Annotated in this window: 97 protein-coding genes, 1 tRNA gene and 1 pseudogene (1 of these 99 cut by a window edge); 53 read left to right on the forward strand and 46 right to left on the reverse strand. The window is 59.2% G+C overall.

Annotation, left to right across the window (positions count from 1 at the left end; genetic code table 11):
- Window positions 1-75 precede the first annotated feature (75 nt).
- Entirely contained in the window at window positions 76-705 is a 630-nt protein-coding gene (locus AC1DU9_RS01515; protein WP_008051638.1) for a response regulator, read from the reverse strand.
- 75 nt (window positions 706-780) lie between these two features.
- Entirely contained in the window at window positions 781-3,177 is a 2,397-nt protein-coding gene (locus AC1DU9_RS01520; RefSeq protein WP_223456967.1) for a PAS domain-containing sensor histidine kinase, read from the reverse strand.
- A 73-nt stretch (window positions 3,178-3,250) separates the two neighbouring features.
- On the opposite strand from AC1DU9_RS01520, the gene AC1DU9_RS01525 reads away from it, so the two are divergent.
- Window positions 3,251-4,240: an alpha/beta hydrolase family protein gene (locus AC1DU9_RS01525; RefSeq protein ID WP_477809662.1), complete on the forward strand. Its 990-nt coding sequence runs from the start codon at window positions 3,251-3,253 to the stop codon at window positions 4,238-4,240.
- 138 nt (window positions 4,241-4,378) lie between these two features.
- Here the strand turns inward: AC1DU9_RS01525 and AC1DU9_RS01530 are convergent, their stop codons facing one another.
- The 3 genes from AC1DU9_RS01530 to AC1DU9_RS01540 are packed head-to-tail and all read right to left on the reverse strand — an operon-like array spanning window position 4,379 to window position 6,835.
- A complete protein-coding gene (locus tag AC1DU9_RS01530) occupies window positions 4,379-5,146 on the reverse strand; it encodes a TerB family tellurite resistance protein (protein ID WP_223456963.1) in 768 nt (255 codons plus the stop codon).
- 1 nt (window position 5,147) lies between these two features.
- Window positions 5,148-5,819 (reverse strand): N-acetylmuramate alpha-1-phosphate uridylyltransferase MurU, encoded by a 672-nt coding sequence (murU, locus tag AC1DU9_RS01535; RefSeq protein ID WP_477809663.1) that lies wholly within the window; start codon window positions 5,817-5,819, stop codon window positions 5,148-5,150.
- A complete protein-coding gene (locus AC1DU9_RS01540; RefSeq protein WP_223456959.1) occupies window positions 5,816-6,835 on the reverse strand; it encodes an aminoglycoside phosphotransferase family protein in 1,020 nt (339 codons plus the stop codon). The genes murU and AC1DU9_RS01540 overlap by 4 nt, the downstream gene beginning before the upstream one ends.
- A gap of 130 nt (window positions 6,836-6,965) precedes the next feature.
- Between AC1DU9_RS01540 and AC1DU9_RS01545 the strand changes: the two genes are divergently transcribed.
- The 11 genes from AC1DU9_RS01545 to AC1DU9_RS01595 all read left to right on the forward strand — a co-directional run bounded on the left by AC1DU9_RS01545 (window position 6,966) and on the right by AC1DU9_RS01595 (window position 21,161).
- Window positions 6,966-9,776, forward strand: coding sequence for an LPS-assembly protein LptD (locus tag AC1DU9_RS01545; protein WP_477809664.1), 2,811 nt, complete (start codon window positions 6,966-6,968; stop codon window positions 9,774-9,776).
- Window positions 9,757-11,073, forward strand: a complete 1,317-nt coding sequence (gene surA / locus AC1DU9_RS01550; RefSeq protein WP_411740676.1) for a peptidylprolyl isomerase SurA — start codon at window positions 9,757-9,759, stop codon at window positions 11,071-11,073. Before AC1DU9_RS01545 ends, surA begins: the two co-directional genes overlap by 20 nt.
- On the forward strand, window positions 11,070-12,059 hold the full coding sequence (gene pdxA, locus AC1DU9_RS01555; RefSeq protein ID WP_223456952.1) for a 4-hydroxythreonine-4-phosphate dehydrogenase PdxA: 990 nt from the start codon (window positions 11,070-11,072) through the stop codon (window positions 12,057-12,059). The genes surA and pdxA overlap by 4 nt, the downstream gene beginning before the upstream one ends.
- Window positions 12,056-12,874: a 16S rRNA (adenine(1518)-N(6)/adenine(1519)-N(6))-dimethyltransferase RsmA gene (gene rsmA, locus AC1DU9_RS01560; protein WP_477809665.1), complete on the forward strand. Its 819-nt coding sequence runs from the start codon at window positions 12,056-12,058 to the stop codon at window positions 12,872-12,874. Before pdxA ends, rsmA begins: the two co-directional genes overlap by 4 nt.
- A 115-nt stretch (window positions 12,875-12,989) precedes the next feature.
- A complete protein-coding gene (gene apaG, locus AC1DU9_RS01565) occupies window positions 12,990-13,370 on the forward strand; it encodes a Co2+/Mg2+ efflux protein ApaG (RefSeq protein ID WP_223456948.1) in 381 nt (126 codons plus the stop codon).
- The gene (locus AC1DU9_RS01570) at window positions 13,370-14,251 is read left to right on the forward strand and encodes a symmetrical bis(5'-nucleosyl)-tetraphosphatase (RefSeq protein ID WP_223456947.1); all 882 of its coding nucleotides are present in this window, start codon (window positions 13,370-13,372) and stop codon (window positions 14,249-14,251) included. The genes apaG and AC1DU9_RS01570 overlap by 1 nt, the downstream gene beginning before the upstream one ends.
- Before the next feature lie 33 nt (window positions 14,252-14,284).
- Window positions 14,285-14,614 carry a thiosulfate sulfurtransferase GlpE gene (gene glpE / locus AC1DU9_RS01575; RefSeq protein ID WP_223456945.1) on the forward strand — a complete coding sequence of 110 codons (330 nt, stop codon included), beginning with the start codon at window positions 14,285-14,287 and terminating at the stop codon, window positions 14,612-14,614.
- Between the two features lie 297 nt (window positions 14,615-14,911).
- The gene (locus AC1DU9_RS01580) at window positions 14,912-16,834 is read left to right on the forward strand and encodes a PrkA family serine protein kinase (RefSeq protein WP_218431083.1); all 1,923 of its coding nucleotides are present in this window, start codon (window positions 14,912-14,914) and stop codon (window positions 16,832-16,834) included.
- A gap of 203 nt (window positions 16,835-17,037) precedes the next feature.
- Window positions 17,038-18,309, forward strand: coding sequence for a YeaH/YhbH family protein (locus AC1DU9_RS01585; protein WP_223456942.1), 1,272 nt, complete (start codon window positions 17,038-17,040; stop codon window positions 18,307-18,309).
- Window positions 18,306-19,868 carry a SpoVR family protein gene (locus tag AC1DU9_RS01590; protein WP_477809666.1) on the forward strand — a complete coding sequence of 521 codons (1,563 nt, stop codon included), beginning with the start codon at window positions 18,306-18,308 and terminating at the stop codon, window positions 19,866-19,868. The genes AC1DU9_RS01585 and AC1DU9_RS01590 overlap by 4 nt, the downstream gene beginning before the upstream one ends.
- 63 nt (window positions 19,869-19,931) lie before the next feature.
- Complete coding sequence (locus tag AC1DU9_RS01595; protein ID WP_477809667.1) at window positions 19,932-21,161, forward strand: multifunctional CCA addition/repair protein; 1,230 nt, start codon at window positions 19,932-19,934, stop codon at window positions 21,159-21,161.
- 82 nt (window positions 21,162-21,243) lie between these two features.
- On the opposite strand, the gene folK is transcribed toward AC1DU9_RS01595, so the two are convergent.
- Together folK and folB are read right to left on the reverse strand one after the other, a co-directional pair.
- A complete protein-coding gene (folK, locus tag AC1DU9_RS01600) occupies window positions 21,244-21,762 on the reverse strand; it encodes a 2-amino-4-hydroxy-6-hydroxymethyldihydropteridine diphosphokinase (RefSeq protein WP_477809668.1) in 519 nt (172 codons plus the stop codon).
- Entirely contained in the window at window positions 21,753-22,109 is a 357-nt protein-coding gene (folB, locus tag AC1DU9_RS01605; RefSeq protein WP_477809669.1) for a dihydroneopterin aldolase, read from the reverse strand. The genes folK and folB overlap by 10 nt, the downstream gene beginning before the upstream one ends.
- A 74-nt stretch (window positions 22,110-22,183) precedes the next feature.
- Here folB and plsY point away from each other — a divergent pair, with 74 nt between their 5' ends.
- Entirely contained in the window at window positions 22,184-22,753 is a 570-nt protein-coding gene (gene plsY / locus AC1DU9_RS01610; protein WP_477809670.1) for a glycerol-3-phosphate 1-O-acyltransferase PlsY, read from the forward strand.
- Window positions 22,754-22,776: 23 nt separating this feature from the next.
- On the opposite strand, the gene tsaD is transcribed toward plsY, so the two are convergent.
- Window positions 22,777-23,802 carry a tRNA (adenosine(37)-N6)-threonylcarbamoyltransferase complex transferase subunit TsaD gene (gene tsaD, locus AC1DU9_RS01615; RefSeq protein ID WP_223456933.1) on the reverse strand — a complete coding sequence of 342 codons (1,026 nt, stop codon included), beginning with the start codon at window positions 23,800-23,802 and terminating at the stop codon, window positions 22,777-22,779.
- A 199-nt stretch (window positions 23,803-24,001) separates the two neighbouring features.
- On the opposite strand from tsaD, the gene rpsU reads away from it, so the two are divergent.
- From rpsU to AC1DU9_RS01640, 5 genes are all read left to right on the forward strand, one after another.
- Window positions 24,002-24,217 (forward strand): 30S ribosomal protein S21, encoded by a 216-nt coding sequence (gene rpsU, locus AC1DU9_RS01620; protein ID WP_002551877.1) that lies wholly within the window; start codon window positions 24,002-24,004, stop codon window positions 24,215-24,217.
- A gap of 480 nt (window positions 24,218-24,697) precedes the next feature.
- Window positions 24,698-26,665: a DNA primase gene (dnaG, locus tag AC1DU9_RS01625; RefSeq protein ID WP_223456932.1), complete on the forward strand. Its 1,968-nt coding sequence runs from the start codon at window positions 24,698-24,700 to the stop codon at window positions 26,663-26,665.
- Window positions 26,666-26,732: 67 nt separating this feature from the next.
- On the forward strand, window positions 26,733-28,580 hold the full coding sequence (rpoD, locus tag AC1DU9_RS01630; protein ID WP_223456930.1) for an RNA polymerase sigma factor RpoD: 1,848 nt from the start codon (window positions 26,733-26,735) through the stop codon (window positions 28,578-28,580).
- A gap of 122 nt (window positions 28,581-28,702) precedes the next feature.
- The gene (locus AC1DU9_RS01635; protein WP_223456928.1) at window positions 28,703-32,449 is read left to right on the forward strand and encodes a bifunctional diguanylate cyclase/phosphodiesterase; all 3,747 of its coding nucleotides are present in this window, start codon (window positions 28,703-28,705) and stop codon (window positions 32,447-32,449) included.
- A 15-nt stretch (window positions 32,450-32,464) separates the two neighbouring features.
- Window positions 32,465-32,541 (forward strand) — tRNA-Ile (locus AC1DU9_RS01640).
- A 161-nt stretch (window positions 32,542-32,702) separates the two neighbouring features.
- On the opposite strand, the gene AC1DU9_RS01645 is transcribed toward AC1DU9_RS01640, so the two are convergent.
- From AC1DU9_RS01645 to AC1DU9_RS01655, 3 genes are read right to left on the reverse strand one after another with little or no spacing between them, the layout of a single operon-like run.
- Window positions 32,703-33,374, reverse strand: coding sequence for a serine/threonine protein phosphatase (locus tag AC1DU9_RS01645; RefSeq protein ID WP_223456926.1), 672 nt, complete (start codon window positions 33,372-33,374; stop codon window positions 32,703-32,705).
- Window positions 33,371-34,072, reverse strand: a complete 702-nt coding sequence (locus AC1DU9_RS01650) for a hypothetical protein (RefSeq protein ID WP_223456924.1) — start codon at window positions 34,070-34,072, stop codon at window positions 33,371-33,373. The genes AC1DU9_RS01645 and AC1DU9_RS01650 overlap by 4 nt, the downstream gene beginning before the upstream one ends.
- Window position 34,073: 1 nt before the next feature.
- Window positions 34,074-34,868 (reverse strand): MarR family transcriptional regulator, encoded by a 795-nt coding sequence (locus tag AC1DU9_RS01655; RefSeq protein ID WP_411740679.1) that lies wholly within the window; start codon window positions 34,866-34,868, stop codon window positions 34,074-34,076.
- 528 nt (window positions 34,869-35,396) lie between these two features.
- Between AC1DU9_RS01655 and AC1DU9_RS01660 the strand changes: the two genes are divergently transcribed.
- A complete protein-coding gene (locus AC1DU9_RS01660; RefSeq protein WP_223456922.1) occupies window positions 35,397-35,705 on the forward strand; it encodes a DUF3077 domain-containing protein in 309 nt (102 codons plus the stop codon).
- 91 nt (window positions 35,706-35,796) lie between these two features.
- Here AC1DU9_RS01660 and AC1DU9_RS01665 read toward each other — a convergent pair whose 3' ends face one another.
- Entirely contained in the window at window positions 35,797-36,477 is a 681-nt protein-coding gene (locus AC1DU9_RS01665) for a zinc metalloprotease (RefSeq protein ID WP_223456920.1), read from the reverse strand.
- A gap of 129 nt (window positions 36,478-36,606) precedes the next feature.
- Here AC1DU9_RS01665 and AC1DU9_RS01670 point away from each other — a divergent pair, with 129 nt between their 5' ends.
- The 10 genes from AC1DU9_RS01670 to AC1DU9_RS01715 all read left to right on the forward strand — a co-directional run bounded on the left by AC1DU9_RS01670 (window position 36,607) and on the right by AC1DU9_RS01715 (window position 47,572).
- Window positions 36,607-37,068: an Lrp/AsnC family transcriptional regulator gene (locus tag AC1DU9_RS01670; RefSeq protein ID WP_007980298.1), complete on the forward strand. Its 462-nt coding sequence runs from the start codon at window positions 36,607-36,609 to the stop codon at window positions 37,066-37,068.
- A 222-nt stretch (window positions 37,069-37,290) separates the two neighbouring features.
- A complete protein-coding gene (locus tag AC1DU9_RS01675; protein ID WP_223456918.1) occupies window positions 37,291-38,973 on the forward strand; it encodes a flavin monoamine oxidase family protein in 1,683 nt (560 codons plus the stop codon).
- Between the two features lie 12 nt (window positions 38,974-38,985).
- The gene (locus tag AC1DU9_RS01680; protein ID WP_477809671.1) at window positions 38,986-39,780 is read left to right on the forward strand and encodes a carbon-nitrogen hydrolase family protein; all 795 of its coding nucleotides are present in this window, start codon (window positions 38,986-38,988) and stop codon (window positions 39,778-39,780) included.
- 38 nt (window positions 39,781-39,818) lie between these two features.
- Complete coding sequence (gene pqqF / locus AC1DU9_RS01685; protein WP_223456914.1) at window positions 39,819-42,248, forward strand: pyrroloquinoline quinone biosynthesis protein PqqF; 2,430 nt, start codon at window positions 39,819-39,821, stop codon at window positions 42,246-42,248.
- 159 nt (window positions 42,249-42,407) lie between these two features.
- On the forward strand, window positions 42,408-42,482 hold the full coding sequence (pqqA, locus tag AC1DU9_RS01690) for a pyrroloquinoline quinone precursor peptide PqqA (protein ID WP_003444522.1): 75 nt from the start codon (window positions 42,408-42,410) through the stop codon (window positions 42,480-42,482).
- 78 nt (window positions 42,483-42,560) lie between these two features.
- Entirely contained in the window at window positions 42,561-43,472 is a 912-nt protein-coding gene (gene pqqB, locus AC1DU9_RS01695; RefSeq protein ID WP_223456912.1) for a pyrroloquinoline quinone biosynthesis protein PqqB, read from the forward strand.
- A gap of 139 nt (window positions 43,473-43,611) precedes the next feature.
- A complete protein-coding gene (gene pqqC / locus AC1DU9_RS01700) occupies window positions 43,612-44,364 on the forward strand; it encodes a pyrroloquinoline-quinone synthase PqqC (protein ID WP_223456910.1) in 753 nt (250 codons plus the stop codon).
- On the forward strand, window positions 44,361-44,636 hold the full coding sequence (gene pqqD / locus AC1DU9_RS01705; RefSeq protein ID WP_223456907.1) for a pyrroloquinoline quinone biosynthesis peptide chaperone PqqD: 276 nt from the start codon (window positions 44,361-44,363) through the stop codon (window positions 44,634-44,636). Before pqqC ends, pqqD begins: the two co-directional genes overlap by 4 nt.
- A 7-nt stretch (window positions 44,637-44,643) precedes the next feature.
- Window positions 44,644-45,780, forward strand: a complete 1,137-nt coding sequence (gene pqqE / locus AC1DU9_RS01710; protein ID WP_477809698.1) for a pyrroloquinoline quinone biosynthesis protein PqqE — start codon at window positions 44,644-44,646, stop codon at window positions 45,778-45,780.
- The gene (locus AC1DU9_RS01715; protein WP_477809672.1) at window positions 45,746-47,572 is read left to right on the forward strand and encodes a S9 family peptidase; all 1,827 of its coding nucleotides are present in this window, start codon (window positions 45,746-45,748) and stop codon (window positions 47,570-47,572) included. Before pqqE ends, AC1DU9_RS01715 begins: the two co-directional genes overlap by 35 nt.
- A gap of 145 nt (window positions 47,573-47,717) precedes the next feature.
- On the opposite strand, the gene AC1DU9_RS01720 is transcribed toward AC1DU9_RS01715, so the two are convergent.
- The 4 genes from AC1DU9_RS01720 to AC1DU9_RS01735 form a co-directional block, all read right to left on the reverse strand.
- Window positions 47,718-47,876: a YqaE/Pmp3 family membrane protein gene (locus tag AC1DU9_RS01720; protein WP_003228885.1), complete on the reverse strand. Its 159-nt coding sequence runs from the start codon at window positions 47,874-47,876 to the stop codon at window positions 47,718-47,720.
- 83 nt (window positions 47,877-47,959) lie between these two features.
- Entirely contained in the window at window positions 47,960-48,280 is a 321-nt protein-coding gene (locus tag AC1DU9_RS01725) for a helix-turn-helix domain-containing protein (RefSeq protein ID WP_223456901.1), read from the reverse strand.
- Window positions 48,273-48,629: a type II toxin-antitoxin system RelE/ParE family toxin gene (locus AC1DU9_RS01730; protein ID WP_477809699.1), complete on the reverse strand. Its 357-nt coding sequence runs from the start codon at window positions 48,627-48,629 to the stop codon at window positions 48,273-48,275. The genes AC1DU9_RS01725 and AC1DU9_RS01730 overlap by 8 nt, the downstream gene beginning before the upstream one ends.
- A 251-nt stretch (window positions 48,630-48,880) precedes the next feature.
- Window positions 48,881-50,164 carry an aspartate aminotransferase family protein gene (locus tag AC1DU9_RS01735; RefSeq protein ID WP_223456900.1) on the reverse strand — a complete coding sequence of 428 codons (1,284 nt, stop codon included), beginning with the start codon at window positions 50,162-50,164 and terminating at the stop codon, window positions 48,881-48,883.
- Between the two features lie 169 nt (window positions 50,165-50,333).
- Here AC1DU9_RS01735 and AC1DU9_RS01740 point away from each other — a divergent pair, with 169 nt between their 5' ends.
- Entirely contained in the window at window positions 50,334-51,263 is a 930-nt protein-coding gene (locus AC1DU9_RS01740; protein ID WP_477809673.1) for a LysR family transcriptional regulator, read from the forward strand.
- 227 nt (window positions 51,264-51,490) lie between these two features.
- On the opposite strand, the gene AC1DU9_RS01745 is transcribed toward AC1DU9_RS01740, so the two are convergent.
- The 4 genes from AC1DU9_RS01745 to AC1DU9_RS01760 form a co-directional block, all read right to left on the reverse strand.
- Window positions 51,491-53,269 carry an acyl-CoA dehydrogenase C-terminal domain-containing protein gene (locus AC1DU9_RS01745; protein ID WP_223456898.1) on the reverse strand — a complete coding sequence of 593 codons (1,779 nt, stop codon included), beginning with the start codon at window positions 53,267-53,269 and terminating at the stop codon, window positions 51,491-51,493.
- A 175-nt stretch (window positions 53,270-53,444) separates the two neighbouring features.
- A complete protein-coding gene (locus AC1DU9_RS01750; protein ID WP_223456897.1) occupies window positions 53,445-55,241 on the reverse strand; it encodes an acyl-CoA dehydrogenase C-terminal domain-containing protein in 1,797 nt (598 codons plus the stop codon).
- A gap of 85 nt (window positions 55,242-55,326) precedes the next feature.
- Window positions 55,327-56,619: a GGDEF domain-containing protein gene (locus tag AC1DU9_RS01755; protein ID WP_223456896.1), complete on the reverse strand. Its 1,293-nt coding sequence runs from the start codon at window positions 56,617-56,619 to the stop codon at window positions 55,327-55,329.
- Window positions 56,620-56,769: 150 nt separating this feature from the next.
- Window positions 56,770-58,905, reverse strand: coding sequence for a cytochrome-c peroxidase (locus AC1DU9_RS01760; protein ID WP_223456894.1), 2,136 nt, complete (start codon window positions 58,903-58,905; stop codon window positions 56,770-56,772).
- A gap of 1,107 nt (window positions 58,906-60,012) precedes the next feature.
- Between AC1DU9_RS01760 and AC1DU9_RS01765 the strand changes: the two genes are divergently transcribed.
- Window positions 60,013-61,791: a hypothetical protein gene (locus AC1DU9_RS01765; RefSeq protein ID WP_223456892.1), complete on the forward strand. Its 1,779-nt coding sequence runs from the start codon at window positions 60,013-60,015 to the stop codon at window positions 61,789-61,791.
- An 80-nt stretch (window positions 61,792-61,871) separates the two neighbouring features.
- Here the strand turns inward: AC1DU9_RS01765 and AC1DU9_RS01770 are convergent, their stop codons facing one another.
- The 7 genes from AC1DU9_RS01770 to bioB all read right to left on the reverse strand — a co-directional run bounded on the left by AC1DU9_RS01770 (window position 61,872) and on the right by bioB (window position 68,989).
- Entirely contained in the window at window positions 61,872-63,677 is a 1,806-nt protein-coding gene (locus tag AC1DU9_RS01770; protein ID WP_477809674.1) for a phenylacyl-CoA dehydrogenase, read from the reverse strand.
- 277 nt (window positions 63,678-63,954) lie between these two features.
- Window positions 63,955-64,251 (reverse strand): pyrroloquinoline quinone biosynthesis protein PqqE, encoded by a 297-nt coding sequence (locus AC1DU9_RS01775; RefSeq protein WP_223456887.1) that lies wholly within the window; start codon window positions 64,249-64,251, stop codon window positions 63,955-63,957.
- A gap of 123 nt (window positions 64,252-64,374) precedes the next feature.
- Window positions 64,375-65,055, reverse strand: coding sequence for a dethiobiotin synthase (gene bioD / locus AC1DU9_RS01780; RefSeq protein ID WP_223456885.1), 681 nt, complete (start codon window positions 65,053-65,055; stop codon window positions 64,375-64,377).
- On the reverse strand, window positions 65,052-65,864 hold the full coding sequence (bioC, locus tag AC1DU9_RS01785; RefSeq protein ID WP_223456882.1) for a malonyl-ACP O-methyltransferase BioC: 813 nt from the start codon (window positions 65,862-65,864) through the stop codon (window positions 65,052-65,054). Before bioC ends, bioD begins: the two co-directional genes overlap by 4 nt.
- The gene (locus tag AC1DU9_RS01790) at window positions 65,857-66,588 is read right to left on the reverse strand and encodes an alpha/beta fold hydrolase (protein WP_477809675.1); all 732 of its coding nucleotides are present in this window, start codon (window positions 66,586-66,588) and stop codon (window positions 65,857-65,859) included. The genes bioC and AC1DU9_RS01790 overlap by 8 nt, the downstream gene beginning before the upstream one ends.
- Window positions 66,581-67,759, reverse strand: coding sequence for an 8-amino-7-oxononanoate synthase (gene bioF, locus AC1DU9_RS01795; RefSeq protein WP_223456878.1), 1,179 nt, complete (start codon window positions 67,757-67,759; stop codon window positions 66,581-66,583). Before bioF ends, AC1DU9_RS01790 begins: the two co-directional genes overlap by 8 nt.
- 174 nt (window positions 67,760-67,933) lie before the next feature.
- Window positions 67,934-68,989, reverse strand: coding sequence for a biotin synthase BioB (gene bioB / locus AC1DU9_RS01800; RefSeq protein WP_477809676.1), 1,056 nt, complete (start codon window positions 68,987-68,989; stop codon window positions 67,934-67,936).
- Between the two features lie 94 nt (window positions 68,990-69,083).
- Between bioB and AC1DU9_RS01805 the strand changes: the two genes are divergently transcribed.
- The 5 genes from AC1DU9_RS01805 to rarD all read left to right on the forward strand — a co-directional run bounded on the left by AC1DU9_RS01805 (window position 69,084) and on the right by rarD (window position 74,908).
- Complete coding sequence (locus tag AC1DU9_RS01805; RefSeq protein ID WP_477809677.1) at window positions 69,084-69,824, forward strand: phosphoribosyltransferase family protein; 741 nt, start codon at window positions 69,084-69,086, stop codon at window positions 69,822-69,824.
- Between the two features lie 63 nt (window positions 69,825-69,887).
- Window positions 69,888-70,652, forward strand: coding sequence for a TOBE domain-containing protein (locus AC1DU9_RS01810; protein ID WP_223456872.1), 765 nt, complete (start codon window positions 69,888-69,890; stop codon window positions 70,650-70,652).
- 66 nt (window positions 70,653-70,718) lie between these two features.
- On the forward strand, window positions 70,719-72,620 hold the full coding sequence (locus AC1DU9_RS01815) for a PhoX family protein (RefSeq protein ID WP_477809678.1): 1,902 nt from the start codon (window positions 70,719-70,721) through the stop codon (window positions 72,618-72,620).
- 209 nt (window positions 72,621-72,829) lie between these two features.
- The gene (locus AC1DU9_RS01820) at window positions 72,830-73,804 is read left to right on the forward strand and encodes a serine/threonine protein kinase (RefSeq protein WP_008048240.1); all 975 of its coding nucleotides are present in this window, start codon (window positions 72,830-72,832) and stop codon (window positions 73,802-73,804) included.
- Window positions 73,805-74,020: 216 nt separating this feature from the next.
- Complete coding sequence (gene rarD / locus AC1DU9_RS01825) at window positions 74,021-74,908, forward strand: EamA family transporter RarD (RefSeq protein WP_223456866.1); 888 nt, start codon at window positions 74,021-74,023, stop codon at window positions 74,906-74,908.
- Window positions 74,909-75,123: 215 nt separating this feature from the next.
- On the opposite strand, the gene AC1DU9_RS01830 is transcribed toward rarD, so the two are convergent.
- Window positions 75,124-75,642 carry a glycine cleavage system transcriptional repressor gene (locus AC1DU9_RS01830; RefSeq protein ID WP_223456864.1) on the reverse strand — a complete coding sequence of 173 codons (519 nt, stop codon included), beginning with the start codon at window positions 75,640-75,642 and terminating at the stop codon, window positions 75,124-75,126.
- Between the two features lie 560 nt (window positions 75,643-76,202).
- On the opposite strand from AC1DU9_RS01830, the gene AC1DU9_RS01835 reads away from it, so the two are divergent.
- The gene (locus tag AC1DU9_RS01835; protein ID WP_477809679.1) at window positions 76,203-78,380 is read left to right on the forward strand and encodes a malate synthase G; all 2,178 of its coding nucleotides are present in this window, start codon (window positions 76,203-76,205) and stop codon (window positions 78,378-78,380) included.
- A gap of 74 nt (window positions 78,381-78,454) precedes the next feature.
- Here AC1DU9_RS01835 and AC1DU9_RS01840 read toward each other — a convergent pair whose 3' ends face one another.
- Together AC1DU9_RS01840 and AC1DU9_RS01845 are read right to left on the reverse strand one after the other, a co-directional pair.
- Window positions 78,455-79,366, reverse strand: a complete 912-nt coding sequence (locus AC1DU9_RS01840) for an EamA family transporter (protein ID WP_223456860.1) — start codon at window positions 79,364-79,366, stop codon at window positions 78,455-78,457.
- A gap of 313 nt (window positions 79,367-79,679) precedes the next feature.
- On the reverse strand, window positions 79,680-80,138 hold the full coding sequence (locus AC1DU9_RS01845) for a response regulator (RefSeq protein WP_223456859.1): 459 nt from the start codon (window positions 80,136-80,138) through the stop codon (window positions 79,680-79,682).
- A gap of 254 nt (window positions 80,139-80,392) precedes the next feature.
- Here AC1DU9_RS01845 and AC1DU9_RS01850 point away from each other — a divergent pair, with 254 nt between their 5' ends.
- The 9 genes from AC1DU9_RS01850 to AC1DU9_RS01890 all read left to right on the forward strand — a co-directional run bounded on the left by AC1DU9_RS01850 (window position 80,393) and on the right by AC1DU9_RS01890 (window position 90,752).
- On the forward strand, window positions 80,393-82,333 hold the full coding sequence (locus AC1DU9_RS01850) for a putative nucleotidyltransferase substrate binding domain-containing protein (protein WP_223456858.1): 1,941 nt from the start codon (window positions 80,393-80,395) through the stop codon (window positions 82,331-82,333).
- Complete coding sequence (locus AC1DU9_RS01855; protein WP_223456857.1) at window positions 82,330-83,037, forward strand: 3'-5' exonuclease; 708 nt, start codon at window positions 82,330-82,332, stop codon at window positions 83,035-83,037. The genes AC1DU9_RS01850 and AC1DU9_RS01855 overlap by 4 nt, the downstream gene beginning before the upstream one ends.
- Before the next feature lie 225 nt (window positions 83,038-83,262).
- A complete protein-coding gene (locus AC1DU9_RS01860; protein WP_223456856.1) occupies window positions 83,263-83,781 on the forward strand; it encodes an RNA polymerase sigma factor in 519 nt (172 codons plus the stop codon).
- Window positions 83,778-84,752, forward strand: coding sequence for a FecR family protein (locus AC1DU9_RS01865; RefSeq protein ID WP_477809680.1), 975 nt, complete (start codon window positions 83,778-83,780; stop codon window positions 84,750-84,752). The genes AC1DU9_RS01860 and AC1DU9_RS01865 overlap by 4 nt, the downstream gene beginning before the upstream one ends.
- Window positions 84,753-84,995: 243 nt before the next feature.
- Complete coding sequence (locus AC1DU9_RS01870; protein ID WP_477809681.1) at window positions 84,996-87,440, forward strand: TonB-dependent siderophore receptor; 2,445 nt, start codon at window positions 84,996-84,998, stop codon at window positions 87,438-87,440.
- 72 nt (window positions 87,441-87,512) lie between these two features.
- Entirely contained in the window at window positions 87,513-88,643 is a 1,131-nt protein-coding gene (locus AC1DU9_RS01875) for a PepSY-associated TM helix domain-containing protein (protein ID WP_477809682.1), read from the forward strand.
- Window positions 88,640-88,819, forward strand: coding sequence for a hypothetical protein (locus AC1DU9_RS01880; protein WP_223456850.1), 180 nt, complete (start codon window positions 88,640-88,642; stop codon window positions 88,817-88,819). Before AC1DU9_RS01875 ends, AC1DU9_RS01880 begins: the two co-directional genes overlap by 4 nt.
- Before the next feature lie 168 nt (window positions 88,820-88,987).
- Window positions 88,988-89,617, forward strand: a complete 630-nt coding sequence (locus AC1DU9_RS01885) for a glutathione S-transferase (RefSeq protein WP_223456848.1) — start codon at window positions 88,988-88,990, stop codon at window positions 89,615-89,617.
- Window positions 89,618-89,723: 106 nt separating this feature from the next.
- On the forward strand, window positions 89,724-90,752 hold the full coding sequence (locus tag AC1DU9_RS01890; protein WP_477809683.1) for an RHS repeat-associated core domain-containing protein: 1,029 nt from the start codon (window positions 89,724-89,726) through the stop codon (window positions 90,750-90,752).
- Between the two features lie 243 nt (window positions 90,753-90,995).
- Here AC1DU9_RS01890 and AC1DU9_RS01895 read toward each other — a convergent pair whose 3' ends face one another.
- Window positions 90,996-91,346 carry a DUF6124 family protein gene (locus AC1DU9_RS01895; protein ID WP_223456844.1) on the reverse strand — a complete coding sequence of 117 codons (351 nt, stop codon included), beginning with the start codon at window positions 91,344-91,346 and terminating at the stop codon, window positions 90,996-90,998.
- Window positions 91,347-91,972: 626 nt separating this feature from the next.
- Between AC1DU9_RS01895 and AC1DU9_RS01900 the strand changes: the two genes are divergently transcribed.
- The gene (locus AC1DU9_RS01900; RefSeq protein ID WP_477809684.1) at window positions 91,973-93,121 is read left to right on the forward strand and encodes an RHS repeat-associated core domain-containing protein; all 1,149 of its coding nucleotides are present in this window, start codon (window positions 91,973-91,975) and stop codon (window positions 93,119-93,121) included.
- Between the two features lie 53 nt (window positions 93,122-93,174).
- Here the strand turns inward: AC1DU9_RS01900 and rloA2 are convergent, their stop codons facing one another.
- Window positions 93,175-93,681, reverse strand: a complete 507-nt coding sequence (rloA2, locus tag AC1DU9_RS01905) for a retropepsin-like aspartic peptidase RloA2 (RefSeq protein WP_223457005.1) — start codon at window positions 93,679-93,681, stop codon at window positions 93,175-93,177.
- 164 nt (window positions 93,682-93,845) lie between these two features.
- Between rloA2 and AC1DU9_RS01910 the strand changes: the two genes are divergently transcribed.
- The gene (locus AC1DU9_RS01910) at window positions 93,846-94,733 is read left to right on the forward strand and encodes an acyltransferase (RefSeq protein ID WP_223456840.1); all 888 of its coding nucleotides are present in this window, start codon (window positions 93,846-93,848) and stop codon (window positions 94,731-94,733) included.
- Window position 94,734: 1 nt separating this feature from the next.
- On the opposite strand, the gene AC1DU9_RS01915 is transcribed toward AC1DU9_RS01910, so the two are convergent.
- Complete coding sequence (locus AC1DU9_RS01915) at window positions 94,735-95,289, reverse strand: DUF2780 domain-containing protein (protein ID WP_223456838.1); 555 nt, start codon at window positions 95,287-95,289, stop codon at window positions 94,735-94,737.
- Window positions 95,290-95,533: 244 nt separating this feature from the next.
- On the opposite strand from AC1DU9_RS01915, the gene AC1DU9_RS01920 reads away from it, so the two are divergent.
- A complete protein-coding gene (locus AC1DU9_RS01920) occupies window positions 95,534-96,022 on the forward strand; it encodes a hypothetical protein (protein ID WP_223456836.1) in 489 nt (162 codons plus the stop codon).
- Window positions 96,023-96,067: 45 nt separating this feature from the next.
- Here AC1DU9_RS01920 and fdhA read toward each other — a convergent pair whose 3' ends face one another.
- The 8 genes from fdhA to AC1DU9_RS01960 all read right to left on the reverse strand — a co-directional run bounded on the left by fdhA (window position 96,068) and on the right by AC1DU9_RS01960 (window position 106,227).
- Complete coding sequence (gene fdhA / locus AC1DU9_RS01925) at window positions 96,068-97,267, reverse strand: formaldehyde dehydrogenase, glutathione-independent (RefSeq protein WP_223456834.1); 1,200 nt, start codon at window positions 97,265-97,267, stop codon at window positions 96,068-96,070.
- Window positions 97,268-97,469: 202 nt separating this feature from the next.
- The gene (gene purU, locus AC1DU9_RS01930) at window positions 97,470-98,327 is read right to left on the reverse strand and encodes a formyltetrahydrofolate deformylase (RefSeq protein WP_108216957.1); all 858 of its coding nucleotides are present in this window, start codon (window positions 98,325-98,327) and stop codon (window positions 97,470-97,472) included.
- Window positions 98,328-98,477: 150 nt separating this feature from the next.
- On the reverse strand, window positions 98,478-99,110 hold the full coding sequence (locus AC1DU9_RS01935; protein ID WP_477809685.1) for a sarcosine oxidase subunit gamma: 633 nt from the start codon (window positions 99,108-99,110) through the stop codon (window positions 98,478-98,480).
- A gap of 182 nt (window positions 99,111-99,292) precedes the next feature.
- On the reverse strand, window positions 99,293-102,310 hold the full coding sequence (locus AC1DU9_RS01940) for a sarcosine oxidase subunit alpha (RefSeq protein WP_223456829.1): 3,018 nt from the start codon (window positions 102,308-102,310) through the stop codon (window positions 99,293-99,295).
- Window positions 102,307-102,636 (reverse strand): sarcosine oxidase subunit delta, encoded by a 330-nt coding sequence (locus AC1DU9_RS01945; protein ID WP_223456827.1) that lies wholly within the window; start codon window positions 102,634-102,636, stop codon window positions 102,307-102,309. Before AC1DU9_RS01945 ends, AC1DU9_RS01940 begins: the two co-directional genes overlap by 4 nt.
- A 14-nt stretch (window positions 102,637-102,650) precedes the next feature.
- Window positions 102,651-103,901: a sarcosine oxidase subunit beta gene (locus AC1DU9_RS01950; protein WP_038981138.1), complete on the reverse strand. Its 1,251-nt coding sequence runs from the start codon at window positions 103,899-103,901 to the stop codon at window positions 102,651-102,653.
- A gap of 23 nt (window positions 103,902-103,924) precedes the next feature.
- A complete protein-coding gene (gene glyA, locus AC1DU9_RS01955; RefSeq protein ID WP_223456825.1) occupies window positions 103,925-105,178 on the reverse strand; it encodes a serine hydroxymethyltransferase in 1,254 nt (417 codons plus the stop codon).
- A 284-nt stretch (window positions 105,179-105,462) separates the two neighbouring features.
- Window positions 105,463-106,227, reverse strand: coding sequence for a TraX family protein (locus AC1DU9_RS01960; protein ID WP_477809686.1), 765 nt, complete (start codon window positions 106,225-106,227; stop codon window positions 105,463-105,465).
- A gap of 132 nt (window positions 106,228-106,359) precedes the next feature.
- Here AC1DU9_RS01960 and AC1DU9_RS01965 point away from each other — a divergent pair, with 132 nt between their 5' ends.
- Window positions 106,360-107,400 carry a threonine aldolase family protein gene (locus tag AC1DU9_RS01965; protein WP_223456822.1) on the forward strand — a complete coding sequence of 347 codons (1,041 nt, stop codon included), beginning with the start codon at window positions 106,360-106,362 and terminating at the stop codon, window positions 107,398-107,400.
- 192 nt (window positions 107,401-107,592) lie between these two features.
- Window positions 107,593-108,417 carry an SDR family oxidoreductase gene (locus AC1DU9_RS01970; RefSeq protein ID WP_223456819.1) on the forward strand — a complete coding sequence of 275 codons (825 nt, stop codon included), beginning with the start codon at window positions 107,593-107,595 and terminating at the stop codon, window positions 108,415-108,417.
- 121 nt (window positions 108,418-108,538) lie between these two features.
- On the opposite strand, the gene gbcB is transcribed toward AC1DU9_RS01970, so the two are convergent.
- Window positions 108,539-109,639: a glycine-betaine demethylase subunit GbcB gene (gene gbcB / locus AC1DU9_RS01975; RefSeq protein WP_223456817.1), complete on the reverse strand. Its 1,101-nt coding sequence runs from the start codon at window positions 109,637-109,639 to the stop codon at window positions 108,539-108,541.
- Window positions 109,640-109,921: 282 nt separating this feature from the next.
- Here gbcB and gbcA point away from each other — a divergent pair, with 282 nt between their 5' ends.
- Complete coding sequence (gene gbcA, locus AC1DU9_RS01980; RefSeq protein ID WP_223456815.1) at window positions 109,922-111,217, forward strand: glycine-betaine demethylase subunit GbcA; 1,296 nt, start codon at window positions 109,922-109,924, stop codon at window positions 111,215-111,217.
- Between the two features lie 70 nt (window positions 111,218-111,287).
- On the opposite strand, the gene AC1DU9_RS01985 is transcribed toward gbcA, so the two are convergent.
- The 3 genes from AC1DU9_RS01985 to AC1DU9_RS01995 form a co-directional block, all read right to left on the reverse strand.
- On the reverse strand, window positions 111,288-111,566 hold the full coding sequence (locus AC1DU9_RS01985; protein WP_223456813.1) for a hypothetical protein: 279 nt from the start codon (window positions 111,564-111,566) through the stop codon (window positions 111,288-111,290).
- Between the two features lie 28 nt (window positions 111,567-111,594).
- The gene (locus AC1DU9_RS01990; RefSeq protein WP_223456811.1) at window positions 111,595-112,221 is read right to left on the reverse strand and encodes a hypothetical protein; all 627 of its coding nucleotides are present in this window, start codon (window positions 112,219-112,221) and stop codon (window positions 111,595-111,597) included.
- 1,139 nt (window positions 112,222-113,360) lie between these two features.
- The gene (locus AC1DU9_RS01995; protein ID WP_477809687.1) at window positions 113,361-114,596 is read right to left on the reverse strand and encodes a retropepsin-like aspartic protease; all 1,236 of its coding nucleotides are present in this window, start codon (window positions 114,594-114,596) and stop codon (window positions 113,361-113,363) included.
- A 391-nt stretch (window positions 114,597-114,987) separates the two neighbouring features.
- Here AC1DU9_RS01995 and AC1DU9_RS02000 point away from each other — a divergent pair, with 391 nt between their 5' ends.
- Window positions 114,988-115,317, forward strand: coding sequence for a hypothetical protein (locus AC1DU9_RS02000; protein WP_223457008.1), 330 nt, complete (start codon window positions 114,988-114,990; stop codon window positions 115,315-115,317).
- A gap of 17 nt (window positions 115,318-115,334) precedes the next feature.
- On the opposite strand, the pseudogene AC1DU9_RS02005 reads toward AC1DU9_RS02000, so the two are convergent.
- Window positions 115,335-115,343: pseudogene (locus AC1DU9_RS02005) on the reverse strand (RHS repeat-associated core domain-containing protein); its annotated part runs 351 nt beyond the window's last position; the annotation flags it as partial.

Consider the following 115,343-nt stretch of genomic DNA (forward strand, 5'->3'; position numbering starts at 1 on the left):
AGTCAACATTGCATTGACTGATCCAGCGCGCCATCGCGAGCAGGCTCACTCCTACAGTTTTGATTGCGGTGTTGTTTAGAGGAGCTTGTGCTCCATCGCGTACTTCACCAGTTCCGCCAGCGAGGTGATGTTGAGCTTCTGCATCAGCCGCGCCTTGTGCGTGCTGATGGTCTTGCTGCTCAGCGCCAGTTGCTGGGCGATGTCGTTGACGTTAGCGCCCTGGGCCAAGCGTTCGAACACGGAAAATTCGCGCTCGGAGAGCAACGAGTGCAATGGACGCGAGTCGGTCAGGCCGACCTCGAAGACCATGCGGTCGGCCAGTTCCGGGTCGATATAACGCCCGCCAGACGCCACTTTGCGAATGGCCGTCAGTAACAGTGCCGGATCGCTGTCTTTGGTTGCATAACCGGCAGCCCCGACCTTCAGCGCCCGGGCGGCCATCTGCGCTTCGTCGTGCATCGACAACACCAGGATCGCCGGTGGATTGTTCAGGGCGCGAATCCGCGGAATCGCTTCCAGACCGTTGACGCCTGGCATGGAGATGTCCAGCAACACCACTTCGCAGGGCACATGACGCAAGGTGTCGAGCAACTGCTCGCCATTGCTCGCCTCCCCCACCACCAGCAGGTCCTTGGCCAGGCCAATCAGCTGCTTGATGCCTTCACGGACGATGGTGTGGTCTTCGGCTACCAGTACACGGATCACAGACTTCTCCAGATTCAAGATCTATCGCGAGCAGGCTCGCTCCCACAAAGGTGTCAGCCCAGACAACATTAAAAATCAGGCCCCACCCAATGGCACCCGCACACTCAGGGTCGTGCCTTCACCCGGCTCACTCTCAAGGGATAACTCACCACCCATGATCAATACCCGCTCGCGCATGCCGACAATCCCAAAGGACGCTGGCCTGCCAAGCGCGGCGACAAATCCTACACCGTCATCGCTGACCGTCAGACACAACTCGTCGCCTTCCAGCGCCAGCGTCAGTTCGACAGTATGCGCCTGGGCGTGGCGCATGACATTGGTCAGCGCTTCCTGAAGGATCCGGAACAGGCCGATAGCCTTGGCGTCGCTGAGCACCGGGAGATTGTCCGGCACCTGCACCAGACACGGGATCTGCGTGCGCGCCTCAAACCGTCGGGCCTGCCATTCGATGGCCGAGGCAATACCCGCATCGAGAATCGGCGGGCGCAATGCAGTCGCCACGTCGCGAACCAATTGGAAGAGTTGAGCGATCAGGCGTTTCATGCTGCCCAGGCGCTCGTTAAGGCCTGGATCGAGTTGCGCGTAAGCCAGTTCGCACATGGAGGTTTCCAGCTTGAGCACGGTCAGCATCTGACCCAGCTCATCGTGAACTTCCCGGGCGATGCGCGCCTTTTCTTCTTCGCGCACGCTTTCCAGGTGCGCGGACAACTCACGCAGTTGTTCCCGGGAGCTGGCCAGTTCAAGTTCGATGCGCTTGCTCTCGCTGATGTCCCAGACGATACCGTCCCAGACATAGGCTCCGTCTTCCAGCTGACGGGTGATGGCCTTGATTTCCGCCCAGCGCTGTTCGCCCTGGCGCGTGAGAATTCGACCTTGCCACGACCAGTCGCTGTCGGTATCCAGCGCATGATCCTGGGTCTGGTGATAGCTGGCCCTGTCATCCGGATGCACGATGCTGCGCAGGCCTTTATCGCGATGCGCCAGCGTGGCTGGCGAATAACCCACCAGGCTTTCGCTGCCTTCGCTGATGTAGGCAAAGTCGATCTGACCGGTCACCGGCGCCCGCTCCAGGCGGAATACCAGCCCCGGAACATTGGCGGCGATGCCTTGCAGCCGCGCCTCGCTTTCCTGCAAGGCGGCCAGAGCACGGCGCCGCTCGGTGACGTCGTTGAGGTAAACCACCAGGTATTCGCCATCGCGAAAGCGCAGAAAACTCAACGAGACATCGGTCGGCAGAATGCTGCCGTCAGCGCGCACGCAATTGGTTTCGAAGCTTTGCGGGCCTTCTTCACTGGCCCGGGCGCGCTTCCACAGATTCAGCCAGCGGTCCATGTGCAGGCCGGGTTCGAAATCGATCAAGGGCCGATCAATGATCCCGCCAGCCGGATAGCCAAGCATGCTTTCCGCCGCGCGGTTGGCGTAGCGCACGTGGCTGTCCCAGTTGACCCAGAGGATACCGACGGTGCTTTGATCGATGGAAAACTGGGTGAGCCGCAATGCCTCTTCGCTGGCGGCGCGCAAGGCAATGTCTTCCTGCGCGGCCAGCAGGCGCTGTTCCAGGTTGTGCTGCTGGCGACGCTGCCAGAACACTATGGCCATGCAGCTCAACGCCAGCACGGCCAGCAATAAACAGAGGTTTTGCCAGAAACCCGGGGACTCGGTGAGCCGCGGGTACTTGGGTTGCAGCCATTGATTGTGCAATTGCTCCAGGTCCTTGGCCGGGATAGCCCGCAATGCACTTTCGACGATGCCCGCCAGTTCCGGCTTGTCGCGGCGCGTGGCCACTCGCAGCAGCTGCGGCAAGCCGACATCCCCGACAACCACCAACCCGGCGAACTCCGGCTCGACGGACAGGCGCCCCAATTGCGCCTCATCAACAACCGCATAACCCGCCTGCTGGCCAGTCAGCAATTGCAATGCCTGACGCTCCATCGGGACGCCTTGCAGATTCAGGTGCGGATAGTTGCTACGCAGGTAATCGGCGATGGTGCTGGGCATGCGCACGGCGACGCGGGTCTGGCTGTCGAGCTTTTCCAGCTCGACCGCGCCCGCGCTTTTCTGGTCGCTGACCACCAGTTGCGGCACTCGCATGTAAGGGTCGGAAAACTGCCAGAGGCGCAATCCGCCAGGGGTTTGGGTCAGCCCCGGGGCGATGTCGATTTCGCCCTCGCGTGCAGCCGCCTCCAGTTGTTCAAGGTCGGGAAAGTTGCGCCAGCTCAGTTCGACGTTGAGGGTCTTTGCCAGCCACTTCATCAAGTCGACATTCACCCCGGACAGGCGCTGCAAGCGGCGATCATATTGCGCATAGGGCGCCTGCAACACCACGCCGACCCGCAACTCATCCTGCTGCGCCAGCCAGTGCTGTTGTTTCGGAGTCAGTTGGGCAACGTGCTCCGGGGGCATGGCCGCCGCCCAACCCATCAAGGGAAACCACAAACAGCCGATAACCCACAGGCAGCGTAAACGCATCATTGAACTCTCACACACTGACAAATACTGACCAACCCATTAGGCTGCCGGAACAACTTCTGGCCTGGAATATCCGATGCCCCCTGTCTACCGCCTGGCACTGCCAGCATTGTGCCTGTCGCTGATCCTGCCATGCGCTTTTTCCGTCGAGGCGGCCGACCCGGCGCCTGCAGCAGCAGAAAAAACCGCCGAAGAAAAACCACTCGAACGTCAGCCGTTGCCTGAGCGTAGTCAGGAAGAAGCGACTGCACTTGAGCGAAAAATCCCGGCTCAGGAACAGCAACAACTGCAAGCGGGCACCGACACGTTTCTGGCCTTGTGGAAACCGGCCAATACCGCCGAACCCAAAGGCGCGGTGATTATCATCCCCGGCGCCGGCGAAACCGTTGACTGGCCGCAAGCGGTCGGTCCTTTGCGGCGCAAACTGCCGGACGCCGAGTGGAGCAGCCTGAGTATCACCTTGCCGGACCTGCAAAGCGATGCCATTGCGCCACGTATCGTAGAAGCAGCGCCAGCTCCCAAGGCCCCCGAAACCGGCAGCAAAGACTCGACCACTGCGGCCCCCATCGAACAGGTAGCCGGAGGCGAGGCCGATGTGGCCGACAAAGTCATCGCTGAAACCACTGAGGAGCAGTCCAGGGCCGATGCCGAGCGCATCTTCGCCCGGATCGACGCCGCACTCGCCTTCGCCGAACAGCAAAGCGCCCGCAGTATCGTGGTGTTGGGGCATGGTTCCGGCGCCTATTGGGCCACGCGTTACCTGAGCGAGAAGCAGCCGTCGCAAGTCGAAAAGCTGGTGATGGTCGCCGCCCGGACACCGGTGGCAGCGAAGCCCGGGCTGGCGGAGCTGACCCCGACCCTGAAACTGCCGACCGCGGATATTTACTACAAGGACAAAGCGCCAGATCGCAACGCAGCACTGGAACGCCTGCAGGCCAGCAAGCGCTTGAAGTCATCGGCATTCAGCCAGGTCGCGCTCAAGGCGTTGCCCGATACCAGGGCCGAACAGGAGCAACTGTTCCGGCGGGTGCGGGGCTGGTTGAATCCGCAGCCTGCGACAGACTGAAAGACTGTGTCGCCTTCATCGCGAGCAAGCTCGCTCCCACAGGATTAACGTCGAACACAATTTTTGTTATCGACACAAAACCTGTGGGAGCGAGCTTGCTCGCGATAGGGCCATCACAGACGACACAAGTCTTTCCTGTTAGCGAAAATCCCGCCGCTCCCGAATCAGCGTATAGGCGTTATGCAGCTCACGCGTTCGCTCGGTAGCCTCACGCACCTGCAACGCCGTCGCGCCACTGCCGGCAATCTTGTCCGGATGATGGCGACTGAGCAGACGCCGATAGGCACGCTTGATCTGCGCCGGTTCAGTGGTGGCCGACACCCCCAAAAGCCTCAAGGCGTCCTGATAACTTGGCGCGCTGTTGGCCAATGGCCGCTTCTGCGGCTCATAGTCGTGGGCCAGCGCCTGCACCTGGTGTGGCGTGCAGCCCAGCCACTGACCCCATTGGCCGATCAACTCACGCTCGCTGCTGCCGGCACGACCATCGGCCCAGACCATTCGCCAGCAGGCGCGCAACACGCCCTCCGCCGCATGGGGCTGGGCACTCAGGCGACGCAGATAACCGCGTAGCCGGTCGCGGCCCGATTTGCCGCGATTGAACGCGGCAATCGCACGACGCTGGGCCGGCTCGGACATATCCAGCGCACGCATTTCCGCTCGGGCCTGATCGATGTGCCCGGCCATCACCTGGCCGTCGCACTTGGCCAGGCGCCCCAACAGGACAAACAGCAATTCATCGTTACGCAACACCGGGCGACCGCCCAGCTTTTCCCGCAAATGCCCCCAGCTCTGCAGGTGCAAGCGCCGGTCCAGCGCCTGCCCCAACAACGCGCCGAGCAAGGCCCCCGGAATACTGGCTATGGCAAAGCCTGCTCCGGCTCCAATCAGAGTCCCTGGCCACAACATGTCAGCGGCTCGCTTCGATTAATGTTTCAACTTCGGCCAGACGCTCATGAGTGCCGACATCGACCCAGCGCCCTTTCAACTGTTCGCCAGTCACTTGACCATCAGCCATGGCCTTGCGCAACAGCGGCGCGAGCTTGAAGGCTCCTGCGGTGCAACCGTCGAACAACTGCGGATGCAACACGGCGATGCCGCTGTAGGTCAGGGTAGGGGCCTGCGACTGACCGTCGCGCACCTGGGTTCCGACCAGGCTGAAGTCCCCGGCCGGATGATGTGGCGGGTTGCTGACCAGCACCAGATGCGCCAGGCCGTTGATGGGTTGATGCAGCACGCTGAAGTCGTAATCGGTCCAGATGTCGCCGTTGACCACGACAAACGCTTCATCCCCCAGCAACGGCAACGCGCGGAAAATCCCGCCGCCGGTTTCCAGGGGTTCACCTTCCGCCGAGTACTGAATGCTTACGCCATAGCGCGATCCATCGCCCAGGTAGTCTTCGATCTGCCGACCAAGCCAGGCGTGATTGATCACGATGTCGGTGAACCCGGCCACGGCCAGTGCTCGCAGGTGATATTCGATCAGCGGCACGCCGCCTGCACGAACCAGCGGTTTTGGCGTGGTCAGGGTCAGCGGGCGCATGCGCTCGCCTTTGCCCGCAGCCAGAATCATTGCCTTCATGCTTCCACTCCGGCGCGCAGACTGGCCAGCAACACATCCAGCTCGGCCAGTTCAGGGCGGCGAGCGATCACCGCTTCTATGTACGCAAAGAAACGTGGCACATCGCCCAGATAACGCGGTTTGCCGTCGCGATGGCAGATGCGCGCAAAAATGCCGATGACTTTCAGGTGACGTTGCACACCCATCAAATCGCTGGCCCGCAGGAAGTCCTCAAACTCGGGTTGAACTGGAATGCCGAGGGCGCCTGCTTGCTGCCAGTAGTTTTCGAGCCAGCCGTGCACGCGTGCCTCGGGCCAACTGAGGAAGGCGTCCTTGAACAGGCAGGTTACGTCATAGGTCACCGGGCCATACACCGCATCCTGGAAGTCAAGCACACCGGGATTGGGCTCGCTGAGCATCAGGTTGCGCGGCATGTAGTCACGATGCACCAGGACTTTTGGCTGTGCCAGGGCACTGTCGATCAACAGTTCGCTGACCTGCTGCCAGAGTACTTGCTGCGCCGCGTCGAACTCGATGCCCAATTCGCGCTTCACATACCACTCGGGGAACAGTTCCAGCTCACGACGCAGCAAGGCCACGTCATAGCTCGGCAAAGGCGCAACCATCGGCAACTGCTGGAAAGCCAGCAACGCTTGCAGGGCATCCTTGAACAAATCGTCGGCGTTTTCGTTGTCGATGACGTCCAGATAGGTCTTGTTGCCCAGGTCATTGAGCAAAAGAAAACCACGCTCGAGGTCTTCGGCATAAATTTTCGGCACATTTATTCCGGATTTCGCCAGCAAAAAGGCGATATCCACGAAGGGTTTACAGTTTTCCTGGGGCGGCGGCGCGTCCATCACAATGAAACTTTTGCCACCGCCTTCCCAGCGGAAATACCGCCGGAAACTCGCGTCGCTGCTGGCCGCAGTCAACGTGGCCGGGGGGACGGCGCCCCAACTTTGCTCGGCAAAAAAGGTCGTCAATTGTTCATCGAGCCAAACTTTCAGGTGTTGCAAGCGTACATCTTGATCAGGCATTGCAAGGGTCTCCGACGGCGCTAGCCGTCAAGCGGGTCATGCTTTATTATCCAGCATCTTTTTCAGACCATCGAGAGGCGTGCGGCCCACACCGCGGGCAGATGGCACGCAGGAAGCCCGGACTAATAAGATGGCATTGAAATCCCCCGCGTTTCGTAAAAAATTTCCGTTGTTGGTTACCGGCAGTTTGCTGGCGCTGCAACCCCTTGCCACTTCCTACGTGGTCGCCGCGGAACAGTTTGACTGCTCAGTCTCTGCTTCGGGTTCCTGGGACTGTGCGCCAAAGGCGCCGGCGGCTGCTTTGCCACCGCGTCCCGTTCATGACGGTAGCGCAGTTTCCGCCACCGGCGAAGCCCCGGCCGAGAGCGGTTCCAGCGAAGACACTGGCGCCAGGCCGGTGCTGGTCACCGAATCCAAAGGCCTTGGCCTGAAGTCGCGTAGCGCAGACTACAGTCACCTCGACTGGGTTCCCCGCGAGCAACTCACCGCCGCACAATTGGCCGAAACCGGTCCTTATTGCTCTGGTTCCTATGTCGAACCGATTCGTCCTGGCATGAATGACAAGACGAATAAAAGTGACGCACCAACCTTTATCGGCGCAAAAGCCTCCCGCTATAAGCAGGATGAGCAGGTCGCGACACTGGCCGGCGACGTTGTCATGCGTCAGGGCAGCATGCAGGTCGAAGCCGACGAAGCCAACCTGTACCAAGCCGAGAGCCGGGGCGACCTGAACGGCAACGTGCGCATTCGCGACAACGGCGCATTGATCGTCGGCGACCACGCCGACGTGCAGCTCGACACCGGTGAAGCCAAGGTCGACAACGCCGAATACGTGATGCACAAATCCCGCGTCCGCGGTAATGCGCTGTACGCCAAACGTGCCGAGAACGCGATCATCCGCCTCAAGGATGGTACGTACACCACGTGCGAACCGAACAACAACGCCTGGCAGCTCAAGGGCAACAACATCACCCTGAACCCGGCCACCGGTTTCGGTACGGCGACCAACGTGACGCTGCGGGTCAAGGACATTCCAGTCCTGTACACGCCGTACATCTATTTCCCGATCGACGATCGTCGCCAGTCCGGCTTCCTGCCGCCGAGCATCGGCACCGGCAGCGATACCGGCTTCATGCTGGTCACCCCGTACTACTTCAACCTGGCGCCGAACTACGATGCCACGTTGTACCCGCGCTACATGGAAAAGCACGGCTTGTTGATGGAAGGCGAATTCCGCTACCTGACCAAGGCCAGCGAAGGCCAGTTCGGTGCGGCTTACCTCAACGACGAAAGCGACGAGCGCGACAAGCAGACCGACGCTGAAAAAACCCGCTACATGTACAACTGGCAGCACAAGGGTGGTCTGGACTCGCGAGTGCTCACGCAAGTCGACTACACCAAGATCAGCGATCCGTATTACTTCCAGGATCTGCAGACCGACCAGATTGGCGTGAAAACCAACGACTACGTGAACCAGCAGGGTTCCGTGACCTATCGTGGCGACAGCTATACCGCCCGCGCGAACGCTCAGGCATACCAACTGGCGACCGTATCGAACATTACGCCGTACGACCGCCTGCCGCAGCTCACCCTCGACGGTATGCTGCCTTATCATCCGGAAGGTCTGGACCTCACGTACAGCACCGAACTCGTGCGGTTTGACCGGGATCTGCAGAACGGTACCTACACCGACGAAGACGGTAATGTGTCGCCACGGCTTGATACCAACGTTGTCGGTCTGGCACGCGCCAATGGCGACCGCCTCAACCTGGCACCGGCTGTCAGCCTGCCACTGAACTGGACCTACGGATTCCTGAAGCCAACACTCAAGTACCAGTACACCCAGTACCAACTGGACCTGGACGGTCTCGGCAAAACTCAAAGCGCGCAGCAAGAACAAGCCGCAGCTGCCACCGGGACTAAAAACTTCAATGGTAATTTTGACAGCAACCAGAACCGCGGCGTGCCGATCGCCAGCATCGACAGCGGCCTGTACTTCGATCGTAATACCCAGTATTTCGGCAAGAACTACCGCCAGACCCTCGAGCCGCGCCTGTTCTACCTGTACGTGCCTGAAGTCGACCAGGAAGACATCCCGGTATTCGATACCAGCGAATACACCTTCAACTATGCGTCGCTGTTCCGTGACAACCGCTTCTCAGGCTCCGACCGTGTCGGCGACGAGAACAAGCTGTCCCTGGGCGTGACCAGCCGCTGGATCGAAGACAACGGTTTCGAGCGTCAACGCATCAGTGTCGGCCAGGCCTTGTACTTCAAGGACCGCGAAGTTCAATTGCCGGGCATCAATCCAAAAACCCGCGCCGATGCCCAAGCCAGCGTTTCCCCATATGCGCTGGAATACGAATATCGCTGGAACCGCGACTGGCGTACCACCGCCGACTACAACTGGGACCCGGACAGCCGCAGCCCTCGCTCGGGCAGCGCGATGTTCCACTACCAGCCTGAAGACAATCCGAACAAGGTCGTCAACGTTGGCTATCGCTATCGTAACGACCAGGTGATCTACAACCAGACCACCGGTCAATGGCAGTTCGGCGGTGACTACGGCACCCCTGGCCAGCCTAACTTCGTGAAGGATTACTACAAGATCCAACAGCACGACTTCTCGGTGATCTGGCCGATCGTGCCGCAATGGAGCGCCATCAGCCGCTGGCAGTATGACTACAACCGCAACCGTACCCTGGAAGCCTTCGGTGGTTTCGAGTACGACAGCTGCTGCTGGAAACTGCGCCTGATCAACCGTTACTTCGTTGATTATGACGAGTTCAGCCAGCAAGCACCGCAAAACGAAAAAGGCGACCATGGCGTCTTCCTCCAAATTGTTCTGAAGGGACTCGGCGGCCTCACCGGCGCCAAGGCCGAGAGCTTCCTCGACAAAGGCATTCAAGGTTATCGTGAACGTGAAGACCAAGCTTTCTGATTGTCTGCGCCCGCTGATGCTGGGCGCGCTGTTCCTGAGTACGGCGGCCAGTGCCGCCGTACAGTCCATCGATAAAGTGGTGGCCATCGTCGACAACGACGTGGTCATGCAGAGCCAACTGGACCAGCGCGTTCATGACGTTCAGCAAACCATTGCCAAGCGCGGTTCTGCCGTGCCGCCGGCCAGCGTGCTGGAGCAGCAGGTACTTGAGCGCCTGATCGTCGAAAACCTGCAATTGCAGATCGGCGATCGCTCCGGCATCCGCATTACCGATGAAGAGTTGAACCAGGCAGTCGGCACCATTGCCCAGCGCAACAACATGTCGGTCGAGCAGTTCCGCGCCGCCCTTACTCGCGATGGCCTGTCTTACGACGACGCGCGTGAGCAGATTCGTCGCGAAATGGTCATCAGCCGCGTGCGCCAGCGCCGGGTTGCCGAACGCATTCAGGTTTCCGAGCAGGAAGTGAAGAACTTCCTGGCTTCCGACCTGGGCAAAATGCAGCTGTCCGAAGAGTTCCACCTGGCCAACATCCTGATTCCTACGCCGGAAAGCGCCAACTCCGACGCGATTCAGAATGCAGCCAAACAGGCCGACACAATTTACCAGCAGCTCAAGCAAGGCGCTGACTTCGGTCAGTTGGCAATCGCCAAGTCAGCCAGCGAAACCGCACTGGAAGGTGGCGACATGGGCTGGCGCAAAGCCGCTCAATTGCCTCCGCCGTTCGATCGCCTGCTGAGCACCATGCCGGTAGGTGATGTCACCCAGCCAATGCGCACCCCGGGCGGTTTCATCATCCTGAAAATTCTCGACAAACGTGGCGGCGAGACCCAGATGCGCGATGAAGTGCATGTGCGCCACATCCTGGTCAAACCGAGCCCGATCCGCGACGAAGCGAAAACCAAGGCCCTGGCCGAGTCGCTCTACAGCCGTATCCAGGCTGGCGAAGACTTCGCCGAGTTGGCGAAAAGTTACTCGGAAGACCCGGGTTCCGCCCTCAACGGCGGCGACCTGAACTGGATCGACCCGAACGCGCTCGTGCCCGAGTTCCGCGCAGTGATGGCCAAGACCCCGCAAGGTCAACTGTCCAGGCCGTTCCAGACTCAATACGGCTGGCACGTCCTGGAAGTCCTTGGCCGTCGCGCCACCGACAGCACCACGCAGGCTCGCGAGCAGCAAGCAATGACCGTTTTGCGTAACCGCAAATACGACGAAGAGCTGCAAACCTGGCTGCGTCAGATCCGTGACGAAGCGTACGTGGAAATCAAACTCCCTGGCGCCGACCAGGCAGCGCAGTGAAACTCCAACGTTTCGCGCTGACACCCGGCGAACCAGCCGGCATAGGTCCCGACCTGTGCCTGCTGCTCGCCTCGCAAGCCCAGCCCCACCCCCTGATTGCCATTACCAGCCGCGACCTGCTCATTGAGCGGGCCGCGCAACTGGGCGTGGCTGTCGACTTGCTGCCGGTCACACCGGACAACTGGCCGGATGCACCCGCTCCCGCCAACAGCCTGTATGTCTGGGATACACCGCTCAATGCCAAGGTCGTTGCCGGGCAACTGGACAAGGCCAACGCTGCCTTCGTTCTGGAAACCCTGACCCGGGCCGGCCAAGGCTGCCTGAGCGGGGATTTTGCCGGCATGATCACCGCGCCTGTGCACAAAGGCGTGATCAACGAATCCGGCATCGCCTTTTCCGGGCACACGGAATTCCTCGCCGACCTGACCCACACCGCGCAAGTGGTGATGATGCTGGCCACACGTGGCTTGCGCGTGGCCCTGGTGACCACTCACCTGCCCCTTCGCGAGATTGCCGATGCGATCACGCCTGAGCGCCTGGAACGCGTCACGCGAATCCTGCACGCCGACCTGCAAAACAAGTTCGGCATCGCCCGGCCACGCATCCTGGTCTGTGGGCTCAACCCGCATGCCGGCGAAGGCGGACACCTGGGCCATGAAGAAATCGATATCATCGAACCCACATTAGAGCGCTTGCGCGGCGAGGGCATGGACCTTCGAGGCCCCCTGCCCGCCGACACTCTGTTTACCCCAAAATATCTGGAGCACTGCGATGCGGTGCTGGCGATGTACCACGACCAGGGCCTGCCGGTGCTGAAGTACAAAGGCTTCGGCGCCGCAGTCAACGTGACCCTCGGCTTGCCGATCATCCGCACCTCGGTCGACCACGGCACTGCCCTGGACCTGGCCGGCAGCGGCAAGATCGACACCGGCAGCCTGCAAGTCGCCCTGGAAACCGCCTACCAGATGGCCGAGACCCGTTTATGACCGAGCAATACCAACACAAGGCGCGCAAACGCTTTGGCCAGAACTTCCTGCACGATGCCGGCGTTATCGACCGCATCCTGCGTTCCATCCATGCCAAGAGCGACGACCGCCTGCTGGAAATCGGCCCGGGCCAGGGCGCACTGACCCAAGGCCTGCTCAGCAGCGGCGCGCAACTCGACGTGGTGGAGCTGGACAAGGACCTGATCCCGATCCTCAACCAGCAGTTTGCCGGCAAGAGCAACTTCAATCTGCATCAGGGCGATGCACTGAAGTTCGACTTCAATAGCCTGAATGCCGCGCCAGGTAGCCTGCGGGTGGTCGGCAACCTGCCGTACAACATCTCCACGCCGCTGATTTTTCACCTGTTGCACAACTCGCATCTGATTCGCGACATGCACTTCATGCTGCAAAAGGAAGTGGTCGAGCGCCTGGCGGCCGGCCCTGGTGGTGGTGACTGGGGCCGCTTGTCGATCATGGTCCAGTACCACTGCCGGGTCGAGCACCTGTTCAACGTTGGCCCGGGGGCATTCAACCCGCCGCCGAAAGTCGACTCGGCCATCGTGCGCCTGGTGCCCCACGCGGTACTGCCGCACCCGGCCAAGGACCACCGCTTGCTGGAGCGTGTCGTGCGCGAGGCATTCAACCAGCGCCGCAAAACCCTGCGCAACACCCTCAAGCTGCTGCTGAGCAATACCGAAATCGAAGCCGCCGGCGTCGATGGCAGCCTGCGTCCCGAGCAACTCGACCTGGCCGCCTTCGTGCGCCTGGCCGACAAGCTCAGCGAGCAAGCGTCACAAAAGCCTATCGCTGACTGACAGGCGATGAGCGCTATCGGGTAGGACGCCACTCTGGTCTACTACCCGATACTTGGCCTAGACTGAACTCCATCAGCTACGCCCCGCGTCCCGCTTCGTTTTTAAGGCCCCTTGCATGTCCGATCCTCGTTATCAGGTTGACGTCAGCGTCGTCACCCGCTATCTGGCAGAACAATCGCAACCCGAGCACGACCGCTTTGCTTTCGCCTACACCATCACCGTGCAAAACAATGGCCAGTTGCCCGCCAAACTGCTTTCACGGCACTGGGTCATCACCGATGGTAACGGGCATGTCGAAGAAGTGCGCGGCGCAGGCGTGGTAGGCCAGCAACCGTTGATCGACCCCGGCAAGAGCCACACCTACAGCAGCGGCACGGTCATGACCACCAAGGTCGGCACCATGCAAGGCACCTATCAGATGCTTTCCGACGACGGCAAACATTTCGATGCCATCATCGCGCCCTTCCGCCTGGCGGTGCCCGGAGCCCTGCACTGATGGCGACGTACGCGGTTGGTGACCTGCAAGGCTGCCTTCAAGCCCTGCAATGCCTGCTCAAACAAGTGGCGTTCGACCCACAACGGGATCGTCTGTGGCTGGTGGGCGACCTGGTCAACCGCGGCCCGCAGTCTCTGGAAACCTTGCGCTTCCTCTACAGCATTCGCGAATCGCTGGTGTGCGTGCTCGGCAACCATGACCTGCACCTGCTGGCGGCCGGACGCAACATCGAACGCCTGAAGAAGGCCGATACCCTGCGCGAGATCGTTGAAGCGCCGGATTGCGCCGAACTGCTCGAGTGGCTGCGCCAGCAAAAGCTCATGCACTACGACGAACAGCGCAACATTGCACTGGTCCATGCCGGCATTCCACCCCAGTGGTCGCTGCGCAAAGCCTTGAAGTGCGCTGCCGAAGTCGAGACTGCCTTGCGTGATGACAACCTGTTGCCGTCTTACCTCGATGGCATGTACGGCAACGATCCGGCGAAATGGGACAATGACCTCAAAGGCGTGACGCGCCTGCGGGTGATCACCAACTATTTCACGCGCATGCGTTTTTGCACCGCCGAAGGCAAACTCGACCTCAAGAGCAAAGAAGGCCTCGATACCGCGCCCGCTGGCTACAAGCCCTGGTTCCAGCACAAGGAGCGCAAGACCAGGGATGTGAAAATCATCTTCGGTCACTGGGCAGCACTGGAGGGCAAGTGCGACGAGCCAGGCATCTCGGCCCTCGACACCGGTTGCGTCTGGGGCGGCGCCCTGACCCTGATGAACGTCGACAGCGGTGAGCGCCTTTCCTGCAAATGCGACGAACACGGTCATGCCGTGCCGCCAGTCGCCTTATCCATTCCCCAAATATCGTCAGCCGGCGCCCCGCGCTAGACTGCCCATTCAGCCGAGCCACAGGAGCCCGCCATGAGCGAATTCAAACGTATCCCCCCGGAACAGGCCCAAGCCCTGCGCGAACAAGGCGCGGTGGTGGTCGACGTCCGCGACCCGGCCACTTTTGCCGCCCTGCACATCGCAGGCTCCAGGCATCTGGACAATCATTCCCTGCACGCTTTCATCCAGGGTGCCAACCTCGACGCACCGACCGTGGTGGTCTGCTATCACGGCAATTCCAGCCAGGGCGCCGCCGCCTACCTGATCAGCCAGGGCTTCTCCGACGTCTACAGCATGGATGGCGGATTCGAGTTGTGGCGTACGACGTATCCTGCGGAAACCGCGCAAGGCACCCCCGAATAATTTTTTTGTAACGTTGCAGGCCCCGGCTCACGCGGGCTGGCGCGGTGGCAGACGAACGGTCTGCCACAAACAATTACGCATCTAGCCTTTACCTGCCGAATTCCCAACTATCCTTAAGCGCAGGCCATCCAAAACAGGGGAGAGCCGGTACACCGGCGCACGGGTCATCGGGAGTAGCTTTCGGGGCGGTAAGCCTTGAGGGAGTTCTGGGGGGTAAACAGCAACCGCCTGTTCGGTTGCTGCCAGCATCGACTGAGTGATCCGGCGTCGGCTCCACGTATCGAGCGAGGTGACGTCATGAGTATCTTTAGCCACTTCCAACAACGCTTCGAGTCCACACGCCAGGAAGAACTCTCTCTGCAAGAGTACCTGGAGCTGTGCAAAAAGGACCGCAGCGCCTATGTTTCCGCCGCCGAGCGTCTGCTGCTGGCCATCGGAGAACCGGAGCTGCTCGACACCTCGACCAACTCGAGACTGTCGCGAATCTTTTCCAACAAGGTGATCCGCCGCTATCCGGCCTTTGAAGACTTCCACGGGATGGAAGAATGCATCGACCAGATCGTGTCGTATTTCCGGCACGCCGCTCAGGGCCTGGAAGAGAAGAAACAGATCCTCTACCTGCTCGGCCCCGTCGGTGGCGGTAAATCGTCCCTGGCCGAAAAGCTCAAGCAACTGATGGAAAAAGTGCCCTTCTATGCGATCAAGGGCTCGCCGGTTTTCGAATCACCCTTGGGTCTGTTCAACGCCACCGAAGATGGCGCGATCCTCGAGGAAGACTTCGGCATTCCACGGCGCTATCTCAATACCATCATGTCGCCATGGGCCACCAAGCGCCTGGCCGAATTCGGTGGCGACATCAGCCAGTTCCGCGTGGTCAAACTCTATCCGTCGATCCTCAACCAGATCGCCGTGGCCAAGACCGAACCGGGCGATGAAAACAACCAGGACATCTCGGCACTGGTGGGCAAGGTCGATATCCGCAAACTGGAGGAATTCCCCCAGAACGACGCCGATGCCTACAGCTACTCGGGCGCACTGTGCCGGTCCAACCAGGGCCTGATGGAATTCGTCGAAATGTTCAAGGCACCGATCAAGGTGCTGCACCCATTGCTGACGGCGACCCAGGAAGGCAATTACAACAGCACCGAAGGTCTTGGTGCGATTCCGTTCACCGGGATCCTGCTGGCCCACTCCAACGAATCGGAATGGCATACCTTCCGCAACAACAAGAACAACGAAGCCTTCATCGACCGGATCTACATCGTCAAAGTGCCGTACTGCCTGCGGGTCAGTGACGAAGTGAAGATCTACGACAAGCTGCTGTTCAACAGCTCGCTGGCCAAGGCTCATTGCGCACCGGATACCCTGAAGATGCTGGCCCAGTTCACCGTGCTCTCGCGCCTCAAGGAGCCGGAAAACTCCAACATCTACTCGAAGATGCGCGTGTACGACGGCGAGAACCTCAAGGACACCGATCCGAAAGCCAAGTCAATCCAGGAATACCGCGACAACGCCGGTGTCGACGAAGGCATGAACGGTCTTTCCACCCGTTTCGCGTTCAAGATCCTGTCGAAGGTGTTCAACTTCGATCCGCACGAAATTGCCGCCAACCCGGTGCATTTGCTCTACGTGCTGGAACAACAGATCGAACAGGAACAGTTCCAGGCGGAGACCCGCGAACGCTATCTGCGCTTCCTCAAGGAGTACCTGGCACCGCGCTATATCGAATTCATCGGCAAGGAGATCCAGACCGCCTACCTCGAGTCCTACAGCGAGTACGGCCAGAACATCTTCGATCGCTATGTGCTGTACGCCGACTTCTGGATCCAGGACCAGGAATACCGCGACCCGGAAACCGGCGAGATCCTCAACCGCGTAGCGTTGAACGAAGAACTGGAGAAAATCGAGAAACCGGCCGGCATCAGCAATCCGAAGGATTTCCGCAACGAAATCGTCAACTTCGTCCTGCGTGCCCGGGCCAACAACAACGGCAAGAACCCGACCTGGCTCAGCTACGAAAAACTGCGGGTGGTCATCGAGAAGAAAATGTTCTCCAACACCGAGGACCTGCTGCCAGTCATCAGCTTCAATGCCAAGGCCAGCAAAGAGGACCAGCAAAAACACAACGACTTCGTCACACGGATGGTCGAGCGCGGTTACACCGACAAACAGGTACGACTGCTGTCCGAGTGGTACCTGCGAGTCAGAAAATCACAATAACCCGCTGCCGGTCAGACCGGTTGTCGTCAGCCAGAGACCTGTGTGGGCTTTTCTGTTACACAGGCCTCTGGGAGGTGTTCGAAAGTCGGTAGCGAGTTCAGGCAGCATCCAAAGCGCTTGGGGGAGCGTTCAATATCCCTCGGCTCTCGGTTCGATGCTGTATCACCGCTCGCCCCTTTCAGGACAGCTTCTAAGGAGCAGTCATGAGCTATGTGATCGACCGACGTCTCAATGGCAAGAACAAGAGCACGGTGAACCGTCAGCGGTTTCTGCGGCGTTACCGTGACCACATCAAAAAGGCTGTCGAAGAGGCGGTCAGCCGGCGCTCCATTACCGATATGGAACACGGCGAACAAATCAGCATTCCCGGCCGCGACATCGACGAGCCGGTGCTTCACCACGGTCGCGGCGGCAAGCAGACGGTCGTGCACCCGGGCAACAAGGAATTCACCAGTGGCGAACATATCGCCCGGCCACCGGGAGGCGGTGGCGGTCGAGGCCCCGGCAAGGCCGGCAATTCAGGTGAAGGGATGGACGAATTCGTCTTTCAGATCACCCAGGAAGAGTTCCTCGAATTCATGTTCGAGGATCTCGAACTGCCCAACCTGGTCAAGCGCAACCTGACCGGCACCGATACCTTCAAGACCGTGCGGGCCGGGATCAGTAACGAGGGCAACCCGTCGCGGATCAACATCATCCGTACCCTGCGTTCAGCCCACGCCCGGCGAATCGCCCTGTCCGGCAGCAGCCGGGCGAAACTGCGCGAAGCCAAGGAAGAACTTCTGCGAATCAAGCTGGAAGAACCAGATAATTTCGGCGATATTCAGGAAATAGAAGCTGAAATCGAAAAACTCAGCGCGCGCATTCACCGCATACCGTTTCTCGACACATTCGACCTCAAGTACAACCTGCTCATCAAGCAACCCAACCCCAGCTCCAAGGCCGTGATGTTCTGCCTGATGGACGTGTCCGGCTCGATGACCCAGGCGACCAAGGACATCGCCAAGCGCTTCTTTATCCTGCTGTACCTGTTTCTCAAGCGGAACTACGAAAAGATCGACGTCGTGTTCATCCGCCATCACACCAGCGCCCGCGAAGTGGACGAGGAGGAATTTTTCTACTCCCGGGAAACCGGCGGCACCATCGTCTCCAGCGCCCTGAAACTGATGCAGGAGATCATGGCCGAGCGTTATCCGAGCAACGAGTGGAACATCTACGCCGCCCAGGCCTCCGACGGTGACAACTGGAACGATGACTCTCCGATCTGCCGTGACATCCTGATCAACCAGATCATGCCATTCGTGCAGTACTACACTTACGTTGAGATCACCCCGCGCGAACACCAGGCCCTGTGGTTCGAATACGAGCGCATTGCCGAAGCCTTTTCCGACACATTTGCCCAGCAACAACTGGTCTCGGCCGGGGATATCTATCCGGTCTTCCGTGAACTCTTCCAGCGCAGGTTAGTGACATGACCGCCAAAGAGCAGAAGCGCCAACCCATTTCCACCGGCTCCGAATGGACGTTCGAGCTGATCCAGGCCTACGACCGCGAAATCAGTCGTATTGCGGCGGGTTACGCCCTCGATACGTACCCGAACCAGATCGAAGTTATCACCGCCGAGCAGATGATGGACGCCTACGCTTCCGTCGGTATGCCGCTGGGTTATCACCACTGGTCGTACGGCAAACATTTCCTCAGCACTGAAAAATCCTACACCCGCGGCCAGATGGGGCTGGCGTACGAGATCGTGATCAACTCCGACCCATGCATCGCCTACTTGATGGAAGAAAACACCATCTGCATGCAGGCGCTGGTGGTGGCCCATGCCTGCTACGGGCACAACAGCTTTTTCAAAGGCAACTACCTGTTCCGTACCTGGACCGACGCCAGTTCGATCATCGATTACCTGGTGTTTGCCAAGCAGTACATCATGCAATGCGAAGAACGCCACGGCATCGACGCGGTCGAGGACCTGCTCGACTCCTGCCATGCGCTGATGAACTACGGGGTCGACCGCTACAAACGCCCTTATCCGATTTCCGCAGAGGAAGAACGCCGTCGGCAAAAGGATCGGGAAGAGCATTTGCAGAAGCAGATCAACGATTTGTGGCGCACCATTCCAAAAGGCGCTGACAAGTACAGTGACAAGGACAATGCACGCTTCCCCGCCGAGCCGCAGGAAAACATCCTGTACTTCATCGAAAAACACGCTCCGCTACTGGAGCCGTGGCAACGGGAAATCGTGCGGATCGTGCGCAAGATCGCTCAATATTTTTACCCTCAACGCCAGACCCAAGTGATGAACGAAGGCTGGGCCACGTTCTGGCATTACACGCTGATGAATGACCTGTACAACGAAGGTCTGGTCACCGACGGCTTCATGATGGAATTCCTGACATCCCACACCAGCGTGGTCTTTCAGCCGGGCTTCGACAGCCCTTACTACAGCGGAATCAACCCTTACACTCTCGGGTTTGCCATGTACCGGGACATCCGACGCATGTGCGAAGAACCCACCGAGGAAGATCGCCGCTGGTTCCCGGAAATTGCCGGCACCGACTGGCTGTCCACCATCAAGTTCGCCATGAGCAGCTTCAAGGATGAGAGCTTCATCCTGCAGTACCTGTCGCCGAAGGTGATCCGAGACCTGAAGTTGTTCAGCATTCTCGATGACGACCAAAAAGACGATCTGCTGGTGCCAGCGATCCACGATGAAGAAGGCTACCGCATCATCCGTGAAACCCTGGCGGCGCAATACAACCTGGGCAATCGCGAGCCCAACGTGCAGATTTACAGCATCGACCGCCGTGGCGACCGCTCCCTGACCCTGCGCCACCAGCAACACGACCGCAAACCGCTGGGTGATTCCACCGAAGAAGTACTCAAACACCTGCACCGCCTCTGGGGCTTCGATATTCACCTGGAAACCCTGCAAGGCGATCAGGTGATGAAAACCCACCATGTGCCACCCAGAAGTGATCACAGCGAAGGTGATTACGGCCGCCTGGACCTGGCCGTCATCCATCTTTGATCCGGTTTGTGCCTCCGAAAGCTCGATGCAACGGTTATCCTGTCGAGCTAACGGAGGTTTTTTATGCGTATTTATAAGGTCGGCGGTGCAGTACGTGATCGCCTGCTGGGCAAACCGGTTACCGATATCGACTGGGTCGTGGTCGGCGCAACCACCGAAGAAATGCTCGCCAAGGGCTTTCGCCCGGTGGGTGTGGACTTCCCGGTGTTCCTTCATCCAAAAAGCGGCGAGGAATATGCCCTCGCCCGCACCGAGCGCAAAAGCGGGCGCGGTTACGGCGGGTTCACTTTTCACGCCAGCCCTGAAGTCACCCTCGAAGAAGACTTGATCCGTCGCGACCTAACCATCAATGCCATGGCCGAAGACGATCAGCAAAACCTGACTGACCCGTACCACGGCCAGCGCGATCTCGAAGCACGCCTGCTTCGCCATGTTTCCCCGGCATTTGCCGAAGATCCGCTCAGGGTCCTGCGTGTTGCCCGATTCGCGGCGCGCTACGCGACGCTGGGTTTTACCGTTGCCCCGGAAACCCTGGAGTTGATGCGCCAACTCAGCGAGTCAGGCGAACTTGAGGCGCTGACCCCGGAGCGCAGCTGGAAGGAAATTTCCCGCGCACTGATGGAAGATCAGCCACAGGTGTTTGTTGAGGTTTTGCGCGCATGCGGCGCACTCAAGGTACTGATACCCGAGGTCGACGCGCTGTTCGGCGTACCACAACCCCCGGCCCATCACCCGGAAATCGATACCGGCGCGCACACCCTGAGCGTTTTGCAGCAAGCCGCCATACACAAACAGCCACTGACCGTACGCTGGGCCTGCCTGCTGCACGACTTGGGCAAAGGCCTGACGCCAGAGCAAGAATGGCCGAGACACATAGCCCACGAGTTCAAGGGGCTGAAGCTGATCAAAGCGGTCAATGAACGCTTCAAGGTGCCGAGAGACTGCCAGGAACTGGCTCTGCTGGTGGGCGAGTATCACACCCACGGGCATCGCGCCCATGAGCTGAAGCCATCGACATTGCTGGAACTGCTGCAAAGCTTCGACGTTTTCCGTCGGCCACAGCGGTTCGAGGAGTTCATTGCTGCATGCGAGATGGATGCGCGCGGGCGCAAGGGGCTGGAAGAAAGAAGTTATCCACAGGCGGATTATCTGCGCGGCGCGGCAACTGCTGCTCGCAGCGTGGCGGCTCAGCCATTGCTGGAAAAGGGATTCAAGGGACCGGAACTCGGTGAGGCGATCAAGCGCGAGCGCCTGAAGGCGCTGAAAGCTTACAAGGAAAGTGCATCGACCTGAAAAGCTTCGCGGGCAAGCCCGCTCCCACAAGGACTGCATCCTACCTGTGGGAGCGAGCTTGCTCGCGATGGCGTCATAACTGTCACATCAAATCTGAAGGTGTCAGCTGCTCACCACGCCATTCGAAAGCCACTGGCGCCAACACCTGATCAATCTGCGCTTCGGCCCACAAGGTCGCAAAGCTCTTGCCTACACCCGGATGCACCCGATCAGGCGCAATCAACGACAACGGCCACAGAACAAAAGCATTTTTCAGAATTTCTGCCCGCGGCAAGATCAAGCCATCGAAGTTGCCCACCAGTTCACCAAACAGCAACACGTCGATATCCAGCGGCAAACCTCGGCGATCCGGCGCATAACGACCGTTATCTGCCTCGATGAATTTCAGCCGCCGATCCAGCTCCATCAATGGCAGATCGGTATACGCCGACACCACGAAATTGAAGAACGGCCCGCTCTTGATACCCACCGGCTGGCTTTCGAACACCGCCGAACAGCGGATATCGACAAGGAACGCCGCCAAAGCATCGAGCCCCGCCCGCAAATGGGTTTCACGCTCGATATTACTACCGAGCCCGAGGTACACCTGAGTCAGCGACATCCGCGCTCGATCTCCACGCCCACGCCGCCGGTGGCGGCAGGAATCGCACCTGGCTTGGTCAGCTTGAGGCGCACCCAGGTGATCTTGAATTCGTTCATCAGCACTTCAACCAGGCGCTCGGCAAAGGTTTCAACCAGCTGGAACTGCGCCTGCTCGGCAAACGCCTGAATGCGCGAGGAAACACTGGCGTAGTCGAGCGCCAGGGTCAGGTCATCACCGGCTGCGGCCGGGCGATTATCCCAGGCGAAGCTCAGATCAAGACGCAAGCACTGTCGGATGCTTCGCTCCCAGTCGTAGGCACCAATCACCGTGTCGACTTCCAGGCCCTCGATAAACACTCTGTCCAAGCACTTCTCTCCGCTACACGACAAGGGCGCAATGCGCCGTTAGAATCAGGGCTTCCTCGCCCGGAATAGTTAGCATGTTTTGGTTATTGGCGATCCTCGCCTACCTGCTCGGCTCTCTGTCCTTTGCCATTTTGCTCAGCCGCCTGACCGGTATCCCCGATCCGCGAATGAGTGGTTCTGGCAATGCCGGTGCCACCAACATGTTGCGCCTGGCCGGCAAGAAGCTCGCCATCCTGACCCTGCTCGGCGACCTTTGCAAAGGCCTGCTGCCGGTACTGATTGCGCGTCTTGCGGGCCTTTCGCAACAGGAGCAAGCCTGGATCGGCGTCTATGCCGTCATCGGCCATCTGTTTCCGTTGTACTTCCGCTTTCGCGGCGGCAAAGGTGTCGCCACCGCTGCCGGCATGTTACTGGGACTGTACCCGCCCGCAGCCCTTCTGGCAGTCTGCGCCTGGCTCCTGACGTTCTACCTGACCCGTACCAGCTCCCTGGCCGCCCTGATCGCCACACCGCTGACCCTGCCGTTGCTGGCCTGGCAAGAACCAGCGGCCCTGCTGCCCATGAGCACGCTCACCGGGCTGATCGTCTGGCGCCATCGCGGCAATCTACGCGACCTGTTTGCCGGGCGCGAACGGCATTTTTAGTTGCCGGGCATGAGCGCCATTCATCACAACGCCGACAACTGCTCCATCGGCCAACGCGCCTGCACACTGATCGCCAGGCTTTCCTGCTGACCGGCCTGCAAGCGCTGGCAGCCGGCAAAGGCGATCATCGCGCCGTTATCGGTGCAGAACTGCGGACGGGCATAAAACACATCGCCCTTCATGTCGCCGAGCATTTTTTCCAGGGAAGTGCGCAACGCCTTGTTGGCACTGACGCCCCCAGCGATCACCAGGCGCTTCATGCCGGCGGCTTTCAGGGCGCGCTTGCACTTGATGGTCAAAGTCTCCACCACGGCCTGCTGGAACGCCAGCGCGATGTCGCATTGGGCTTGCTGGCCGTCGTCCCCGGCGCTGACGCACTGCTGCCAGGTGTTCAACGCAAAAGTTTTCAGGCCGCTGAAGCTGAAATCCAGGCCCGGGCGGTCGCACATCGGACGCGGGAAGACAAAACGTCCTGCAACGCCATGCTCTGCAAGGCGAGCGATCTCCGGTCCGCCCGGATAATTGAGGCCCATCATCTTGGCCGTCTTGTCGAAGGCTTCGCCGGCAGCGTCATCCAGGGTTTCGCCCAGGAGCGTGTACTGACCAATTCCGTCGACCTGAACCAGTTGCGTATGGCCACCCGACACCAACAAAGCGACGAACGGGAATTCCGGCGGTTGCGACTCCAGCATTGGTGCCAGCAAGTGGCCTTCCATGTGATGCACGCCAAGGGCCGGAATACCCCAGGCAAAGGCCAGCGCCTGAGCACAGGAAGCCCCTACCAGCAACGCGCCCACCAGACCAGGACCCGCGGTGTAGGCGATCGCATCGATCTCGGTCGGCACGCAGTCGGCCTCAGCCAACACCTGACGGATCAAGGGCAGCATGCGTTTGACGTGATCGCGCGAAGCCAGCTCCGGCACCACACCGCCATAGGCACGGTGCAGGTCGATCTGACTGAACAGCGCGTCAGCCAGCAGGCCGCGTTCACTGTCGTAAAGTGCGACACCGGTTTCGTCGCAGGAGGTTTCTAATCCCAGTACTAGCATGGGTTTGCGCCTTGTTTAGGCTGAATTCGAAGGCGCGCATAATAGTCGTCGCGTGATGCCCCGACCAGCGGTTTTCGATCAGAGGCTTTGCATTCCGAGCGTTGAGGGGTTAACATCCGCAACCCTTAAAAACCGACGTCTTCAAGTGCTCTTTTGCCGCGAGGATGTTGACCCCGGTAATGAATGAAGGTAGCTCTGGATGCCAGCCGTCAAAGTAAAAGAGAACGAACCCTTCGACGTAGCTCTGCGTCGTTTCAAGCGCTCCTGCGAAAAAGCCGGTGTACTGGCTGAAGTTCGTAGCCGCGAATTTTACGAGAAGCCAACTTCTGAGCGTAAGCGCAAAGCAGCAGCCGCTGTTAAGCGTCACGCCAAGAAAGTTCAGCGCGAACAGCGCCGCGCCGTTCGTCTGTACTAATACACAGACGATCGTAGCAAGCTTCTGCCAAGCCCGGCCCTCAGCCGGGCTTATGGCATTGCGTAAAACGCTTGATGCTTCACTGTCAAAGCCGCAGACGCGACCGAGACAAATCTGCTTCACCGCGTCAGACCTGGCTCTTTTGCCAGCGGTGCACGTCTTTTCTGACGAGCCTTTCAAGGCTACTGACGAGCACACCCACTGATTCCTCTCACGACGATCAGCCCAAGGCACCTGCTTGCGTGCCAGATGATGAGCTATCCGGGGCCTATGATTGGCCGCAGCGGATTCAGCGCAACACATTCAAACAGTCGAATACTGATTGGCATTAACGTCAGTGGATTTTCGGCAGATACACTTCCCGATAGCGATTACGCAGACGACACTGGTCGAGCCGCACACTTTGCGCGCCTCAAACAATGACCGCGTTCGGTCGCCGTACGTTTCGGACCCCTTTTCAGCGCAGATGACGAGAACGCCATGGCCGGGCTAATTCCCCAGAGCTTCATTGACGACCTTCTGAACCGCACCGACATCGTCGATGTGGTCAGCTCGCGCCTGCAATTGAAAAAGGCCGGCAAGAACCACACCGCCTGCTGCCCGTTCCACAAAGAAAAGACTCCGTCATTCAGCGTCAGCCCCGACAAGCAGTTCTATTACTGCTTCGGCTGCGGCGCTGGCGGCAACGCCCTCGGCTTCATCATGGACCACGACAACCTGGATTTCGTCCAGGCGGTCGAAGAACTGGCCAAAGCCGCCGGCATGGAAATTCCCCGCGAAGAAAGCGGCCGCCCGCACAAACCGCGGCAGCCGACTGATTCGCCGCTGTATCCGCTGCTCACCGCTGCCGCCGACTTTTATCGCCAAGCCCTGAAAAGCCATCCATCGCGCAAGGCCGCCGTGGACTATCTGAAAGGGCGCGGGCTGACCGGCGAAATTGCCAGGGACTTCGGCCTCGGCTTTGCTCCACCTGGCTGGGACAACCTGTTCAAGCACTTGAGCAGCGATACCCTGCAACAAAAAGCCATGATCGATGCCGGCCTGCTGATCGAAAACGCCGAAAGCGGCAAACGCTACGACCGTTTCCGCGACCGCGTGATGTTTCCGATCCGCGACAGTCGCGGCCGCGTCATCGCCTTCGGTGGCCGGGTATTGGGCGACGACAAGCCGAAGTACCTGAACTCCCCGGAAACCCCGGTTTTCCATAAAGGCCAGGAACTCTACGGCCTGTACGAAGCACGCAAGACCAACCGCAACCTCGACGAAATAATCGTCGTCGAGGGCTACATGGACGTCATTGCCCTGGCCCAGCAAGGCCTGCGCAATGCCGTCGCGACCCTGGGCACCGCCACCAGCGAGGAACACCTCAAGCGGCTGTTTCGCGTCGTGCCCAGCGTGCTGTTCTGCTTCGACGGCGACCAGGCCGGCCGCAATGCGGCATGGCGGGCCTTGGAGGCGACACTTTCGAGCCTGCAGGACGGTCGTCGTGCACGCTTTCTGTTCCTGCCCGAAGGCGAAGACCCGGACACCCTGGTCCGCTCTGAAGGCACCGATGCCTTCCGCGCACGGATCAACCAGCACGCGCAGCCTCTGGCCGATTATTTCTTCCAGCAGCTGACGGAAGAAGCCGACCCGCGCTCGCTCGAGGGCAAGGCCCACATGGCCACCCTCGCCGCGCCACTGATCGACAAAGTCCCGGGCGCCAACCTGCGCACCCTGATGCGTCAGCGCCTGAGCGAAATCACCGGCCTGAGCGGCGAAGCGGTGAGTCAATTGGCACAAAGCGCCCCGCAAGAAGCGCCGCCGGCTTACGACCCGAGCATCGATTACGACGCGATGCCCGATTACAGCGACTATCATCAGCCGCAGGCACAGGAAATGTATGCGCCGCAGCAGGAATGGACGCCGAAGAAACCCGGTGCAGGAGGCAAGAAATGGGACAAGAAACCGTGGGACAAGAATGGCAAACGGGGCGGTGATCGCGATCAACCCCGCACGCCACGGGTGCCCGCCGCCGTAGAACCGCCGACCCTCGCCGCCTTGCGCACGTTGCTGCATCACCCGCAACTGGCCGAAAAAGTCGAGGATGCCGGGCACTTCGCCGCCGAGGATCACACCAACACGCAATTGCTGGTGGCGCTGCTCGAAGCTGTGCAGAAGAATCCCAAGCTAAACTCAATTCAACTGATCGCGCGCTGGCACGGCACAGAACAGGGCCGCTTGCTCAAGGCCCTGGCGGAAAAGGAATGGCTGATTGATGGAGATAACCTTGAACAACAGTTTTTCGACACCATTACTAGCTTGTCAGCCCGCCAACGCGAGCGAAACCTGGAACAACTTCTGCGAAAAGCGCGTCAAAGCGAATTGACCAGCGAAGAGAAAAATCAACTGCGCGACCTCTTGAGTCGCAATGTTTCCGCATCAAACCCGACCTCAACTGGCGCGTGAGGTCATTGCTCAGGTATAATCCTCGGCTTGTTTTTTGCCCGCCAAGACCTTCAGTGGATAGGGTGTTATGTCCGGAAAAGCGCAACAGCAGTCTCGTATCAAAGAGTTGATCACCCTTGGTCGTGAGCAGGGCTACCTGACTTACGCGGAGGTCAACGACCACCTGCCGGAGGATATTTCAGATCCGGAACAGGTGGAAGACATCATCCGCATGATCAATGACATGGGGATCAACGTATTCGAGGTTGCGCCAGATAAGGATTCCCTTATGCTGGCCGACGCCGATACCGACGAAGCCGCAGCCGAAGAGGCCGCTGCAGCGTTGGCTGCGGTCGAGACCGACATTGGTCGCACTACCGACCCGGTGCGCATGTACATGCGCGAAATGGGTACGGTGGAGCTCCTCACGCGTGAAGGCGAAATCGAAATCGCCAAGCGTATTGAAGAGGGCATCCGTGAGGTGATGAGCGCAATCGCGCACTTCCCTGGCACGGTTGATCATATTCTCTCCGAGTACACCCGCGTCACCACCGAAGGTGGTCGCCTGTCTGACGTCCTGAGCGGTTATATCGACCCGGACGACGGCATCGCGCCACCTGCGGCAGAAGTGCCGCCGCCGATCGACGCGAAGGCCGCAAAAGCGGACGACGACTCTGACGACGATGACGCCGAAGCCTCGGATGACGAAGAAGAAGCCGAAAGCGGTCCGGATCCGATCATCGCTGCTCAGCGCTTTGGCGCTGTGGCCGATCAGATGGAAATCACCCGCAAGGCGCTGAAAAAGCACGGTCGCAACAATAAGGCAGCAATTGCCGAGCTGTTGGCCCTGGCCGAGCTGTTCATGCCGATCAAACTGGTGCCGAAGCAATTCGAAGGCCTGGTCGAGCGTGTTCGCAGTGCCCTGGATCGCCTGCGTCAGCAAGAGCGCGCAATCATGCAGCTCTGCGTTCGTGATGCACGCATGCCGCGTGCCGATTTCCTGCGCCAGTTCCCGGGCAACGAAGTCGACGAAAGCTGGACTGATGCCCTGGCCAAAGGCAAAGGCAAATACGCCGAAGCCATTGGTCGTCTGCAGCCGGACATCATCCGTTGCCAGCAGAAGCTGACCGCGCTGGAAACCGAAACCGGTTTGACCATCGCCGAGATCAAGGACATCAACCGTCGCATGTCGATCGGTGAGGCCAAGGCCCGCCGCGCGAAGAAAGAGATGGTTGAAGCCAACTTGCGTCTGGTGATCTCGATCGCCAAGAAGTACACCAACCGTGGCCTGCAATTCCTCGATCTGATCCAGGAAGGCAACATCGGCTTGATGAAAGCGGTAGACAAGTTCGAATACCGCCGCGGCTACAAATTCTCGACTTATGCCACCTGGTGGATCCGTCAGGCGATCACTCGCTCGATCGCCGACCAGGCCCGCACCATCCGTATTCCGGTGCACATGATCGAGACGATCAACAAGCTCAACCGCATTTCCCGGCAAATGCTGCAGGAAATGGGTCGCGAACCGACCCCGGAAGAGCTGGGCGAACGCATGGAAATGCCTGAGGACAAAATCCGCAAGGTATTGAAGATCGCAAAAGAGCCGATCTCCATGGAAACCCCGATCGGTGATGACGAAGACTCCCATCTGGGTGACTTCATCGAAGACTCGACCATGCAGTCGCCAATCGATGTTGCAACCGTTGAGAGCCTTAAAGAAGCGACTCGCGAAGTGCTGTCCGGCCTCACTGCCCGTGAAGCCAAGGTACTGCGCATGCGCTTCGGTATCGACATGAATACCGACCACACCCTCGAAGAGGTTGGTAAGCAGTTCGACGTGACCCGTGAGCGGATTCGTCAGATCGAAGCCAAGGCGCTGCGCAAGCTGCGCCACCCGACGAGAAGCGAGCATCTGCGCTCCTTCCTCGACGAGTGATCACAGAACCCCCGGCCCAGGCCGGGGGTTTTGCTTTGTACAGATTAAATCCCCCCGCTCCCCCCCTCCGCCCTGTAGCCGTCTACACTCGAAACATTCCCCCGAGCCATAACGAGACCGTTATGCCCAGACTGCCGACCGTGCTTTTTTTGCTGTCGCTGATGACCTGGACCGCAACGGCTGGCGCGCTGACTCTAACCGACGAAGAACGTAGCTGGCTGGCGGCTCACCCGGACTTGCGCCTGGGTGTCGATGCATCATGGCCGCCCTTCGAGTTTCGCGACGATGAGGGCCGCTACCAGGGCCTTGCCGCGGATTACATCGAGGTCATCCGCAAAAGGCTGGCAATCCGGCTCACCCCCATCGAGCCAGTGAGCTGGACCGCCGTCCTGGAACAAGCCAAAAAGGGCAAACTGGACCTGCTACCGGGCATCATGTCGACCCCGGAACGCCAGAAATACCTGTCGTTCACCCGTCCCTATCTGGATTTTCCGATTGTCATCCTGGCCCATGTCGGGGGCCCCCAGCCACATAACCTGCAAGAACTGTACGGCCTGAAAATCGCCGTGGTGGAAAACTACGCCCCCCACGAGCTGCTGCGCACCCACCATCCCGACCTGAACCTGGTAGCGATGCCCAACGTCAGCTCGGCATTGCAGGCACTGGCCACTGACGCAGTGGACGCAGTGGTGGGCGATCTGGCGTCCAGCGTCTGGAGCCTGCGCCAACTCAGGCTCGATGGGTTGTATGTCAGCGGTGAAACCCCCTATCGCTATCAACTGGCCATGGCGGTACCTCGCAACAACCAAATGCTCGTCGGTATTCTCGACAAAGTCCTGGCAGACATGAGCCCCGCTGAAGTCAGCGCCATTCAAGAGCATTGGGTCGGCAACGTCCTCGATCATCGAACTTTCTGGAATGACCTGCTGGTGTATGGCCTGCCCGGATTGCTGCTGCTGACTACCGTACTGGCGGTGGTTATCCGCATCAACCGCCGCTTGAGCTCGGAAATCGCCCGCCGGGTCGACCTTGAACAGGAACTGCGCAGCAGCGAATACCACTACCGCGGCCTGGTGGAGAGCCTGTCGGCCATCGCCTGGGAAGCAAAAGTCACCGACTTCACCTACAGCTATGTATCGCCCCACGCCGAAGACCTTCTCGGTTATCCCCTGTCCCATTGGCTGATTCCGGGCTTCTGGCGCAACATCATTCACCCCGCCGACCTGACCCGCGCCCAGACCTTCTGCGATCACGAAGTGCTGGCCGGGCGCGATCACCGCCTCGACTACCGGGTGATCACCGCCGACGGCCGCTGCCTGTGGGTGCGCGATATCGTCAGCCTGATCGAACACGGGCATGAGCCGGTGCTGCGCGGGTTGATGATCGATATCACCGACGCCAAGCGCACCGAAGAAGCATTGCGCCTGTCGGAACAGAAATTCGCATCCGTGTTCCAGCAATGCCCGGACATTCTGGTGATCGCGCGCCTGAGCGACGGTTGCCTGCTGGAAGTCAACGAAGCATTCGAAGAACAGATCGGCCTCAAGGCCGAGGACGTCGTTGGCCAGACCGCCACCAACCTGAACATCTGGGGGATTCCCGGTGTTGGACCAGGCCTGTTGCAACGCTTGCAGGCCGGCAGCATCCGCAACCTGGAAATGCCCTTTCGTCGCAGCAACGGCCAGGTGTTTACCGGCCTGATCTCTGCAGAACCGTTCAACCTCGACATGACACCGGCACTGGTGGTCGTGGTGCGGGATATCACCCAGCTCAAGGAAACCCAGCAACAGCTGCAAACTTCCGAAGAAAAATTCGCCAAGGCCTTCCATGCCTCCCCCGACGGCTTGCTGCTGTCCCGGCAAAGCGATGGCTTGCTGTTGGAGGTCAACGAGGGTTTTAGCCGCATCACCGGGTTCAACAGCGCCATGTCGGTGGATCGTTCAGCGCTGGACCTGGGAATCTGGGTCAACCTCAATGAACGCAAGCAAATGCTCGATCTGCTGCACCGCGACGGTTTTGTTCGCGATTTCAGCTGCCATATCCGCCGCAGCGACGGGCTGATCCGCCTTTGTGAAGTGTCCAGCCGTCCGCTGCCGATTGGCGATGAGGACTGCATGCTGACCATCGCCCGGGACATCACCGAGCGGCACCTGATGCAGGAAAAACTGCAACAGGCCGCCACCGTGTTCGAAAGCACCGCCGAAGGCGTGTTGATCACCGATACCCAACAGCACATCAGCGCGGTCAACCGTGCGTTTACCGAAATCACCGGTTACAGCGAAAGCGAAGCGCTGGGCCACACGCCGCGCCTGCTCGCCTCGGGCCTGCATGACAGCGCATTCTACGCGGCCATGTGGCATCAATTGACCGCCGAAGGTCATTGGCAAGGCGAGATTTCCAATCGGCGCAAGAATGGCGAGCTGTACCCGAGCTGGCTGACCATCAGTGCCGTGCGCAACCGCGACAAGTTCATCACCCACTTTGTCGCGGTGTTCGCCGACATTTCCAGCCTCAAGCATGCCCAGGCCAAACTCGACTACCAGGCACACCACGACCCGCTGACCGGCCTGCCAAACCGCACACTATTCGAAAGCCGCTTGCTGACTGCGCTCAACAGCCAGCAGGAAAACGGTGGCCAGGGCGCTGTGCTGTTCCTCGACCTCGACCGCTTCAAGCACATCAACGACAGCCTCGGCCACCCGGTCGGCGACCTGCTGCTCAAGGGCATTGCCGTACGCCTCAAGGAGCAGTTGCGCGATATCGACACCGTAGCGCGCCTGGGCGGTGACGAATTCATTATCCTGCTGCCGGGCCTGCAACAATCCAGCGATGCCGACCACATCGCCACCAAGTTGCTCAATTGTTTCGCCGCGCCGTTCCAGGCCGGCGAACACGAGTTTTTCATCAGCGCCAGCATCGGCACAAGCCTCTATCCGAAGGATGGTTGCGACGTTGCCACACTGATCAAGAACGCCGACGCCGCGATGTACCGCTCCAAGGCCAAGGGCCGCAACCGTGTCGAAAGCTACACCCGCGACCTCACCGCCCAGGCCAGCGAACGCGTGGCACTGGAACACGAACTGCGCCGCGCCATCGAACGCAATGAGTTGCACCTGTGCTACCAACCGAAAATCAGCCTCGAAGACTACAGCCTGGTCGGTGCCGAAGCCCTGATCCGTTGGCGCCATCCGACCTTTGGCGACGTGCCGCGAGAACACTTCATCCCGCTGGCTGAAGAAAACGGCATGATCCTGCAAATCGGCGACTGGGTCCTGGAAACCGCCTGCCGGCAGATGGCCGAATGGCACCGGCTGTACAGAAGTCCCGGCCCGCTGTCGGTCAACCTTGCCGGCGCCCAATTGCGCCAACCCAACCTGCTGGGCCGTATCGAGCAGCTACTCAAGGACAACGGCCTCAACCCCGGCTTCCTGCAACTGGAAATCACCGAAAACTTCATCATGAGCCAGGCCGAAGAAGCGCTGGCGGTGCTGCACCAACTCAAACATCTGGGCGTGCAACTGGCCATCGATGACTTCGGCACCGGTTACTCGTCCCTGAGTTACCTCAAGCGTCTGCCACTGGACATCCTCAAGATCGATCAGTCCTTCGTCCGCGGCCTGCCGGACGATCCCCATGATGCGGCGATCGTCCGGGCCATCATAGCGCTCGGACGCAGCATGCCATTCACCGTGATTGCCGAAGGGGTCGAGACCCTGGCGCAACAACAATTCCTCGCCGCTGAGGGCTGCGAACAAATCCAGGGCTACATCGTCAGCCTGCCCCTGACGGCGGACGAATTTGCCGCGACATTTCTTCGTACAACCGTAATGGTTTTTTCAGATAGCACAGCCGCGAAACCGTCGTTATAATCCGCGGCCTACTGAGGGCCTATAGCTCAGTTGGTTAGAGCAGAGGACTCATAATCCTTTGGTCCACGGTTCAAGTCCGTGTGGGCCCACCAAACAAGAAAGCCGCGTTTTTACGCGGCTTTTTCGTGTCTGGTCGGTGGGAGCGACTGGAACTCTTCAGCTGGAATGACTTCGGCCCCATTTCAAGCCCTTCGACCCACTTCATACGCAAGTGGCGCGCCTTCAATGAAAAAACCGGCCAGCTCGCAATGTTTTACAGCCTCACATCAATCCAAGTCACATCATCGTCTACATCAGTGATTGCAATGGCAGGAGCTGCAAGCACGTCATCCTGTCGAGCGTCGGTCAGCTCCGCCCAGAAGCCATCCGTTGCGAACACCAGGCGCTCGCCTGCAGCCACTGAACGGAAAACAAAATCTGGATCCGGGGAACGGTTGGCCCTATAGCAACGGGTGATCAGATGGCGGGCCGGATCAAGCGCAAGTTCCCGATGTGATCGGTCGCGCCTCCAGTTCGCCTTGCAATGCGGTGGTGTGAACCACTCGATTCCACCCTCCGCACCGGCAACACCACATGAACAGTCGCCCTCATATGCAAGGGTGAGCTGCCCATGAGAAGCAATACCAACCAAGTAGCTTGTTGTACCGGTCTGCTTAGCAAACAGTGGAGCGTGTAAATCTGTAAGTACAGACCGTAGCAGCTGCTGGACGTCACTATGAGTAGTGTCTTCAGCGCCTTGACTAATACGGGCCTGGCAGGCATCCATCACTGCTTGCACAAATCCATGGGCCAACTGGCCGCTACCGGGCTTCGAAGTGCCATCCACGACAACAAACAGCCCCCTCACGCCATCGAATACCGCGCCAGCGCAATCATGGTTGGCTTCTCGGGCTCGCCCTTTTACCGATCTGATTTCGTATCTCATGCGAGCAGGCTCAGATCCTTCATACGCTGATGGATGAGCATGCCACGAGCGGGGTTTGCCCGAACCGAGCCTGAGCTTTGAATCGCATAGTCGATGCCACTGAGCCTAAGCAGCTCACCAACTCCCTTGGCGATGAACTGCAGCAATTCAGTTTCCGCCCCTCGGACCTCCTCCAACAGCTCCGGACGCCCATCAATCAGGATAACGATGTCCTCGACATCCTTGTGATAAGGATCGCCTTCTCCGCGCCCGCTGAAGGCTTCCAGCTTCGTAGCAAGAAAGTAAGTCGACTTGAAGATCTGTATCTCTAGACCACTGGGTAGCGCGAACTTCACAGCGTGAGCGAGCCCTTCCACGAACCAACGGTTCGCATAGCCGAGAACAGCCGGATCCGAAGGCATCACATCCACGATGACATCGTTGAAACGAAATCGACAGTTGACCTCGTCTTCCCCTGTGATTTTGAATTTTTTGGCCGCCAGGCGTTCTGTGAGGCGTTGCCAGGCACTAACACCCGCCAACTCGATTACCAAGTCGACATCATCAGTAAACCGGATGTCATCCATGACAGCGGTGTCGGTCACCAGCATTGCCGTCGTGCATCCACCGACAAAGGCAACTTCAGTCAATAATTCTTTGCCCAGACCTTCAGCCACATACTCGATCAGCTCGTAATTATGGTCAGCATTTGAAGCCATCTTATTTCAGCCCCATCCCTGCCTTGAGTATGTTGACCGCTACTGCGCACTCTCTCGGTCCGCCAACGCGGATCGCATCAACGAGCGCCAAGTAATGATAAAGGGTTCGGTCCTTCTTCACCGCGTCTGGAACGGTTTTGTAGAGCGGCTCAATCGCCTGACCGCGCTCACTCCCGAAAGCATCAGGCCAAACTGGAATGAGCCCACCCGCACTTTTAAGGCTCTTGGACAGCGCCGGCGCTGCAAAGCCGGTGGGGATGCCGCGAACAATTGCACCTGGCTTTACCGGGTAAAAGTATTTGAGGGCATGCTCCGTGATTTTCACGAGCTCTCGGCGGTTCACCTTCGGAAGAGCGGTGTCGTAGTCGTTGGTGAGCAACCCCGCCTCACGACACCGTGCCATCGAGTTCGAAACCTCACTTTTACTCAGGCCAAGAGATGCCGAGAGTGCGCGCAAGGAGTAACTTTCAATCCAGCTCGACACTGGAGGGGATGGAACCGCGTCCGACCACCCCTCCCACTTGTCAGCATCGCCCCTGGGGTTATCAAGCTCCTGCACGCGATAAACTGTGTCTTCAGGATCAGGATTGTGAGCAGCCAATGCGCGACCCACCGGATCGCCAGCCACCATTGGTGGGCTCACACCGGGTTCCAGCAGCGGTTCAAATAAATCCGCCATTGACTCCGATTCCATTCTTCCAAATAGCTTCTCCTCCTGCGCGTGGAGGCTAGCCATTTTAAAAAGAAGCAAAATATCTTGACTCTTCATGAACTCCAAAAGCCCCACTGTCCACATTCCATAAAACGTGGACACTTGTCGCACAAGAAAAGTTTTCCAGTCAAGCCATTTTACGACCGCCCCGATTATCGTGTCGGTACTGATTGGAGGCTGTGCGACCGCACTTGGGCTTATACGTAAAACTTAAACGCCTCGTTCATATGCCGCTGTTTTGCCTGATTGTTTAGTTTTGTTTACTTAAGGTGTCGAAATATCAGATGACGCCTTAGGACCTTGTAGGCAAACTCCGAATCTTCTATTTGGGCACATTGCCGCCTTGTTGCGCGTTTCTTCGACGGGATAGTCTCCGGACGTCGCTGACCATTCAGCGATCGGGCTTGGAAACCCGTCGGATCACAGTGCAACTGTACTCCTACCACGATTCCAGACGTTTTTTACTACTGCGAATTTTGTGTTATGGCAGCTGTGTGCGGGACGCCTTCGGGCGTGCCGGTTCTGTGGTCCCCGGTTTTCCAACCTGCGCACAGCCGCCACCCATTCGCTTGGAAACGAACGTGGCGACTACTCTAATCTTGGAGTACGACCATGACTAAAACTGATCCGCCCTCGCCCTCAGAACTCAAAACCATCGGTTTCACCCCCTTCCTGTATCTCTCGAATCAACCCCTGTTCCACGTCTGCCGCGACGTCCCCATCGCCGACGCCCTGGCCCAAGCCTCCGACCTGCTGTTCCTCGCCAAGTCCCTGACCATTGACGCCGCCTACGCCCAAGACTCCGACCGCCACGCCTGGGCCGCGCATTACCTGACGACGATGAGCAAAGCGGTGATTGATGATGTGGCGAAAGTGCTGACGCGGCGGTCTGTTCAAACGAGAGCTGAAGCAGATCGATAGAACAACGCGTAATCACGCAGCCTGAAAAGTCCCAAAAAGGGACCGAGCGTTCCCTTTTTGGGACTGATAGCACCAGACTTTTCGCCCTTCGCTACCTCCAGTGCTGAACGACATCGCTGCAGCTGTCAGTCCAAACACGTAACGAAGGTATGGCCTGCACTGCCCGCAGCCGTTCCAGCATCTGCCCCGTCAACACGACCTCATACGTATCCGCCGCCCGCCCCCATTGCTCCACTAGAGCCATACCGTCCACCAGCGCCACAGCCAATTCGGCAATCGTCCCGGCCTGATCCTCGATGATTTTTTGCGTCCGACCCCACACCCGATCAGCCATCGCTTTGAGCTGCGCCGTTATGCGTTCAGACGACGCTGGATCGGTATCGGGATAGGCGATGTTACGCAGCAGATGCTGAAGCTCCCTGATTTTTGCGTAATCCTGTTCCGCCCCTTGCTCGCCTTTGAGGATGGCAGCGGCTTTGCGCTTGTCGACGCGTTTTGCGGCTGAAGGCTTTGAAGGCAGGGTCTGCGCCATTGCGCCAGCCAGGAGCACCATCATCCGGGCTTCCAGATGTTCCTTCATGGCTTCCATCGACGAAATTGGGCGCACCAAGGTAATGGAGGCCCCTCCCTGGTGCCGCAAATCCTTGGTCACTGTCAGCGTCACGCCGCCCGTTTCAAATCCCAGGGCGCGGGCCACCACGTAGTGCCCCATTTCGTGATGGGCGATCTGCAATGCACGGTCCCGCACAGCAGCAGGTAGCTTTGTTGTCATGTCCTTGGCCTCTCACCCTCGACTGCATCAATCTTAGTCGATTGCCCCCCTCTCTTTCGGCCACAAGCGTCGCGTCGAACGAGCCTGTAACATGCTTGACCATTGATTCATGCCTCTGGAGCCACGCCGTTGCCCGACACTCGCCCCCCTGTTCTCGACGAAATCGATCGCCAACTGATCGCAGCCCTGCAGATCAACGCCCGCGAGAGCGTGGCCATGCTTGCCCGGCAGTTGGGCATCGCCCGTACCACGGTCACCTCGCGTCTGGCGCGGCTGGAAAAGGCCAAAGTGATCACCGGCTACGGTGTGCGCCTCGGTCAGCGGGTGGTGGATGGCGGGCTGCAGGCGTATGTCGGGATCACTGTGCAACCGCGTTCCGGCAAGGAGGTGTTGCGACGCCTGAGTGCAATGGCGCAGGTGCAGCAATTGTGTGCGGTGAGTGGCGAGTTTGATTATGTGGCGTGGTTGCGCACCGATTCACCGGAGCAGCTGGATCAGTTGCTGGATCAGATTGGCAGTGTGGATGGGGTGGAGAAGACCACGACCTCGATCATCTTGAGCAGCAAGATTGATCGGGGGCAGCCGGTTTGAGTTTTCAGGCCTGGGTTCATCTGTGACTGAACTGGCGCTATCGCGAGCAAGCTCGCTCCCACAGGGGACAGTGTGCATTACCAGATCGTCATATTGACCAATAAAATAGCAAAATGACGACACTTTGCGTCTTATTAACGTGCTCCGCGCTCTCTAGAATGGCTGGCATCTTTTCCTATACTCAGATGCGCATTCCGCGTCGGGTCGCCAGTAAGGTCAGCCATGAACAAGAACAATCGCCATCCTGCAGACGGTAAGAAACCAGTCACCATTTTCGGCCCGGACTTTCCTTTCGCCTTCGACGACTGGATTGAGCATCCGGCCGGTCTGGGTAGCATTCCCGAGCATAATCACGGTGCCGAAGTGGCGATTGTCGGCGGTGGGATCGCGGGTCTGGTGGCGGCGTATGAGCTGATGAAGCTGGGCCTGAAACCGGTCGTCTACGAAGCCTCGAAAATGGGCGGCCGCCTGCGCTCCCAAGCGTTCAATGGCGCCGAAGGCATCGTTGCCGAGCTGGGCGGGATGCGTTTCCCGGTGTCGTCCACCGCGTTCTATCACTACGTCGACAAGCTGGGTCTTGAAACCAAACCTTTCCCTAACCCGCTGACGCCCGCGTCGGGCAGCACGGTGATCGACCTCGAAGGCCAGACCCATTACGCACAGAAGCTGTCGGACCTTCCTGCACTGTTCCAGGAAGTGGCTGACGCCTGGGCCGATGCCCTGGAAGCCGGTTCGCAGTTCTCCGATATCCAGCAAGCCATTCGTGATCGTGATGTTCCACGCCTGAAAGAGCTGTGGAACACCTTGGTGCCGCTGTGGGACGACCGCACCTTTTACGATTTCGTGGCCACCTCCAAGGCATTCGCCAAGCTCTCGTTCCATCATCGCGAAGTGTTCGGCCAGGTCGGTTTCGGCACCGGCGGCTGGGACTCGGACTTCCCCAACTCGATGCTGGAAATTTTCCGCGTGGTGATGACCAACTGCGACGACCATCAGCATCTGGTGGTCGGCGGTGTAGAACAGGTGCCACAGGGCATCTGGCGCCACGTGCCGGATCGTTGCGCGCATTGGCCGGCCGGCACCAGCCTCAGCTCCCTGCACAACGGCGCACCGCGTACCGGCGTGAAGAAGATCGCCCACGCGCCGGGCGGCCGTTTCGCCGTCACCGACAACTGGGGCGACACCCGCGAATACGCCGCCGTGTTGACCACCTGCCAGAGCTGGCTGCTGACCACCCAGATCGAGTGCGACGAAACCCTGTTCTCGCAAAAGATGTGGATGGCCCTGGACCGCACCCGCTACATGCAGTCGTCGAAGACTTTCGTGATGGTCGACCGCCCGTTCTGGAAGGACAAGGATCCGGAAACCGGCCGCGACCTGATGAGCATGACCCTCACCGATCGCCTGACCCGCGGAACCTACCTGTTCGACAACGGCGACGACAAACCCGGCGTGATTTGCCTCTCGTACTCGTGGATGAGCGACGCGCTGAAAATGCTCCCACAGCCGGTGGAAAAACGCGTGAAACTGGCGCTGGATGCGCTGAAGAAGATCTACCCGAAAGTCGACATTGCAGCGCGGATCATCGGCGACCCGATCACCGTGTCCTGGGAAGCCGACCCGCATTTCCTCGGTGCATTCAAAGGCGCCCTGCCCGGCCATTACCGCTACAACCAGCGCATGTACGCGCACTTCATGCAGGACGACATGCCTGCCGAGCAGCGCGGGATCTTCATCGCCGGTGACGACGTTTCGTGGACGCCGGCCTGGGTTGAGGGCGCGGTGCAGACCTCGCTCAACGCGGTGTGGGGCATCATGAAACACTTCGGCGGTGCAACTCACGCCGAGAATCCGGGTCCAGGAGATGTGTTCAACGAGATCGGACCGATCGCCCTGCCCGAGTAAGAGGAATCCGAAATGCGTGTAGCCCTTTACCAATGTCCACCACTGCCCCTGGATGTCGCCGGCAACCTGCAACGCTTGCAGCAGCTTGCGCTGGAGGCAAAAGGCGCCGATCTGCTGGTGCTGCCGGAGATGTTCCTGACCGGCTACAACATCGGCGTCGATGCCGTCAGCGTGTTGGCGGAGGTGCATAACGGTGAGTCGGCGCAGCAGATCGCGCGCATTGCCAAGACAGCCGGGATCGCCATCCTGTATGGCTACCCGGAGCGCACCGCCGACGGGCAGATCTACAACGCCGTGCAGTTGATCGATGCTAACGGTGAGCGCATCTGCAACTACCGCAAGACCCATCTGTTCGGCGATCTGGATCACTCGATGTTCAGCGCAGGTTCCGACGAGTTTCCCATCGTTGAGCTCAACGGCTGGAAACTCGGTTTTCTGATCTGCTACGACCTGGAGTTTCCGGAAAACGCCCGACGCCTGGCCCTGGCCGGTGCCGAGCTGATCCTGGTGCCGACCGCGAACATGATTCCGTTCGATTTCGTCGCCGATGTCACCGTGCGCTCCCGCGCCTTCGAAAACCAATGCTATGTGGCTTACGCCAACTACTGCGGCCATGAAGGCGACATCCATTATTGCGGCCAGAGCAGCATCGCCGCTCCGGATGGCAGCCGTATCGCTCAGGCAGGCCTTGATGAAGCATTGATTGTCGGTGAGTTGGATCGTCAGTTGATGGTCGACTCCCGCGCCGCCAATCGCTACCTGATCGATCGTCGTCCCGAGCTTTACGGCGAGCTGAACAAGTCCTAATCCGCTAGCATTGGCACTTCACTGTTCTGGAAGTGCCCATGCCCGCGCTGAATCCCCTTCGCCCCCACACTGAAACCCTGGCCAACGGCCTGCGGGTGACGCTGCGTCATGCCCCGAATTTGAAACGCTGCGCAGCAGCCTTGCGGGTCGCCGCGGGCAGCCATGATGTGCCGCTGGCGTGGCCCGGCCTGGCGCATTTTCTTGAGCATTTGTTGTTTCTGGGAACTGAGCGTTTTCCTGCCGGGCAAGGGCTGATGGCCTACGTCCAGAGTCATGGCGGCCAGGTAAACGCGCGAACCAGCGAACGCACCACGGACTATTTTTTCGAACTGCCACCCCAGGCGTTTGCCGGTGGGCTGGAGCGTCTGTCAGACATGCTCGCCCATCCGCGTATGAATCCGGACGATCAGCAGCGGGAACGGGAAGTGTTGCAGGCGGAGTTTGTCGCCTGGTCGCAGGATCCAGTGGCGCAACAACAGCGGGCGTTGTTCGATGGGCTTTCTGAGGCTCATCCGCTGCGCGGCTTCCATGCCGGCAATCGCGACAGCCTCCCGGTGTCGCAACCCGAATTTCAGCAGGCATTGCAGGATTTTTATCAGCGGTTTTACCAGACCGGGCAGATGACCTTGAGCCTGGCCGGGCCGCAGAGCCTCGATGAACTAAGAGCTTTGGCCGAGACATTTGCCAGCGTCATTGCCGGCGGTGAAAAGGCCACGCAACAATCCCCGGCACCGCTGATGGCGACCTCAAACGCCAGTTATCAACAGGCTGGCGAGCGCCGACTGGATTTGCTGTTTGCCCTCCAGGCGCTACCCGACTGCGCCGCCGAAGCATTGGGTTTTCTGTGTCACTGGCTGAACGCCGAGAAACCGGGCGGTTTGCTGGCGGATTTGCGTGAGCGTGGATTGGCCGAAAAACTGAAGGCCGAGTCGCTGTATCAATTCGCCGGGCAAGCCTTACTGCACTTCGAGTTCACATTGCCCGCCAACTCTTTGGCAACCGGGATTCGCGAGCGGCTGATGGATTGGCTGGGCTTCTTCGCCAGGCAAGACTGGAGCCGATTGCGCGAAGAATACGCAACCCTGCTCCAGCGCCAACAGCAAGTCAGCAGCGCCTTGCAACTGGCCCGACTGGACAGCGAACAACGCGAAGTCGGGTTATCTGACCAAGGCGTTACGGCCCTCAAGCAAGTCCTCAAACAAATCGGTGCTGTGGATAACTTCAGCGGCCCCTGGCATTTGCCAGCACCCAACCCGTTCTTATGCTGCGAAGCACCGGCACCCAACGCCGGATTGATTCGCGGCCAAACCAGCGCCCACCGCGGCCTGCGCACTTTTGCCCAGGATCGCTCGCGCAGCCGTCGTGAACGTTCGCCGATGCAATTCAGCCAGGCATGGCCGGACAACAACGCGGATGGTGCGATTTATCTGCGCTGGCGCCTGGACTCGGCTCCCGGCAGCCATCTTCAATCACGACTGGAAAACCACCTGCAACCGTTGCGCGAAGACGCGCGCCAGGCCGGTGTGGATTTTTCCTTCAGCGCGTCGGGCAGCGAATGGCTGCTGAAAATGACCGGGCTACAGGAACCGATGCCCAGCGTCCTTGAGCATGTGCTGAAAGAACTGACAAACCCTGATGCCGTTGTCTCACAATCCGAACCGACGAGTGTTGCGCTAATTCCGATTCGGCAACTGCTCAAAACATTGCCCGATCACTGCCTCGAGCACAGCACGAGCTCGGATGACCTGCAGCAACTCTGGTCGAGTGCGCGATGGGATGGGTTGGCCATCGGCTTATCGGCTCAGACTCAAGCGGCCATGGGCCTGGCCTTGAGCCGCATACCCGGCACGCCGGACAATCAGCTGACGCCACCCTCCTCGATCCATTCACAACGTCTGTGGAACACTGTCGATACCGGCTCCAGCGAGCACGCGCTGCTGCTGTTTTGCCCTACAGCTACCGATGAAATGGCCGACGAAGCCGCGTGGCGTTTGCTGGCACACCTCTGCCAGACGCCGTTCTACCAGCGCCTGCGGGTTGAGCTGCAGCTCGGCTATGCAGTGTTCAGCGCCCTGCGACAGATTCACGGGCAAACCGGGTTGCTGTTCGGCGTGCAATCGCCAAGCGTTGCACCGGCGGAGCTGCTGCAACACATCGAGCAATTCCTCAGCGGATTGCCAGAGCTGATCAACGCCATCGACGACACCTCGTTCATCGCCCAGCGCCAGACCTTGGCCGAGCAGTTTTCCAGCGCCGCATTGCCCACTGCCCAAGCTGCGGAAATGCTTTGGCAGGGCAAGTTGGGCGGCCGCTCGTCGGATTATCTGACTCAATTGCCCGAGGCAATCCTGCTGATCGAGCGGGCCGAACTGCTGGCCGCCGTAAAGCGATTGAATCAGGCCGAGGGCGGTTGGCGCTGCCTGGCGAACAGCCCTGCACCCGGCACTCCCTGGCAAGCGACAAAATGATCATTACCGGAGCTGTAAGGCGCTTTCTCAAAGTTTCACGGGCAATCCCTTCGAAATTTTGAGTAACATAGCCACCTAACTGTCTGGAACATCTCTGATTTGAGGTGGACTATACCTATAGATAGCGCTGTCTCACCCCCACCTGAAGGAGTTCAACTTATGGCCTGGACCAAACCTGCCTACACCGACCTGCGTATCGGCTTTGAAGTCACCATGTACTTCGCCAGCCGCTAATCTGCCTTGGCAGACTGCAGCTAACGCCTCGGTTATCCCGAGGCGTTTTATTTTCAGCGTTGAAATGATGGAGCGCCCATGTTTGTCCAGATTCTAGGTTCCGCTGCCGGCGGCGGCTTCCCCCAGTGGAACTGCAACTGCGTGAACTGCGCAGGCTTTCGTGACGGCAGCCTGCGGGCCAAGGCGCGGACGCAATCGTCCATCGCGATTTCCGATGACGGCGTGAACTGGGTGCTGTGCAACACCTCCCCGGACATCCGCGCCCAACTCCAGAGCTTCGCCCCGATGCAGCCGGGCCGCGCCCTGCGCGATACCGGGATCGGCGCGATCATCCTGATGGACAGCCAGATCGACCACACAACCGGCCTGCTCATGCTGCGCGAGGGTTGCCCTCATCAGGTCTGGTGTACCGACATGGTCCACGAGGACCTGAGCACTGGTTTCCCACTGTTCAACATGCTGACTCACTGGAACGGCGGGCTGAACTGGAACCGTATCGAACTCGATCAAAGCTTCACCATCCCCGCCTGCCCGAACCTGCGCTTCACCCCGCTGCCTTTGCGCAGTGCCGCACCGCCGTACTCGCCACACCGCTTCGACCCGCATCCGGGCGACAACATTGGCCTGATCATCGAAGACCTCAACACCGGCGGCAAACTATTCTACGCACCGGGACTGGGCAAGGTTGATGCGCCACTCCTGGAAATCATGGCCGGCAGCGATTGCCTGCTGGTGGATGGAACCTTGTGGGATGACGATGAAATGCAGCGGCGCGGCGTCGGTACCCGTACCGGTCGCGAAATGGGCCACCTGGCACAGAACGGCCCTGGTGGAATGCTCGAAGTGCTGGAACAACTGCCCGAGCAGCGCAAGGTACTTATCCACATCAACAACACCAACCCGATTCTCGATGAAGACTCGCCGGAGCGTGCGGAGCTGGATCGGCGCCAGGTTGAAGTGGCGTATGACGGCATGAGTATTGTGTTGTAGCGGATGGCCCTATCGCGAGCAAGTCGGATCGCCGCACCGTCGCTCCCACAGTTGACCGCGTAACCCTGTGGGAGCGAGCTTGCTCGCGATGAGGCAGGTACAAGCACTACACCTCTATGGTTGTTCCTGGAGAACCGCAATGACCAACACCCCAATGTCCCCCGCCGAATTCGAAGCGGCCCTGCGCGCCAAAGGCGCCTACTACCACATCCATCACCCCTACCATGTGGCGATGTACGAAGGCCGGGCCACCCGCGAACAGATTCAGGGCTGGGTCGCCAACCGTTTCTACTATCAGGTGAACATCCCCCTGAAGGACGCGGCGATCCTCGCTAACTGCCCGGACCGCGAGATCCGCCGCGAATGGATTCAGCGCCTGCTCGACCACGACGGCGCGCCCGGTGAAGACGGAGGTATCGAAGCCTGGCTGCGTCTGGGCCAGGCCGTGGGCCTCGACCCGGACCAGCTGCGTTCCCAGGAGCTGGTGCTGCCCGGCGTGCGCTTCGCCGTGGACGCTTACGTCAACTTCGCCCGCCGTGCCAGTTGGCAGGAGGCCGCGAGCAGCTCGCTGACCGAACTGTTCGCCCCGCAAATCCACCAGTCACGCCTGGACAGTTGGCCTCAGCATTACCCATGGATCGACCCGGCCGGCTACGAGTATTTCCGCACGCGCCTGGGCCAGGCACGGCGGGATGTCGAGCATGGTCTGGCGATCACGTTGCAGCACTACACCACCCGTGAAGGCCAGGAGCGCATGCTGGAAATTCTCCAGTTCAAACTGGACATTCTTTGGAGCATGCTCGATGCCATGAGCATGGCCTACGAACTGAAACGCCCGCCGTATCACAGCGTGACCGGGGAACGGGTCTGGCATAAAGGAATCACCTTATGAGTTTCGATCGCAGCAAGACCCCGACCTGGCGTCCCGGCTATCGTTTCCAGTACGAACCGGCACAGAAAGGCCACGTGCTGCTGTACCCGGAAGGCATGATCAAGCTCAACGAAAGTGCCGCGCTGATCGGTGGTTTGATTGACGGTGAACGGGATGTCGCGGCGATCATCAATGCGCTCGACCAACAGTTCCCCGGCGTGCCCGAGCTCGGTGACGACATCGAGCAATTCATGGAGGTTGCCCGTGCGCAGCACTGGATCGAACTTGCCTGATTCATCGGTGCAAGTGCCGCCCAAACCTGAAATCGGCTTGCCGCTATGGCTGCTGGCCGAGCTGACGTACCGCTGCCCGCTGCAATGCCCGTACTGCTCCAATCCGCTGGATTTCGCCGAACAAGGCAAGGAGCTGAGCACCGAACAGTGGATCAAGGTGTTCCGCGAAGCGCGGGAAATGGGCGCCGCGCAGCTGGGCTTTTCCGGTGGCGAACCGCTGGTGCGCCAGGACCTCGCCGAGTTGATTGCCGAGGCCCGCAAGCTGGGTTTCTACACCAACCTGATCACCTCCGGCATCGGCCTCACCGAGCAGAAAATCAGCGACTTCAAGAAGGCCGGTCTCGATCACATCCAGATCAGCTTCCAGGCCAGCGACGAACAAGTGAACAATCTGCTGGCCGGTTCGAAAAAGGCCTTTGCGCAGAAACTGGAAATGGCCCGGGCGGTGAAAGCCCACGGTTATCCGATGGTGCTGAACTTCGTGACCCATCGGCACAACATCGACCAGATCGACCGCATCATCGAGCTGTGCATCGCCCTGGAAGCGGACTTCGTCGAGCTCGCCACCTGCCAGTTCTACGGCTGGGCGCAACTCAATCGCGTCGGGCTATTGCCGACTAAAGAACAACTGGTGCGCGCCGAACGCATCACCAACGAGTACCGCGCCAAACTCGAAGCCGAAGGGCATCCGTGCAAGCTGATTTTCGTCACCCCGGACTATTACGAAGAGCGCCCGAAAGCCTGCATGAATGGCTGGGGCAGTATTTTTCTGACGGTCACGCCAGACGGAACCGCCTTGCCCTGTCACGGTGCCCGACAGATGCCGGTGCAGTTTCCCAACGTGCGCGAGCACAGCATGCAGCACATCTGGTATGACTCGTTCGGCTTCAACCGCTTTCGCGGTTATGACTGGATGCCCGAGCCGTGCCGCTCCTGCGACGAGAAAGAAAAAGACTTCGGCGGCTGCCGCTGCCAGGCGTTCATGCTCACCGGTGATGCAAGTAACGCCGACCCGGTGTGCAGCAAGTCGCCACAACACGGCGTGATCCTCAAGGCTCGCGAAGAAGCCAGGCACGCTACCCAGACCATCGACCAACTGGCCTTTCGCAATGAACGAAACTCACGCCTCATCGCCAAAAGCTGAACCCTTCAGCGCTGCCAAAGCCGTGGCCGCCGGTATCGACTTTGCCGAACTGCAGGTCGGTCGACAGGGCCTGTTCTGGAACGAGTACCGACCTGAAGACGCGGCGTGCCGGATCTGGCATTGGCGTGACGGTGCAGCGAAATGCCTGACGCCACCTGAGTTCAGTGTGCGCAGCCGGGTGTACGAATATGGCGGTGGCGCGTTTTGTCTGACGGACGACGGTATCGTTTTCGTCAACGAGGCCGACCAGCAGTTGTATCGGCAATCACTACAAGACGAATTGCCCGAAAGGCTGACGTCCGGTGCGTGCCGTTATGGCGATCTGCAGTTCACCAACGGCCAGGTGCTGGCGGTCGAGGAGCACCGCGACCAACACCGACTGGTGGCGATCGATCTGCTCGATGGCGCACGTCACCTGCTGGCCGAGGGTGCTGATTTCTACGCGGCGCCGACGCTGAGCCCTGATGCCCGGCGCCTGGCCTGGATCGAGTGGAGTCGCCCGGATCAGCCATGGACAGCGACCCGCTTGATGGTTGCCGAGCGCCTCGCCAACGGCGGGTTTGCCGAGGCTCGTTGTGTGGCGGGCGACGGCGTTCAAGAGTCTGTGCAACAACCGCGGTTTGATACTGGCGGTCGCTTGTATTGCCTGACGGATCGCGCTGGTTACTGGCAGCCATGGAAAGAATCTGCAAATGGCCTGAGTCCGTTGCCATGTAGCACCGCGGACCATGGTCCCGCGCCCTGGCAACTTGGCGGCTGCACCTGGGTACCGCTGAACGAAAACTGCTATCTGGCCAGTTGGACCGAAGGCGGGTTTGGCCGATTGGGTATTTGCGGCGACGCCAGCGCAGACTTCACTGGCGCCTACAGCCGCTTCCGCCATCTCGCCGTGGATGAGCAGTTCATCTATTGCATCGCGGCGTCGCCCGTCAGTTCAACCGCCGTCATCGCCATCGACCGCCAGAGCCGGCAAGTGAAAGTATTGGCCGGCGGCATTGCACCGCTTGCTCCCGACCAGATCAGCCGCCCGCAAACCTTGCGCTACCCGAGTGGCTCAGGCGAAGCACACGGCTTCTTCTACCCGGCGATGACCGGCGAGGCGAAACCGCCACTGGTGGTATTCATCCATGGCGGACCGACGTCGGCGTGCTACCCGATGCTCGATCCGCGCATTCAATTCTGGGCTCAGCGGGGCTTCGCCGTGGCCGACCTCAACTATCGCGGCAGCAGCGGTTATGGCCGGGCCTATCGTCAGGCGCTGCATTTGAGCTGGGGCGATGTGGATGTCGAAGACGCTTGCGCGGTGGTCAGTCATCTCGCCGAACGTGGCTTGATCGATGGCGACAAAGCGTTCATCCGCGGCGGCAGTGCTGGCGGTTACACCACCCTTTGCGCCTTGGCATTTCACAACGTGTTCCGCGCCGGCGCCAGTCTGTATGGGGTCAGCGATCCGGTGGCGCTGGGGCGCACGACCCACAAATTCGAAAGCGATTATCTGGATTGGTTGATCGGCGATCCTCTGCGGGATGCCGAACGCTACGCGGCCCGCACGCCTCTGCTGCATGCCGGCAACATCCGCGTGCCGGTGATCTTCTTCCAGGGGGAACTGGACGCCGTGGTCATCCCGCAGCAGACCCGCGACATGGTCGAGGCCCTGCAGAACAACGGCATCCTGGTCGAAGCGCATTACTACGCCGATGAACGCCATGGCTTTCGCAAGGCCGGCAATCAGGCCCATGCACTGGAGCAGGAGTGGTTGTTTTATCGGCGGGTGATGGATTTAGTGGACTGAAGCCCGCGCTCATTGCCGAAACGGTGGCGCGCCCTTCGCGGGCAAGTCGGATCGCCGCACCGCCGCTCCCACAGGTTCTGTGACATGCACAAATTCTGTGGGAGCGAGCCTGCTCGCGAAGGCGGTCTACCTGCCGACACTCAGCTCAGCGCTTGGCGATGATGTACACCGCATGCACGATCCCCGGAATGTAACCGCACAACGTCAGCAGAATATTCAGCCAGAACGCCCCGCCGAATCCTACTTGCAGAAACACACCCAGTGGCGGCAACAGGATGGCGATGATGATGCGAATAAAGTCCATGGGACAGCTCCTGATTCGGGTGGACTCGTTCGAGTCCTACAGCTAATCGACCTGTGCCGTTTGTCAGGGTTCAGCCCGATTCCTCAGGCCAGTATCTCCAGACCGTGTTTGCGCACAACACTCAGCAACTTCAGCGCCATGCCACTGGGGTGCTTATCCCCTGCTTCCCATTGCTTGACCGTGGAAGCACTGGTATTCAGGTAGCGCGCAAACACCGGTTGGCTGACATTGTTACGCTCGCGCAATGCCTTGATCTCCTGCGCGGGAATCGCATCCGGCACCCTTGCAAGACAGGACTCATCGAATTCACGCATGGTCGCCTTGCTGATTGCACCTATGGCGTACAAGGCACTGGCCGATTCGTGGATCGATTCCGATAGCTCACTTTTGAATTTTTTACTCATTTGGTATCTCCACAAACTCCTTTGCATCCAGCAAGCGCTGAATTTCCATTTCGGTCAGTCCACCATATGTCTTGGCCAACTCTCGCAAGTCGAGCAAATGCCTGGGACTGATATTGCTCTGATCTTTTTTTGCGTACAGGAACTGATAGACCCAATGAGCACCGCCCTTGGCCAGGATAATCGAGCGATGGCGGTTGGCATTCAAACGCTTCTTCCAGACCCCGCCGCCCAAATTGTCAGCCTGACCATTGAGCATTTCGGTGAATGCCTCCCGGAGTTCGTCATCACTGATCCAGGCCTTGGCAGCCTGCATTGCGAAGCGCTTTGTCTTGAACAGCCTTGGTGACATCGGCATCCCTTCCATAAAACATACCACCCAGTGGTATAGAAATCAAAACAAACGCGACAGTAATACCGTTTCGCTGGCACCGACACTCCCTGCCGATGCACGCTAGAAAGCCATTGATGTGCTAACCGCTCAAGCCGAAATTGCCTTTGGAAAAACCCGGCCACAAAAAAACGCCCCACGCCAAAAGTGTCGGGCGTGGGACGTGCGTATTACCGCGAGACGGTTCTGGAAATTGTGCAGGGCGCGCCTGATCAGACGGCAATCCCTTTACGGCACTGCAATTGCGCGGTGCGTACTCGGGAGAAGGCACGCGCCAGGCGCAGGAGCATTTCATCGATGTTGGCGTTGCTGACATTCAGCGCTGGGGTAAAGCGCAGGCAGTCGGGTTGCGGAGCATTGAGCAGCAGGCCTTCGTACAGCGCGGCCTTGACTACCGCATCAGCGGAATCGTCCGACAGCGTCAGCCCCCAAAGCAGCCCTTGTCCGCGCAACTCGCCGTGATCGTAACGATGGGCCAAACGCCCCAAGCCTTCACGCAGGTGCTGACCGGATTCTGCGACGTGATTGAGGAAAGCCTTGTCCTGCACCGTATCGAGCACTGAAAGTCCCGCAGCGGTCATCAACGCATTGCCGTGATGAGTGCCCGTCACCTCGCCAGTGTCGAAACAACAGGCCTTGCCACGCGCCAGCAACGCGGCCAATGGCACGCCGCCGCCCAACCCTTTACCGAGCACGACGATATCCGCCGTTACGCCGCAGGACTGTTCCGCGAGCAATGTGCCACAACGACCAATGCCGGTTTGCACTTCGTCGAAGATCAGCAAAATGCCGAGTTCACGGCACAAGCGTTCGACACCCTTGAGGTAATGTGCGGTGGCCGGGATCACGCCGGCTTCGCTCTGGATCGGCTCGAGCATGATCGCTACGGTCCGCTCATCCACGGCCGCATGCAACGCTGGCAAGTCATTGAAAGGAACACGACTGAAGCCTGGCAATTGCGGCTCGAATCGGTTGGTCAATGTCGAACTGTCCGACGCCGAAATCGTCGCCAGGCTACGGCCATGGCATCCGTTGTTGGCCACAATGATTCGCGACGCACCGCCACGATGCTGCTGACCCCATTTGCGCGCCAGTTTGATCGCCGCCTCGCAGGCCTCGCTGCCGGTATTAAGCAGGTAGGCCTGATCACTGCCGGTGCTGGCACACAGATGTTCGGCGAGGCTGAGCATGCCGCGGTTGTACAGGCCGAAACCCGGGTTGATCAGCGATTGGGCCTGGGCAGTGATTGCATTGACCAGTACCGAAGGACTATGACCAAGACTGTTGGCCCCACCGCTCTGGGAAAAATCCAGGTACGCACGGTCATCGCTGTCCCACAACCATGAACCCTGGCCACGCACAAACACCTGTTTCGGCCGCTCGACACTGGGCATCAAGTACTCGCTGGAAAGGTTATTGCCTTGGGATGGCGGGGAGGTGTCCATGACCAGATCATCAAGACTGGGAGGACTGCGGCGCAGACTGAACAGATTCATCTGAAAAAACCTCTGATGAGGTTTTTTGCCTTACCTATGTAAACACCATCGAAGCAAAGGGTATTCATCGCGCTCTATGGCCCTGTAAGCCCTGTGAATGCGGTTAGACTAGGCTCAGACGAGGCGTTCAGCCATTTCGATTTCCCAGCATTTTCGATAAGTAATACTTATGGATTTCAAGCAACTGCGTTATTTCGTCGCGGTCTATGAAGAAGGCCACGTGGGCCGGGCCGCCGAGCGCCTGTCCATCTCCCAGCCGGCGCTGTCCCAGCAAATCCGCCACCTGGAACAAAACCTCGATGTGAGTCTGTTCGAGCGCAGCAGCAAACGCCTGTTGCCGACCCTCGCGGCCCACACGCTGTACAACCACGCATTGCCTTTGCTCGATGGCCTGCAACGGGCACGGGAAGCGCTCGGCAACTTCAAGGGTCAGGCGCTACGCACCCTGGCCATCGGTGTATTGCAGACCGTGCATACCAGCCTCGTTCCGCAGATGCTCGAGCGGGTGCGCAAGGCGCAGCCGCATCTGGTGGTGCAGATCTATGAACTGACCGGGCTGGAAATCGAGCGGCGACTGCTCAACGGTTCTCTGGATATCGGTATCGGCTACCTGCCGCCCCGCCAGCCTGGCTTGCATGGCGTGATGCTGTACGAAGATGAACTGACCCTGGTCATTCCGGCAGAGCATCCACTGCGTGAATTCAAGAAAGTGTCCATGAGTCAGGCCGCCGAACTGCCGATGTTGTTGCTGGGCGAGGAGTTTCAGATAAGGCAGATCTGGCAGGCACAGCTGACAAGCCTGGGACGTCGCCCACAGGTGCAAGCCGAATTGAACAACATGGCCGGCATCCTCGACAGCCTGCCGCACACGCGCCTGGCGACGGTACTGCCCGGGCGTTCGCAAAAGACCCATGGCAACCACGAACTGCTGTGGAAACCCCTGAGCGAACCCCGCGTACCGCTGAGAGTCGGTTTGGTTTGTCGGGATGTGCAACGGCAGCAGGCCTCGCTGGCATTGCTGCGGACATTGCTGGAAGAAGTGATAAATGGCCCGGACGGGCGCTTGAACAGCGCGCATACGCTGGATGGGACAAGCTGAAAACTTTTCTTCAGGCAAAAGAAAACCCCGCCGAAGCGGGGCTTTGCAGACTGTTTCCCTGACATCCATTTCACTCCGCCGTCCTGGCAGAATCCTACGTGTCCCTGTTGTTGCTTTGCGCTTCCTGCGCTACGTCCATGAGAAGTAGATTAGCTCTGGATCCAATTTGCATCTATGGGAGAACAGCAGCACGTTATGTAAGAGAATGCTTACATAACGTTACTTCATCAGAATTGTCCTGCATCCAGCAGGAACAACGATTCGCTACCGGCCTTCACCGACGCGCTCAACGAGTGAATACGCGGCAGCAGGCGAGCGAAATAGAACCGCGCCGTGCCCAGTTTGCTGGCGTAGAAATCGTCTTGCGCTTCCTTGCCGAAAGCCGCCTTGGCCATCAGGGCCCACATGTAGGCGTACGCCACGTAACCGAATACCTGCAGATACTCGACCGACGCCGCGCCGATTTCGTTCGGATTGCTCTTCGCACGGTCAAGCAACCACGCGGTCAATTCATCGAGGGTGGTCACTGCGTCGTTCAGCGGCTTGGTGAACTCGGCGAGGTCCGCACTCGCGGTTGCGGTAAAGTGACGAATCTCGTCGGCGAACAGGTTGTAGTACGCCCCGCCGCTGCCCACGATCTTGCGCCCGACCAGGTCCAGCGCCTGAATGCCGTTGGTGCCTTCGTAGATCTGGGTGATGCGCACGTCACGCACCAGTTGCTCCTGGCCCCACTCACGGATGTAACCGTGGCCGCCAAAGACCTGCTGGCCGTGTACGGTGGTTTCCAGGCCGAGGTCGGTCAGGAACGCCTTGGCCACCGGTGTCAGCAACGCCACCAGGTCTTCCGCACGCTTGCGGGTGGCGGCTTCTTCGCTGAACTTGGCGGTGTCCAGTTGCATCGCCACGTAGGTGGAGAACGCACGGCCACCTTCGTTCGAGGCTTTCATGGTCAGCAGCATGCGACGCACGTCCGGGTGGACGATGATCGGGTCAGCCACTTTGTCCTTGTTCTGCGCGCCGGTTGGCGCACGGCTTTGCAGACGGTCGCGGGCGTATTCCACGGCGTTCTGGTACGAGCGCTCGCCAGTGGCCAGGCCCTGGATACCGACGCCCAGTCGCTCGTAGTTCATCATGGTGAACATCGCCGCCAGGCCTTTGTTCGGTTCGCCGACCAGGTAACCCACGGCCTCATCGAAGTTCATCACGCAGGTCGCGGACGCCTGGATGCCCATCTTGTGTTCGATCGAACCGCAATTCGCCGGGTTGCGCGCGCCCAGGCTGCCATCGGCATTGACCATGAACTTCGGCACCAGGAACAGCGAAATGCCTTTCGGCCCCGCCGGTGCATCCGGCAGCTTCGCCAGCACCAGGTGGATGATGTTTGCGGTGAGGTCGTGTTCGCCACCGGTGATGAAGATCTTGGTGCCGCTGACCTTGTAGGAACCGTCGGCCTGAGGCTCGGCCTTGGTGCGAATGATCCCCAGATCCGTACCGGCGTGTGGCTCGGTCAGGCACATGGAACCGGCCCAGATGCCGGCATACATGTTCGGCAGGTACGCGGCTTTCAGCTCTTCGCTGGCGTGGGCGTTGATCGACAGGCAGGCGCCGGCGGTCAGCATCGGGTACAGGCCGAACGACAGGCTGGCGGAGTTGACCATTTCTTCAACCTGGGCCGAAACGGCTTTGGGCATGCCCATGCCACCGTAGGCCGGATCGCCACCGACACCGACCCAGCCGCCTTCAGCGTAGGTCTGATAGGCCTGTGGGAAACCTGCCGGCGTGGTGACGGCACCGTCTGCCCAATGGCAACCTTCCTCGTCCGCGGCACGGCTCAGCGGTGCGATGCTTTTGCTGGTGACTTTGCCGGCTTCTTCCAGGATGGCTTCGACCGTTTCTGCATCGACGGTTTCAGCCAGTGCAGGCAGCTCGGCCCAGAGTCTGGCGACCTCGAAAACTTCATTGAGGACGAAGCGCATATCGCGCAGGGGCGCTTTGTAGTCAGCCATGGCAAACCTCGCAAGATCTATACAGGTGATTCACAGGAAGTGTGTTTTCGTTGGGTCGGAGTGTACCCCAACAACTTTTGTGACACATAGGGTCAACTCATGACCATTTTGTTATTTTTAGTCATCAACAAAAAAGCCCGCGCAAGGCGAGCTTCGTTGTAACGGATTTATATGACTAAAGCGCAAACAACTCCGCCGGCAATTGCATCAGGCAATCGCTACCCGCCTCTATGGCCGCCCGATGAGCAGCTGTGCGTGGCAAGAGACGCTTGAAGTAAAACTCGCTGGTCGCCAGTTTGCCCCTGCAGAAGTCGCCATCGCCGCTGCCAGCATCGAGCTGCGCCTGAGCCACCAGCGCCATGCGCAACCACAGGTAGCCAAGGATGATGTAACCGCTGTACATCAGGTAATCCACCGACGCGGCACCCACTTCGTCAGGGTTTTTCATCGCGGCCATGCCGACCCTGGTGGTCAACTCACCCCACTGCTGGTTCAGTTGATTGAGCTGCGCCACATACCCGGCCAGTTGCGGATGCTCGGCATTCGCCGCGCAGAACTTGTGGACGATTTTGGTGAACCCGCGCAGCAGCTTGCCCTGGCTGCCGAGGACCTTGCGCCCGAGCAGGTCCAGCGCCTGAATGCCGTTGGTGCCCTCATAGATCGGCGCGATCCGGCAGTCGCGAACCAGTTGCTCCATGCCCCATTCGCGAATGAACCCGTGGCCGCCAAACACCTGCATGCCGTGGTTGGTCACCTCCAGGCCGGTGTCGGTCATGAAGGCTTTGCAGATCGGCGTGAGGAACGCCAACAAGTCTTCGGCATCCTGACGCGCCGTTTCGTCCGCGCTCAGGTGTGCAACGTCGAGCAACTGCGCGGTGAAGTAGGTCAGCGCGCGGTTGCCCTCGTTGAAGGCTTTCATGGTCAGCAACATCCGCCGCACATCAGGGTGCACGATGATCGGGTCGGCAACTTTTTCCGGGGCTTTCGGGCCGGTCAGCGCGCGCATCTGCAAACGGTCGTTGGCGTATTTGATCGCGCCCTGGAAGCTCGCCTCGCCCAGACACAGCCCTTGCATGCCGGTGCCCAGCCGCGCGTGGTTCATCATGGTGAACATGCAGTTGAGGCCCTTGTTCGGCTCACCGATCAAAAAGCCCTTGGCCTCGTCGAAGTTCAGCACGCAGGTGGCCGAGGCCTTGATGCCCATTTTGTGTTCGATCGAGCCGCAGGACACACCGTTGCGCTCGCCCGCTTCGCCCGTCGCATCGGGCAGGAACTTGGGCACGATGAACAGCGAAATGCCCTTGGTCCCGGCCGGTGCGTCCGGCAATTTGGCCAGCACCAGGTGAATGATGTTGGCGCTCATGTCGTGCTCGCCGGCGGAGATGAAGATCTTGCTGCCAGAGATCGCGTAGCTGCCATCAGCCGCAGGCACGGCGCGGGTCTTGATGATGCCCAGGTCGGTGCCGCAATGGGCTTCGGTCAGGCACATGGTGCCGGTCCATTGGCCAGCGGTAAGCTTCTTCAAATAGGTCTGCTTCTGCGCCTCGGTGCCATGGGCGTGGATCGCCGACATCGCTCCGTGGGTCAGGCCGGGGTACATGCCCCATGAAGTGTTGCTGGAGCCCACCATCTCGCTGATCACCAGGCCCAGAGAGATCGGCAGCCCTTGACCGCCGTAAAGCGGATCCGCCGCCAAGCCATGCCAGCCGCCCTCGATATATTGGGCGAATGCCTGCTTGAAGCCCATGGGCGTTGTGACCACGCCATTGTCGAAATGACAGCCTTCTTCATCGCCGCTGCGGTTGAGCGGCGACAGCACGTTTTCGCAGAACTTCGCGCCCTCCTCGAGGATCGCATTGACCATGTCCGGGCTGGCATCGGTGGCCCCCAGCGCGGCGTAGTTGCTGTGAAAGTCGAAGACGTGGTCGATCAGAAAGCGCATGTCGCGCAAGGGAGCTTTGTACTCGGGCATGGTCATTCTCCGTCGGCAGATTTCTTCAACCTACTGCCGCCGGCCGTGCCTCACAACCACCTACCGCTCGCTGAATGCGCCATCATCACTCAACCGTAGCGGCGTCCATGCGCACGGCGCCACGGCGGTTCTGCCCGAACGCCATCACACAGTTTCGCCCGGCACCCTTGGCGCTGTAGAGCGCCTTGTCAGCGGACTTGAGCACCTCTTCAGGGGTGCGTTGATCGATCCGCTCGGCAACGCCGATACTGACTGTCACCGATACACTCGACGCCCCGGAACCGGCACGCCGCTGGCGCCCCTGATTATCGTCCTGCGGGCGGTTTTCCTGATTGCGCAGTTGAATGTTGTATGTGGCGATGGAATCGCGGATGACTTCCAGGTGCGGCAGGCACTCTTCGAGGGTCTTGCCTGCAAACACCAGGGCAAACTCCTCGCCGCCATAGCGATACGCCTTACCGCCTCCGCCGATTTTCGACAGTTTGCTGGCCACCAGCCGCAGCACCTGATCGCCTACGTCGTGGCCGTGGGTGTCGTTGAATTTCTTGAAGTGGTCGACGTCGCTCATGGCCAACACGTAGTTGCGCCCCAACCGTTGCATGCGCTCATTTAGCGCACGACGGCCTGGCAGCCCGGTCAGTTCGTCGCGGAAGGCCATTTGATAGGCTTCGTGGGCAACGGCGGCGGCGATCATCAGCATCACCTGGCTGCACATTATGTTGAGGGTGAACGGCAGGATGAAGGTTTTCGGCAACATCCAGAACAGCCCGAGCAGCCCCACCAATTGCGCGGCGTGCAGCGGTCGCGGATTGCGCCAGTATTGCCAGGCCAGCAGCAGAAACGCAGCGATGAACACCGGGTAGGACAACTGGATCAGGCTCATCCAGGCGCCATGCAAGGCGGGCCAGCGAATCTCCGACAGCCAGACCAGCAGCGCGTGCGGATAGCTTTGCTCAAGCCCCAAAGCCACGCTGCCAACCGCCAAAAGTACTGCAAAACGCGCCACCATGTCCTGGAACAGATGGGTACGCTCCTGCCAAGCCGCGAACACGCCAAACAGCAGCGGCAGCAGCAGGCAACACAAATGAAAGACCACGGCGGCATCGTCACGCACTTTGCCGTTGTCGCGGTAATAGTCGGTCTGGGTGTCGAGCAGGAAGTAGGCGATGTACACCGTGACCATCAGAAACAGTTCACGCTGGCGTCGGTAAACCGCGCAATAGGCGCCACCGAGCAACAGCACCAGGGTGGGCAGCACGTTGAACAGCGAGGTGAAGAAGACGTTCAGATCCTTGATGTACGCAGCCGCAAGCCCCGCCAGTAACAGCAGCAATGACGGCAGAAAATGACTGAAACGCACAGCGGAAGAGCGCGGCAAGGGTAAAGCTCCGACCGGTCAGATCAATAGATGGCAATGTGCCCACCACTTTAACGGCAGCCCCCCCGATTTGCTGAGTGAAATACTGAGGTATTTGTAAAAGGTCGTCACTGGCGTCCATCAGTCGCCAGTGACGCAAGGGCGATACGGTTACAGGTCGTTGTTGAACGGTTGCAGCGGCCCTTCCAGCGCTGTGCGACCTTCGGCACCGACCGGATTGAGCTGGATTTCGGCGTCCTGCGCCTGCCGGGTAGTGATCTTCGGACTGGCCGGTTTTTGCCCGACCGAGTTTTCATCACCCTTTTCGCCCTGTGGCAGTACCAGCGATGGATGGTCAAACGGCGCCCGTTCCCACGCGACCCGAGGGTCGGTAAGCCCGACTTCCATGAACTTGACCAGCGCATCCACTTCATCCGGGGCCAGGTTCAGCCGGGTCATGTCCGGATCGAGGTTCGAGCCGTTGTGCTGATTGACCGCCGGATGCACGAAGCCGCTGGTGTTGCTGGCATCTTCGCCACGCCGGTCGCCGCCGCGGTTGTAGAACTCCATCACCTGTTGCAGCGTTGCGCGACTGCCATTGTGGAAATACGGTCCGGTCAACGCGATGTTGCGCAAGGTCGGCGTCTTGAAGGCGCCATCGACCGCATCGCGGAAACCGACATTGGGCTTGAGCGTCGTATCACAAGGGATGGCCGGGCTCAAAGGCACTTCGAAGGTGCACACATCGACTTCCAGCGGGTCAGGGATCTGGCCGCCCTGCAGTACGGTGTTGTACTCACGAGTGAAGGACAACGGATTGCCCCAGGCATCCGAGCCACCGAGCGCCAGGTCTTCCGAGGTCGGACGCACCCCGGTGTTGTAGAAGCCGTTGTCATACAGTGTGGTCAGGTTGTCGGCCATGACCATGCGTTCGATCCGTTCCCGAGGATGGAACAGCAAGCGGCTGCCGGCGTTGGTCAATTCCGCACCGCCGTGGCAACTGATGCACTTGCCCTTGCCCAGGAACAGATTCATGCCCTGGACCTGCTGCTCGTTCATGGCCGTATGATCGCCCTGCAAATAGGCATCCAGCGGCGCCTGGTCCGAGATCAGCGTGGACTCATACATCTGAATCGCCAGCCCGAAGAACAACGGGAAGTTCGCCTCCATCTGGGTGTATGGCGCACCGCCCAGCAAGACCTGCTGCGTGGCATTCCACAGGCGCGGCTGGAACGCGTTCTTGATCAGTTCACGGTAGGTCGGCCGATGACCACCGGATACCGGCCCGAGTATCGAGTCGGTGGACGAGATCCGTTGCTGCTTGAGCATCAAGGTGTCGAGCATGCGCCGGCCAATGTCGGCGAAGGTACGTCCGCCGCAGGACATTTCTACCGGGCTGCCGGGAGGCCCTACCGCTTGCGAGGCGGCGGAAGCATCCTTGAGCGCCAGCCTGACTTTGGTCGCCACGCCACCGCGATCGCTGGTCACGAAAATCCCGGCGTCAGGGTCGCGATTGCCGAACGGCGAGAAGCCATTGAATACGTTATTGGCCCGGCCATCCCAGAAGTTGCGCACGTTGAACGCAGCGTTGATCACCGTTGGCGCATTGCGCCCGGTGCTACGGCGAACATTGATACCGCCCACCTGGAAGATACCGTCCGGTTGCTGAATGCACTTGTCGAACCGCGACTGATTGGGCTTGACGAAGTTGGCGTCGAACACGCCTTGGGAGCCGATGACATCATCGCTTGAATAGACAATCGCCGAGTTGCGATCCAGCGGATCGGCCAGCACGTGGGTCGGGAAGTCGCTTTTCTTCAGCAGGTAGTTCGGACCGCCCTTGCCACCGGACCTGGTGGTGTAGCTCGGCACGTCGCCCGGAATATCCGACGCGGTGAACGGTTTGTTGAAGATCGACGAGACGTTCGCGTTGGTATTCGCCTGGCCCGGGTTGATCTGGTTGGTGGTGCGGTGATCGACACCCGCGTGGAAGTGGCAGGACGCGCAAGCGGTGGAGCCGTCACTGCCGATCTCCATGTCCCAGAACAGTGCCTTGCCCAGGAGCACTGCCGCCGAGCGATTGAGCACGTAGTCGGTCATCAGGTCGACCTTGCGCCCGCCTTCGGTTCCCGAAGGGTCGGGAGGCGTCATGCCGCGCAGTGACTGCAGACCAGGCACGTCCGGCACGGCCGGAACGACCGGGTCTGCGGCCCAAACGCTCATGACGGGCAGGCCAATGGCGAAGAGTGTCATCACCATTGCACGGGGCAAGCAGGTGGTTCGAAAGATGCTCAAATAATTAAACATGACGACGTTCCCGATTCAGTACGGAGTAGTCAGGCTCCGCGGTTGCCCTGTTGCGAGATGAGCTCATCGCCATGAATGTTGCTGCTCGCTCGAGTAACCACATCAACTTGAAGTTGCATGGACAATGCGAGACCCAACTGGCAAAGCACTCTCGTGGCCCAGGCCTTTTTAAAAAATGATATTTGGCACTACTGGATAGCGCTTGATGCAACTCTAGCTGCAACAAAACATTTCAACATGAAAATTTCTACATTTTTCATTTAAGTCAAATCAAGAAACCCTACTATCAACAGCAACTGCGCACTATTCCTCAGTTCTGGTTAAACTTCACCCAATTATTGGGTGCCATTCCCCAAACAGCCCGCATCCGGTGATCACCAACGACTTCTAAAAGCCAGCATTTAAAGGGCATCACGTCACCAGACTGCGTTTTTTTGAAGCTGGCAGAGTATTTGCTCATCCAAATACCCCGGTGTAAACGGCACTTAAAAAACACCTGTAAAACCGCATCGCCAGCCAAAAAAAACATCCATCAAACATATAAAACCCATTCGTGCGCAAGTTGCACTGCGTTAGCTATTGTCTTTTTATTTATACCTCCCATACACGACTATTTTTTCTCCACCCTCTTCACCCCCCTTTTGCACACCTGCGACTTTAGTAGTATTTAACAGACAACACTTCTCAACTACCACTAACGGAGACACACCTACTAAAACTTTTCACAGCACTCCAAATTTGGGCATATATACCCACCTACTTTGGCGTTAATCACATAACTATAACTATGTGTATATCACCAACATCAGCGCAGCCCGCATTTTTACTGGCTAACAAGGCGACTGAACCAATCAGGCACGACTACTGCTAGGTGCCCCTCAGGCTCAAGGAAATGTCTCTCGCGTTTGCGTCCGTAACCGGCCAACGCAACGCAGGTGAAAGCATCCGAACGGCAAGTGTCGACCGTACACAGGCACTTACCCCGCTGGATCGAGCCCCAATTCGACACTCACGGCTTTGCGTTTTTCTTGCGCAGGATTCAGCGCATCAGCAGATCCGCGATCTCGATCGGCCGGCAATTGGTCCTGCAAGATTCTGGAGTGAGCCATGAGCTTATCTTTGTTCGAAAAAACGCTCGCCATACCGCTGCTGCCTCACAAACGATTCAACGGCATCTTCAGTCGCCATGCTCTGCTCGCCGGTGCCGTCGCTGTCGCACTGGCCATTGGTGGTGGAGATGCATTTGCCAAAAACGGAGCTGGCGGTGGCGGTGGCGGTGGTGGCGGGACTGCCAAGCCCCCGGGTTTGCCCTCGCCGTTCACGACACCCACACTGCCCGATCCGATTTTTACAAACCCGACTGCGATTCATGGGTTTGACGTTACCGGTTTTATCCAAAACATGACCCTGGACACCACCAATGCGAATTGCCCCAATACCAGCGACCCGGGCCGCTTTGGGGGGACCGTCCAGTTGAACGGCGTCACGATTGTTGTCCCTTGCAACACCGTTATGCAGATGCCGGCCAACACCCTGACCTGGGCCGACTTCGTCAGGGTTGGAACCCTGGCGCTCGGAAAATCACCGGCAGCCTACCCCTCGTTCGAGATCCATGTGGTAGGTAATACTGTCTCCAACAAGCAAATTGCCGGGCTGATCTTTGTCTCCCAGCAATCAGTCAATGCGGGCAGCGGTGTCATCACCCGGATCGACTACACCAACGGCAACCTCGAAGTTGACAGCGGAAACCCGACGCAACCCACGATCATTCAGATCAACGATCCGAATGGACGTTTTGGCCGTGCCCAAAGCCCCGACCCACGCTTCTCCGTCGATGATGCCAACCCGACCATCCATGCCGCCACCGGCTACCCGATGTGCGTGCCGCGCACGATTTCCGGGGACGATGCACTCTGCCCACAGAAAAACCGGCCACAAGTGGTCACCCCGACCACGACCAACAACTGCCGCAACTTCAGCCAGGCCGGCGTCACGCCTCCGGCCAGTGGAGAGCTCTCGGGTCCAGCGGTGGGGCAGGTCTATTGCAGCCAGTACGTCATGAAGAGATTCAGCGATGCTACACGCACGGCGACGGACCCCGACCCGACACAACAGGCACCCTTCGAAGTCGGCGACTTCATCAGCTGGTCCGGTACTCTGTTCAAGTCAGCAACAACGGGGCTCCCGGACTTCATCTCTGCACACACGATCGAGGCGAATGTCGGGATCTACACTCAGCCTGGTTCGCAGCCCAGCTACCTGGCTATCGGGGAATTTGGCATCGGTACGGCCGACCCGGCCGCAACGGCCATCAGCGGAGTAGCCCAAGAGACGCAGGACCGGATTTTCCTTGAAGCCTCGACCACCGACATCCAGACCCCGGTCGATATCTATCTGATAGATGTCAATCCATCGACAGGTGTGCAAACCAATCGCTGGATTACACCCTATGAGATGACGGGTGAATGCAACCCTGGGCTTGGCCTTGCGGCCAGTTGCCTGGGAGCCTCGGGTGGTATTACCACACAGAACACGGGGGCCCAGCCACAACGCGCCAGATTACGCGCGACCAAAGCGCCCACCGGGCTACTTAGCCAGCCGACACGTACCTTGCGCGTTGTTGCACGGTCACTTTGCGTTCCACAGCAAAGCTTATCCCAGGCCGGCGTGGACGGTTGCATCCAGAATGCGGGCAGGCTGACCGTCGCCAATGGGCTGATTGCCGGACAGTATGTGGCGCCGGTGTTCGAGTTCATCTTTCCGGAAGGTGTCAAGCCTGGCGATCCCGTCGTCCCGAACGACTTCTGGCACCTGCCGTTCATACGTAACGGCGAAGGCGTGAGTACCCCGACTGGCGTCGGCCCCCTGGACCCGACGCCATGGTGATCAAAGCCTGACCACAGCGCAAAAAAAACCGCCGCTCCCGGAGGAAGCGGCGGTTTCTTTATGAAGGACTGCGCCAGGACTTAGTAGCCCAGGTCGAAGTTCTCTTCTTTCATGTCCATCAGGTTGTTGGCGCCCGACAGCATGGTTGCGACGTGAGTGCGGGTACGCGGCAGGATGCGCTGGAAGTAGAAACGCGCAGTCTGCAACTTGGCGGTGTAGAAGGCCTCTTCGGAAGTGCCGGCAGCCAGTTTCTCGGCAGCCAGACGCGCCATGTCAGCCCAGAAGTAGGCCAGGCAGGCGTAACCGGAGTACATCAGATAGTCCACGGAGGCCGCGCCGACTTCTTCGCGATCTTTCATGGCAGCCATACCGACCTTCATGGTCAGTTCGCCCCATTCCTTGTTCAGTGCAGCCAGCGGTGCGACGAACTCTTGAACCGCTTCGTTGCCTTCGTTGGTCTGGCAGAATTTGTGGACGATCTTGGTGAAGCCTTTCAGAGCCTCGCCTTGGGTCATCAGCACTTTACGGCCCAGCAGGTCGAGTGCCTGGATACCGGTGGTGCCTTCGTACAGCATCGAGATGCGGCTGTCGCGAACGTTCTGCTCCATGCCCCACTCGGCGATGAAGCCGTGACCGCCGTAGATCTGCACGCCGTGGTTGGCCGCTTCGAAACCGACTTCAGTCATGAAGGCCTTGGCGATTGGCGTCATGAAGGCCAGCAGTGCGTCGGCTTTCTTCTTCTCTTCTTCATCTACGCCGTACTTGACGATGTCGACCTGCTTGGCGGTGAAGTAAACCATCGCACGGTTGCCTTCGGCGAATGCCTTCATGGTCAACAGCATGCGACGTACGTCAGGGTGCACGATGATCGGGTCAGCGGCTTTGTCCGGCGCTTTCGGGCCAGTCAGCGAGCGCATTTGCAGACGGTCACGAGCGTATTTCAGGCCGCCCTGAAAACCGACTTCGGCGTGGGCCAAGCCTTGCAGCGCGGTACCCAGACGTGCGGTATTCATGAAGGTGAACATGCAGTTCAGGCCTTTGTTCGCCGGGCCGATCAGGAAACCGGTGGCGCCGTCGAAGTTCATCACGCAGGTGGCGTTGCCGTGGATGCCCATCTTGTGTTCCAGGGAACCGCAGGACACGGCGTTACGCGCACCGATCGAACCATCGGCGTTCGGCATGAACTTCGGCACGATGAACAGAGAGATGCCTTTGGTGCCAGCCGGTGCATCCGGCAGGCGGGCCAGTACGATGTGGACGATGTTGTCGGCCATGTCGTGTTCACCGGCCGAGATGAAGATCTTGGTGCCGGAAACCTTGTAGGAACCGTCGGCCTGAGGCTCGGCCTTGGTGCGCAGCATGCCAAGGTCGGTGCCGCAGTGCGGCTCGGTCAGGCACATGGTGCCGGTCCACTCGCCGGAAACCAGCTTGGTCAGGTAAGCCTCTTGCTGCTCAGGGGTACCGTGCTCGGAGATGGTGTTCATCGCACCGTGCGACAGGCCCGGGTACATGCCCCACGACCAGTTGGCCTCGCCAACCATTTCGCTGACCGCCAGACCCAGGGATTCCGGCAGGCCTTGGCCGCCGTGCGCAACGTCGTGGGCCAGGCTTGGCCAGCCGCCTTCGACGAATTGCTTGTAGGCTTCCTTGAAGCCAGTCGGGGTCTTGACGCCGGACTCGCTCCAGGTACAACCCTCGATGTCGCCCACACGGTTCAGCGGAGCCAGTACCTGTTCACAAAACTTGGCACCCTCCTCAAGAATGGCGTCAACCATGTCCGGAGTTGCGTCGGCACAAGCCGGAAGGCTCTGATAGTGCGCTTCGTAGCCGAGCAGTTCGTCACGAACGAAGCGAATATCACGCAAGGGGGCCTTGTAGTCAGGCATAGCGATAAACCTCTGCTGATGTAACCGGGAATGGACGACCGCATTGATTTGTTGTTGCGATCAAACAGTTGTTTGAAACATACGTTTACGCCCAATTCTTGTCAAGCGTCGATCTTTTGCCGTTCGTCATCGCAGGCTTGGACACACAGGCACACGACAGCGCAGCCGCGCTTTCAAAGCGGCCAGCCATGCGGAAAAGATTAGTTGAGGAAGAAAGACTTACGCAGAAAAACGCCGCGAACGGGCGCGGCGCTGGAGAGTACGGATTCTGTAAAAATCAAGCGAAGGTATCGATCAACGTTCCGAGCACTTCATCGGCTGCCTTGGCGACTTTCACGCCCAGCTCCGCCTGAATCTTGCCTTGGGCCATTTCGACCACGTTGCTGCTCAGGTCCGATTGCTGGCTGCGATCAACCGATCGCAGACGATCGACCTGCGCCTCGGAGGACTGGCTGGTGACCGATCGCTCGATCGTCATGTTGGCGATCTGCCCGGCGGCTTGATCGACACGGTTCAGCCCTGCCTGAAGGGTGCTCAGACCTGCATAAAAAGCGCTGCTTCCTGAGATTTCCATGGGAAAACTCGTCCTTTCAAAGGATGAACAGCGGCCATTGAAGCAGAGTGGCCGGCAAAACACTCGACAAAAACACTAATGGCACAGTGCCTTATCATAGGCAAAACCCGCATTGCAAAAACGTCAGTCCAACAGGTCCAGTTGCAAGTACTCGGCCACTGCCTCGGCCGTAACGGCCTTGAGTTTAGGCACACGCCCCAGGCACGGCGCCGGGAGGCGCTCGGCAAGGGTGGCGAGGTTTTCTTCCAGCCGCGAGGTTTTCGGGTCGATGATGTTGGCCACCCATCCCGCCAGTTGCAAACCGTCCCGGGCAATCGCTTCGGCGGTCAGCAAGGCATGGCTGATACAGCCCAATCGCACGCCGACCACCAGAATCACCGGCAGCTTCAATGCGATGGCGAGGTCCGACAGATTGTCCTGATCCGCCAAGGGTACGCGCCATCCGCCGGCGCCTTCGATCAGGGTGAAGTCCGCCTGCATACCCAGAATCTGCCGCATTGGCGCCAGCAACGACTGCACCGTCAGCGCCACACCCGCCTCTCGCGCCGCCAGGTGCGGGGCGATGGCCGGTTCGAAGGCCACCGGATTGACCTGGGCATACGTCAGCGGCAGCGAACACTCCGCCAGCAAGGCCAGCGCATCGGCGTTGCGCAGGCCTTTGGGCGTCACGTCGCAACCGGAAGCGACCGGCTTGCCCGCCGCCGTGCTCAAGCCCGCCGAACGCGCCGCATGCAGCAGGCCAGCAGCGACCGTGGTTTTACCGACATCGGTATCCGTGCCGGCGATGAAATAGGCTGCGCTCATAAGGGTTTCTCCAATACGGCGTACACCACTTGATAAGTCGCCGGCAGTCCCTGAGCCCGGCGAAACTGCTCGTAAGCCTCGATCAAACCCAAAATCCGCGCTCGCCCGGTCAAGCCGCCCGGCCGTCCGGGATTGAGGTTGTGCGCGCCCAGCGCCTTGAGTTCATGGGTCAGGCTGCGCACATCCGGGTAATGCAGCACATGCGGCAGATTTTGCAGACTGACGACCCGTAAACCACTGGCAGCGCACAACTGCTGATAAACACCAAACTCCCGGAAGCGGTTTACGTGCACCATGCCATCGACCTGCCGCCAGCTGTCGCGCAGTTCAAACAACGTCCCTGCACAAAGACTAGCAAACGCGAAGATGCCGCCCGGTTTCAGCACTCGAAAAGCTTCACTGAGCACCGAGTCGAAGTCCGCGCACCACTGCACCGCCAGGCTGGAGAAGATCAGCTCGCAGGTCGAATCCTGCAGTGGCAAACGCTCGGCATCGCCAGCCACGAAGTGCGTGGCACCGCCCAATGGCCGGGCGTGCTCGAGCATGCCTTCGGCGATGTCCAGCGCCACCCCGTGGCTGCTTGGAAATTGCTCACCCAGGGCACGACTGAAATGCCCGGTGCCGCAGCCCAGATCCAGCCAATGCTGCGGTACAAAGCCCTGTGGCAAGCGCCTGAGCAATTGGCTGCCCACATCACGCTGCAACTCGGCCACGCTGTCGTAGCTTGCCGCTGCGCGGGAGAATGACGCGGCTACCTGGCGCTTGTCTGGCAAGGCGCCGGGCAGGTTGGGAAAGGATAAATCAGTCATCACCGGACTCATGCAAAAAGGCCTGGATCGCCCCCGCCACACCGTGGGGATCCTCCAGAAGAAACGCGTGGCCGGCCTGTTCAATCAGACCGATTTCGACATCCGGCAGCAATGCCAACAACTCGCCCGCCGCCTCCACCGGCACCAGCCCGTCGAGGCCGGCGAACAGATGCAGTTGCGGACCGCGGAACGATTGCAGTGCCTGTCGTGTATCCAGTTGCGCGAGCACTTGCAGACCACTGAGCAGCACCGGCGCGGCGGTGTTCGGGGCGCCACCGAGCAACAACCGCGACAATCCGCGCGGGTCTTCGGCGCCTTGGGCGCACAGCAGTGAAAAACGCTTCAATGTCGCACGAGGATCGGCTGCACATCCCGCCAGAAACGCATCGAAGGTTTCCCCGGACATTGCGCTTGACCATTGTTCATGAGCGACAAAAGAAGCGTTGCTGGCCAGGGTAAGCACACCACAGCAGCGATCGCCACGCCGGGCCGCCAACTCGCAGGCGAGCATGCCGCCCAATGACCAGCCGCCCAGCCAGGCGTCTTGCGGCAAGGTCGAATCAAGCTCATCGAGCCACTCTTCAAGATCGCTCGACTCCAGCTCCGGCAACGGCTCTATCTCGACATGCAGGTGCTCATCCAGGCCGCGCAAGGCTGCCGCCAGAGGCTCCAGCGGTGAAACGCCAAGGCCCCAGCCGGGCAGCAGAATCAGACGATCACGCATGGCTTGGCTCCGACTGCAGTTGTTGAAAACAATCGGCCAGTCCGTTTAACAATAGCTGTACTTGAGCTTCGCTGTGGGCAGCCGTCAGCGTGACCCGTAGTCGGGCGCTGCCGGCGGGTACGGTCGGCGGGCGAATCGCAGTCACCATCAACCCGCGTTCACGCAGCATTTGCGAAAGGCGCACCGCGCGCCCCGCGTCGCCGATCATGATCGGCTGGATCGGCGTGAAGCTGTCCATGAGTTCCAGGCCAATCTGTTCGGCGCCCTGGCGGAACTGGCGGATCAGTGTCTGCAAATGCTCGCGACGCCAGTGTTCGCTGCGCAGCAGTTCCAGGCTTTTCAACGTGGCGCAGGCCAGCGCGGGTGGCTGGCTGGTAGTGTAGATGTAGGGGCGGGCGAACTGGATCAGGCTTTCGATCAGCTCGTCGCTGCCAGCCACAAAGGCACCCGCCGTACCGAACGCCTTGCCGAGGGTGCCGACCAACACGGGAACGTCATCCTGGCTCAAGCCGAAGTGTTCGACGATGCCGCCACCGTTGGCACCCAGTGGTCCAAAACCGTGGGCATCGTCGACCATCAACCAGGCGCCTTTGGCCTTTGCCTCTCGAGCCAGCGCAGGCAGGTCGGCGATATCACCGTCCATGCTGAACACGCCGTCGGTGACCACCAGCGTATTGCCGGTGGCTTTTTCCAGGCGTTTGGCCAGGCTCACCGGGTCGTTGTGCAAGTAGCGATTGAACCGCGCGCCGGACAGCAGCCCCGCGTCGAGCAGCGACGCATGATTGAGCCGGTCTTCGAGCACCGTATCGCCCTGCCCCACCAGTGCCGTGACCGCACCGAGGTTGGCCATGTAACCGGTGGTGAACAGCAACGCGCGAGGGCGACCGGTCAGGTCGGCCAACGCTTCTTCCAGTGCATGGTGTGGGGAGCTATGGCCGACGACCAAGTGTGACGCCCCTCCGCCCACACCCCACTTCAAGGCGCCAGCACGCCAGGCTTCGATCACTTGCGGATGATTGGCCAGGCCCAGATAGTCGTTGTTACAGAATGCCAGCAACGGCTGGCCATCGACCACCACTTGCGGCCCCTGCGGGCTTTCGAGCAGCGGTCGCTGGCGGTAGAGGTTTTCGGCACGACGGGCAGCAAGGCGTGCGGCGAGATCGAAAGACATGCAGGCCTCAGGGATCAGTTCACAGGTTGGCGAACACTACGCAGTCTCCTGTGGGAGCGAGCCTGCTCGCGATGCGGACTGACAATCGACATGGATGTCGACTGACATGACGCCATCGCGAGCAGGCTCGCTCCTACAGGGGTTTTGCATTCCTTCAGGGGAATGAATGCTTAATCAAACAGCCGCGTTATAGAACTGCTCGCTGTTTTTTTGCTCCACCAGCGCCTGCTCGATAGCCGCCTGATGCACTTCATCGGCATGTTCTTCGCGGGCTTCCGGCAGGATGCCCAGACGCGAGAACAGTTGCATGTCCTTGTCGGCCTGCGGGTTGGCGGTGGTCAGCAGTTTTTCGCCGTAGAAAATCGAGTTGGCGCCAGCAAAGAACGCCAGGGCCTGCATCTGTTCGTTCATGGCTTCGCGGCCGGCGGACAGGCGCACGTGGGATTGCGGCATCAGGATGCGCGCGACGGCGAGCATGCGGATGAAGTCGAACGGATCGACGTCGTCGGCATTTTCCAGCGGTGTACCGGCGACTTTCACCAGCATGTTGATCGGCACCGACTCCGGATGCTCCGGCAGGTTGGCCAGCTGTATCAGCAGGTTGGCGCGGTCGTCCAGCGACTCGCCCATGCCAAGAATGCCGCCGGAGCAGATCTTCATCCCCGATTCACGCACATACGCCAGGGTTTGCAGGCGCTCACTGTAGGTGCGGGTGGTGATGATGCTGCCGTAGAACTCGGGCGAGGTGTCGAGGTTGTGGTTGTAATAGTCGAGGCCGGCATTGGCCAGCGCTTCGGTCTGCTCCTGATCCAGGCGACCGAGGGTCATGCAGGTTTCCAGGCCCATGGCCTTCACGCCTTCGACCATTTTCAGCACGTAAGGCATGTCTTTGGCCGACGGGTGCTTCCACGCCGCGCCCATGCAGAAACGGGTCGAACCGATGGCCTTGGCGCGAGCGGCCTCTTCGAGGACCTTTTGCACTTCCATCAGTTTTTCTTTTTCCAGGCCGGTGTTGTAGTGACCGGACTGTGGACAATATTTGCAATCTTCCGGGCAGGCGCCGGTTTTGATCGACAGCAGGGTCGACACCTGGACGCGGTTGGCGTCGAAATGCGCACGGTGCACTGTCTGCGCCTGAAACAGCAGGTCGTTGAATGGCTGTACGAAGAGCGCTTTGACTTCGGCTAAAGTCCAGTCATGACGCAGGGTTGCAGTGGTGCTGGCGCTCATGGGCGATTCCTTTATTCAGGCTTGGCAAGCGGCCGGGGGGAACGGAATACCCACAGGCACGACACGGATGTTTCGGCATGTTTAAGGAAGAGTGATGCGCTGTCAACCTCAATACGAAGGGCTGGTTTACATCTGGTTAAAAAACAAACAACCATGTCTTCTATGCGATGAAACGGCCGACGGCATTGTCCCTGTCTGCACGGCCTGCGAAACCGAGTTGCCCTGGCTCGGCGATCACTGCCAGACCTGCGCCCTGCCGCTTCCGGCCGTAGGCCTGACCTGCGGATATTGCCTGAAGCAGCCACCCGCCTTCGAACAAGTGATTGCCCCCTGGACCTACAGCTTTCCGGTAGACAGCTTGATTACCCGCTTCAAGCACAGTGCAAAGTGGCCGTTTGGCCGCCTGCTCGCCGAACTTCTTGCTCAATACCTGCAACATCGCTTCGAAGACGATCTGCAGCGACCCGATGCGCTGATCCCGGTGCCGCTGGCAACCCGGCGCCTGCGCAAACGCGGGTTCAATCAGGCGGCGATGCTGGCCCAGTGGCTGGGTACGAGTCTCGATATCCCTTGCGACGAACGGTTGCTGCTGCGAACCCAGGACACCGACGCCCAACAGGCATTGAACGCCGAAGCACGCCGAAAGAACCTGCGCAACGCTTTCGCCCTGGCGTCCGGCGCGGTCGTCAAAGGCCAGCACCTGGCCCTGATCGACGACGTCCTGACCACCGGTGCCACGGCCCAGGCCCTGGCTCGCCTGCTGATGGACGCCGGTGCGGCAAGGGTCGACGTCTATTGCCTGGCCCGCACGCCCAAACCCGGCGAAACACCCTGACTTGACTCGCGCGGCCCAAGCGGCCAACGTCCTCACCATCGTTACCACCCAAAGCGACTTGTCATGTCCTTGCCTACCTTGTTGTCCCAGCACATTGTCCGCCGTCCGCAGCGCATCGCCCTGCTGCAGCACATCGCCGAACAAGGCTCGATCACCCGCGCGGCAAAAAGCGCAGGCCTGAGTTACAAGGCCGCCTGGGATGCGATCGATGAGCTGAACAACCTGGCGCAGAAGCCGCTGGTGGAGCGGATTGTCGGTGGCAAGGGCGGTGGTGGTGCACGCCTGTCCATCGAAGGTCAGCGCGTATTGCGCCTGTACCAGAAGCTGCAAGCCTTGCAGGCTCAAGTGCTGGAAGCCGCTGAAGACGCCAGCGACCTGGACCTGCTCGGGCGCTTGATGCTGCGCACCAGCGCGCGCAATCAGTTGCATGGCAAGGTGGTGGCGATCGAACCTCAGGGGCGCAACGACCTGATTCGCCTCAAGGTCGCCGAAGGCGTGATCGTCGACGCGCAAATCACCCACGACAGCACCGAACGCCTGGAACTGCACATCGGCACCGAAGTCGTGGCACTGATCAAGGCCGGCTGGCTCGATGTACTGGGAATCGATTCCGCAGAAACGCCTGGAAACAATTGCCTGAAAGGCACCATCGAGAAGATTCTCGACGCCGACGATGGCCCCAGCGAAGTACGCATCACCCTGCCCAGCGGCTTGTCACTATGCGCCCTGGCCGAGCCGAGGCATCTGCAGGCATTGGGGCTGACGTGCGGCAAACCGGTGCGCGTGGAGTTTTCGCCGTCCAGGGTTCTGTTGGGCACGCCGCTGTAAGCAAAACCGTAACAAAAGGTTCATTACTCAGCATTAAGGTGTCTGCAAAACCGCAGGGAGCCTGAAATGAGTCTATTAGAAGAAAACCAGTCCACCGACCTCGAAACCATGGTCGGCCTCAGCCGCCGCGGCTTCATCAGCGCAGGTGCCCTGTGCGGCGCGGCGATGTTCCTCGGCGGCAATCTGCTGAGCCGCAGCGTGATGGCTGCCAGTGTCAGCGCCGGCAACAGCCAGTTGCTGGGCTTCGACAGCATCCCCGCCGCCACCAGCGACTCCATCACCCTGCCAGCGGGCTACAAGTCCTCGGTGCTGATCAGCTGGGGCCAGCCTCTGCACAAGGACGGCCCGGTGTTCGACCTGAGCGGCAATGGCAGCGCTGAACATCAGGAAGCCCAGTTCGGCGACAACAACGACGGCATGAGCCTGTTCGAGTTTCCCGGTGAAAAAGACCGGGCGCTGATGGCAATCAACAACGAATACACCAACTACCGCTACCTCTACGCCCACGGCGGCATGCCGCAATCGGCGGAAGAAGTGCGCAAGGCACTGGCCTGCGAAGGTGTGTCGGTGATTGAAGTGCAGCGCAAGAACGGCCAATGGCAGTTTGTCCAGGGCTCGCGCTACAACCGCCGCATTCACGGCAACGCACCGATCAGCCTGAGCGGCCCTGCCGCCGGACATGCCCTGCTGAAAACCAGCGCCGACCCACACGGCAAGAACGTCCTCGGCACGTTCCAGAACTGTGCCAACGGCAAGACACCGTGGGGCACCTATCTGACCTGCGAAGAGAACTTCACCGACTGCTTCGGCAGCAGCAACGCCGAGCAGAAATTCGACCCGGCGCAAAAACGCTACGGCGCGGTGGTGACCAGCAAAGAGATCAACTGGCATCATCACGATGAGCGCTTCGACCTGGCCAAGAACCCCAACGAACTCAACCGTCACGGCTGGGTGGTGGAGATCGATCCGTTCGATCCGAAGTCGACGCCGGTCAAACGCACGGCCCTGGGGCGCTTCAAACACGAAAACGCCGCCCTGGCCGAAACCGGCGACGGTCATGCCGTGGTGTACATGGGCGACGATGAGCGCGGTGAGTTCATCTACAAATTCGTCAGCCGCGACAAGATCGACCACAAGAACCCCAAGGCCAACCGCGACATTCTTGATCACGGCACCCTGTACGTGGCGCGTTTCGATGCGGGCGACGGCAACGCCGATCACCCGAAAGGCCAGGGTGAATGGATCGAACTGACCCATGGCAAAAACGGCATCGACGCCAGCAGCGGCTTTGCCGATCAGGCCGAAGTGCTGATCCACGCCCGTCTCGCAGCCAGCGTGGTGAAAGCCACGCGTATGGACCGCCCGGAATGGATCGTGGTCAGCCCCAAGGATGGCCAGGTTTACTGCACGCTGACCAACAACGCCAAACGTGGCGAAGACGGGCAACCGGTGGGCGGGCCGAACCCACGCGAAAAGAACGTCTACGGCCAGATCCTGCGCTGGCGCACCGAGCGTGATGATCACGCCTCGCACACCTTTGCCTGGGACCTGTTCGTGGTGGCCGGCAACCCGGGTGCGCATGCCGGTACGCCAAAGGCCGGCTCGTCGAACATCACGCCGCAGAACATGTTCAACAGCCCGGACGGCCTGGGCTTCGACAAGGCCGGACGCTTGTGGATTCTGACTGACGGTGATGTGAGCAATGCCGGTGACTTTGCCGGCATGGGCAATAACCAGATGCTCTGCGCCGATCCTGCGACCGGCGAGATTCGCCGTTTCATGGTCGGGCCGGTAGGTTGTGAAGTGACCGGGATCAGCTTCTCGCCGGATCAGAAAACCCTGTTTGTCGGGATTCAGCATCCGGGTGAAAACGGCGGTTCAACCTTCCCCGAGCATCTGCCTAATGGCAAGCCGCGGTCTTCGGTAATGGCGATTACCCGGGAAGATGGCGGGATCGTCGGCGCCTGATCCGGCCTCTTCGCGGGCAAGCCCGCTCCCACAGGATTGGCGCGATTTCAAATCTGGCGCATGACCTGTGGGAGCGAGCTTGCTCCGGGCGGCGTTCCGACGATGGCGTCAGCCCAGACACCACACATCTCAGTCCAGCCACTAAAACCCCACCGTCTGCGCTACCATGCCTGGCCGGACGCAGCAGCCTGCTGCGCGCAGGAGTCAGCATGGCCCACCCGTTTGAAACCCTTACGCCAGACCTCGTACTCGACGCCGTCGAAAGCATCGGCTTTCTTAGCGACGCGCGCATCCTGGCGCTCAACAGCTACGAGAACCGCGTCTATCAGGTCGGTATCGAAGACGCCGAGCCACTGATCGCCAAGTTCTACCGGCCGCAACGCTGGAGCAACGAAGCGATTCTGGAAGAGCACCAGTTCACCGCCGAACTCGCCGACTGCGAGGTGCCAGTGGTGGCGCCGTTGATCCATAACGGTGAAACCCTGCACGAACACAACGGTTTCCGTTTCACCCTGTTCCCCCGCCGTGGTGGCCGCGCGCCGGAGCCGGGCAATCTCGACCAGTTGTATCGCCTGGGCCAGTTGCTCGGGCGCCTGCATGCGGTCGGCTCGACCCGGCCATTCGAGCACCGTGAAGCACTGGCGGTGAAAAATTTCGGCCATGATTCGCTGGCCACGTTGCTCGACGGCAATTTCATCCCCCGCAGTCTGCTGCCGGCCTACGAATCGGTGGCCCGCGATCTGCTCAAGCGTGTGGAAGATGCCTACAGCAACACGCCGCACCAGAACATCCGCATGCACGGTGACTGCCACCCCGGCAACATGATGTGCCGCGACGAGATGTTCCATATCGTCGACCTCGACGACTGTCGCATGGGTCCAGCGGTGCAGGACATCTGGATGATGCTGGCCGGCGATCGTCAGGATTGCCTGAGCCAGTTGTCGGAACTGATGGACGGCTACAACGAATTCCACGACTTCGACCCGCGTGAACTGGCCTTGATCGAACCGTTGCGCGCCCTGCGCCTGATGCATTACAGCGCCTGGCTCGCCCGCCGCTGGGATGATCCGGCATTCCCCCGCAGTTTTCCGTGGTTCGGCACCGAGCGTTATTGGGGTGATCAGGTGTTGGCGTTGCGTGAACAACTGGCGGCGCTCAATGAAGAGCCACTGAAGCTCTTCTGACCCACCCGCCCCCCTGTAGGAGCGAGCCTGCTCGCGATGGACGTCAACGATAACGCGTGCTGCCTGGATAAACGCGTTGCCCTTGCGTTCTTCGCGAGCAGGCTCGCTCCTACAGAGACCGATGTTCACAAATGACCTACCTATTCAGTCAGGACATTCGCAGACAAATCTCCTTACAATCCCCCTCTTTGTTAGCTGCCTAAGCAAGGATTCTGCATGCAAGCCGCCAACCCGCGTCGCGGGTACATTCTGGGCCTGAGTGCCTACATCATCTGGGGACTTTTCCCCCTCTATTTCAAAGCCATCGCCAGCGTGCCCGCCGTGGAAATCATCATCCACCGGGTACTGTGGTCGGCGCTGTTCGGCGCCTTGTTGCTGATGGTCTGGAAGCATCCCGGCTGGTGGCGCGAACTGCGGGAGAACCCGCGAAGGATGGCGACCCTGGCCCTGAGCGGTACACTGATTGCGGCCAACTGGCTGACCTACGTCTGGTCGGTGAACAACGGCCGCATGCTGGAGGCCAGCCTTGGTTACTACATCAACCCGTTGGTGAACGTGTTGCTGGGCATGCTGATTCTTGGTGAGCGGCTGCGACGCATGCAATGGATTGCCGTGGGTCTGGCGGCCGTGGGTGTGGCACAACAGGTCTGGCAAGTGGGGAGCCTGCCGTGGGTGTCGCTGGCGCTGGCACTGACCTTCGGCTTCTATGGCCTGATTCGCAAGCAGGCACCGGTCAAGGCGCTGCCGGGGCTGGTGGTGGAAACCTGGATGCTGGTGCCGATTGCCCTCGGCTGGTTGCTGCTCAATCCGACGGCCAGCAGCGCCCAGGCCGAATTCTGGACCACGTCCCAAGCCTGGTGGCTGGTTGCCGCCGGCCCGATCACGCTGGTGCCGCTGGTCTGCTTCAACGCTGCTGCACGGCATTTGCCCTACACGACACTGGGCTTTCTCCAGTATCTGGCACCGACACTGGTGCTGCTGCAAGCGGTCCTGCTGTTTGGCGAGCACCTGTCGTCCAGCACCCTGGTAGCGTTCATGTTCATCTGGGCCGGTCTGGCGGTTTACAGCGTCGATGCGTGGATAAGTTTGCGCCGCCGCAGCTGATCAAAAAACACACAAAACCCTACAGGCCACGTCTCCCGTGGCCTGCATCATTCGCTCCCAAGGTTATCCACAGCGTGATCCCCGCCGTTTGTGCGCAAGTCCCTGAAACTGCTGGTTTTTTGATCAGATCCTGAAGAACCCCGGCCGGTGTGGCCTGGCGGGGTGTCTCTACAGGTTATCCACAGGCGGGTGCACGTTTAACCTGGATAACCCGATCAGGGTTCACTACGCAGCACCAGCTCGACCATCAGGTCGTCCGCCAGGGTTTCCAGGCGCGATTGCAGTACGTCCAGCGACAACGTCAGCGGGACGGCAAGAATCGCTTCGGCATGGAACAACGGCTCGCTGCTCATCGGTGCCGGGCGCACTTCGGTGACCAGCCGCTCCAGGTTCACCCCCTGCTCGCTCAACAAGCGTGTGATGTCACGCACGATCCCCGGACGATCATTGCCCACCAGTTCCATGGCGATCGGCTTCCAAGTGCAGAATTGTTCGATACTGCTTTCGGCGATCAACACGCGAATGCCCTGGGCGGACAAGCCCTGCAGGGCATCGACCAATTCGTCGTAGGCCTCGGCCGGCACCCCCACCCGAAGAATCCCGGCGAATTGTCCCGCCATGCGCGACATGCGGCTTTCCAGCCAGTTACCGCCGTGTTCGGCGATGCATTGGGCAATGCGCTCGACTTGCCCTGGCTTGTCCGGTGCGAATACGGTGAGTACGAGGTGGTCCATGGCGCAGCCCTCTGGTCATGACTTTTGTTATAGAGAACCAAGTATAGGCAAGGGCTGACTCGGTGTTGACAGGTCTGACGTCATCGTCGGAACGCCGCCCGGAGCAAGCTCGCTCCCACAGGGATCGCGCAGGCCTTTGTGGGAGCGAGCTTGCTCGCGATAGGGTCGCAACCGATGAACCTGCGAACAACAAATCGTGTACAACTTTCGATATTTAACTGGAACAATCCACTGGTTTTTTGAGAACATCCTGCTCCGCGCCGTGACCGCAATGCGTCATGTGGTCGCAGAACGACGTAATTAGTCTGATTTTCACAACCGCAATTCATCATGTAGTATGCCGCAGCGCGCACTACATAACGCTGGATCGATGTCTGCCGCAGGCACGTTCGCAACCCTGAAAGCCCTGTCAGCAAGGCCCCAAGCCGTTGATCGGTCCCAACCCAGCCGCCCGTAATGGGCATGTACTGGTAGAGGGGTTTGTGGTTTAAATGGCCAAAGGCTTCATTGTTAAATTGAAGAGCTGAAAAGCGAAATAGCTGAGCAGAGTGAGGCAAGCAATGACTGAACACGTTCAAGTCGGTGGCCTGCAGGTCGCCAAAGTCCTGTTCGACTTCGTGAACAACGAAGCCATTCCCGGTACCGGCCTCACCGCCGATAAGTTCTGGGCCGGTGCCGACAAGGTCATCCATGACCTGGCGCCGAAGAACAAAGCCCTACTCGCCAAACGCGATGATTTCCAGGCTCGTATCGATGGCTGGCACCAATCCCGTGCCGGTCTGCCACACGACGCCGTGGCCTATAAAGCCTTCCTGCAAGACATCGGTTATCTGCTGCCAGAAGCGGCCGATTTCCAGGCAACGACGCAAAACGTCGATGACGAAATCGCCCGCATGGCCGGCCCACAGCTCGTGGTGCCGGTCATGAACGCCCGCTTCGCGCTCAATGCCTCGAACGCCCGTTGGGGCTCGCTGTACGATGCGCTCTACGGCACCGACGCCATCAGCGAAACCAACGGCGCGGAAAAAGGCAAAGGCTACAACAAGGTGCGTGGTGACAAGGTCATCGCTTTCGCCCGTGCCTTCCTCGACGAATCGGCGCCTTTGGCGGCCGGCTCCCACGTCGACTCCACCGGCTACAAGATCGTCGACGGCAAACTGGTGGTCGCCCTTAAAGGCGGCAGCAACACCGGCCTGCGCAACGACGCGCAACTGATCGGCTTCCAGGGCGATGCCGCTGCACCGAGCGCGATCCTGCTGAAAAACAACGGCCTGCATTTCGAAATCCAGGTCGATGCCAGCACCCCGATTGGCCAGACCGACGCAGCCGGCGTCAAAGACATCCTGATGGAAGCCGCGCTGACCACCATCATGGACTGCGAAGACTCCGTTGCCGCTGTCGATGCCGATGACAAAGTGGTGATCTACCGCAACTGGCTCGGCCTGATGAAGGGTGATCTGTCGGAAAGCGTCGCCAAGGGTGGTCAGACCTTTACCCGCACCATGAACGCCGACCGCACCTATACCGCTGTCGATGGCAGTGAACTGAGCCTGCACGGTCGTTCGTTGCTGTTCGTGCGTAACGTCGGTCACCTGATGACCATCGACGCGATCCTCGACAAAGACGGTAACGAAGTGCCGGAAGGCATTCTCGATGGCCTGGTGACTTGCCTGGCTTCGATGCACAACCTGAACGGCAACACCTCGCGCAAAAACACCCGCACCGGCTCGATCTACATCGTGAAGCCGAAGATGCACGGCCCTGAAGAAGCCGCGTTCACCAATGAGCTGTTCGGTCGCATCGAAGACGTGCTGGACCTGCCGCGCAACACCCTCAAAGTCGGGATCATGGACGAGGAGCGTCGAACCACGATCAACCTCAAGGCCTGTATCAAGGCGGCGAGCGAACGTGTGGCGTTCATCAACACCGGTTTCCTCGACCGCACGGGCGATGAAATCCACACCTCCATGGAAGCCGGCCCGATGGTGCGCAAGGCAGACATGAAGGCGGAAAAATGGATCGGCGCCTACGAGAACTCCAACGTCGATATCGGTCTGAGCACCGGCCTGCAAGGTCGCGCTCAGATAGGTAAAGGCATGTGGGCCATGCCTGACCTGATGGCGGCGATGCTCGAACAGAAAATCGCCCACCCGCTGGCCGGTGCCAATACCGCCTGGGTACCGTCGCCGACTGCTGCTGTGTTGCACGCGCTGCACTACCACAAGGTTGACGTGTTCGCCCGTCAGGCCGAGCTGGCCAAACGTGCGCATGCCTCGGTAGACGACATCCTGACCATCCCGCTGGCGGTGAACCCACAGTGGACCTTTGAGCAGATCAAGAACGAACTGGACAACAACAGCCAGGGCATTCTCGGTTATGTGGTGCGCTGGATCGACCAGGGCGTCGGCTGCTCGAAAGTGCCGGACATCAACGACGTCGGCCTGATGGAGGACCGTGCAACGCTGCGTATTTCCAGCCAGCACATCGCTAACTGGCTGCGCCATGGCATCGTCACCGAAGAGCAAGTGATGGAAAGCCTCAAGCGCATGGCGCCGGTGGTTGACCGTCAGAACGCCGGCGACGCGCTGTACCGTCCGCTGGCCCCGAACTTCGACAGCAACATCGCCTTCCAGGCGGCAGTCGAGTTGGTGGTCGAAGGCACCAAACAGCCGAACGGCTACACCGAGCCGGTCCTGCACCGTCGTCGTCGCGAGTTCAAGGCGAAGAACGGGTTGTAAACCAGCTCACTCCACAGCAATCCCCCGGTTGAAAAACCGGGGGATTTTTGTTTCTGCGTCCTGCAAATGCAGAACTATCTCCTGAAACGCAACGCGTTTGCAGCGATGTGGCGGCCTATTCTCGATGCATTCATGAACAAGGCAATTCCAAGGACCGTGATGATGAGAGCAAACAGTTTTTCGCCACCAATGGGTTCGTCGAGTACATACCACGAGGTCAAGATACCCGATATCGGAACAATCACTGACAAGGGTGCAACCTGGCTTGCCGGATACTTCTCAATCATTCGGTTCCACACCCAATACCCGAATACCGTCGCCACATAGGCCTGGAACAGGACAGATACCAGCACTGGAGCAGTTATGTCTGTTAGCAACGTCTGGAAAGGAGCTGCCCCCTTGACCCAGTAAGTCATCAAATATAAAGGAGGCGTTGCATACAGGCTCGACCAAACGACAAAGGAAAATATATCAACCACTTTGCTTCTCTTGACCAGCACATTGCAAAGACTCCAGAACAATGCGCTGAGTAGCACCAGGAAAAGTCCAAAACTTTCGGCACCACCGTGCGTTACATGGATAATGAACATCAGTCCCACCAACGCCATGAGAATGCCGGCCACTTGTATTGCCGTCATTTTTTCGCCAAACAGCAGTACTCCCCAGATGACCGTGAAAAAAGCACTGAACTGCAAGAGCAAAGATGTTACGCCGGCACTGACATCAAGAAACATGCCATAGTTCATCAGCCAACACATTCCAATACCAAACAACAAACCGTAGACTATAGTTACAAAAGTACTGACACCCTTCGGTTTCGGGATGAAAAACACCAGTGGCAATGCACAGAAAGTAAAGCGCAGCGCTGTCAATATGAATGGATCGATGCCATCAAGACTGATATCAATTACCGTAAAATTGCTGCCCCACATGATTGTCACGCCGACAATAAGTACAAGATCGCGAAATTCAATTTTCTTTATCATATCGTCCTCAATGCGATACACAGCCACACAATCCAGAAAGAGTAATGACCTGACCTTTGTCAGTGTTTTATCTACAGGAACTGGCCGCAGATTGAGCACACGACAACCATCGAGATACTCAAGCAACTAGAATCGGAGAACCAAATTGGCAACCTGGATAGTGCTACGACAGACATTATCAAACCAAATACGATATCAAATAAATGCCCGCATCAGCCTTCAAGCGCTGAACGATAACTGAATAATCGAAAGAAGAAAAAAGCTATTTGTGAGTAGCTTTTTCGCAGACGAACCAGATAACTTTAATTACAAATTATTTAATGCCCAATTCGCGTTTTACCAGTGTCAGCAGATGACTGGCATCAATCGGCTTGAGCAGAAAGTCCACCACGCTCAAATGCATTGCGGCGATCGCATCCTTCACGTCGGCGTCACCCGAGACAATGATGATTGGCAATGCCGCCCTTTCCGATTCGCGTACCTGACGGATCAGATCCAGCCCGTCAACGTGGCCCATTCGCAGGTCGGTGATCATTAAACCAATCGAGGGCTTTTTGATCTCTGCCTTGGCCAGCAGGATCTTGAGTGCCGCTTCGCCACTGGACGCCATTACACAGTGAATACGGTCCATCGCCAGAATCTCTGACAGCAGCTCCCGGGCGTCTTCGTCGTCATCGACGATCAGCACCCGTTGCTGCGGCAGGTCAGGTTCCAGCATGACGGCACTCAGCGCTTCGCGCTCGGCGTCGCTCAAAATATCGTGGTCGGACATGGCTTTCCCTATATGTTCAATACTATTCCCTGGCACAGCGGGGAGACATCGCTCAGCGAACTATCAATGTGCACCCCGTCGGATATTTTTCCAATAGCAGGATAGAGAGGTTTTTCTCACAGTTGCGTAAGGTTTTTCCGACATTCCATCACCCTGATTGCCTACCTAGACTTACGTCCAATGGGCACCCCGACCGCAGGGGTCGACCATGTCCTGGTCATCCGACTACAACAATTCAAAAAAAGACTGCGGTAATGGTTATGAGTAAAGCGGACGCCTTCACACAGGCAGGGAAAACCGCGGTGTTGCAGAACATCCAGGGCACGTTGCAATTCCTTCAGCGCTTCCCGCCTTTCAACCAGATGGAACACGCTCACCTGGCGTATCTGGTCGAGCAATGTCAGCTGCGTTTTTACGCCCCCGGCGAGAGCATCATCAAACCCGCCGACGGCCCGGTCGAGCACTTCTATATCGTCAAGCAAGGCCGGGTCGTGGGCGAGCGTCCGCACACGGCCAAGGGTGGCACCGAAACGGTCTTCGAGATCACCACTGGCGAATGTTTCCCCCTCGCGGCGTTGCTGGGTGAACGGGCGACCCGCACCGAGCACCTGGCCGGCGAAGACACTTTCTGCCTGCAATTGAACAAACCGGCGTTCATCCGCCTGTTTTCGCTATCGGATACCTTCCGCAACTTCGCCCTGCGCTGCGTCAGCAGCCTGCTGGATCAGGTCAACCAGCAAGTGCAGCAAAAAGCCGTGGAAACCCTGGGTACCCAATATTCGCTCAATACCCGACTGGGCGAATTGGCCATGCGCCACCCGGTAACATGCGCCCCGCAGACGCCATTGCGCGAAGCCGTGACGTTGATGCACGAACAACAGGTCGGCAGCATCGTGGTGGTCGATGAACTCAAGGCGCCACTGGGGATTTTCACCCTGCGCGACCTGCGTCAGACCGTGGCCAACGGCAGCAGTGATTTCAATGAAGCCATCGAAGGGTACATGACCCGGGCGCCGTTTTTCCTGTCGCCGGATCACAGTGCATTCGACGCGGCGATTGCCATGACCGAGCGGCACATCGCCCATGTCTGTCTGGTCAAGGAGCAACGCTTGTGCGGCGTGGTTTCCGAGCGCGATCTGTTTTCCCTGCAACGGGTCGACCTGGTGCACCTGGCGCGCACTATCCGCAATGCCCAGAAGGTGGAAAACCTGGTAGCGCTACGGGGCGAAATCGGTCAACTGGTCGAGCGCATGCTGGCCCACGGCGCGTCTTCGACGCAGATCACCCACATCATCACCTTGCTCAACGACCACACCGTGTGCCGGGTGATCGAGCTGACCCTCGCCGAAAAAGGCGACCCCGGTGTGCCATTCAGCTGGCTGTGTTTCGGCAGTGAAGGCCGTCGCGAGCAGACCCTGCACACCGATCAGGACAACGGCATTCTGTTCGAAGCCAGGGATGCGGCCCATGCCGCCGAGATTCGCGGCAAGCTGTTGCCAATTGCCCAACAGATCAATCAGAGCCTGGCGCTGTGCGGCTTCACCTTGTGCAAGGGCAATATCATGGCCGGCAACCCAGAGCTGTGCCTGTCCCGGGCCGAATGGGCGCGGCGCTTTGCGGCGTTTATCCGCGAGGCAACCCCGGAGAACCTGCTGGGTTCGAGTATCTATTTCGACTTGCGCGTGGTCTGGGGCAGCGAGCAAGGCTGCGAGCAGTTGCGTCGGGGCATTCTCGATCAGGTCGGCGACAACCGTTTGTTCCAGCGCATGATGGCCGAGAATGCGCTGCGCAATCGCCCGCCCGTTGGGCGTTTCCGCGAATTCGTACTGGCGCGAAAAAATGGCGAGAAGGCCACCCTGGACCTGAAGATTCAGGGCCTGGCACCGTTCGTCGACGGCGCCCGGTTGCTGGCCCTGGTCCACGGTATCGAAGCGAACAACACGCTGGAGCGTTTTCGCCAGTTGGTTGCCAAGGAGGTCATCGATCCCCTGGACGGCGCCGCGTACGAAGAGGCGTATCACTTCATCCAGCAAACCCGCATGCAGCAACATCAACTACAGACCCGGGAGAATTTTCCTTACTCTAATCGGGTCGATCCCGACAGCCTCAATCATCTGGACCGACGCATCCTGCGTGAGTCCCTGCGCCAGGCACAACGCCTGCAAAGCAGCCTGACCTTGCGGTATCAGTTATGAGCCTGTTTTCATGGCTGCGCCCGGCGAGTCCCACCCTCCCGGCTCATCTGCAACATCGGCTGGATCAATTACCGACGGCTGCCGACCTGTCTGAGTGCAGCCTGCGCGAGCAACGCTGGGTGGTGCTCGATCTGGAAACCACCGGTTTGAACCTGAACAAGGACCACGTGTTGTCCATTGGCGCGGTGGTGATCGAGGACGGGGCCATCGACTTTCGCCAGCAGTTCGAACGCACCCTGCAATATCCACAAGTGAAACTCGGCCCCAGCGTGCTGATCCACGGCATTGGCCCCAGCGCCATTGCGGCGGGCAGCGACCCGGCAGAAGCGCTGCTCGACCTGATGGAGTACATCGGAGACAGTCCGGTGCTGGCCTTCCACGCGCCGTTTGACCAGCACATGCTCGGCCGTGCATTGAAAGATCACCTGGGTTTCAAATTGCAGCATCCGTTTCTGGATGTGGCGGACATTGCGCCGCTGCTATGCCCCCAGGCGCACATTCGCGAGGCCGGGCTGGACGATTGGATCGACTGGTTCAAGCTCGAAGTCTTCGAGCGCCACCACGCCAGCGCCGACGCCCTGGCCACCGCCGAACTGATGCTGATCCTGTTCAGCCGTGCGCGACAGCAGCAGATTCATAGCCCGTTGAATCTGCAACAGCGCTTGAATCAGTGGAAGCGCCGGCAGCAGGCGCCGTCCTTCTGACCTATACGCAATCCCTGTAGGAGCGAGCCTGCTCGCGAAAAATCACCTGACACCTCGGTCTTTCCAGAAAACCGTGTCATCGTTGACGATTTTCGCGAGCAGGCTCGCTCCTACAGGGGCCGTCGCCTAATTCCCATCCGACCAACGCCAATTGCTTACCTCCCTCGCCTCTGAGACAATCGCGAACAATTCTCGTTAGTTAATATTTCCCAATCGGTGTGCGGCGTGTCGTCAGTCCCAAGCCCTCAAAATGAGCTCGTCGGTGCGTTGTATCGCGACCATCGCGGTTGGCTATTGGCCTGGCTTCGACGCAACATCGCCTGCCCGCAGCGGGCCGAGGACCTGAGCCAGGACACGTTCGTGCGCTTGCTGGGCCGTGAGGAACTGAAGGTCCCGCACGAGCCCCGGGCATTCCTGGTGGCGATCGCCAAGGGCCTGCTGTTCGATTATTTCCGCCGCGCCGCGCTGGAACAGGCTTACCTCACCGAGTTGATGCTGATTCCCGAGGCCGAACAACCGTCGGCTGAAGAACAGCAAATGATTCTCGAAGACCTGAAAAATATCGATCGTTTACTCGGCAAGCTTTCCAGCAAGGCCCGGGCGGCGTTCCTCTACAACCGTCTCGACGGCCTCGGCCACGCAGACATCGCCGAGCGCCTGGGGGTGTCGGTGCCGCGGGTGCGCCAGTACCTGGCCCAAGGCATTCGCCAGTGCTACATCGCGTTGTATGGTGAGCCGACGTGAATCCGCTCAGTTCCAAACCGGTATCGGCCAACGTGCTGGACGCGGCGATTGCCTGGCAGTTGTCCATGGATTGTGCCAACCCGGTAGAGCGCGAAGAGTTCGCCAAGTGGCACGCGGCCCACGAAGAGCACGCCCGCGCCTGGCGCCAGCTGGGCATGCTCGACCAACGTTTCAGCGTGGCCAGTGGCCCGGCCCGCACGGCCCTGCTGCAATCGCGCGAAGGCATTCGTCGGCGAGTGCGCAAGCTGAGTAGCGGTGTAGCCAGTATCGTTACTGTGATCGGCCTGGCCCTGTTCGCCTGGGATCGTTACCTGCCGATCGACTATTGGCTGGCCGACCAGCGCACCGCCGTTGGCGAGCAGCGCACCCTGCGTCTGGCTGACGGCACGCTGATCAATCTCAATACCCACAGTGCCCTGGATGTGCGCTTCGATGAAAAACAGCGGCGCATCGTGCTTCAGGAGGGCGAAATCCTGGTGGAAACCGGCCATGGCGATCCCCGGCCGTTCATCGTCGAAACCCGTGAAGGCAGCATGCGTGCGCTGGGTACGCGGTTTCTGGTCAAGCGTGAGGAAGACGGAACGCGCCTGAGCGTATTGCAGTCGGCGGTGGCAGTTCACCCTGAATCCACCCCGGACGAACAGATTCTGCGCGAAGGCCAGCAAGTGTTGATCCGCAACAATGGCCTGGGCCCGGTGCTGGCCGTCAACCTCGGCGCGGATGCCTGGACCCGCGGCATGCTGGTGGTGGACAACACACGGCTGGAAGACCTGGTGCATGAAATCGGCCGCTATCGAACCGGTTACGTCGGCGTCGCACGGGAAGTGGCCGACCTGCGCATCACCGGCAGCTTCCCGCTGCGCAACACCGACCTGGCACTCAATGCCCTGCTGCCAACCCTGCCGGTGCAGATCGAACAGCACACGCAATGGTGGGTGAAGGTGGTGGCCAAGGCCAAGGCCAAGCCCTGAAAAGCTTTGTGTCTGATCAACCGTCATCGCGAGCAAGCTCGCTCCCACACTGGAATGCATTTCAAAATGTGGGAGCGAGCTTGCTCGCGATGGCGGCGCTCGACTCCCCGCAAAAACCGGTTTGACCCAATACCAGCCGCAACCGACTTCTGAATCGAAATTATTTTCATCCAGCCCTATCACTTTTTGATTTTCATTCGGCACACAGGCAATTGAGAAATATTTCCATTCAGGAGCCGCTGTATGCCTCGTTCGCTAGACTCCCTGTTGCGCCGCAGTTTGCTGGCGGTCGCCATTGCCCTTTGCACCCCTTTGGCCAGCAGCCAATTGATCGCCGCTGAACAGGCGTCCAGCGTCCGCGCCTACAACCTGCCGGCCGCGCCGTTGACCAATACCCTGAACCAGATCGCCAGCCAGGCGGGTTTGGCCCTGTCGTTGAATCCATCCCTGGCGGCGGGCAAGACCTCGGCGCCAGTCAAAGGCCAGTTCGACGCAGCCGGCGCCCTTCGCGAAGCCCTGCGTGGCACCGGCCTGCAACTGGAGCAGGGCAGTGCGGGCACCTACACCCTGGTGGCCGTGCCCGAGGGTGTGATGGACCTGCCGGCCACCAGCGTGATCGGTGTGCAAGACACTGAAAGCGCCTGGGGCCCGGCACAGGGCTACCTGGCCAAGCGCACCGCCGCCGGCACCAAGACCGACACTGCGCTGGTCGAGGCGCCGCGTTCGATCTCGGTCGTCACTCGTGAGCAGATGGACGACCGCAACGTGCACACCCTCGATGATGCCGTGCGCTACTTGCCGGGCATCACCGCCAGCAGCTTCGGCAGCGACACCCGTTCCGACTGGTTGCGTGTGCGGGGTTTCGAGCCGACTCAATTCCTCGACGGCCTGCCACTGCCAAAAGGTGTGTACTCCAACCCTAAACAGGAAACCTGGAACCTCGACCGCCTGGCGCTGCTGCGCGGACCGGCCTCCTCGGTGTACGGCCAGACCCCGCCGGGCGGCCTGCTGGACATGGTCAGCCGTCGCCCAAGCGCCGAAGCCAGCAGCGAGATCCAAGTGCAATACGGCAGTGACAATCATCGCCAGATCAACTTCGCCAGCACCGGCAAGATCGACGACGAAGGCCAGTTCCTGTACAGCCTCAGCGGCGTGCTGCGCGACGGCGGCACGCCCATCGACCACATCGATGACAAGCGCTACAACATTGCGCCAAGCCTGACCTGGAACATCGACGAAGACACCAAATTCACCCTGCTCACGCAGTTCACTCGTGACGATACTGGTATCACCAGTCAGTTCTATCCGATCCAGGGCACCAAGATCGACATGCCGTTCGGCGAGATCTCCCACCACAAGAACCTGGGTGATCCGAACTACGACTTCTACGACCGCACCTACTACGCGCTGGGTTATGCCTTCGAACACCGCCTGAACGATGTCTGGCAGTTCCGGCAGAACCTGCGCTACACCAAGTCGGAGCTGTCGTTCCAGGCAGTGACCGTCAACAGCTACAACCCTGACTTTGCCGAGTTCGGGTTTGTCGTCGACGATCAAGGCAACACCGGCCGTGGCACCACCAATGTCGACGAAGACATCGCCCAATTCGCCGTGGACAACAACTTCCAGGGCGACTTCATCACCGGCGATGTCAGTCACACCTTGCTGATCGGCCTGGACCACCAGCGCAACACCACCAACTACCTCTCGATCTTCGGCACCGCGCCGGGCATCAACGTCAACGACCCGATCTATGGCTTGCCGATTGAACGTCCGGCACGCTCCACGGCGTTCTACGACTACGAGCAGAAGACCCAGCAGACCGGCCTGTACCTCCAGGACCAGATGGCCCTCGGCCAATGGCGCCTGACCCTCGGTGGTCGTGAAGACTGGGTCCACACCGGTACCACGTTCTTCAACAAGGGCGATGCCACCAACACCGAACGCGACAAGAACTTCAGCGGCAACGCGGCGATCAGCTATGTGTTCGACTCGGGCTTCGTGCCCTACCTGTCCTACGCCGAATCGTTCCAGCCGACCAGCAATGCCGTCGCCTCGCCGACCGAGTCGTTCAAGCCGACTGAAGGCAAGCAATGGGAACTGGGGATCAAGTACCAGCCACCGGGCAGCAACACCCTGCTGACGGCGGCTGTGTATGACCTGACCCAGAAAAATGTTTCCGTTACCAACAACGTGGGCAACGTGACGGTCACCAGCCAGACCGGCGAAGTGAAAGTCAAAGGCCTGGAGCTGGAAGCCGTTTCCGACGTGACCGAAAACCTCAAGGTCACCGCGGCCTACACCCTGGCTAAATCCGAAGTGCAAGAGGGCATCTACAAGGGCAATCGCCTGCAACTGATGCCTAACCAGCAAGCGTCGGTGTGGGGCGACTACAGCTGGCACAACGGCGTGCTGGATGGCCTCGGCATCGGCGCCGGCGCGCGCTACACCGGCAACACCTACGGCGACCAGGCCAACACCTGGCTGGGCAAGGCCGGTGCCTACACGGTGTTCGACGCGGTGGTTCACTACGACCTCGGTCGCCTCGACAACAGCCTCAAAGGCGCTTCGCTGGCCGTTAACGCGACCAACCTGTTCGACAAGGACTACATCTCGACTTGCGACAGCTTCTACTGCTACTACGGCGACCAGCGCAGTGTCGTCGCGAGTGCAACCTACAAGTGGTAACGCATTGAGCTGACACGCCCAATGACCAGGCCGTCCTTCGTGGACGGTTCTGGTTTTTCTGAAGGCTATGAAATGAAAAGTAAAACAATTCGCCGCTGGTCCGCGATCCACACCTGGACCAGCCTGATTTGTACGGTGTTCCTGTTGCTGCTGGCACTGACCGGCCTGCCGTTGATCTTTCAGCACGAGATCGACCACTTGCTGGGCGATGCGCCTGAAGTGAAGGAAATGCCGGCGGTTACCCCGCACCTGAATTTGCAGCAGTTGGTGCAGGCCGCCGAGAAGCATCGCCCTGACGAAGTCCTGCAGTATTTCGGCTTCGAGGATGATGAGCCCAACGCGGTGCTGACCATCATGGCCGCGACCGCAGGCACCGAGCCGAACTCGTCCCACACCTTCATGCTCGACGCCCGTACCGGCGAAGCGCTGGAGACGCCATCGGCCAACGGCGGTTTCACGATGACCATGCTGCGCCTGCACGTGGACATGTTTGCCGGCTTGCCGGGCAAGTTGCTGCTGGCGTTCATGGGGATTCTGTTCGTGGTGGCGATCGTTTCCGGCACGGTGCTGTACTTGCCGTTCATGCGCCGCTTGAAGTTCGCCACCGTGCGCCAGGACAAGTCCACACGCCTGCGCTGGCTCGACCTGCATAACCTGATCGGTGTGGTGACGTTGACCTGGACCCTGGTGGTCGGCGTGACTGGCGTGATCAGTGCCTGCGCCGACCTGATCATCGCCGCCTGGCGCAACGACAGCCTGAGCGCGATGGTCGCGCCGTACCGCGATGCACCACCACTGACGCAACTCGCGCCCGCGACCCGTTTGCTCGACATCGCCAAGGATGTCGCGCCGGGCATGCAGCCGGACTTCATCGCTTTCCCAGGCACGCGCTTTTCCAGCGAGCACCATTACGCGGTGTTCATGAAAGGCAGCACGCACCTGACTTCGCACCTGCTGACGCCGGTACTGATCGACGCCAGCACCCTGCAAGTCACCGCCGTGGCCGAACGACCGTGGTACATGGACGCCATGGGCATGTCGCAGCCGCTGCACTTCGGTGACTACGGCGGCATGCCGATGAAGATCCTCTGGGCGACCCTGGATGTGCTGACCATCATCGTGCTCGGCAGCGGGGTCTACCTGTGGGTGGTGCGGCGCAAGGCTGCCAGGCCGGTGCTGGAAAAAGCGGAGAGCATGGCATGAAGCCCCGGCAGTCGAACTTCTGGAAGGTATTTGCCATTCCGACCGTCATCGCGGTGCTCAGCGCGACAGGGTTGTTTGCCGCGTTGCTCGGGGATGGTGTGTGGGATTCGTTGAGCTGGTTGGGCTTGGGCATCACGGCTGTGCTAGCCCTGCGCGGCCTCCTGCAACGCCGCTGATCCCTGTGGGAGCGAGCTTGCTCGCGATAGCGGCCTGTCAGCCAGCATTGATGTTGAATGTCAGGCCGCCATCGCGAGCAAGCTCGCTCCTACAAGGGTGTTTGCCATCTTGAGCTATCGCTCCAACGCGCTATGCTGCCCGACACTGCCACCGATCGAGACGCTGCCATGTCCGCCCCGAGCATGACCCTGTACCACAACCCGCTCTCTCCCTTCGTTCGCAAAGTCATGGTGTTGCTCCACGAAACCGGTCAACAGAATCGCGTGGCGCTGCAAAATTGCGTACTGACGCCCGTCGCCCCGGACCTTGCACTGATCGATGACAACCCCCTGGGCAAAATCCCCGCCCTGCGCCTGGCCGATGGCAATGTCATCCATGACAGCCGGGTCATCCTCGACTACCTCGATCAGCAGCACGTCGGCAATCCGCTGATCCCCCGCGAAGGCTCGGCCCGCTGGCGCCGTCTGACCCTCGCTTCGCTGGCCGACGGGATCATGGACGCCGCCGTGCTGGTGCGCTACGAAGTTGCACTGCGCGCCCCGGAAAAACACTGGGACGAATGGCTGGACGGCCAACGCGAAAAGATCCGCCGGGCGTTGGCTGTGCTGGAAGCAGACGCCATCGCCGAACTCACCAGCCATTTTGATGTGGCCGCGATCAGCGTGGCCTGTGCGCTGGGTTATCTGGATCTGCGCCACCCGAATCTGGAGTGGCGCGAAGCGAATCCAAAGCTGGCGGGCTGGTATTTCGAGGTGAGCCAGCGAGCGTCGATGCTGGCGACGATGCCGAAGGTTTGACTTCAGAAAGGGCAAAACCCTAGCAGTTCTGATAGGTAGGCAATGGCTGGGAAAGGATTGATGCTAAAGGTTCGGCTTTTTCGTCCTTTGCACGGAGCTTCAGTCAATGCCTACCTCTACCCATCAACGCCTCCTGGCTCGCTACCACTACGATCCGATTGATCGGCTGGTCGATAGCGCACCTTTTCTACAACCCACCATCAAGCGTTTTAACTGTGGGACTCGCCTGAGTACTGAAATTCAAGGCGATGTACAACGCAGCATCATGCAGCATGACGACCAGCTGCTGGCGCAACTGCAGGGCGAGGGTGGCAAGGTGATCACCACGCTGCTGGCGACTGATCAACAACGTTCAATATTGAACGCGCTCAATGCAAACCAGCCTCATCCCCTCGCCTACGAGCCCTATGGCCATCGAACACCAGAAAGTGGATTGCTCAGCGTGCTCGGATTCACCGGCGAACGACCGGATCCGGTGACCGGACATTATCATTTGGGAAGTGGGTATCGGCAGTTCAATCCAGTGTTGAAGCGGTTTAACAGCCCGGACACCTGGAGTCCGTTCGGGGAGGGTGGACTCAATGCCTATATGTACTGTGGCGCAGATCCAATAAATCGGAGCGACCCGACAGGACACTTTGGCGTAGGTGTTCTAAAGATAATAGGGTTGGGTCTTAGTGCAGCGGGCGGCGGGATCTCTCTAGTGGGGACGATGCTTGACAATGATACTACCGAATATATTGGATTGGGCATTATGGCGGCAGGTACAGCTTTGTTTGCCGGGGCGACATTCTATAAGAAAATTAATTCTCGTGTCACACGCATTATAGGGAACCGCCCTCCTCCTTCATACGATGATCTACTTCCTGCTGGCCACCAAAACCTTTCACGACCTGTCATAGTGAGTGCGGACATAGAGATGCACAGTTTACCTCGCACCTCCTCTACTTCTTCCAACTTTTCACTCCCCCCCACCTATGATGAGGCCATGAGAAGGGGCAGTTTGCCTCAGCTCACTTCAACTGTTCGCCGTAGCACCAATCAAGCAGGCTCTTTAGTAGCCCCCTCATCGTCACCTAGAGGCAGCTTGCAGTTCGAAAATGCAGCGAATATTCGAGGCGAAAGGACAAATTGAAGAATAAAAACATGCCTTGAGCTGGCTGCAACTAACTAAGGCGACCTAACTAAGGTGACCCCAACTAAGGTGACAGATTTATTTAAATAAAAACATAAAACAAGCGGGCAGGTGTTAACCCAAAAATCTGTCCCGCTTCGTTTTTTGCGAACATTTCTCCAGTATTATTTCTTCTCGGCTCAACTCCCCTGTGGGACTGAGCCTGCTCGCGATAGCAATATCAACAACGACCGACTACCTCAATCATTCCTGAGCCTGCTTCATCCCCAAACAATCAATCGACCGATCAACCATGGCCTTGGCGATCTCCAGCAAATGCCACACGGAAAAGACCATGGTCCTGTCTGCGCCTTTCAGGTGGTCACCGCACTGATAGGCAGTGACAGAGGCACAGCGCAGCAGGTCGGCGACATAGAGTTGGCTGTCTTCGAAACTCACGTCATCACTGACGTTGTAAAACCGGAGCTCATCCGGTGCCGACGGCTGTTCGCCGGTCAGGTAGAAGTCGATTGCCCGGTAGAGTGCTGAGCGGTCTCTGAGCAGATCGTCGTTTCTGGTTGCATTGGAGGGTGGATCGGGGACTGGCTTTTTCATTGGTAAAACTCCAAGGTGATAGTAGGAGCCAACCGATTTCGCGACTAAACGAGAGGGGTGGCGGCTGCGCACAGGTTAGTCGACCGGTCACCTGGAACCCGGCGCACCCGAAGGTGCCCTGCGCACAGCCACCATAGATTTCAGGCGATAAAAAACACCTGAACAGAGGTAGCGCTGTACGCCAAGTGATAGCCGGGCGACTAAACCCGATCACTGATGAGCAGTGACGGACGAAGACTAGGCACGGAAATCGGTCGGCGCAAGCGTGCGAAATAATCTAGGAAACGTCCTGCAAAAGGAAGGGATTAGCGCTGTAGGAGGCCAGTTTTTCCTGTAGGAAAACTTACTTTCCGACGAGAGAAGAACCCTGTCTGGGTCAACAACGGGAGAGAAGTTTGACTCTGGGAACGATGTCCAGAGAGGAAGTTTTAGCTAGCTGTACTTGCCTCATCGCGAGCAGGCTCACTCCTACTTTTGATCCGTGAAACATGCACGCCTTGTGTTCGCTTGAGATTCTTGAGGGCTTGCAGAAAGGGCAAACCCCTAACAGTTCTGATAGTAGGCAACGACTGAAAAAGGAACGAAGCTGAACGCTCGGCTTTTGGACCTTGCAAGGAACTCAGTCAATGCCTACCCCTACCCGCGAAACCGTCTTGAGTCGCTACCACTACGACCCACTCGATCGCCTGGTCGATAGCACCTCCCTTGAACATTCCACCATCCAGCGCTTTTACTGCAAGACCCGCCTGTCCTCCGAAATACAAGGCACAGTGCAGCGCACTGTCGTGCAGCACGACGACCAACTGTTGGCGCAGCAGCAGCGCGAGGGCTGCAAGGTCGCTGCCACGTTGCTGACCACCGACCAACAACGTTCGGTATTGAATGCGCTGGACGCGACTCAACTCAATGCCCTCTCCTACTCACCCTACGGCCATCGTCCACGAGAAAACGGGTTGCTCAGTCTGCTCGGTTTTAACGGCGAACGGCCGGATCCGGTGACCGGGCATTATCATTTGGGGAATGGGTATCGGCAGTTCAATCCGGTACTGATGCGGTTTAACAGTCCGGATAGTTGGAGTCCGTTTGGGGCCGGGGGGCTGAATGCTTATGGGTATTGCGCGGGAAATTCGATTAACCACAGTGATCCGACGGGGCATACAATTTCAGCACTTTCGAGATTAGCACCGCCACCTCCACCGAGACCCGTAAATCTAGGGTTTCAAAGAGCAAGAGGTGCCACTACATCTAAACCACTGATGAAATCTTCTACAACAGCCTCACCGAAAAATAGTCAAGCCCTGACAAAAAGAAGACACTCCGACACATTCGACTCGTTAGCGGCCAATGAGCGAAAAATTAATGACGCCATTATTAATAACACTCAAAAATATGACCTGATTGGCTATCACGGCTCAACAGAAGAACACACAAAAAGTTTGGCAACAGGTTTAAGTGCCAAATATATGGGCTCACGAAATGGCACCGATAGTGGGCGGGGTTTCTACGTAACCCCAGACTACGAATCAGCTGTAGGATGGGCTACAGTTTCGAAACGAGCAGAATCCAGTTCACCAAAAATATTCGGCGCTTACACGAGGAACTTTGAAACTCTTAAGCCAGGTCGTGACTACAGCGTCAATACTGAACTTAACTCCGCACTAAAAAATCATGTGCAAATTATTATAAAAGAACCTGCCTATAGCTCTGTACGTATAAAAGCCATCCAAAACAAACAAAGTGCCATTCGACTTCACTCACATGAAGCGCCGTTTTAATCCGGCGCATCGCCTGTGGGAGCATCAGCAATAGACCTCTTGGCTCCCATCATTCAACAATCCGGTTTATCCGCTGTAAATCTTCTCGCTGGATTCACCGCTGCCCCAAACTCACGCAACGCCTTCGCCCCAATCAGCAACGGATAATTAAAACTACTGCGATCAGTCAGATTGACCTCAACCGTGCGCTTGACGTTACCCAGGCACAGCTCCAGATCGACCACTGGACGCTTCGTGGGAGCGACTACTTCGCTGTCATCTTCCTCCTCTTCGGAACGGGTCTTAATCTTGCTGATGCGCGCTATCTTGTGTTCGTAGACCTGATTGCCCGCATCCTTGGTGCCGAGGCGGAAACGCACCCAATCTTCGCCGTCACGCTTGAAAGTTTCGATGTCTTTGGCCGACAGCGACGCGGTCAGGGCGCCGGTGTCCATCTTCGCCTTGAGGACCTTCCCGCCGATTTCCGGCAGGGCAATGTATTCGTAACGCCCGTACAGGGTCGGCTCGGCGGCCATGACCGGCAGGGCGATGAGAGAGAGCACTGCAAGAAGGGATTTCACGTGATGGGTTTCCATGAGAGTAAGCAGTCGGATTTTAGACCGTCGTTCGCTTGATCGTTCCCACAAGGTTACCGACCCGAAAGTGAAACATTCGTCACCGCCGATTTGGCCTGTCGTCCGAAGCTGCTTATCATTGCGCGCCCAACCGCCTCCACGAGTGACTTATGCGCCGCCTGCTCACCGGCTGTTTCGTGACCCTGCTGCTTGTGCTCAACACCCTGATCCTGATCGGGCCACTGCTGGTGTTTGCCCTGCTCAAGCTGGTCCTGCCCGGCCGTTTTCGCGATTACGCCTCATGGGTGGTGATGTGGATCGCCGAGACCTGGTCCGAGATCGACAAGCTGATCTTCCGCCTGTGCATCCCCACCCAATGGAACATCCGTGGCGGTGACGATCTGCGCCGTGATACCTCGTACCTGGTGATCAGCAACCATCAATCCTGGGTCGACATCCCGGCGCTGATCCAGACGCTGAACCGGCGCACGCCATTCTTCAAATTCTTCCTCAAGAAAGAACTGATCTGGGTGCCCTTCCTGGGCCTGGCGTGGTGGGCGCTGGATTACCCGTTCATGAAGCGCTACAGCAAGGCGTTCCTGGCCAAACACCCGGAACTGGCGGGCAAGGATCTGGAGATCACCAAACAGGCCTGCGAGCTGTTCAAGCGCCAACCGGTAACCGTGGTCAATTATCTGGAAGGCACGCGGTTCACGTCGGCCAAACGCGCTCAACAGCTATCACCGTTCAACCACCTGCTCAAGCCCAAGGCTGGCGGCGTGGCGTTTGTACTGGCGGCGATGGGCGAACAGCTGGATGCGATTCTCGATGTGACGGTGGTTTACCCGCAGCAGAAGATTCCGGGGTTCTGGGACTTGATCAGCGGCGATGTGCCAAGGGTCATCATCGAAATCCGAACCCGCGATCTCGACCCGGCGCTGTGGCAGGGCGATTACGAAAACGATCCGCTGTTTCGCGAGAAGGTCCAGAACTGGGTCAACCAGCTCTGGATCGAGAAGGATCAGCGCATTGCTGAACTGAAAAGCGAGCGCCGCTGAATCAACTGCCGGTGCCGGCACCCCAGATCCCGCCCAGGCTGCTCAGCAGCGAACCGCCGACGCCCTGCTGGCCGAGGTATTGCAGGAGCACCGGGGTAAACAGGCCGATCATGCCGCTGTCCATGCCCAGGGCGCTGAAGGCGTTGTTCAGGTCGTTGGTGTTCTTGACGTTACCCAGGGCATTGTTCAGCCCTGCGGCTTTGCCGCTGGAGCCGAGCAGACCGGCCAGTGCACCCAACTCACCGCCGCCCGAGAGCATGTCGATGCCCGGCACGCTTTTGGCCAGTTCCGAGTAGTCGGTCGAACTCAACTGGTTCTTCGCCAGCCCCAGCATCGCCCCGGCGCCGCCGATGGCTTGTTGTGGGGTGATGTTCAATTCACTGAGGGTGCTTAGCAGGTCGGCTGTCTGCGGCGCCGGTGCGGCAGTCGCGGCCGCGTCACCACCCTTCATGCCCGAAATCGCATTGGCCGCATCGCTCAGGCTGAACTGCGCAAAGGCAGGGCTGGCGGACAGTGCCAACAGCGAAGCCAATGCAATGCCGCGTGAAATCTTCATCCAGACATCCTCTTGAGCCATGAAACCATCCGAAAACCGGCGGTAAAACTGCCGGTTTGACCAGATATCCTCAATCATGTTCCTTACCGCGCATCCGTTTTTACCCCGGTCACGTATAACAAACGTTAAACCCTGGATGCCGCGAGACGAATAAAGCGCCAACACAACCTATCAATACTGATAGTACCCACCGCAGTTCCACTCCCCCAACATGACGACTCCAAACCATGTAAAGGAGTACATCATGATACGTAAAACACTCGCGGCAAGTGCCGTACTACTGTCGGTATTCACAGCCAACGCCCTTGCGGCAACCACTATGTGTCCGTCAGTTGCAAGCATCACACAAAAGCAGGAGGAACAAGGCTACAGCTACTCCGCCCCCGGGCCGAACGGCCGCGTCTGGGTAGGTGAAAACCCCTATGCCAGCGAGGGAGATCTTGAAACCTTCGTATTCACCGGAGCGCTCTACCGGACCGTCAGTTCCGAAGGTAATACGGATGTAGTTTCGTGTGATTACGAGGGTGACGACTGGTACGCGTTTGCCAGGATGACGTTGTACTCCTTCAGAGAGTGGGCTCCCGTCAAGGGCACAAAATGGGAGGCGCAACCCATTAAAGAAAAGGCCGGCGCGTCCAACAAAGCCAAGTCCGTTGAACACTGCGATTCACGGGTCGAAAAGGAATGTGAGTTCAACTACAGAGTCCTGACCATGCCACCAACAGGCCATTGAACACAAAAAAGGGCGACCCCGGTCGCCCTTTTTTAGCCCAACGCTTTACGCCGCGCTGAACATCTTGTGCGGATCGATCACAAACTTCTTCGGCACGCCGGCATCAAACTCACCATACCCCTGCGGAGCCTGATCCAGGCTGATCACCTGAACGCCCACCACTTCGGCGATGTTGATACGGTCCCACATGATCGCCTGCATCAGTTGGCGGTTGTACTTCATTACCGGGGTCTGGCCGGTATGGAAGCTATGGGACTTGGCCCAGCCCAGGCCGAAGCGGATGCTCAGGCTGCCCATTTTCGCGGCGGCGTCCACGGCGCCCGGGTCTTCGGTCACGTAGAGGCCGGGGATGCCGATCTTGCCTGCCACTCGCACCACGCCCATCAGCGAGTTGAGCACAGTGGCCGGGGCTTCGTGTTTCACGCCGTCATGGCCATGGCCACGGGCTTCGAAGCCAACAGCGTCGATGGCGCAATCCACTTCCGGCTCGCCCAGCAGTGCAGCGATCTGTTCGTGCAGCGGCGTTTCCTGGGACAGGTCGGCGATTTCGAAGCCCTGGGCCTTGGCGTGAGCCAGGCGAACGGTGTTGACGTCCCCGACGATCACCACCGCCGCACCCAACAGACGGGCCGAAGCGGCTGCCGCCAGGCCGACCGGACCGGCACCAGCGATGTACACGGTGCTGCCCGGGCCAACGCCAGCGGTCACGGCACCGTGATAGCCGGTCGGCAGGATGTCGGAGAGGCAGGTCAGGTCGCGGATTTTTTCCATGGCCCGGTCGCGATCCGGCAGCTTCAGCAGGTTGAAGTCGGCGTACGGCACCATGGCGTATTCGGCCTGGCCACCGGTCCAGTCGCCCATGTCGACATAACCATAAGCTCCACCGGGACGCGCCGGGTTGACGCTCAGGCACACGCCGGTGTGCATCTCTTTGCAGGAACGGCAGCGCCCGCAAGCCACGTTGAACGGTACGGACACCAGGTCGCCGATATTCAGGTTCTCGACGTCGCTGCCCTTCTCGATCACTTCGCCGGTAATCTCATGGCCCAGCACCAGGCCGGTTTGCGCTGTGGTACGCCCACGCACCATGTGCTGGTCGGAACCACAGATGTTGGTAGACACCACACGCAGGATGACAGCGTGTTCAATCTTCCTGCCGCGCGGGTCCTGCATTTTCGGATAGTCAATACTCTGCACTTCGACCTTGCCAGCGCCGAGATACACCACTCCACGATTACCAGACATGCTTTCACCTCGATGTTGTTTTTATGAAACCGCGTTGCCCAGGCAGGCAGCGCGTTAAGTGCTCGGGTTATTGCCTATGTGTCTTGTGTTGCTTGTCAGGGCTTCATCGCGAGCAAGCTCGCTCCCACAGTGGGCCGGGGCGGACACTAGGTTTGTAAACGACACAAAACCCTGTGGGAGCGAGCTTGCTCGCGATGGCGATCTAGAGAACGACTGTTCTGTTCGCGTTCAAAAATACGCGTCTCTCAATGTGATACCCGACGGCCCGCGCCAGCGTCAGCCCTTCGATATCCCGCCCCTTGGCGATCAAGTCTTCCGGGTAGTGGCTGTGGTCCACTGCCTCCACGCCCTGGGCAATGATCGGACCTTCGTCCAGGTCGTTGTTGATGTAATGCGCCGTGGCGCCCACCAGTTTCACGCCCTTGTTGTAGGCCTGGTGATAGGGCTTGGCGCCCTTGAACCCGGGCAGCAGGGAGTGGTGGATGTTGATCGCCTTGCCATCGAGCTTGCGGCACAGCTCCGGCGACAGCACTTGCATGTAGCGTGCAAGGATCACCAGTTCGGCGCCGGACTCTTCGATCACCTGCCACACCTGACGCTCTTGGGACGGCTTGTCGTTCGGATCCAGCGGGAAGTGGTAATACGGAATCTGGTGCCAGTCGGCCAGCGGCTTGAGGTCCGGGTGGTTGGAGACCACGGCGGCCACGTCCATCGACAACTGGCCGATGCGCTGGCGATAGAGCAAGTCGTTGAGGCAGTGATCGGCCTTGGAGACCATGATCACCACTTTCGGCCGATAGTTCGGCGCGACCAGTTCGAAGATCATGCCAAAAGCGTCGCCACGCTCGGCCAGGCCCGCGCGGAACGACTGTTCGTCGAAGCCATCGGGTTGGCGGAATTCCACACGAATGAAGAAACGGCCCGAGAGCCGGTCATCGAACGAATGGTGCTCGGTGACATAGCAGCCCTGCTCGAACAGAAAGCGGGTCACCACGTCCACCGTGCCGAGCAGGCTTGGGCAGTCGGCGGTCAGAATCCATGTGTCTGGGGCGCGGCTCATGGTGCGGTGACTCCTGAGAAATCGGTGGATGCCTACTGTAGGAGCGAGCCCTGCTCGCGATGGAGGCCAACGATGACGCGTACTGTCTGATTCAACGCGCTGCCTTGAAGTCCATCGCGAGCAGGCTCGCTCCTACAGTGACGGTGGTGATCAGGCCTGAACGCTCAGCCCATACTCGGCAGAAGCATCCTGCAACCACAGCCACCAGTAATCCGAGAAGCTGCGACGAATCAACAGTTCCCAAGTGTCTTCAGCGGTGTGACGGATCATCAGTTGCGACTTGGCGAATACCGTGCCGACAGCTTTGCCCACCGGGAAGTTGTTCGGGTGCACGTCGTAGCTGGTGGACTTCATCAGCACCTGGCGCACGTTCGGGCCGCTCAGTTCGAGGAGTTGCTGGCCACCGCTGACGTTGACGATTGCAATGTGCAGATCGCCCAGCGCTTTGCGCAGTTTCTGCTCGGCGGCAAGCTCTTCACCGGTCGGCACGATCAGCAGCCACTCATCCGGCCCCATCCATTGCAGGCTGGTTTCGCCTTTGACGATGACCGTCAGTGCACCCGGCAACTCGATACCGAGGGCCTTATGCACGCCAGCAGCGAATGCGGCGTCGTGGCCATTGCCACGGATGGTCAGGTGGCCGAGGAGTTTCTTCTCACGCACGGTCACACCGGCGTTCTTGCGGCCCTTGCCCACCAGGCTGGCGAGATCGGCGTGATGCAGCGACGACTCGGCCTTGGCCCCGGAGGTTGGGCGTTGTTGGTAAACATTGGCTGCGGTCATAAAGCACCTGTCTTGAATTTTGTTGGTTCCGGCCCTTGTGGTGGCGCTTCTGCCGCCATCGCGAGCAAGCTCGCTCCCACAGTGGACTGATGCCTGACACAAATTTTTCTGGCGACTTCAATCCTTTGGGTGCGAGCTTGCTCGCGATGGCGGCAGCTCACACTCCACAGGACCCGAAGCCTTTACACGTTCTGGCGTTCGCCCTTCGGATCGAAGAACACCGAAGGAACGATTTCCGCCTCGATCACGCTGCCGTCGGCCAGCGGTGCGAACACGCGCTCGCCCATGCGGTTCAGGCCGCCCTTGACCACGCCCATGGCGAACGAATAGCCCAGGGAGTTGTGCAGGTAACTGGAGGTCACGTGACCCACCATGGTCATCGGGATCGCCTGCTTGGTGTTGAACACCAGTTGCGCGCCTTCCGGCAGCCATTTGTTCGGATCGATCGGCTTGAGGCCAACCAGTTGCTTGCGCTGATCACGCACGCAGTCTTCGCGGTTCATGCCACGCCAGCCGATCCACGAGAACGGTTTGGTGCGACCGACACACCAGCCCATGTTCAGGTCGTCCGGGGTCATCGAGCTGTCAGTGTCCTGACCGACGATGATGAAACCCTTCTCGGCCCGCAGCACGTGCATGGTTTCGGTGCCGTATGGGGTCAGGTTGTACTTCTTGCCGGCGTCGACGATTTTTTCCAGCACGCCCATCGCGTAGTCGGCCTGCACGTTGACTTCGTACGACAGCTCACCGGTAAACGAAATCCGGAATACCCGCGCCGGCACACCACCGACCAGACCTTCTTTCCAGGTCATGAACGGGAAGGCTTCGTTGCTCAGGTCGATGTCGGTGACTTCGCTGAGCAGCTTGCGGCTGTTCGGCCCGGACAAGGTCATGGTTGCCCAGTGGTCGGTGACGGAGGTGAAGTACACCTTCATGTCCGGCCATTCGGTCTGGTGGTACAGCTCCAGCCACTGCAGCACACGAGCTGCGCCGCCGGTGGTGGTGGTCATGACGAAATGGTTGTCGGCCAGGCAAGCCGTCACGCCGTCGTCGAACACCATGCCGTCTTCTTTGCACATCAGGCCGTAACGGGCCTTGCCCACATCGAGCTTGGTCCAGGCGTTGGTGTAGACGCGGTTGAGGAACTCGCGCGTATCCGGGCCCTGGATGTCGATCTTGCCCAGGGTCGAAGCGTCGAGCAGGCCGACGCTGTCGCGCACGGCTTTGCACTCGCGCTTGACTGCCGCGTGCAGGTCTTCACCGGATTTCGGGAAGTACCACGGACGTTTCCACTGGCCGACGTCTTCGAACTCGGCGCCGCTCTTCAGGTGCCATTGATGCAGTGCGGTGTAGCGCACCGGCTCGAAGATGTGCCCACAGTGACGACCGGCCACGGCGCCAAAAGTCACCGGCGTGTAGTTCGGACGGAACATGGTGGTGCCCATCTGCGGGATGGTCACGTTCAGCGAGCGGGCAGCGATGGCCAGGCCGTTGACGTTGCCGAGCTTGCCCTGATCGGTGCCGAAGCCCAGCGCGGTGTAGCGCTTGACGTGCTCGACCGACTCGAAGCCTTCGCGGGTCGCCAGTTCGATGGCGGCGGCGGTGACGTCGTTTTGCAGGTCGACGAATTGCTTCGGCGCCCGTGCGGTGTTCTTTTCATGCGGCACCTGGAACAGCGCCAGGGTCGGCTCTTCGAGACGGCTCAGGGCTTTCGGCAGTACGCCTTCGACGGTCTGGAACCCGGCTTCAGCGGCGGCGCGGGCGCCACCTTCAAAACCGTCGGCCAGAGAATCGCCAAGGCCGTAGACGCCGTTAATGCCGCCGACGCACACGCGTTTCTGCGGCGCTTCACCCGGTACGAAACCGAGGATGTCTTCGCGCCAGATCGGCTTGCCACCCAGGTGCGAAGCCAAGTGAACCACCGGGCTGTAACCACCGGAGCTGGCCACCACGTCGCAGTCGAGCCATTCGCCTGGGCTGGTCACGGTGTGGGCTTTGACATCGATGGCAGCCACACGGGCAGCGGTCACGCGCTTGCTGCCACGGGCCTCGATCACGGCGCTGCCGGTGAGAATGCGGATACCTTTGGCGCGTGCTTCTTCCACCAGCGCGCCACGCGGGTTGCTGCGGGCATCGGCGATGGCCACCACTTGCAGGCTGGCATCGAGCCAATCCAGGGCAACGCGGTAGGCGTGGTCGTTGTTGGTCGACAGCACCAGCTTCTTGCCCGGTGCCACACCGTAACGGCGCACGTAGGTCGAGATGGCGCCGGCGAGCATGTTGCCCGGTACGTCGTTGTTGCCGTAGACCAATGGACGTTCGTGAGCGCCGGTCGCCAGCACCACACGCTTGGCGCGAACCCGGTGGATGCGCTGACGCACCTGGCCGATCGGAGCGCGGTCACCGAGGTGATCGGTCAGGCGCTCGTGAATGGTCAGGAAGTTATGGTCGTGGTAGCCATTGACGGTGGCGCGCGGCAACAGCAGCACGTCCGGGGTGTTCTTCAGTTCGTCGATGACGCTGGCGACCCACTCGGTCGCAGGCTTGCCGTCGAGGCTTTCGCGGGAATCGAGCAGGCTGCCGCCGAACTCTTCCTGCTCATCGGCGAGGATCACCCGGGCACCGCTGCGCGCAGCCGCCAGGGCAGCCGCCAGACCGGCAGGGCCGGCACCGACGATCAGCACGTCGCAGTGCTGGTTCATGTAGTCGTAGGTGTCCGGATCGTTCTCGGTCGGCGAGCGACCCAGGCCGGCGGCCTTGCGGATGTACTTCTCGTAAGTCATCCAGAACGATTGCGGGTACATGAAGGTTTTGTAGTAGAAGCCCGGTGGCATCAGCTTGCCGCCGACCTTGCCGAGAATCCCCATCATGTCGTTGTTCACGCTCGGCCAGCCGTTGGTGCTGGTGGCGACCAGGCCCTGATACAGCGCCTGTTGCGTGGCGCGCACGTTCGGGATCTGCGTGGCTTCGGTGGCGCCGATCTGCAGCACCGCGTTCGGCTCTTCGGCACCGGCGGCGAAGATGCCGCGCGGACGGGAATACTTGAAGCTGCGACCGATGATGTCGACGCCGTTGGCCAGCAGTGCAGCGGCCAGGGAGTCGCCTTCGAAGCCTTTGTAGTTCTGGCCGTTGAAGGTGAAGCTCAAGACTTTGTTGCGGTCGATCCGTCCGCCGTTGGACAGGCGATTGATCTGGCTCATACCTTCTCTCCCAGAGCCGTGCTGGCCGCTTTCGGGCTATCGGTCTTGTCGGTGAATTGTGGCTTGGTGCCGATCTTGTAGGTTTCGAGAATCTCGTAGGTCACGGTGTCGCGGGTGGCGTTGAAGTACTGACGGCAACCGGCAACGTGATCCCACAGCTCGTGGTGCAGACCGCGCGGGTTATCGCGGAAGAACATGTAGTCGCCCCACTCCTCGTCGGTGCAGGTGTTCGGATCCAGTGGGCGCGGGATGTGCGCCTGGCCGGATGCATGGAATTCCTCTTCGGAGCGCAACTCGCCGCAGTGAGGACAGAAGATATGCAACATGGGGATTTCTCCTGTTAGTGGGCAACCGCAGCAGCGCCGTGTTCGTCGATCAACGCACCGTTGTGGAAACGGTCGATGGAGAAAGGTGCAGCCAATGGGTGCATTTCACCCTTGGCCAGGCTCGCGGCAAACACGTTGCCCGAGCCAGGTGTGGCCTTGAAGCCGCCGGTGCCCCAACCGCAGTTGAAGAACATGTTCGGTACCGGGGTTTTCGAAATGATCGGGCAGGCATCCGGCGTGGTGTCGACGATGCCGCCCCACTGACGGTTCATGCGTACGCGGGACAACACCGGGAACATCTCGACGATGGCCTGGACGGTGTGTTCGATCACCGGGTAAGAACCGCGCTGGCCGTAGCCGTTGTAACCGTCGATACCGGCGCCGATCACCAGGTCACCCTTGTCGGACTGGCTGATGTAGCCGTGCACGGCGTTGGACATGATCACGCTGTCGATAATCGGCTTGATCGGCTCGGACACCAGCGCTTGCAGCGGGTGGGATTCGATCGGCAGACGGAAACCGGCAAGTTTGGCCATGTGCCCGGAGTTACCCGCAGTGACCACACCGACGCGCTTGGCGCCGATGAAGCCCTTGTTGGTTTCAACGCCGATGCACACGCCGTTTTCCTTGCGGAAACCGATCACTTCGGTCTGCTGGATCAGGTCCACGCCGAGGGCGTCGGCGGCCCGGGCAAAGCCCCAGGCCACGGCATCGTGACGAGCCACGCCGCCGCGACGCTGGACGGTTGCGCCCATCACCGGGTAGCGCGTGTTTTTCGAGCAGTCGAGGTACGGAATCTCGTCAGCCACTTGCTTGGCATCGAGCAGTTCGCCGTCGACGCCGTTGAGGCGGTTGGCGCTGACCCGACGCTCGGAATCACGGATGTCCTGCAGGGTGTGGCACAGGTTGTAGACGCCGCGCTGGGAGAACATCACGTTGTAGTTCAGGTCCTGGGACAGGCCTTCCCACAGTTTCATCGCGTGTTCGTACAGGTGCGCCGACTCGTCCCACAGGTAGTTGGAGCGAACGATGGTGGTGTTGCGCGCGGTGTTACCGCCGCCCAGCCAGCCCTTCTCGACCACGGCCACGTTGGTGATGCCGTGTTCCTTGGCCAGGTAGTAGGCCGTTGCGAGACCATGCCCGCCACCACCGACGATGACCACGTCGTAGACCTTTTTAGGGGTCGGCGTGCGCCACATTTTCTGCCAGTTTTCATGATGGCTGAGAGAGTGTTTGAAGAGGCCGAAGCCCGAGTAGCGTTGCATAGTCATTTACTCCAAAACCGCACTCAGCGATAAACCGGGAAGTCCGCGCACAGGGCCGCCACTTGCTGCGCAACATTCGCTTCGACATCGGCATCGCCGAGGTTGTCGAGGATGTCGCAGATCCAGCCGGCCAGTGTGACGCACTGGGTCACCTTGAAGCCGCGAGTGGTGACTGCCGGGGTGCCGATACGCAGGCCGGAGGTCACGAACGGCGACTGTGGATCGTTCGGGACAGCGTTCTTGTTCACGGTGATGTGGGCGCGACCGAGGGCTGCATCCGCCTCTTTGCCGGTCAGACCCTGACGGATCAGGCTGACCAGGAACAGGTGGTTGTCGGTGCCGCCGGACACTACATCGTAGCCGCGTTTGATAAACACGCCGGCCATCGCCTGGGCGTTGTCGATCACTTGCTGCTGGTAAGCCTTGAAGCCAGGCTCCAGCGCTTCCTTGAAGCACACTGCCTTACCGGCGATCACGTGCATCAGCGGGCCGCCCTGGGCACCCGGGAAAACTGCCGCGTTGAGCTTCTTCTCGATTTCTTCGTTGGACTTGGCCAGGATCAGGCCGCCACGTGGACCGCGCAGGGTCTTGTGGGTAGTGGTGGTGACCACATCGGCGTAAGGCAGCGGGTTCGGGTACAGACCAGCGGCAACCAGACCGGCCACGTGGGCCATGTCGACGAACAGCAGGGCACCGACCTTGTCGGCGATCTGGCGGAAGCGCGGGAAGTCCAGAGTCTTGGAGTAAGCCGAGAAGCCGGCAACGATCATCTTCGGCTTGCACTCGACGGCCAGGCGCTCGACTTCGTCGTAATCGATCAGACCGGTCTTGGTGTCGATGCCGTACTGCACGGCGTTGTACAGCTTGCCCGAGGACGACACTTTGGCACCGTGGGTCAGGTGACCGCCGTGGGCCAGGCTCATGCCGAGGATGGTGTCGCCGGCTTGCAGCAGGGCCAGGTACACGGCGCTGTTGGCCGAGGAACCGGAGTGCGGTTGCACGTTGGCGTAATCGGCGCCGAACAGTTGCTTGGCGCGTTCGATGGCCAGGGCTTCGACCTTGTCGACGTGTTCGCAGCCACCGTAGTAGCGCTTGCCCGGATAGCCTTCGGCGTATTTGTTGGTCAGGCCGCTGCCTTGCGCTTGCATCACGCGCTTGCTGGTGTAGTTCTCCGACGCGATCAGCTCGATGTGATCTTCCTGACGTTGCTCCTCGGCATTCATCGCCGCCAGCAGTGCATCGTCGTAACCCTGGATCTGGTCTTGCTTGCTGAACATCGCGTCTCTCCCAGCGGCGGCGGTGCGCCATTCGTCTCGGTGAGGCACTGGCTTTTCGGCAGTGCCCTTTGGTAGCGATGGTATGACTGGCTTGGAGTCGTCAAATGCCTACGGGCGCCACGCAAAGGTGCGTTTACGACATGGCGGGAAATGGCATGCCGAACACGACCGTCGATCCAGCGCAGATCCCCTGTAGGAGCGAGCCTGCTCGCGATAGCGGCGCTACATTCGGTAATGATGGTGGCTGACCCACCGCTATCGCGAGCAAGCTCGCTCCTACAGGGTCATTCGATGGCCTGTCGTACTGCGAGCAACAGCAGGAAATGCACGGGATACAGCGCATACGCCCAGCGCCGCATCGGCGGTGGTTTTACGCCCTTTGCATGTCGCAACAAGAACAGCCCGAGCCATGGTGCAATCAGACACATCACGATGGCTGGAATCGCCGCGACATTGCCCAGGCGAGCCGCGTAATACAGCACCTGCCATTGATTTGCCGCCAGGCAAACCAGTCCCGCCAACAGTGCGAAATACCAAGGCCGTTGCAGTACCAGCAGCATCGCCAACGGCAACAGAACGCCAAAGAAACCGAACATCAATCGCTGGGAGAAAAGCGCTGCCATCAGCAACGCGCCCGCTGCCAGCAATCGCGATACAAGCACCGGCTGCTGCCAGCCACGAACCACCAGCAAGCCCAGGGCAAGGGTGGGCAGCACGTTCAAGGTGTCGGGATTGGGAATGAACATTCGGTAAGGCATTTCACTTACCGCGCTAAACAGCAGCAACCACCCCAGATAGCGCCACTGGCCGCTGGTCGTCGTAATCCGCACGCGCGCCAGATTGGCCGCCATCGCCAGGCAGAACCACGGAAACGCCAAGCGCCCCGGCACATACAGCAAATCGGCGGAATACCCGACATATCGCAGGTGATCAAGCACCATGCTCAAAAGCGCCAGCCACTTGAGCAGATCCAGTGCCCCGTCGCGCTGCTTTAAGTGCATGGTCTTGTGCATGGTCTTGTGCATGCTCTTGTACATAGTCACGTGCATAATTGCCCTTCGACCGTGTATTTTCCCGACAGCGACATCCTGTGCGCTCCACCTGACGATCTTGGGTACAGTGCGCACCCTCATTGACCACGGGACGCTTCACCATAGGCATCTCGACCACGGAAGCAGGCCATGACCGACAAGAGCCAACAATTCGCCAGCGACAACTATTCCGGTATCTGCCCTGAAGCCTGGGCGGCCATGGAACAGGCCAACCACGGCCACCAGCGCGCATACGGCGACGACGAGTGGACCGCCCGCGCGTCCGACGATTTCCGCAAACTGTTTGCAACCGACTGCGAAGTGTTTTTCGCCTTCAACGGCACCGCCGCCAACTCGCTGGCGCTGTCGTCGCTGTGCCAGAGTTACCACAGCGTGATCTGCTCGGAAACCGCCCACGTCGAAACCGACGAATGTGGCGCCCCGGAATTCTTCTCCAACGGCTCCAAACTGCTGATCGCCCGCACCGAAAACGGCAAATTGACCCCGGATTCGATCCGCGAGGTCGCGCTCAAGCGCCAGGATATCCACTACCCGAAACCTCGTGTGGTGACCCTGACCCAGGCCACCGAAGTCGGCAGCGTCTACACCCCGGACGAAATCCGCGCCATCAGCGCCACCTGCAAGGAACTGGGCCTGAACCTGCACATGGACGGCGCGCGCTTCTCCAACGCCTGCGCATTCCTCGGCTGCACCCCGGCCGACCTGACCTGGAAGGCCGGTGTCGACGTGCTGTGCTTCGGCGGCACGAAAAACGGCATGGCGGTGGGCGAGGCGATTCTGTTCTTCAACCACAAACTCGCCGAAGACTTCGATTACCGCTGCAAACAGGCCGGGCAACTGGCGTCGAAAATGCGCTTCCTCTCGGCACCATGGGTCGGAATCCTGGAAAACGACGCCTGGCTCAAATACGCCAACCACGCCAACCACTGCGCGCAATTGCTGGCCGAACTGGTCAGCGACATTCCGGGCGTGGAGCTGATGTTCCCGGTACAGGCCAACGGCGTATTCCTGCAACTGTCGGAGCCGGCCATCGCCGCGCTGACCGCCAAGGGCTGGCGCTTCTACACCTTCATCGGCAACGGCGGCGCACGCTTCATGTGCTCGTGGGACACCGAGCAAGAGCGCGTGCGGGAACTGGCGCGGGATATCCGTGAAGTGATGTCTCACTAACGCCACAATCCCTGTGGGAGCGAGCTTGCTCGCGATAAGGCCGGCACCTCCAACATTGATGTCGACTGACCGTCCGCTATCGCGAGCAAGCTCGTTCCCACAAAAGCCAACACCATCTCCCCCTGTTGCTTGCTCCTCGTCTACATTGTTTGTCGAGCCGCTGCTCACATAACAACAATCAGGAGCGTCAGCATGTCATTGCAAGGCAAAACCCTGTTCATCACCGGCGCCAGCCGTGGCATCGGTCGCGAGATTGCGCTGCGGGCCGCACGCGATGGGGCCAACATTGTGATCGCCGCCAAAAGTGCCGAACCCCACCCCAAGCTGCCGGGCACGATTTTCAGTGTGGCCCGGGAAGTGGAAGCCGCAGGCGGCAAGGCGCTGGCCTTGCAGGTAGATGTACGTGAAGAGGATGCCGTACGCGAAGCACTGGCCCAGGCCAACGAACATTTCGGCAGCATCGATGCGCTGATCAATAACGCCGGGGCGATCAAATTGACCGGGGTCCAGCACCTCGAACTCAAGCGCTTTGACTTGATGCACCAGATCAACACCCGTGCCGTGCTGCTGTGCAGCCAGGCCGCCCTGCCCTATTTGAAGAAGTCCGGTGGCCACATCCTCAACCTGTCCCCGCCACTGAACCTGGCCACCAAGTGGTTTGCCCAGTACAGCCCGTACACCGTGACCAAATACGGCATGAGCATGCTGACCTTGGGCATGAGTGAGGAATTCAGGAATTACGGCATCAGCGTCAACTCGCTGTGGCCGCAGACCATGATTGCCACCGCTGCCATCGAGTTTCAGTTGGGGTCGAGGGAGTCATTCAAGCATGCGCGCGTGCCTGCGATCATGGCCGATGCGGCACATGTGATTCTGAGCAGCGCAAACCGCAGCTTGACCGGGCGCTTGTTGATTGATGAGGAAATACTGCGGGAAAGCGGTGTAACGGAGTTCGAGCACTATCGGTTCGCACCGGATAGCAGCGAAAAACTCATGACTGACCTATTCGTTGACTGAAAAAACACCGTACCTGTGGGAGCGAGCTTGCTCGCGATAGCGGTGGATCAGTCAACATCAATTTTGAATGTTCCGGCCTCATCGCGAGCAAGCTCGCTCCCACAGGTTTTTATGGCGTTTATCAATACTCGATCCGCACGTCACCCTTCGGCACACTGCAGCACGACAGGATGTACCCTTCGGCTTCGTCTTCCTCGGTGATCCCGCCGTTGTGTTCCATTTCCACTTCGCCGCCCAGCTTCAGCACCTTGCAGGTGCCGCAGATGCCCATGCCGCAGGCTTTCGGGATCATCAGGCCGACCTTGGCCGCCGCCGCATGCACGGTCTCGCCAGGGGCCACGCGAATGCTCTTGCCGGATGCGATGAATTCCACCTGATGCAGATCCGCCGCGTCGATTTCCGGGGCATCAGCCGCTTGTTCAGCGTGTTCCACGGCGTCGGCGCGGGCTTCTGGCGGAGTCGCGCCGAAGGACTCTTCGTGGTAGCGCGACATGTCGAAGCCAGCGCCTTCCAGCAAGCGCTTGACCGCGTTCATATACGGTGTCGGGCCGCAGCAGAACACTTCGCGCTCAAGGAAATCCGGTGCCATCAATTCAAGCATTCTGTGGTTCAGGTAACCGCGATAACCGGCCCAGGGCTCACCCATGCCATGTTTCTCGCAGATCAGGTGCAGGCTGAAGTTCTCGATCCGCGACGCCATGTGTTCCAGCTCGCGGTGATAAATGATGTCTTTGGGCGAGCGGGCACTGTGGATAAACGTCATGTCGACGTTGCCGTTGGTGTCGTAGAACCAGCGCGCCATGGACATGCACGGCGTGATGCCGACGCCGCCGCTGAGGTAGAGTACTTTCGGCGCAGGGAAGTCCATGGCATTGAACAGTCCGACCGGCCCGTGCACCGCCAGCTCCTGGCCTTCATGTAGAGTGTCGTGCAGCCAGTTGGACACCTTGCCCCCCGGCACGCGCTTGATGGTTACCGAAAAGCTGTACGGCACCGACGGCGAACTGGAAATGGTGTAGGAGCGCATGATCGGCACGCCGTCGATTTCCAGCTCCAGGGTGACGAATTGCCCGGGTTTGAAAAAGAACAGGATTGGCTGGTCGGCCATGAAACAGAAGGTGCGCACATCCCAGGTTTCCTGGATGACTTTGACGCAACGGACGATGTGCCGACCATTGGCCCAGGTCTGGGTGGTTACCGGGTTCAGGAAGCTGTTGGACATGCTGATCTCCACGGCCGACTGTCGGCCTTCATGTTTGCGATTCTGCGTATAGCGCGAACCTCCCATTTACCTATCTGCGACATTCACATACTTATCGCGACCAGCCCCCAATTACCGGGGGTTGCGCGTCGGGATCAGATTGGGCCATGTCGCCCATGGATAAGGTTCCGGGCAGCGCCGGCCCCACACTCGCCTCAACAGATAACTGCTGTTTTTTGTCTTGCGTCGCACAACCGTAGCCACTATTCGCCGGCCACACAGAATGGCCTTGAGGATTAAATGATGGACGTCACTACTACCCTGAGCCTGGGCGATCCGCTGGAACCCGCACGCAAGGCCACTGCACAGATGCTGCAAGAGCGCGAGCGCACCTTCTCGCTGCCGCAGCCGTTTTACTCTGACGAGCGCCTGTTTGATATCGACATGCAGGAAATCTTCCAGAAAGAGTGGTTGATCGCCGGCATGACCTGCGAGATCCCGACCAAGGGCAACTACCTGACCCTGCAGATCGGCAAAAACCCGATCATCGTGATTCGTGGCGCCGAAGGTGTGGTGCACGCGTTCCATAACGTCTGCCGCCACCGTGGTTCGCGCCTGTGCACCAGCGAGAAAGGCAAGGTCGCCAAACTGGTCTGCCACTACCACCAGTGGACCTACGAACTCGACGGCCGCCTGCTGTTCGCCGGCACCGAAATGGGTGCCGACTTCGACATGAACCAGTACGGCCTCAAACCGGTAAATGTGAAGACCGCCGGCGGCTACATCTTCATCAGCCTGGCGGAGAACCCACCGGCCATCGATGACTTCCTGTCGACACTGAACCATTACATGGAACCGTACGACATGGAGAACACCAAGGTGGCAATTACCACCACCTTGATGGAAAAGGCCAACTGGAAACTGGTGCTGGAAAACAACCGCGAGTGCTACCACTGCAACGCGTCGCACCCGGAACTGCTGAAAACCCTGCTGGAATGGGACGACGTCACCGACCCACGCGCCGACCAGGCGTTCAAGGATCACGTCGCCGCCTCTGCCGCAGCCTGGGAAGCCGAGAAGATTCCTTACGCCCACGCCAGCTTCGGCCTGCGTAACCGCATCGTGCGCATGCCGCTGCTCAAGGGCACCGTGTCGATGACCCTGGACGGCAAGCAGGGCTGCAAAAAACTCATGGGCCGGATCCAGAACCCGGACCTGGGCTCGATGCGTATCCTGCACCTGCCGCACTCCTGGAACCACTGCATGGGTGACCACATCATCGTCTTCACGGTGTGGCCGATCAGCGCTCAGGAAACCATGGTCACCACCAAGTGGATCGTGCACAAGGACGCGGTCGAAGGCGTGGACTACGACGTGGAGCGCATGCGCCAGGTCTGGGATGCCACCAACGACCAGGACCGTCGCCTGGCCGAAGAGAACCAGCGCGGCATCAACTCCACCGCGTACCAGCCTGGCCCGTACTCCAAGACCTATGAGTTCGGCGTGGTGAACTTCGTGGACTGGTACAGCGAACGTCTGCTGAGCAATCTTGGGGCCGAGCCTGCGCCGTACCTCAAAGGGGTTCCGGTACAAGGCTGAGTATCGTCACCTCGGCCCTGAACAAAAAACCGCGAGCATGCTCGCGGTTTTTTATGCCGTTACGGAACATCTACCAGTTCCAGGATTTGATAATGCTCTGCGCCACCGAAAAAATATTGCCTATGTCGGAGGCACTGGGCGGTCTTTTATAGTCGGGATTGATTTTTCGCTGGAGTTCGTCATATAAGCCATCTATTTTTTCTTCAGTCCTCTTTTTATCGCGTTGACGAAGAATTTCAAGCCTGGCCTTATTATCCTCAAGCGCTTTGTTTTCTTCGAGATTAAACGCAAAACACCACTCACGTTCAAGTGGATCGATAAAAGGCGGAGGCCCAATTGGCTTAATCATTCACCACCTCACCATTCGGTTGATACGTTCAGGAAAACCAACCTGTGATCCAACTAACAACCGAATTGAACGTGCTGGTAATTTTCTCCCAGACATTCTTCAGCCAATTCAGAATATTTTTACCAACCTCAACGAAGAAGTTGGCTATTTTATCCAGCACTGCATTGAACAGACCACCAAAGGTATCCATAAAGCCGACAACGGCATCGCCACTTTGCGGAAATTTCTCAACTTGAGCAATGGCTTCGTCATACATCTTGTCGATGCGTTTATCCGCAGCCGCCTTGTCTCGGTTGCGCAGCTCATCGAGTTTATTCTTATAAGGCGTGGTATCAGTCGAACCGGAATTCTGGAACGCTTCCGTTGCCTTGGTCAACTCTGATTCAGACTGGTCGGACTGCCCCTCACCCGCCTCCCGGGCCTTGGGTTCAAGGTACCTCACCGCCGGATCATTGGAGCTGCTACTGACATAGAGGCTGCGCAGATGAATCTGCTGCAGGTGCGGCGAGGCCATCAGAACGCCTCTGGCACTGCCCTCCGAACGCTTTTTATCGTGAACTCGCATTTCGTTCAGAAGTTCGACATACGCCTCTTTGGATGGCGCAACAGCGGCGGCGGCGACCGACTTGACTTTTGATTTGGCTGCTTCTGACATTTTATAACTCCTTGTAAGTTGGTGTTAAACGCACGGTAGTGCCCATATAGACAAGCGCCGATATAAGCCACCGGCATCGCTCATCATTATTCTACAATTCGCTCACTAAATGACCTGCCCTGCCAGGCCTGCTAAAACATATGGGATTAATAGTGCCCACGCACGCATTGTTTAGTACTGACGAATACGTCGCGCAAGGCTATTAGACTAGTCACTAAGGAGAAGAGAGATTTTTATGGGAAATATCATCAATTCTTGAGCGCAAAAACAATCCATTGCACCACTCCTACGGAGAGACCCGGAGAGAAATTTTTTTGAACAACCCTGTTCATTTCATCGCGTGAGGAAGATTAAAGTCCGGGAGATAAATCCTGTCAAACAGTCTGATATACCTATAGGAATCTAAACTTATTTAAATTGGATATATATCGGGACGATCAACTGGTCATATCGCTAACGAGCAGAAACGTCGCTTTCACGTCAGTCGATCGAGCCCGCGACCTGTACAAAAGATAACCATCCCTCTGTAGCCCAGGCCGATCATGGCTTGCAGCATTCCGCGAACAAGTTATCCACACCTCGACTCACAGCAAATGTGGGTAACTGTGAGTTCTCAGGGATTTTTTCCACACAACGCCAATAAAATCCGTGACTTATTCAATTAACGGTTTTTCAGGTGCCGTTGGATATTTTTTAATCAGAAGCCTGCAAGGCACACTCTGTATGCCTTACAGAAGATCGCGAACACCTTATCCACAGAAGCGCCAACAGACTTTGGGGTTAACTTCGAAGGCTCTGTGGAAAACCTCTGAAACCCACAAAAACCCGACGTTTGCGCGGTAGCTAACGACGCAAAACCGTCTTTTGATCATTTTACGATCAAAGCCCTGCACGCCTCTGTCTATAAGGCCTACAGCCGATAGCAAACATCTTATCCACAGAAGCGCCAACAGAGATTGGGGGCAAGTCTGCATCCACAACAGCACTTATCCCCTTGAAAAGCTTGGAAAATACTCGAACCAGGCTGGTTGTTTTTTGAGCGACAGTTTGTAGGGCTTGATCTATATGGGGTGTAGCGAGGGACGAACATGTTATCCACAGAACCACCAACAGGGATTGTGGGTAAACACCGAAGTTGTTCAAACTTTATTGAGACATGAGCGACCTGAATCCAGGTCCAGATTCAATTCAAAGTCTTTGAAGGCGCGCCATCCGAGCAATATCGACGGGACATATTGCCCGCCTATCAGCGACGGCGGGATGGTAAAGCCCGGGTAGTATTTGTAGGTGACTGCCATGGTGATGCCTTGCAGGGCCAATACGCCGTCGAAGCGTTGGAAGCGCTTGTTGTCGTTGGTGGAAACGCTCGAACTTCCGGGTGTTAGCCCCTGAACAACGCTGACGTGCCTGCCGGGCGACGAGGCCGTCAGGTAGTCGACATTTCCGGTATCGACGATGGCCTGCGTTGCCCGGCGATCCAGCTGTGCGGCCACCACCAACCGTTGATTGAGATCCAGTCGGCCAACGAAAATCGACGCATCACAGCGTGTGGCAGGCGGGGGATTTAGCTCCAGTGTTCTGCTGGTGATCTTCAAGCGCCCCAGCTTGCCGATCAGATCCAGCCCCAACAGATTATCCCGGTCGCTGACAAAGACCAGGACGTTTCTGAACTCGCGGGTGCCGACTTTCAGCGACCTGAGAATTCCCAGCCTCGCGGCCAAGCCCTTTTCGCCATAAAACGTGCTGTAGCGATAAAAAGCATCGGGCAACAACTTGATGCCCATCTGTTTCGCCGTGTCGATGTTGACCCGGGTTTGCGGTGCGCCCGTGTCCAGTACAAAACGCGCCGAGACACCATTGGCCGCGCCGACCTCGATAAATGGCAACACTTGTTCAGCGATGTAAAAATCATTGGCATACGGATGGAGCGGCAGCACCTCATGCCGCGTCGAACCCTTGAGCGTGAAATCGCCGGTCGCCGCCAGGACAGCCAGTGATTTGCTGCCAAACGTGGAGAATAGAGGCTTCAGATCGGAGCTGGCGGCAATCGCCCGGGCATGCTTGCCCTTGATCGCCAAGTAGTATTCGGGAAGTTGGTTGGTGGCTTTGGCTTCAAGCATTCTGGCGAAGACCGTCACCGAGCAACTGAGGTGCTTATCGGCATCCAGTACCCTGTCGCAACGCTCACGCATTTGCGCCAGCGAGGCTTTCTGGCCCTGGTCGGAATCCAGCCACTGAAAAAAATCCCGCTCGACTTCAGGGGGCGTTCCGGGTGCTGGTGTCTGGGGGGCAGGCATCGATCCCGAAGACACACACAGGGTCCCTGCAAAAAGCATCAGGTATCGGTTGAAAGCCTTCATATTCAACCCGTTCATAAAACAAGTTCTATGAGTTGGCGCTGAACGTCTGAATATCCCCGAAACTGTGCTGCACTCCTTGCCAGCGCAAGTAAAACTCTAGCTCATCAAGCAGTACGGCGTGCGCGGTGCGTCCCCCCGGGAACGCGAACAGAGACTTTGGGTAATTCCATTTCTGGAAATACCGATGGCGTAAAAATGCTAAGTGCCCCTTACATTTGTTGCGTTTTCCACAATGACCTCTCCCAGAGGAATGTCAGGAGGCCTGCCTGGAACCTGGCCGGGCGCTTGCCCTCGCAACAAGTTCCATCCACTGGCCTCTTTGGCTGCCTCCCACAAAACTCGCGGCCTCGACTGCCCATTCTTCGCAGCAGCCGCCCACCATGTCCCGGCAATAACGGAGTTCTGCATGACCGCACCTGAACCCGTCAAACTCTGGCCGGCCATGACACCCGAGCTTGTTACTATCGACGCGACTTCGGGTATCCGGGCGGTCATCGCCGCAGGAATTGTTGCCCCACGGAATGGCAGACTCCCTGCACCACCCCAGAAACTCAGCGTGTTCCCAATTCGCATACGCAACGTTTGCGTTGCTCCTGACACAATTGCGCTGGCAGCCCTGTTAATCGCTGCACCGGCAAAAATCAGATTCAAACCTGCACCTACGGCTTGCCCAAGCAATGAGAACCACGACTCACCGGTTGGATCAACTCTGTTCATTGGCGAGCCTGAACAATAGGCGTACGCATTGATTCCCCCCTTCCC

Source organism: Pseudomonas sp. P4_C1, assembly GCF_056402155.1.

What these genes read in the sequence shown, in the direction of transcription:
- AC1DU9_RS01520 (WP_223456967.1), bottom strand. Translation starts at nt 3,177, where the DNA reads ATGATGCGTTTACGCTGCCTGTGGGTTATCGGCTGTTTGTGGTTTCCC.
- AC1DU9_RS01525 (WP_477809662.1), top strand. Translation starts at nt 3,251, where the DNA reads ATGCCCCCTGTCTACCGCCTGGCACTGCCAGCATTGTGCCTGTCGCTG.
- AC1DU9_RS01530 (WP_223456963.1), bottom strand. Translation starts at nt 5,146, where the DNA reads ATGTTGTGGCCAGGGACTCTGATTGGAGCCGGAGCAGGCTTTGCCATA.
- murU (WP_477809663.1), bottom strand. Translation starts at nt 5,819, where the DNA reads ATGAAGGCAATGATTCTGGCTGCGGGCAAAGGCGAGCGCATGCGCCCG.
- AC1DU9_RS01540 (WP_223456959.1), bottom strand. Translation starts at nt 6,835, where the DNA reads ATGCCTGATCAAGATGTACGCTTGCAACACCTGAAAGTTTGGCTCGAT.
- AC1DU9_RS01545 (WP_477809664.1), top strand. Translation starts at nt 6,966, where the DNA reads ATGGCATTGAAATCCCCCGCGTTTCGTAAAAAATTTCCGTTGTTGGTT.
- rsmA (WP_477809665.1), top strand. Translation starts at nt 12,056, where the DNA reads ATGACCGAGCAATACCAACACAAGGCGCGCAAACGCTTTGGCCAGAAC.
- apaG (WP_223456948.1), top strand. Translation starts at nt 12,990, where the DNA reads ATGTCCGATCCTCGTTATCAGGTTGACGTCAGCGTCGTCACCCGCTAT.
- AC1DU9_RS01570 (WP_223456947.1), top strand. Translation starts at nt 13,370, where the DNA reads ATGGCGACGTACGCGGTTGGTGACCTGCAAGGCTGCCTTCAAGCCCTG.
- glpE (WP_223456945.1), top strand. Translation starts at nt 14,285, where the DNA reads ATGAGCGAATTCAAACGTATCCCCCCGGAACAGGCCCAAGCCCTGCGC.
- AC1DU9_RS01580 (WP_218431083.1), top strand. Translation starts at nt 14,912, where the DNA reads ATGAGTATCTTTAGCCACTTCCAACAACGCTTCGAGTCCACACGCCAG.
- AC1DU9_RS01585 (WP_223456942.1), top strand. Translation starts at nt 17,038, where the DNA reads ATGAGCTATGTGATCGACCGACGTCTCAATGGCAAGAACAAGAGCACG.
- AC1DU9_RS01590 (WP_477809666.1), top strand. Translation starts at nt 18,306, where the DNA reads ATGACCGCCAAAGAGCAGAAGCGCCAACCCATTTCCACCGGCTCCGAA.
- AC1DU9_RS01595 (WP_477809667.1), top strand. Translation starts at nt 19,932, where the DNA reads ATGCGTATTTATAAGGTCGGCGGTGCAGTACGTGATCGCCTGCTGGGC.
- folK (WP_477809668.1), bottom strand. Translation starts at nt 21,762, where the DNA reads ATGTCGCTGACTCAGGTGTACCTCGGGCTCGGTAGTAATATCGAGCGT.
- plsY (WP_477809670.1), top strand. Translation starts at nt 22,184, where the DNA reads ATGTTTTGGTTATTGGCGATCCTCGCCTACCTGCTCGGCTCTCTGTCC.
- tsaD (WP_223456933.1), bottom strand. Translation starts at nt 23,802, where the DNA reads ATGCTAGTACTGGGATTAGAAACCTCCTGCGACGAAACCGGTGTCGCA.
- rpsU (WP_002551877.1), top strand. Translation starts at nt 24,002, where the DNA reads ATGCCAGCCGTCAAAGTAAAAGAGAACGAACCCTTCGACGTAGCTCTG.
- dnaG (WP_223456932.1), top strand. Translation starts at nt 24,698, where the DNA reads ATGGCCGGGCTAATTCCCCAGAGCTTCATTGACGACCTTCTGAACCGC.
- rpoD (WP_223456930.1), top strand. Translation starts at nt 26,733, where the DNA reads ATGTCCGGAAAAGCGCAACAGCAGTCTCGTATCAAAGAGTTGATCACC.
- AC1DU9_RS01635 (WP_223456928.1), top strand. Translation starts at nt 28,703, where the DNA reads ATGCCCAGACTGCCGACCGTGCTTTTTTTGCTGTCGCTGATGACCTGG.
- AC1DU9_RS01645 (WP_223456926.1), bottom strand. Translation starts at nt 33,374, where the DNA reads ATGAGATACGAAATCAGATCGGTAAAAGGGCGAGCCCGAGAAGCCAAC.
- AC1DU9_RS01650 (WP_223456924.1), bottom strand. Translation starts at nt 34,072, where the DNA reads ATGGCTTCAAATGCTGACCATAATTACGAGCTGATCGAGTATGTGGCT.
- AC1DU9_RS01655 (WP_411740679.1), bottom strand. Translation starts at nt 34,868, where the DNA reads ATGTGGACAGTGGGGCTTTTGGAGTTCATGAAGAGTCAAGATATTTTG.
- AC1DU9_RS01660 (WP_223456922.1), top strand. Translation starts at nt 35,397, where the DNA reads ATGACTAAAACTGATCCGCCCTCGCCCTCAGAACTCAAAACCATCGGT.
- AC1DU9_RS01665 (WP_223456920.1), bottom strand. Translation starts at nt 36,477, where the DNA reads ATGACAACAAAGCTACCTGCTGCTGTGCGGGACCGTGCATTGCAGATC.
- AC1DU9_RS01675 (WP_223456918.1), top strand. Translation starts at nt 37,291, where the DNA reads ATGAACAAGAACAATCGCCATCCTGCAGACGGTAAGAAACCAGTCACC.
- AC1DU9_RS01680 (WP_477809671.1), top strand. Translation starts at nt 38,986, where the DNA reads ATGCGTGTAGCCCTTTACCAATGTCCACCACTGCCCCTGGATGTCGCC.
- pqqF (WP_223456914.1), top strand. Translation starts at nt 39,819, where the DNA reads ATGCCCGCGCTGAATCCCCTTCGCCCCCACACTGAAACCCTGGCCAAC.
- pqqB (WP_223456912.1), top strand. Translation starts at nt 42,561, where the DNA reads ATGTTTGTCCAGATTCTAGGTTCCGCTGCCGGCGGCGGCTTCCCCCAG.
- pqqC (WP_223456910.1), top strand. Translation starts at nt 43,612, where the DNA reads ATGACCAACACCCCAATGTCCCCCGCCGAATTCGAAGCGGCCCTGCGC.
- pqqD (WP_223456907.1), top strand. Translation starts at nt 44,361, where the DNA reads ATGAGTTTCGATCGCAGCAAGACCCCGACCTGGCGTCCCGGCTATCGT.
- AC1DU9_RS01715 (WP_477809672.1), top strand. Translation starts at nt 45,746, where the DNA reads ATGAACGAAACTCACGCCTCATCGCCAAAAGCTGAACCCTTCAGCGCT.
- AC1DU9_RS01720 (WP_003228885.1), bottom strand. Translation starts at nt 47,876, where the DNA reads ATGGACTTTATTCGCATCATCATCGCCATCCTGTTGCCGCCACTGGGT.
- AC1DU9_RS01725 (WP_223456901.1), bottom strand. Translation starts at nt 48,280, where the DNA reads ATGAGTAAAAAATTCAAAAGTGAGCTATCGGAATCGATCCACGAATCG.
- AC1DU9_RS01730 (WP_477809699.1), bottom strand. Translation starts at nt 48,629, where the DNA reads ATGTCACCAAGGCTGTTCAAGACAAAGCGCTTCGCAATGCAGGCTGCC.
- AC1DU9_RS01735 (WP_223456900.1), bottom strand. Translation starts at nt 50,164, where the DNA reads ATGAATCTGTTCAGTCTGCGCCGCAGTCCTCCCAGTCTTGATGATCTG.
- AC1DU9_RS01740 (WP_477809673.1), top strand. Translation starts at nt 50,334, where the DNA reads ATGGATTTCAAGCAACTGCGTTATTTCGTCGCGGTCTATGAAGAAGGC.
- AC1DU9_RS01745 (WP_223456898.1), bottom strand. Translation starts at nt 53,269, where the DNA reads ATGGCTGACTACAAAGCGCCCCTGCGCGATATGCGCTTCGTCCTCAAT.
- AC1DU9_RS01750 (WP_223456897.1), bottom strand. Translation starts at nt 55,241, where the DNA reads ATGCCCGAGTACAAAGCTCCCTTGCGCGACATGCGCTTTCTGATCGAC.
- AC1DU9_RS01760 (WP_223456894.1), bottom strand. Translation starts at nt 58,905, where the DNA reads ATGTTTAATTATTTGAGCATCTTTCGAACCACCTGCTTGCCCCGTGCA.
- AC1DU9_RS01765 (WP_223456892.1), top strand. Translation starts at nt 60,013, where the DNA reads ATGAGCTTATCTTTGTTCGAAAAAACGCTCGCCATACCGCTGCTGCCT.
- AC1DU9_RS01770 (WP_477809674.1), bottom strand. Translation starts at nt 63,677, where the DNA reads ATGCCTGACTACAAGGCCCCCTTGCGTGATATTCGCTTCGTTCGTGAC.
- AC1DU9_RS01775 (WP_223456887.1), bottom strand. Translation starts at nt 64,251, where the DNA reads ATGGAAATCTCAGGAAGCAGCGCTTTTTATGCAGGTCTGAGCACCCTT.
- bioD (WP_223456885.1), bottom strand. Translation starts at nt 65,055, where the DNA reads ATGAGCGCAGCCTATTTCATCGCCGGCACGGATACCGATGTCGGTAAA.
- bioC (WP_223456882.1), bottom strand. Translation starts at nt 65,864, where the DNA reads ATGACTGATTTATCCTTTCCCAACCTGCCCGGCGCCTTGCCAGACAAG.
- AC1DU9_RS01790 (WP_477809675.1), bottom strand. Translation starts at nt 66,588, where the DNA reads ATGCGTGATCGTCTGATTCTGCTGCCCGGCTGGGGCCTTGGCGTTTCA.
- bioF (WP_223456878.1), bottom strand. Translation starts at nt 67,759, where the DNA reads ATGTCTTTCGATCTCGCCGCACGCCTTGCTGCCCGTCGTGCCGAAAAC.
- bioB (WP_477809676.1), bottom strand. Translation starts at nt 68,989, where the DNA reads ATGAGCGCCAGCACCACTGCAACCCTGCGTCATGACTGGACTTTAGCC.
- AC1DU9_RS01805 (WP_477809677.1), top strand. Translation starts at nt 69,084, where the DNA reads ATGCGCTGTCAACCTCAATACGAAGGGCTGGTTTACATCTGGTTAAAA.
- AC1DU9_RS01810 (WP_223456872.1), top strand. Translation starts at nt 69,888, where the DNA reads ATGTCCTTGCCTACCTTGTTGTCCCAGCACATTGTCCGCCGTCCGCAG.
- AC1DU9_RS01815 (WP_477809678.1), top strand. Translation starts at nt 70,719, where the DNA reads ATGAGTCTATTAGAAGAAAACCAGTCCACCGACCTCGAAACCATGGTC.
- AC1DU9_RS01820 (WP_008048240.1), top strand. Translation starts at nt 72,830, where the DNA reads ATGGCCCACCCGTTTGAAACCCTTACGCCAGACCTCGTACTCGACGCC.
- rarD (WP_223456866.1), top strand. Translation starts at nt 74,021, where the DNA reads ATGCAAGCCGCCAACCCGCGTCGCGGGTACATTCTGGGCCTGAGTGCC.
- AC1DU9_RS01830 (WP_223456864.1), bottom strand. Translation starts at nt 75,642, where the DNA reads ATGGACCACCTCGTACTCACCGTATTCGCACCGGACAAGCCAGGGCAA.
- AC1DU9_RS01835 (WP_477809679.1), top strand. Translation starts at nt 76,203, where the DNA reads ATGACTGAACACGTTCAAGTCGGTGGCCTGCAGGTCGCCAAAGTCCTG.
- AC1DU9_RS01840 (WP_223456860.1), bottom strand. Translation starts at nt 79,366, where the DNA reads ATGATAAAGAAAATTGAATTTCGCGATCTTGTACTTATTGTCGGCGTG.
- AC1DU9_RS01845 (WP_223456859.1), bottom strand. Translation starts at nt 80,138, where the DNA reads ATGTCCGACCACGATATTTTGAGCGACGCCGAGCGCGAAGCGCTGAGT.
- AC1DU9_RS01850 (WP_223456858.1), top strand. Translation starts at nt 80,393, where the DNA reads ATGGTTATGAGTAAAGCGGACGCCTTCACACAGGCAGGGAAAACCGCG.
- AC1DU9_RS01855 (WP_223456857.1), top strand. Translation starts at nt 82,330, where the DNA reads ATGAGCCTGTTTTCATGGCTGCGCCCGGCGAGTCCCACCCTCCCGGCT.
- AC1DU9_RS01870 (WP_477809681.1), top strand. Translation starts at nt 84,996, where the DNA reads ATGCCTCGTTCGCTAGACTCCCTGTTGCGCCGCAGTTTGCTGGCGGTC.
- AC1DU9_RS01875 (WP_477809682.1), top strand. Translation starts at nt 87,513, where the DNA reads ATGAAAAGTAAAACAATTCGCCGCTGGTCCGCGATCCACACCTGGACC.
- AC1DU9_RS01880 (WP_223456850.1), top strand. Translation starts at nt 88,640, where the DNA reads ATGAAGCCCCGGCAGTCGAACTTCTGGAAGGTATTTGCCATTCCGACC.
- AC1DU9_RS01885 (WP_223456848.1), top strand. Translation starts at nt 88,988, where the DNA reads ATGTCCGCCCCGAGCATGACCCTGTACCACAACCCGCTCTCTCCCTTC.
- AC1DU9_RS01890 (WP_477809683.1), top strand. Translation starts at nt 89,724, where the DNA reads ATGCCTACCTCTACCCATCAACGCCTCCTGGCTCGCTACCACTACGAT.
- AC1DU9_RS01895 (WP_223456844.1), bottom strand. Translation starts at nt 91,346, where the DNA reads ATGAAAAAGCCAGTCCCCGATCCACCCTCCAATGCAACCAGAAACGAC.
- AC1DU9_RS01900 (WP_477809684.1), top strand. Translation starts at nt 91,973, where the DNA reads ATGCCTACCCCTACCCGCGAAACCGTCTTGAGTCGCTACCACTACGAC.
- AC1DU9_RS01910 (WP_223456840.1), top strand. Translation starts at nt 93,846, where the DNA reads ATGCGCCGCCTGCTCACCGGCTGTTTCGTGACCCTGCTGCTTGTGCTC.
- AC1DU9_RS01915 (WP_223456838.1), bottom strand. Translation starts at nt 95,289, where the DNA reads ATGAAGATTTCACGCGGCATTGCATTGGCTTCGCTGTTGGCACTGTCC.
- AC1DU9_RS01920 (WP_223456836.1), top strand. Translation starts at nt 95,534, where the DNA reads ATGATACGTAAAACACTCGCGGCAAGTGCCGTACTACTGTCGGTATTC.
- fdhA (WP_223456834.1), bottom strand. Translation starts at nt 97,267, where the DNA reads ATGTCTGGTAATCGTGGAGTGGTGTATCTCGGCGCTGGCAAGGTCGAA.
- purU (WP_108216957.1), bottom strand. Translation starts at nt 98,327, where the DNA reads ATGAGCCGCGCCCCAGACACATGGATTCTGACCGCCGACTGCCCAAGC.
- AC1DU9_RS01935 (WP_477809685.1), bottom strand. Translation starts at nt 99,110, where the DNA reads ATGACCGCAGCCAATGTTTACCAACAACGCCCAACCTCCGGGGCCAAG.
- AC1DU9_RS01940 (WP_223456829.1), bottom strand. Translation starts at nt 102,310, where the DNA reads ATGAGCCAGATCAATCGCCTGTCCAACGGCGGACGGATCGACCGCAAC.
- AC1DU9_RS01945 (WP_223456827.1), bottom strand. Translation starts at nt 102,636, where the DNA reads ATGTTGCATATCTTCTGTCCTCACTGCGGCGAGTTGCGCTCCGAAGAG.
- AC1DU9_RS01950 (WP_038981138.1), bottom strand. Translation starts at nt 103,901, where the DNA reads ATGCAACGCTACTCGGGCTTCGGCCTCTTCAAACACTCTCTCAGCCAT.
- glyA (WP_223456825.1), bottom strand. Translation starts at nt 105,178, where the DNA reads ATGTTCAGCAAGCAAGACCAGATCCAGGGTTACGACGATGCACTGCTG.
- AC1DU9_RS01960 (WP_477809686.1), bottom strand. Translation starts at nt 106,227, where the DNA reads ATGCACGTGACTATGTACAAGAGCATGCACAAGACCATGCACAAGACC.
- AC1DU9_RS01965 (WP_223456822.1), top strand. Translation starts at nt 106,360, where the DNA reads ATGACCGACAAGAGCCAACAATTCGCCAGCGACAACTATTCCGGTATC.
- AC1DU9_RS01970 (WP_223456819.1), top strand. Translation starts at nt 107,593, where the DNA reads ATGTCATTGCAAGGCAAAACCCTGTTCATCACCGGCGCCAGCCGTGGC.
- gbcB (WP_223456817.1), bottom strand. Translation starts at nt 109,639, where the DNA reads ATGTCCAACAGCTTCCTGAACCCGGTAACCACCCAGACCTGGGCCAAT.
- gbcA (WP_223456815.1), top strand. Translation starts at nt 109,922, where the DNA reads ATGGACGTCACTACTACCCTGAGCCTGGGCGATCCGCTGGAACCCGCA.
- AC1DU9_RS01985 (WP_223456813.1), bottom strand. Translation starts at nt 111,566, where the DNA reads ATGATTAAGCCAATTGGGCCTCCGCCTTTTATCGATCCACTTGAACGT.
- AC1DU9_RS01990 (WP_223456811.1), bottom strand. Translation starts at nt 112,221, where the DNA reads ATGTCAGAAGCAGCCAAATCAAAAGTCAAGTCGGTCGCCGCCGCCGCT.
- AC1DU9_RS01995 (WP_477809687.1), bottom strand. Translation starts at nt 114,596, where the DNA reads ATGAACGGGTTGAATATGAAGGCTTTCAACCGATACCTGATGCTTTTT.
- AC1DU9_RS02000 (WP_223457008.1), top strand. Translation starts at nt 114,988, where the DNA reads ATGACCGCACCTGAACCCGTCAAACTCTGGCCGGCCATGACACCCGAG.